The organism is Micromonospora sp. MGP-C2, from assembly GCF_057766525.1.
The window spans coordinates 4,317,586-4,429,352 of sequence record NZ_JBYMEN010000002.1; the positions used below are offsets into that span (position 1 = coordinate 4,317,586).

The 111,767-nt window shown below is 70.7% G+C and carries 109 protein-coding genes, 2 tRNA genes, 1 pseudogene and 1 riboswitch (1 of these 113 running past the window's edge); of the genes and pseudogenes, 64 read left to right on the forward strand and 48 right to left on the reverse strand.

The window, feature by feature from the left end:
* Window positions 1-51 precede the first annotated feature (51 nt).
* On the forward strand, window positions 52-963 hold the full coding sequence (locus AC3CF1_RS19755) for a hydroxymethylglutaryl-CoA lyase (RefSeq protein WP_488452108.1): 912 nt from the start codon (window positions 52-54) through the stop codon (window positions 961-963).
* A 63-nt stretch (window positions 964-1,026) separates the two neighbouring features.
* On the opposite strand, the gene AC3CF1_RS19760 is transcribed toward AC3CF1_RS19755, so the two are convergent.
* Complete coding sequence (locus AC3CF1_RS19760) at window positions 1,027-1,587, reverse strand: snapalysin family zinc-dependent metalloprotease (RefSeq protein ID WP_088950833.1); 561 nt, start codon at window positions 1,585-1,587, stop codon at window positions 1,027-1,029.
* A 166-nt stretch (window positions 1,588-1,753) separates the two neighbouring features.
* On the opposite strand from AC3CF1_RS19760, the gene AC3CF1_RS19765 reads away from it, so the two are divergent.
* The 3 genes from AC3CF1_RS19765 to AC3CF1_RS19775 all read left to right on the forward strand — a co-directional run bounded on the left by AC3CF1_RS19765 (window position 1,754) and on the right by AC3CF1_RS19775 (window position 7,295).
* Complete coding sequence (locus AC3CF1_RS19765) at window positions 1,754-3,286, forward strand: acyl-CoA carboxylase subunit beta (protein ID WP_488451005.1); 1,533 nt, start codon at window positions 1,754-1,756, stop codon at window positions 3,284-3,286.
* Window positions 3,287-3,364: 78 nt separating this feature from the next.
* Entirely contained in the window at window positions 3,365-4,513 is a 1,149-nt protein-coding gene (locus AC3CF1_RS19770) for an acyl-CoA dehydrogenase family protein (protein ID WP_488451006.1), read from the forward strand.
* Window positions 4,514-4,637: 124 nt separating this feature from the next.
* A complete protein-coding gene (locus AC3CF1_RS19775; RefSeq protein ID WP_488451007.1) occupies window positions 4,638-7,295 on the forward strand; it encodes an ATP-binding protein in 2,658 nt (885 codons plus the stop codon).
* Window positions 7,296-7,547: 252 nt separating this feature from the next.
* Here the strand turns inward: AC3CF1_RS19775 and AC3CF1_RS19780 are convergent, their stop codons facing one another.
* Window positions 7,548-8,054 carry a MarR family winged helix-turn-helix transcriptional regulator gene (locus tag AC3CF1_RS19780; RefSeq protein WP_099849546.1) on the reverse strand — a complete coding sequence of 169 codons (507 nt, stop codon included), beginning with the start codon at window positions 8,052-8,054 and terminating at the stop codon, window positions 7,548-7,550.
* A 99-nt stretch (window positions 8,055-8,153) separates the two neighbouring features.
* Here AC3CF1_RS19780 and AC3CF1_RS19785 point away from each other — a divergent pair, with 99 nt between their 5' ends.
* A complete protein-coding gene (locus AC3CF1_RS19785; RefSeq protein WP_088950838.1) occupies window positions 8,154-8,735 on the forward strand; it encodes a YceI family protein in 582 nt (193 codons plus the stop codon).
* Window positions 8,736-9,032: 297 nt separating this feature from the next.
* Entirely contained in the window at window positions 9,033-10,511 is a 1,479-nt protein-coding gene (locus tag AC3CF1_RS19790) for a glutamate-cysteine ligase family protein (protein ID WP_141912009.1), read from the forward strand.
* Window positions 10,512-10,631: 120 nt separating this feature from the next.
* Here the strand turns inward: AC3CF1_RS19790 and AC3CF1_RS19795 are convergent, their stop codons facing one another.
* Window positions 10,632-12,014 carry a hypothetical protein gene (locus AC3CF1_RS19795; RefSeq protein WP_488451009.1) on the reverse strand — a complete coding sequence of 461 codons (1,383 nt, stop codon included), beginning with the start codon at window positions 12,012-12,014 and terminating at the stop codon, window positions 10,632-10,634.
* A 122-nt stretch (window positions 12,015-12,136) separates the two neighbouring features.
* On the opposite strand from AC3CF1_RS19795, the gene AC3CF1_RS19800 reads away from it, so the two are divergent.
* Together AC3CF1_RS19800 and AC3CF1_RS19805 are read left to right on the forward strand one after the other, a co-directional pair.
* Window positions 12,137-12,847 carry a PASTA domain-containing protein gene (locus AC3CF1_RS19800; protein WP_488451010.1) on the forward strand — a complete coding sequence of 237 codons (711 nt, stop codon included), beginning with the start codon at window positions 12,137-12,139 and terminating at the stop codon, window positions 12,845-12,847.
* Window positions 12,848-12,997: 150 nt separating this feature from the next.
* On the forward strand, window positions 12,998-13,936 hold the full coding sequence (locus tag AC3CF1_RS19805) for a PASTA domain-containing protein (RefSeq protein WP_488451011.1): 939 nt from the start codon (window positions 12,998-13,000) through the stop codon (window positions 13,934-13,936).
* A 7-nt stretch (window positions 13,937-13,943) separates the two neighbouring features.
* Here the strand turns inward: AC3CF1_RS19805 and AC3CF1_RS19810 are convergent, their stop codons facing one another.
* Both AC3CF1_RS19810 and AC3CF1_RS19815 read right to left on the reverse strand, forming a co-directional pair.
* Window positions 13,944-14,405 carry a hypothetical protein gene (locus tag AC3CF1_RS19810; protein ID WP_354982181.1) on the reverse strand — a complete coding sequence of 154 codons (462 nt, stop codon included), beginning with the start codon at window positions 14,403-14,405 and terminating at the stop codon, window positions 13,944-13,946.
* 98 nt (window positions 14,406-14,503) lie between these two features.
* Window positions 14,504-14,788, reverse strand: a complete 285-nt coding sequence (locus tag AC3CF1_RS19815) for a hypothetical protein (protein ID WP_088950844.1) — start codon at window positions 14,786-14,788, stop codon at window positions 14,504-14,506.
* A gap of 626 nt (window positions 14,789-15,414) precedes the next feature.
* Between AC3CF1_RS19815 and AC3CF1_RS19820 the strand changes: the two genes are divergently transcribed.
* The 3 genes from AC3CF1_RS19820 (at window position 15,415) to AC3CF1_RS19830 (ending at window position 17,101) form a co-directional block, all read left to right on the forward strand.
* On the forward strand, window positions 15,415-16,290 hold the full coding sequence (locus AC3CF1_RS19820; protein ID WP_088950845.1) for a helix-turn-helix domain-containing protein: 876 nt from the start codon (window positions 15,415-15,417) through the stop codon (window positions 16,288-16,290).
* Entirely contained in the window at window positions 16,266-16,487 is a 222-nt protein-coding gene (locus tag AC3CF1_RS19825) for a DUF397 domain-containing protein (protein WP_088950846.1), read from the forward strand. Before AC3CF1_RS19820 ends, AC3CF1_RS19825 begins: the two co-directional genes overlap by 25 nt.
* Window positions 16,488-16,702: 215 nt before the next feature.
* Window positions 16,703-17,101, forward strand: coding sequence for a hypothetical protein (locus tag AC3CF1_RS19830; protein WP_088950847.1), 399 nt, complete (start codon window positions 16,703-16,705; stop codon window positions 17,099-17,101).
* On the opposite strand, the gene AC3CF1_RS19835 is transcribed toward AC3CF1_RS19830, so the two are convergent.
* Window positions 17,069-17,668 (reverse strand): hypothetical protein, encoded by a 600-nt coding sequence (locus AC3CF1_RS19835; protein ID WP_088950848.1) that lies wholly within the window; start codon window positions 17,666-17,668, stop codon window positions 17,069-17,071. The two genes, AC3CF1_RS19830 and AC3CF1_RS19835, sit on opposite strands and share 33 nt — an antisense overlap.
* 218 nt (window positions 17,669-17,886) lie before the next feature.
* Here AC3CF1_RS19835 and AC3CF1_RS19840 point away from each other — a divergent pair, with 218 nt between their 5' ends.
* Window positions 17,887-19,443: a S8 family peptidase gene (locus tag AC3CF1_RS19840; protein WP_354982179.1), complete on the forward strand. Its 1,557-nt coding sequence runs from the start codon at window positions 17,887-17,889 to the stop codon at window positions 19,441-19,443.
* Window positions 19,444-19,508: 65 nt separating this feature from the next.
* Here AC3CF1_RS19840 and AC3CF1_RS19845 read toward each other — a convergent pair whose 3' ends face one another.
* The 3 genes from AC3CF1_RS19845 to AC3CF1_RS19855 form a co-directional block, all read right to left on the reverse strand.
* On the reverse strand, window positions 19,509-20,318 hold the full coding sequence (locus tag AC3CF1_RS19845) for a WecB/TagA/CpsF family glycosyltransferase (RefSeq protein ID WP_371408168.1): 810 nt from the start codon (window positions 20,316-20,318) through the stop codon (window positions 19,509-19,511).
* Window positions 20,315-21,430 (reverse strand): NAD-dependent epimerase/dehydratase family protein, encoded by a 1,116-nt coding sequence (locus AC3CF1_RS19850; RefSeq protein ID WP_172862135.1) that lies wholly within the window; start codon window positions 21,428-21,430, stop codon window positions 20,315-20,317. The genes AC3CF1_RS19845 and AC3CF1_RS19850 overlap by 4 nt, the downstream gene beginning before the upstream one ends.
* 64 nt (window positions 21,431-21,494) lie before the next feature.
* A tRNA-Leu gene (locus tag AC3CF1_RS19855) sits at window positions 21,495-21,580 on the reverse strand.
* Window positions 21,581-21,787: 207 nt separating this feature from the next.
* Between AC3CF1_RS19855 and AC3CF1_RS19860 the strand changes: the two genes are divergently transcribed.
* From AC3CF1_RS19860 to AC3CF1_RS19895, 8 genes are read left to right on the forward strand one after another with little or no spacing between them, the layout of a single operon-like run.
* Window positions 21,788-22,576: an FHA domain-containing protein gene (locus tag AC3CF1_RS19860; protein WP_007454122.1), complete on the forward strand. Its 789-nt coding sequence runs from the start codon at window positions 21,788-21,790 to the stop codon at window positions 22,574-22,576.
* A gap of 6 nt (window positions 22,577-22,582) precedes the next feature.
* A complete protein-coding gene (locus tag AC3CF1_RS19865; RefSeq protein WP_088950851.1) occupies window positions 22,583-23,068 on the forward strand; it encodes an FHA domain-containing protein FhaB/FipA in 486 nt (161 codons plus the stop codon).
* Complete coding sequence (locus AC3CF1_RS19870) at window positions 23,065-24,534, forward strand: PP2C family protein-serine/threonine phosphatase (protein ID WP_354982177.1); 1,470 nt, start codon at window positions 23,065-23,067, stop codon at window positions 24,532-24,534. Before AC3CF1_RS19865 ends, AC3CF1_RS19870 begins: the two co-directional genes overlap by 4 nt.
* Before the next feature lie 30 nt (window positions 24,535-24,564).
* Entirely contained in the window at window positions 24,565-26,055 is a 1,491-nt protein-coding gene (locus AC3CF1_RS19875; RefSeq protein ID WP_354982176.1) for an FtsW/RodA/SpoVE family cell cycle protein, read from the forward strand.
* Window positions 26,052-27,557, forward strand: a complete 1,506-nt coding sequence (locus AC3CF1_RS19880; RefSeq protein WP_354982175.1) for a peptidoglycan D,D-transpeptidase FtsI family protein — start codon at window positions 26,052-26,054, stop codon at window positions 27,555-27,557. Before AC3CF1_RS19875 ends, AC3CF1_RS19880 begins: the two co-directional genes overlap by 4 nt.
* Window positions 27,557-28,969 carry a protein kinase domain-containing protein gene (locus tag AC3CF1_RS19885; protein WP_355159806.1) on the forward strand — a complete coding sequence of 471 codons (1,413 nt, stop codon included), beginning with the start codon at window positions 27,557-27,559 and terminating at the stop codon, window positions 28,967-28,969. Before AC3CF1_RS19880 ends, AC3CF1_RS19885 begins: the two co-directional genes overlap by 1 nt.
* Window positions 28,966-30,780 (forward strand): Stk1 family PASTA domain-containing Ser/Thr kinase, encoded by a 1,815-nt coding sequence (pknB, locus tag AC3CF1_RS19890; RefSeq protein ID WP_488451012.1) that lies wholly within the window; start codon window positions 28,966-28,968, stop codon window positions 30,778-30,780. The genes AC3CF1_RS19885 and pknB overlap by 4 nt, the downstream gene beginning before the upstream one ends.
* A 28-nt stretch (window positions 30,781-30,808) precedes the next feature.
* Window positions 30,809-31,498, forward strand: coding sequence for a SanA/YdcF family protein (locus AC3CF1_RS19895; protein ID WP_488451013.1), 690 nt, complete (start codon window positions 30,809-30,811; stop codon window positions 31,496-31,498).
* Between the two features lie 21 nt (window positions 31,499-31,519).
* Here AC3CF1_RS19895 and AC3CF1_RS19900 read toward each other — a convergent pair whose 3' ends face one another.
* The 4 genes and pseudogenes from AC3CF1_RS19900 to AC3CF1_RS19915 form a co-directional block, all read right to left on the reverse strand.
* Window positions 31,520-32,170, reverse strand: coding sequence for an aminodeoxychorismate/anthranilate synthase component II (locus AC3CF1_RS19900; protein WP_354982171.1), 651 nt, complete (start codon window positions 32,168-32,170; stop codon window positions 31,520-31,522).
* Window positions 32,171-32,172: 2 nt separating this feature from the next.
* On the reverse strand, window positions 32,173-32,451 hold the full coding sequence (locus tag AC3CF1_RS19905; protein WP_088950858.1) for a hypothetical protein: 279 nt from the start codon (window positions 32,449-32,451) through the stop codon (window positions 32,173-32,175).
* Window positions 32,452-32,455: 4 nt separating this feature from the next.
* Window positions 32,456-33,856: pseudogene (locus tag AC3CF1_RS19910) on the reverse strand (class E sortase); the annotation flags it as partial.
* 472 nt (window positions 33,857-34,328) lie between these two features.
* Window positions 34,329-35,129 (reverse strand): DUF881 domain-containing protein, encoded by an 801-nt coding sequence (locus AC3CF1_RS19915; RefSeq protein WP_354982169.1) that lies wholly within the window; start codon window positions 35,127-35,129, stop codon window positions 34,329-34,331.
* A 221-nt stretch (window positions 35,130-35,350) separates the two neighbouring features.
* Between AC3CF1_RS19915 and AC3CF1_RS19920 the strand changes: the two genes are divergently transcribed.
* From AC3CF1_RS19920 to AC3CF1_RS19940, 5 genes are all read left to right on the forward strand, one after another.
* Window positions 35,351-35,614: a cell division protein CrgA gene (locus AC3CF1_RS19920; RefSeq protein ID WP_088950861.1), complete on the forward strand. Its 264-nt coding sequence runs from the start codon at window positions 35,351-35,353 to the stop codon at window positions 35,612-35,614.
* 208 nt (window positions 35,615-35,822) lie between these two features.
* The gene (locus tag AC3CF1_RS19925; protein ID WP_141912037.1) at window positions 35,823-38,018 is read left to right on the forward strand and encodes a (Fe-S)-binding protein; all 2,196 of its coding nucleotides are present in this window, start codon (window positions 35,823-35,825) and stop codon (window positions 38,016-38,018) included.
* Between the two features lie 104 nt (window positions 38,019-38,122).
* Window positions 38,123-39,448, forward strand: a complete 1,326-nt coding sequence (locus tag AC3CF1_RS19930; protein ID WP_231927178.1) for a hemolysin family protein — start codon at window positions 38,123-38,125, stop codon at window positions 39,446-39,448.
* On the forward strand, window positions 39,441-40,442 hold the full coding sequence (locus AC3CF1_RS19935; RefSeq protein WP_088950863.1) for a hemolysin family protein: 1,002 nt from the start codon (window positions 39,441-39,443) through the stop codon (window positions 40,440-40,442). The genes AC3CF1_RS19930 and AC3CF1_RS19935 overlap by 8 nt, the downstream gene beginning before the upstream one ends.
* A gap of 167 nt (window positions 40,443-40,609) precedes the next feature.
* Complete coding sequence (locus AC3CF1_RS19940; RefSeq protein ID WP_354982168.1) at window positions 40,610-41,623, forward strand: C40 family peptidase; 1,014 nt, start codon at window positions 40,610-40,612, stop codon at window positions 41,621-41,623.
* A 56-nt stretch (window positions 41,624-41,679) separates the two neighbouring features.
* On the opposite strand, the gene AC3CF1_RS19945 is transcribed toward AC3CF1_RS19940, so the two are convergent.
* Window positions 41,680-43,644 (reverse strand): N-acetylmuramoyl-L-alanine amidase, encoded by a 1,965-nt coding sequence (locus tag AC3CF1_RS19945; RefSeq protein WP_488451014.1) that lies wholly within the window; start codon window positions 43,642-43,644, stop codon window positions 41,680-41,682.
* Between the two features lie 251 nt (window positions 43,645-43,895).
* Window positions 43,896-44,031, forward strand: a riboswitch (cyclic di-AMP (ydaO/yuaA leader).
* Window positions 44,032-44,044: 13 nt separating this feature from the next.
* Between AC3CF1_RS19945 and AC3CF1_RS19950 the strand changes: the two genes are divergently transcribed.
* Window positions 44,045-45,085, forward strand: a complete 1,041-nt coding sequence (locus tag AC3CF1_RS19950) for a C40 family peptidase (RefSeq protein WP_099849584.1) — start codon at window positions 44,045-44,047, stop codon at window positions 45,083-45,085.
* Between the two features lie 75 nt (window positions 45,086-45,160).
* On the opposite strand, the gene dcd is transcribed toward AC3CF1_RS19950, so the two are convergent.
* Window positions 45,161-45,739 carry a dCTP deaminase gene (gene dcd / locus AC3CF1_RS19955; RefSeq protein WP_099856866.1) on the reverse strand — a complete coding sequence of 193 codons (579 nt, stop codon included), beginning with the start codon at window positions 45,737-45,739 and terminating at the stop codon, window positions 45,161-45,163.
* Window positions 45,740-45,838: 99 nt separating this feature from the next.
* Here dcd and AC3CF1_RS19960 point away from each other — a divergent pair, with 99 nt between their 5' ends.
* On the forward strand, window positions 45,839-46,378 hold the full coding sequence (locus AC3CF1_RS19960) for a pyridoxamine 5'-phosphate oxidase family protein (RefSeq protein WP_088950868.1): 540 nt from the start codon (window positions 45,839-45,841) through the stop codon (window positions 46,376-46,378).
* Between the two features lie 73 nt (window positions 46,379-46,451).
* Here the strand turns inward: AC3CF1_RS19960 and AC3CF1_RS19965 are convergent, their stop codons facing one another.
* A complete protein-coding gene (locus AC3CF1_RS19965) occupies window positions 46,452-47,435 on the reverse strand; it encodes a zinc metalloprotease (RefSeq protein ID WP_488451015.1) in 984 nt (327 codons plus the stop codon).
* Window positions 47,436-47,637: 202 nt separating this feature from the next.
* On the opposite strand from AC3CF1_RS19965, the gene AC3CF1_RS19970 reads away from it, so the two are divergent.
* Window positions 47,638-47,711, forward strand: a tRNA-Gly gene (locus AC3CF1_RS19970).
* Between the two features lie 54 nt (window positions 47,712-47,765).
* Here AC3CF1_RS19970 and AC3CF1_RS19975 read toward each other — a convergent pair.
* The 6 genes from AC3CF1_RS19975 to AC3CF1_RS20000 form a co-directional block, all read right to left on the reverse strand.
* Complete coding sequence (locus tag AC3CF1_RS19975; protein WP_488451016.1) at window positions 47,766-48,908, reverse strand: tyrosine-type recombinase/integrase; 1,143 nt, start codon at window positions 48,906-48,908, stop codon at window positions 47,766-47,768.
* Window positions 48,901-49,110 carry a helix-turn-helix domain-containing protein gene (locus tag AC3CF1_RS19980; RefSeq protein WP_488451017.1) on the reverse strand — a complete coding sequence of 70 codons (210 nt, stop codon included), beginning with the start codon at window positions 49,108-49,110 and terminating at the stop codon, window positions 48,901-48,903. Before AC3CF1_RS19980 ends, AC3CF1_RS19975 begins: the two co-directional genes overlap by 8 nt.
* Window positions 49,111-49,174: 64 nt before the next feature.
* Window positions 49,175-50,665: a replication initiator gene (locus tag AC3CF1_RS19985; RefSeq protein WP_488451018.1), complete on the reverse strand. Its 1,491-nt coding sequence runs from the start codon at window positions 50,663-50,665 to the stop codon at window positions 49,175-49,177.
* Complete coding sequence (locus AC3CF1_RS19990; protein WP_488451019.1) at window positions 50,655-50,945, reverse strand: hypothetical protein; 291 nt, start codon at window positions 50,943-50,945, stop codon at window positions 50,655-50,657. The genes AC3CF1_RS19985 and AC3CF1_RS19990 overlap by 11 nt, the downstream gene beginning before the upstream one ends.
* Window positions 50,942-51,376, reverse strand: coding sequence for a hypothetical protein (locus tag AC3CF1_RS19995; protein WP_488451020.1), 435 nt, complete (start codon window positions 51,374-51,376; stop codon window positions 50,942-50,944). Before AC3CF1_RS19995 ends, AC3CF1_RS19990 begins: the two co-directional genes overlap by 4 nt.
* Window positions 51,373-51,777: a hypothetical protein gene (locus tag AC3CF1_RS20000; RefSeq protein ID WP_488451021.1), complete on the reverse strand. Its 405-nt coding sequence runs from the start codon at window positions 51,775-51,777 to the stop codon at window positions 51,373-51,375. Before AC3CF1_RS20000 ends, AC3CF1_RS19995 begins: the two co-directional genes overlap by 4 nt.
* Window positions 51,778-52,080: 303 nt before the next feature.
* Here AC3CF1_RS20000 and AC3CF1_RS20005 point away from each other — a divergent pair, with 303 nt between their 5' ends.
* Both AC3CF1_RS20005 and AC3CF1_RS20010 read left to right on the forward strand, forming a co-directional pair.
* Window positions 52,081-52,851: a GntR family transcriptional regulator gene (locus AC3CF1_RS20005; protein ID WP_488451022.1), complete on the forward strand. Its 771-nt coding sequence runs from the start codon at window positions 52,081-52,083 to the stop codon at window positions 52,849-52,851.
* A complete protein-coding gene (locus AC3CF1_RS20010) occupies window positions 52,851-53,492 on the forward strand; it encodes a GNAT family N-acetyltransferase (RefSeq protein ID WP_488451023.1) in 642 nt (213 codons plus the stop codon). Before AC3CF1_RS20005 ends, AC3CF1_RS20010 begins: the two co-directional genes overlap by 1 nt.
* Before the next feature lie 1,972 nt (window positions 53,493-55,464).
* Here the strand turns inward: AC3CF1_RS20010 and AC3CF1_RS20015 are convergent.
* A complete protein-coding gene (locus AC3CF1_RS20015) occupies window positions 55,465-55,794 on the reverse strand; it encodes a hypothetical protein (protein WP_141912048.1) in 330 nt (109 codons plus the stop codon).
* Between the two features lie 132 nt (window positions 55,795-55,926).
* Between AC3CF1_RS20015 and AC3CF1_RS20020 the strand changes: the two genes are divergently transcribed.
* Window positions 55,927-56,514 (forward strand): RNA polymerase sigma factor, encoded by a 588-nt coding sequence (locus AC3CF1_RS20020; protein ID WP_355159798.1) that lies wholly within the window; start codon window positions 55,927-55,929, stop codon window positions 56,512-56,514.
* Entirely contained in the window at window positions 56,511-57,314 is an 804-nt protein-coding gene (locus tag AC3CF1_RS20025; RefSeq protein ID WP_354982165.1) for a hypothetical protein, read from the forward strand. Before AC3CF1_RS20020 ends, AC3CF1_RS20025 begins: the two co-directional genes overlap by 4 nt.
* Window positions 57,315-57,451: 137 nt before the next feature.
* Here AC3CF1_RS20025 and AC3CF1_RS20030 read toward each other — a convergent pair whose 3' ends face one another.
* Both AC3CF1_RS20030 and AC3CF1_RS20035 read right to left on the reverse strand, forming a co-directional pair.
* Window positions 57,452-57,967 (reverse strand): DUF6886 family protein, encoded by a 516-nt coding sequence (locus AC3CF1_RS20030; protein WP_308159412.1) that lies wholly within the window; start codon window positions 57,965-57,967, stop codon window positions 57,452-57,454.
* 194 nt (window positions 57,968-58,161) lie between these two features.
* Window positions 58,162-58,656, reverse strand: coding sequence for a GyrI-like domain-containing protein (locus tag AC3CF1_RS20035; protein WP_141912055.1), 495 nt, complete (start codon window positions 58,654-58,656; stop codon window positions 58,162-58,164).
* 258 nt (window positions 58,657-58,914) lie between these two features.
* Between AC3CF1_RS20035 and AC3CF1_RS20040 the strand changes: the two genes are divergently transcribed.
* Entirely contained in the window at window positions 58,915-59,259 is a 345-nt protein-coding gene (locus AC3CF1_RS20040) for a VOC family protein (RefSeq protein ID WP_231927181.1), read from the forward strand.
* Between the two features lie 56 nt (window positions 59,260-59,315).
* On the opposite strand, the gene AC3CF1_RS20045 is transcribed toward AC3CF1_RS20040, so the two are convergent.
* From AC3CF1_RS20045 to AC3CF1_RS20055, 3 genes are read right to left on the reverse strand one after another with little or no spacing between them, the layout of a single operon-like run.
* Window positions 59,316-59,960, reverse strand: a complete 645-nt coding sequence (locus AC3CF1_RS20045; RefSeq protein ID WP_488451024.1) for a dihydrofolate reductase family protein — start codon at window positions 59,958-59,960, stop codon at window positions 59,316-59,318.
* 33 nt (window positions 59,961-59,993) lie between these two features.
* On the reverse strand, window positions 59,994-60,722 hold the full coding sequence (locus AC3CF1_RS20050) for a dihydrofolate reductase family protein (protein ID WP_488451025.1): 729 nt from the start codon (window positions 60,720-60,722) through the stop codon (window positions 59,994-59,996).
* Between the two features lie 50 nt (window positions 60,723-60,772).
* Window positions 60,773-61,189, reverse strand: coding sequence for a hypothetical protein (locus AC3CF1_RS20055; protein WP_488451026.1), 417 nt, complete (start codon window positions 61,187-61,189; stop codon window positions 60,773-60,775).
* A 66-nt stretch (window positions 61,190-61,255) separates the two neighbouring features.
* On the opposite strand from AC3CF1_RS20055, the gene AC3CF1_RS20060 reads away from it, so the two are divergent.
* Window positions 61,256-62,161 carry an LLM class flavin-dependent oxidoreductase gene (locus AC3CF1_RS20060; RefSeq protein ID WP_488451027.1) on the forward strand — a complete coding sequence of 302 codons (906 nt, stop codon included), beginning with the start codon at window positions 61,256-61,258 and terminating at the stop codon, window positions 62,159-62,161.
* A gap of 10 nt (window positions 62,162-62,171) precedes the next feature.
* On the opposite strand, the gene AC3CF1_RS20065 is transcribed toward AC3CF1_RS20060, so the two are convergent.
* The 3 genes from AC3CF1_RS20065 to AC3CF1_RS20075 are packed head-to-tail and all read right to left on the reverse strand — an operon-like array spanning window position 62,172 to window position 64,286.
* Complete coding sequence (locus tag AC3CF1_RS20065; RefSeq protein ID WP_088950881.1) at window positions 62,172-62,603, reverse strand: ASCH domain-containing protein; 432 nt, start codon at window positions 62,601-62,603, stop codon at window positions 62,172-62,174.
* Between the two features lie 57 nt (window positions 62,604-62,660).
* A complete protein-coding gene (locus tag AC3CF1_RS20070; protein WP_488451028.1) occupies window positions 62,661-63,701 on the reverse strand; it encodes a questin oxidase family protein in 1,041 nt (346 codons plus the stop codon).
* A gap of 33 nt (window positions 63,702-63,734) precedes the next feature.
* Entirely contained in the window at window positions 63,735-64,286 is a 552-nt protein-coding gene (locus AC3CF1_RS20075; protein WP_210791907.1) for a phosphoribosyltransferase family protein, read from the reverse strand.
* A gap of 187 nt (window positions 64,287-64,473) precedes the next feature.
* Here AC3CF1_RS20075 and AC3CF1_RS20080 point away from each other — a divergent pair, with 187 nt between their 5' ends.
* From AC3CF1_RS20080 to AC3CF1_RS20095, 4 genes are all read left to right on the forward strand, one after another.
* Window positions 64,474-65,112, forward strand: coding sequence for a septal ring lytic transglycosylase RlpA family protein (locus tag AC3CF1_RS20080; protein ID WP_488451029.1), 639 nt, complete (start codon window positions 64,474-64,476; stop codon window positions 65,110-65,112).
* A gap of 104 nt (window positions 65,113-65,216) precedes the next feature.
* Window positions 65,217-66,341 (forward strand): PP2C family protein-serine/threonine phosphatase, encoded by a 1,125-nt coding sequence (locus AC3CF1_RS20085; RefSeq protein WP_354982230.1) that lies wholly within the window; start codon window positions 65,217-65,219, stop codon window positions 66,339-66,341.
* 129 nt (window positions 66,342-66,470) lie between these two features.
* Window positions 66,471-68,327 carry an acyl-CoA dehydrogenase gene (locus AC3CF1_RS20090; protein ID WP_210791911.1) on the forward strand — a complete coding sequence of 619 codons (1,857 nt, stop codon included), beginning with the start codon at window positions 66,471-66,473 and terminating at the stop codon, window positions 68,325-68,327.
* 282 nt (window positions 68,328-68,609) lie between these two features.
* On the forward strand, window positions 68,610-68,879 hold the full coding sequence (locus AC3CF1_RS20095) for a DUF6458 family protein (protein ID WP_030332052.1): 270 nt from the start codon (window positions 68,610-68,612) through the stop codon (window positions 68,877-68,879).
* Between the two features lie 52 nt (window positions 68,880-68,931).
* Here AC3CF1_RS20095 and AC3CF1_RS20100 read toward each other — a convergent pair whose 3' ends face one another.
* Window positions 68,932-69,471 carry a SixA phosphatase family protein gene (locus tag AC3CF1_RS20100; protein WP_488451030.1) on the reverse strand — a complete coding sequence of 180 codons (540 nt, stop codon included), beginning with the start codon at window positions 69,469-69,471 and terminating at the stop codon, window positions 68,932-68,934.
* 113 nt (window positions 69,472-69,584) lie between these two features.
* Between AC3CF1_RS20100 and AC3CF1_RS20105 the strand changes: the two genes are divergently transcribed.
* A complete protein-coding gene (locus AC3CF1_RS20105; RefSeq protein WP_088950887.1) occupies window positions 69,585-69,872 on the forward strand; it encodes a DUF6458 family protein in 288 nt (95 codons plus the stop codon).
* Window positions 69,873-70,076: 204 nt separating this feature from the next.
* Here the strand turns inward: AC3CF1_RS20105 and trhA are convergent, their stop codons facing one another.
* Entirely contained in the window at window positions 70,077-70,754 is a 678-nt protein-coding gene (trhA, locus tag AC3CF1_RS20110; RefSeq protein WP_088950888.1) for a PAQR family membrane homeostasis protein TrhA, read from the reverse strand.
* Between the two features lie 106 nt (window positions 70,755-70,860).
* Between trhA and AC3CF1_RS20115 the strand changes: the two genes are divergently transcribed.
* From AC3CF1_RS20115 to AC3CF1_RS20125, 3 genes are read left to right on the forward strand one after another with little or no spacing between them, the layout of a single operon-like run.
* Window positions 70,861-71,517, forward strand: a complete 657-nt coding sequence (locus AC3CF1_RS20115) for a 5-oxoprolinase subunit B family protein (protein WP_488452109.1) — start codon at window positions 70,861-70,863, stop codon at window positions 71,515-71,517.
* Window positions 71,514-72,377 (forward strand): 5-oxoprolinase subunit C family protein, encoded by an 864-nt coding sequence (locus AC3CF1_RS20120; RefSeq protein ID WP_354982153.1) that lies wholly within the window; start codon window positions 71,514-71,516, stop codon window positions 72,375-72,377. Before AC3CF1_RS20115 ends, AC3CF1_RS20120 begins: the two co-directional genes overlap by 4 nt.
* Window positions 72,361-73,110 (forward strand): LamB/YcsF family protein, encoded by a 750-nt coding sequence (locus tag AC3CF1_RS20125; RefSeq protein WP_099849620.1) that lies wholly within the window; start codon window positions 72,361-72,363, stop codon window positions 73,108-73,110. Before AC3CF1_RS20120 ends, AC3CF1_RS20125 begins: the two co-directional genes overlap by 17 nt.
* A gap of 34 nt (window positions 73,111-73,144) precedes the next feature.
* On the opposite strand, the gene AC3CF1_RS20130 is transcribed toward AC3CF1_RS20125, so the two are convergent.
* The 7 genes from AC3CF1_RS20130 to AC3CF1_RS20160 form a co-directional block, all read right to left on the reverse strand.
* On the reverse strand, window positions 73,145-74,983 hold the full coding sequence (locus AC3CF1_RS20130) for an NHL domain-containing thioredoxin family protein (RefSeq protein ID WP_488451031.1): 1,839 nt from the start codon (window positions 74,981-74,983) through the stop codon (window positions 73,145-73,147).
* Between the two features lie 226 nt (window positions 74,984-75,209).
* Window positions 75,210-77,924, reverse strand: a complete 2,715-nt coding sequence (locus AC3CF1_RS20135) for a DNA polymerase III subunit gamma/tau domain-containing protein (RefSeq protein WP_488451032.1) — start codon at window positions 77,922-77,924, stop codon at window positions 75,210-75,212.
* A gap of 342 nt (window positions 77,925-78,266) precedes the next feature.
* On the reverse strand, window positions 78,267-78,404 hold the full coding sequence (locus AC3CF1_RS20140; RefSeq protein WP_165435866.1) for a hypothetical protein: 138 nt from the start codon (window positions 78,402-78,404) through the stop codon (window positions 78,267-78,269).
* A 218-nt stretch (window positions 78,405-78,622) separates the two neighbouring features.
* Window positions 78,623-80,095 carry a dihydrolipoamide acetyltransferase family protein gene (locus AC3CF1_RS20145; protein ID WP_488451033.1) on the reverse strand — a complete coding sequence of 491 codons (1,473 nt, stop codon included), beginning with the start codon at window positions 80,093-80,095 and terminating at the stop codon, window positions 78,623-78,625.
* Window positions 80,092-81,081 carry an alpha-ketoacid dehydrogenase subunit beta gene (locus tag AC3CF1_RS20150; protein WP_354982150.1) on the reverse strand — a complete coding sequence of 330 codons (990 nt, stop codon included), beginning with the start codon at window positions 81,079-81,081 and terminating at the stop codon, window positions 80,092-80,094. Before AC3CF1_RS20150 ends, AC3CF1_RS20145 begins: the two co-directional genes overlap by 4 nt.
* On the reverse strand, window positions 81,081-82,256 hold the full coding sequence (gene pdhA / locus AC3CF1_RS20155; protein ID WP_088950895.1) for a pyruvate dehydrogenase (acetyl-transferring) E1 component subunit alpha: 1,176 nt from the start codon (window positions 82,254-82,256) through the stop codon (window positions 81,081-81,083). Before pdhA ends, AC3CF1_RS20150 begins: the two co-directional genes overlap by 1 nt.
* A 641-nt stretch (window positions 82,257-82,897) precedes the next feature.
* Window positions 82,898-83,710 (reverse strand): hypothetical protein, encoded by an 813-nt coding sequence (locus tag AC3CF1_RS20160; RefSeq protein WP_488451034.1) that lies wholly within the window; start codon window positions 83,708-83,710, stop codon window positions 82,898-82,900.
* A 15-nt stretch (window positions 83,711-83,725) separates the two neighbouring features.
* Here AC3CF1_RS20160 and AC3CF1_RS20165 point away from each other — a divergent pair, with 15 nt between their 5' ends.
* Entirely contained in the window at window positions 83,726-84,349 is a 624-nt protein-coding gene (locus AC3CF1_RS20165; protein ID WP_354982148.1) for a phosphatase PAP2 family protein, read from the forward strand.
* 64 nt (window positions 84,350-84,413) lie between these two features.
* Here the strand turns inward: AC3CF1_RS20165 and AC3CF1_RS20170 are convergent, their stop codons facing one another.
* The 3 genes from AC3CF1_RS20170 to AC3CF1_RS20180 are packed head-to-tail and all read right to left on the reverse strand — an operon-like array spanning window position 84,414 to window position 89,218.
* A complete protein-coding gene (locus tag AC3CF1_RS20170; RefSeq protein ID WP_088950897.1) occupies window positions 84,414-85,637 on the reverse strand; it encodes a hypothetical protein in 1,224 nt (407 codons plus the stop codon).
* A gap of 57 nt (window positions 85,638-85,694) precedes the next feature.
* Window positions 85,695-87,380 carry a GTPase gene (locus tag AC3CF1_RS20175; protein WP_088950898.1) on the reverse strand — a complete coding sequence of 562 codons (1,686 nt, stop codon included), beginning with the start codon at window positions 87,378-87,380 and terminating at the stop codon, window positions 85,695-85,697.
* Window positions 87,377-89,218, reverse strand: coding sequence for an ABC transporter (locus AC3CF1_RS20180; protein WP_488451035.1), 1,842 nt, complete (start codon window positions 89,216-89,218; stop codon window positions 87,377-87,379). The genes AC3CF1_RS20175 and AC3CF1_RS20180 overlap by 4 nt, the downstream gene beginning before the upstream one ends.
* Window positions 89,219-89,438: 220 nt before the next feature.
* Between AC3CF1_RS20180 and dnaK the strand changes: the two genes are divergently transcribed.
* The 5 genes from dnaK to AC3CF1_RS20205 all read left to right on the forward strand — a co-directional run bounded on the left by dnaK (window position 89,439) and on the right by AC3CF1_RS20205 (window position 94,200).
* On the forward strand, window positions 89,439-91,325 hold the full coding sequence (dnaK, locus tag AC3CF1_RS20185; RefSeq protein ID WP_354982146.1) for a molecular chaperone DnaK: 1,887 nt from the start codon (window positions 89,439-89,441) through the stop codon (window positions 91,323-91,325).
* Window positions 91,326-91,373: 48 nt separating this feature from the next.
* Window positions 91,374-92,132, forward strand: a complete 759-nt coding sequence (gene grpE, locus AC3CF1_RS20190) for a nucleotide exchange factor GrpE (RefSeq protein WP_088950901.1) — start codon at window positions 91,374-91,376, stop codon at window positions 92,130-92,132.
* 85 nt (window positions 92,133-92,217) lie between these two features.
* Window positions 92,218-93,399 carry a molecular chaperone DnaJ gene (dnaJ, locus tag AC3CF1_RS20195; RefSeq protein ID WP_141912090.1) on the forward strand — a complete coding sequence of 394 codons (1,182 nt, stop codon included), beginning with the start codon at window positions 92,218-92,220 and terminating at the stop codon, window positions 93,397-93,399.
* Window positions 93,400-93,429: 30 nt separating this feature from the next.
* Window positions 93,430-93,870, forward strand: a complete 441-nt coding sequence (locus tag AC3CF1_RS20200; protein ID WP_088952117.1) for a heat shock protein transcriptional repressor HspR — start codon at window positions 93,430-93,432, stop codon at window positions 93,868-93,870.
* A 135-nt stretch (window positions 93,871-94,005) separates the two neighbouring features.
* Window positions 94,006-94,200 carry a hypothetical protein gene (locus tag AC3CF1_RS20205; protein WP_088950903.1) on the forward strand — a complete coding sequence of 65 codons (195 nt, stop codon included), beginning with the start codon at window positions 94,006-94,008 and terminating at the stop codon, window positions 94,198-94,200.
* A 185-nt stretch (window positions 94,201-94,385) separates the two neighbouring features.
* Here AC3CF1_RS20205 and AC3CF1_RS20210 read toward each other — a convergent pair whose 3' ends face one another.
* From AC3CF1_RS20210 to AC3CF1_RS20225, 4 genes are all read right to left on the reverse strand, one after another.
* Window positions 94,386-94,817, reverse strand: a complete 432-nt coding sequence (locus AC3CF1_RS20210; RefSeq protein ID WP_088950904.1) for a hypothetical protein — start codon at window positions 94,815-94,817, stop codon at window positions 94,386-94,388.
* A 143-nt stretch (window positions 94,818-94,960) separates the two neighbouring features.
* Window positions 94,961-96,166: a cation:proton antiporter gene (locus AC3CF1_RS20215; RefSeq protein WP_099849638.1), complete on the reverse strand. Its 1,206-nt coding sequence runs from the start codon at window positions 96,164-96,166 to the stop codon at window positions 94,961-94,963.
* A gap of 5 nt (window positions 96,167-96,171) precedes the next feature.
* Window positions 96,172-96,672: a cation:proton antiporter regulatory subunit gene (locus AC3CF1_RS20220; protein WP_030332098.1), complete on the reverse strand. Its 501-nt coding sequence runs from the start codon at window positions 96,670-96,672 to the stop codon at window positions 96,172-96,174.
* A 150-nt stretch (window positions 96,673-96,822) separates the two neighbouring features.
* Window positions 96,823-97,959, reverse strand: coding sequence for an epoxide hydrolase family protein (locus AC3CF1_RS20225; protein ID WP_488451036.1), 1,137 nt, complete (start codon window positions 97,957-97,959; stop codon window positions 96,823-96,825).
* Window positions 97,960-98,043: 84 nt separating this feature from the next.
* On the opposite strand from AC3CF1_RS20225, the gene AC3CF1_RS20230 reads away from it, so the two are divergent.
* From AC3CF1_RS20230 to AC3CF1_RS20295, 14 genes are all read left to right on the forward strand, one after another.
* Window positions 98,044-98,688: a TetR/AcrR family transcriptional regulator gene (locus tag AC3CF1_RS20230; protein ID WP_488451037.1), complete on the forward strand. Its 645-nt coding sequence runs from the start codon at window positions 98,044-98,046 to the stop codon at window positions 98,686-98,688.
* An 85-nt stretch (window positions 98,689-98,773) separates the two neighbouring features.
* Complete coding sequence (gene clpB / locus AC3CF1_RS20235; protein WP_141912094.1) at window positions 98,774-101,365, forward strand: ATP-dependent chaperone ClpB; 2,592 nt, start codon at window positions 98,774-98,776, stop codon at window positions 101,363-101,365.
* 178 nt (window positions 101,366-101,543) lie between these two features.
* On the forward strand, window positions 101,544-102,170 hold the full coding sequence (locus AC3CF1_RS20240) for a DUF4178 domain-containing protein (protein WP_088952118.1): 627 nt from the start codon (window positions 101,544-101,546) through the stop codon (window positions 102,168-102,170).
* A 1-nt stretch (window position 102,171) separates the two neighbouring features.
* The gene (locus AC3CF1_RS20245) at window positions 102,172-102,684 is read left to right on the forward strand and encodes a DUF2617 family protein (protein ID WP_488451038.1); all 513 of its coding nucleotides are present in this window, start codon (window positions 102,172-102,174) and stop codon (window positions 102,682-102,684) included.
* Complete coding sequence (locus tag AC3CF1_RS20250; RefSeq protein WP_088950910.1) at window positions 102,681-103,106, forward strand: DUF4247 domain-containing protein; 426 nt, start codon at window positions 102,681-102,683, stop codon at window positions 103,104-103,106. Before AC3CF1_RS20245 ends, AC3CF1_RS20250 begins: the two co-directional genes overlap by 4 nt.
* Before the next feature lie 34 nt (window positions 103,107-103,140).
* On the forward strand, window positions 103,141-103,563 hold the full coding sequence (locus AC3CF1_RS20255; RefSeq protein WP_088950911.1) for a DUF350 domain-containing protein: 423 nt from the start codon (window positions 103,141-103,143) through the stop codon (window positions 103,561-103,563).
* Between the two features lie 52 nt (window positions 103,564-103,615).
* Window positions 103,616-105,208: a polyamine aminopropyltransferase gene (locus tag AC3CF1_RS20260; protein WP_141912099.1), complete on the forward strand. Its 1,593-nt coding sequence runs from the start codon at window positions 103,616-103,618 to the stop codon at window positions 105,206-105,208.
* Window positions 105,209-105,329: 121 nt separating this feature from the next.
* Window positions 105,330-105,701, forward strand: a complete 372-nt coding sequence (locus AC3CF1_RS20265; protein ID WP_488451039.1) for a hypothetical protein — start codon at window positions 105,330-105,332, stop codon at window positions 105,699-105,701.
* 142 nt (window positions 105,702-105,843) lie between these two features.
* Window positions 105,844-106,449, forward strand: a complete 606-nt coding sequence (locus tag AC3CF1_RS20270; protein ID WP_433653257.1) for a DUF4178 domain-containing protein — start codon at window positions 105,844-105,846, stop codon at window positions 106,447-106,449.
* 92 nt (window positions 106,450-106,541) lie between these two features.
* Window positions 106,542-107,360, forward strand: a complete 819-nt coding sequence (locus AC3CF1_RS20275; protein ID WP_488451040.1) for a hypothetical protein — start codon at window positions 106,542-106,544, stop codon at window positions 107,358-107,360.
* A gap of 72 nt (window positions 107,361-107,432) precedes the next feature.
* Window positions 107,433-108,089 (forward strand): hypothetical protein, encoded by a 657-nt coding sequence (locus tag AC3CF1_RS20280; protein WP_488451041.1) that lies wholly within the window; start codon window positions 107,433-107,435, stop codon window positions 108,087-108,089.
* A 10-nt stretch (window positions 108,090-108,099) separates the two neighbouring features.
* Complete coding sequence (locus tag AC3CF1_RS20285) at window positions 108,100-108,909, forward strand: SDR family NAD(P)-dependent oxidoreductase (RefSeq protein WP_488451042.1); 810 nt, start codon at window positions 108,100-108,102, stop codon at window positions 108,907-108,909.
* Window positions 108,910-109,078: 169 nt separating this feature from the next.
* A complete protein-coding gene (pyrE, locus tag AC3CF1_RS20290; protein ID WP_088950918.1) occupies window positions 109,079-109,618 on the forward strand; it encodes an orotate phosphoribosyltransferase in 540 nt (179 codons plus the stop codon).
* Between the two features lie 57 nt (window positions 109,619-109,675).
* The gene (locus AC3CF1_RS20295) at window positions 109,676-110,053 is read left to right on the forward strand and encodes an ArsR/SmtB family transcription factor (protein WP_030332125.1); all 378 of its coding nucleotides are present in this window, start codon (window positions 109,676-109,678) and stop codon (window positions 110,051-110,053) included.
* 173 nt (window positions 110,054-110,226) lie between these two features.
* Here AC3CF1_RS20295 and AC3CF1_RS20300 read toward each other — a convergent pair whose 3' ends face one another.
* Window positions 110,227-111,048: a DedA family protein gene (locus AC3CF1_RS20300; protein WP_354982133.1), complete on the reverse strand. Its 822-nt coding sequence runs from the start codon at window positions 111,046-111,048 to the stop codon at window positions 110,227-110,229.
* Window positions 111,049-111,253: 205 nt separating this feature from the next.
* On the opposite strand from AC3CF1_RS20300, the gene AC3CF1_RS20305 reads away from it, so the two are divergent.
* Both AC3CF1_RS20305 and AC3CF1_RS20310 read left to right on the forward strand, forming a co-directional pair.
* Window positions 111,254-111,733, forward strand: coding sequence for a SigE family RNA polymerase sigma factor (locus AC3CF1_RS20305; RefSeq protein ID WP_210791944.1), 480 nt, complete (start codon window positions 111,254-111,256; stop codon window positions 111,731-111,733).
* A gap of 2 nt (window positions 111,734-111,735) precedes the next feature.
* On the forward strand, window positions 111,736-111,767 hold the beginning of the coding sequence (locus AC3CF1_RS20310) for an LCP family protein (protein ID WP_355160270.1). 1,030 nt of this gene lie beyond the right edge of the window; the window shows 32 of its 1,062 coding nt (coding positions 1-32); its start codon is at window positions 111,736-111,738; its stop codon lies off the right edge, out of view.

Consider the following 111,767-nt stretch of genomic DNA (forward strand, 5'->3'; position numbering starts at 1 on the left):
GCCGACATGCTGTCCCGATCCGACGTCACAGCGAGGTGACCGATGAGTCAACTGCCAGATTCCGTCTCCATCCGTGAGGTCGGGCCGCGGGACGGGTTGCAGAACGAGGACCCGATCCCGACCGACGCCAAGGTGCGGCTGCTCGACGCCCTCTCCGGCACCGGCGTACGTCGGATCGAGGCCGTGTCGTTCGTGCACCCCAGGGCGATCCCGCAGATGGCCGACGCCGACGAGGTGTGGCAGCGGGCGGTCAAGGCCGACGGGGTGCGGTATTCGGCGCTGGTGCCGAACACCCGGGGCGCTCAGCGGGCCCTCGCCGCCGGCTTCACCGAGATCGAAGTGGTGGTCTCCGCCAGCGACACGCACAACCGGCGCAACGTCAACCGGTCGACCGACGAGTCGCTGGACGACATCGCCGAGCTGATCGACCTGTTGCACGGCGCGTCCGCGCAGGTCGAGGTGATCGTGGCGACCAGCTTCGGCTGCCCGTACGAGGGTGACATCGACCCGGCGCGGGTGGCCGGCATCGTCGACCGGGTGGTCCGCGACGGCGCGGACCGGGTCGCTTTCGGCGACACCACCGGCATGGGCACCCCACGCCGGGTCCGCGAGCTGCTGACCGCGGTACGCGACCGCAACGCGCACGTGCCGGTGCTGCTGCACTTCCACAACACCCGGGGTACGGCGCTGGCCAACCTGTTGACCGCGCTGGAGCTGGGGGTGACCGAGTTCGACGCCAGCGTCGGTGGCCTGGGCGGCTGCCCGTACGCGCCGGGGGCGAGCGGCAACCTGGCCACCGAGGAGGCCGTGCACATGCTGCACGACATGGGCATCGACACGGGCATCGACCTGCCGGCCCTGATCGAGGCGGCGGAGCTGGCCGAGGAGTTGCTCGGCAAGAAGCTTCCGTCCGGCGTGCTGCGGGCGGGCCCGCGTACCCGACTGACGCCGATGCCGAGCTGAGCGGTTCGGACGCGACGAAGGGGCCGGCGCACGTGCGCCGGCCCCTTCCACGTGCCAGGTCGATCAGCTCACGGAGGTGAGTGCGCTCGGCCAGCTGTCGCGGAAGATGTCCGCGCTGCGGTCGGTGGCGCTGAACGTGCCGGCGAAGAGGTTGCTCACCCGGCTCGCCTCGGCGGAGCTGGGGTAGGCGTTGGTGCAGCTGGTGCCGGCGCTGCCGCCGGACATCAGCAGCGCGCAGTTCCCGTTGTAGTTGTCCGGCAGGCCGAGGATGTGCCCGATCTCGTGGGTCATGATCCGCAGCACGCTGTACTGGGCGGCCTGCTGGGTGTCGATGTAGACCCGGCCGTTGCCGAGGCTGGTCCGCTGGGCGTACGAGCCGCCGCCGGTGATCCGGTAGATCCGGAGGTTGGAGCCGCAGTTCGCCGAGAGGGTCAGGTTCACTGTGGCGTTGTTCCAGATCGATGCGGCCTGGTTGGCGACGCTGGCGTAGCTGCCCGCCTGGCTGGTGTTGTAGCAGATGGTCATGGCGGCGGACGCGGGCGACGGGTTGGCGACCGTGACGCCGAGGGTGGCGAGTGCCGTCGCGAGGAACGCGACCGCGAGCCGATTGAGTCGTGAGGTCATCGCTGACTCCGATCTGGGAGGGGGTGTCAGGAGCCTAGCGACAAGCATTCATATATTTCAATGTCTTGCGTCAAGCTTCGCCGTCTGATTCGCCAGTGGGTCGCCGACGGTCGTGCCGATGCGCTAGCCTAACGATCGTTCAGGTCGTTATGGCGAGGGAGTCGGCGTGACGCTCGACGGTGAGGCACTGGAGCAGCTGCGCAAGCGGGCCCGGTCCGGCGGCGCGGACAAGTACCACGCGGCCAACGCGGCCAAGGGCAAGCTGTTCGCGCGAGAGCGGGTCGCGCTCCTGGTCGACGAGGGCTCCTTCGTCGAGGACGGCCTCTATGCCAACACGATGGCCGAGGGGCTGCCCGCCGACGGGGTGGTCACCGGCACCGCCACGATCGACGGCCGACAGGTCTGCCTGATGGCCAACGACTCCACCGTAAAGGCCGGCAGCTGGGGCGCCCGCACCGTCGAGAAGATCATTCGGATCATCGAGCGGGCGTACGGCGCCGGTGTGCCGATGGTCTACCTGGTCGACTCGGCCGGCGCCCGGATCACCGACCAGGTCGACCTGTTCCCCGGCCGCCGTGGCGCCGGCAAGATCTTCTGGAACCAGGTGCGCGCCTCCGGCTCGATCCCGCAGGTGTGCGCGCTGTTCGGCCCGAGCGCTGCCGGAGGGGCGTACATTCCGGCGTTCTGCGACGTGGTCGCCCTGGTCGACGGCAACGCGAGCATGTATCTGGGCTCGGACCGGATGGTCGAGATGGTCACCGGCGAGAAGACCACCCTGGAGGCAATGGGCGGGGCCAAGGTGCACACCGCCGAATCCGGCGTCGGGCACTTCCTCTGCAAGACCGAGGCCGACGCGCTCGACGTGGTGAAGACCTACCTGTCGTACCTCCCGGCGAACTGGACGCAGGCGCCGCCGAGCGCCCCTGCCGTCGCCGCCCCGGCCAAGGCCGACCTTGCCGCGCTCGTGCCGGCCAGCGAGCGGCAGGCGTTCGACATGCGGCGCTACGTCAAGGGTCTGCTCGACGAGGGTTCCTTCTTCGAGATCCAGGCCCTCTGGGCCAAGGAGCTGACCATCGGCTTCGGCCGACTCGACGGCCAGGTCGTCGGTGTCATCGGCAACAACTCGATGTTCAAGGGCGGCGTGCTCTTCGTCGACTCGGCCGACAAGGCGACCCGGTTCGTGCAGCTCTGCGACGCGTTCAACGTGCCGCTGCTGTTCCTCAGCGACGTACCCGGCTTCATGGTCGGCAGCGTGGTGGAGAAGCAGGGCATCATCCGGCACGGCGCGAAGATGATCACTGCGATCTCCGAGGCGACGGTGCCGAAGATCTGCGTGGTGGTCCGCAAGGCGTACGGCGCCGGCCTCTACGCGATGGCCGGTCCCGGGTTCGAGCCGGACGCCACGATCGCGCTGCCGACCGCGAAGATCGCGGTGATGGGGGCCGAGGCCGCCGTGAACGCGGTCTACGCCAACAAGATCGCCGCCATCGCGGACGAGAACGAGCGGGCCGCCTTCGTCGCCGCGAAGCGGGCCGAGTACGAGCAGGACATCGACGTCGTCCGCCTCGCCAGTGAGCTGGTGGTGGACGCCATCGTCGAGCCGCAGGACCTGCGCACCGAGCTGGTCCGTCGGTTCGCGGCGGCGCGTACGAAGGACCGGCACTTCTCCCGCCGTCGGCACGGCGTCACCCCGGTCTGATCCTCGATCCGGGCACCCCACAGCGACCCGCCCCGGCGTCACGAGCGCCGGGTGGGACCGTCCTTACAGGAGGATGAGATGGACTTCCGGCTCACCGACGAACAAACGGCGCTGCGGGACAGCGTGCGGGACTTCGCGCGCGAGGTGGTCGCCCCGGTCATCGCCGAGCACTACGAGCAGCACACCTTCCCGTACGAGGTGATCCGGCAGATGGGCAAGATGGGCCTCTTCGGCCTGCCCTTCGGCGAGGAGCACGGCGGCATGGGCGGCGACTACTTCGCCCTCTGCCTGGCTCTGGAGGAGATCGCCCGGGTCGACTCCAGCGTGGCCATCACGCTGGAGGCGGCGGTGTCATTGGGCGCGATGCCGATCTACCGCTTCGGCACCGAGGAGCAGAAGGCGACCTGGCTGCCCAAGCTGCTCAGCGGCGAGGCGCTGGCCGGTTTCGGTCTCACCGAGCCGGGCACCGGCTCCGACGCCGCCGGCACCCAGACGCGGGCGGTGCTGGACGGCGACGAGTGGGTGATCAACGGCTCGAAGGCGTTCATCACCAACTCGGGCACCGACATCACGGCCATGGTGACAGTCACCGCGGTGACCGGCACGAACCCGGACGGTTCCAAGGAACTGTCGACCATCATCGTGCCGACCGGCACGCCCGGGTTCACAGTGGCGCCGGGCTACTCCAAGGTGGGATGGACCGCCTCGGACACCCACGAGCTGACCTTCGACGACTGTCGCGTGCCGGCTGCCAACCTGCTCGGTGCACGCGGCCGGGGTTTCGCCCAGTTCCTGCAAATCCTCGACGAGGGCCGGATCGCCATCGCCGCGCTGGCCGTCGGCCTCGCCCAGGGCTGCGTCGACGAGTCGATCAAGTACGCGAAGGAGCGGCACGCCTTCGGCCGGCCGATCGGCGCCAACCAGGCGATCCAGTTCAAGATCGCCGACATGGAGCTGAAGGCGCACACCGCCCGGTTGGCCTACTACGACGCCGCCGCCCGGATGCTGGCCGGCGAGCCGTTCAAGCGGCAGGCCGCCATCGCCAAGCTGCACGCCAGCACGATCGCCGTGGACAACGCCCGGGAGGCCACCCAGATTCATGGCGGGTACGGCTTCATGAACGAGTACCCGGTGGCCCGGTTCTGGCGGGACTCCAAGATCCTGGAGATCGGTGAGGGCACCAGTGAGGTGCAGCGCATGATCATCGCCCGCGATCTGGGCCTCTGAGAGATCCAGTCGGACACCCGCACCGGGTGGGCCGCCAGTACGGCTGTCGGGTTTCGGCGGGTGGGCGTCAATAGCCCGACGTTCGACTGCCGAGCGTCGGAGTCGATCCGTACTCTTCGTGCCCATGACTCCGGATCATGATCGGTCGCGGAGCCCGGCTGGTCGTACCGCCCTGTCGGAGCTGCTCCGCGAGCATCGACGCGCCGCCGGCCTGACCCAGGCCGAGCTGGCGTCCCGGGCCGGGGTGGGTGTGCGGACGGTGCGTGACCTGGAGCGCGGTCGGGCGGTCCGGCCGCAGCGCACCACAGTGGACCTGCTCGCCACGGCGCTGGCGTTGACCGACACCGGCCGGGCGGCGTTCCTGGCCGCGGCCCGCGGCTCCGCCGGTGAGCTGGTCCGCCCGGACACCACCTCGCCGGCGCTCGCGGTCAGCGGCAGAGCCACGTCCGCCGACCGGCCGGTCAACCTCCCACCACCGGTGACGCTGATCGGCCGGGACCCCGACATCACCGAGCTGACCGGAATGCTGACGGCGGAGCGCGGGCCCCGGCTGGTAAGCCTGGTCGGGTTGGCCGGGGTCGGCAAGACCGCCCTGGCGACGTCGATGGCGCACGTGGTGGCCTCGGCCCACCCGGCCGGCGTGACCGGGGTGCTGATCGGCGAGGGCTCGGACGGGCCGGACGTGCTCGCCGCCTCGATGTCGATGCTCGGCGCGGCACGGCTACCGGACCTGGTGGCCCGGCTCGCCGGGCAGCCGGCGCTGCTGGTGATGGACGCGGTGGAACGCGCCCCGGGGCCGGTGGCCGCGACGCTGCACCGGCTGCTCGCGGCCCTGCCCTCGCTGCGGGTGCTGGTCACCGGACGGCACCCGGTTGGCCTACCCGGCGAGCGGGTCTGGCCGGTCTCCCCGCTCGACGTGCCGCCACCGGACGCCGAACGCTCCGGGCTGGCCACGCTCGAATCGTGGCCGGCGGTCGCGTTGTTCACCGCCCGGCTCGCTCAGGTCCGCCGGGAGACACCCACACCCGACGAGCTGCCAGCCCTTGCCGCGCTGGTTCGTCGCCTGGACGGGCTGCCGCTGGCCATCGAGCTGATGGCCGCCCGGGGCCGGCTCCTCGACCTCACCGAGCTCCTCGACCGTTACGGCGACCGGGTGCTCGACCTCGCCACTCCCGCCGATCCCCCCGTCCACCCCGGTTGGGACGCGTTGGACGCGTTCACCGCGGGGTCGCGCCGCCCGGAGACCACCCCGGCGGTGGCCACGGTCACCCTGCGCGACGCGGTGGCGACGAGCTACCGACTGCTGGCGCCGGACGAGCGGGCGGCGCTGCGGCAGCTCGCCGTGTTCGGCAACCGCTGGTCGGTGGAGTTGGCCGAGGAGATGCTCGCCGACGAGGCCGACCGGGACGGCACGGTGGCGATCGATCCTGTTCCGCTGTTGGACCGGCTCGTCGAGCTGGGGCTGCTGGGCGTACGCGGCACCGGGCCGTTCCGGTTCCGGCTGCTCGACGCTGTCCGTGACTATGCCGTGGAGCAGGCGGCCGGCGAGGGTGAGCTGACCTGCATCCGGCGGCGGCACGCGGAGGTGATCGCGCGGTTGGTGGCACGGACCGCGATCGACCTGATCGGCCCACGAATGTCCGACGCGGTGCACCGGCTGGACGAGATGAGCAGTGACATCAGCTCGTCGCTGTCCCACGCGGCCACCGACGACCCGTTGACCGCGCTGCGACTGGCGGCCTGTCTGACCCGCTGGTGGCGGTTCCGTGGGCGCGACGTCGTCGGACGACAGTGGCTGCACCGGCTGCTGGCCGACCCGCGTACCGCCGACGCCGATCCGGTCCTGCGTGGCTGGGCCGCGCTCGGGGTTGCCCGGCTCGCGGCCGAGCACGGCGCGAGCGCCGAGGAACTGCCGACGGCGCGCGCGGCGTTGGACACCTTCCTGGAGGCCGGCGACGTCACCGGGGAGTTGCAGGCTCGCACCGTGCTCGGCACCCTGTTGATCTCCGTCGGCCGGCACGACGAGTCTCGCGAGCAGGCCGAGGTGGTGCTGCGGCTGGCCGCCCGCAATGGGCGGACCCGCGACCTGGCGGTGGCCCAGAACAGCCTGGCCTGGCACGAGATCCGGGTCGGTGACCTGCCTGCGGCCCGACGCCGGCTCGCCGCGGTGGACCGGCTCGCCGCCGAGAGTGGGGAACAGCGGCTGCGGGTGCTGGCCTGGGCCAATCGCGCCGAGGTCGCCCGCCTGGAGGGCTGGTACGCGGACGCCGTCGACCATGGTCGGCGGGCGATGGCGGGGTTCTCCGAGCTGGGCGATCCCGGGCACCGCCGCCGGGTGCTGGGAACGGTCGGGTTGTCGCTCGCCCAGGACGGGCGTGCTGCCGAGGCGACCGAGGTGCTCACCGAGCTGCGTACCGGGGTGACCGAGGCTGCGGCGGCCGGGTCGGGGCGGGTCCTGCCGCGACCGCGCTCCGGTGACGCGGCACTGCCCTGGGGTGGACCGGACGCCGGGCTCTGCGCGCTGATCGAGGGGAATCTCGCGCTGCACCGGGGTGACCGGGAGTTGGCTGCCGAGTGGTTCGCCGCCGCCGCCGATGAGGCGGGCCGGGATCGCCGGGACGTGGTGGAAGCGCTGGTGGGGCTGGCCGCGAGCACTGCCGACCCGGCAGTGCTCGACCGGCTCGCCCGGGCCTGCCAGGAGAGCGGCATCCAGCTGCTGCCGCAGGAGACGGGACTGCTCTACGCGTTGACCACCGCTCGGGAAGGGCCGGCGGCCCAGTAACCCGGACCGTGTCGGCAGCCTCGGGCGCGCCCGAGGACGACCGGGGGTGAGAGAGTGGCGCGGGCGAAGAGCCCCCTTGGTGCTACCCCTCGCTGATCGCCCGCGCCGTCACCCCCCGGTGATCCCCGGTGCTCGAAGCCTGCCACCGCTGCGACGGCAGAAAGCCGGCTTCGCCCGGATCATCCAGCTTGGCTCAGCCAGTTCTGCCGGTCTTTCTGCCGGTGCTGTCACCCCGCCCACCCTCGCGTGTGCTCAGGACCGGGCGGCGTCGGTCTGCTGCTCGAAGCTGGTGTCGTCGCTGCCGGCGGTGGCGCACGGATGCGCGGCGTCGCGGACCCGGCGCAGCCCGTCGAGAAGGGCCGCCAGTGCCTCGGGGTCGAGTTGGCCGGTGAACCACTGCTCGATCATCTGCAGATGCCCGGGCAGCGTCTCGTTCAGTCGCTGCATCCCGGCGGCGGTGACCACCGCATACGAGCTGCGCCGGTCGCTCGGACAGGCGCGCCGGGTGAGCAACCCGTCACGTTCCATCCGGTCCACCACCCGGGTTACTCCGCTGGTCGACAGGGAGGTCTGCGCGGCGAGGTCGGTCATGCGTAGCTGGTTGCCCGGTGAGCGGGCCAGACGGGTGATGACCTCGAACTCGACCGCGGAGAGGCCGTGCTCTTCGAGTTGGGCGTTGAACCGGGCTGAGAGCCCGGCGTGTGCCTCGAAGAGCAGGCCGACGGCGGTGATCCGGGGATCGTCGAAGACGTTGGTCACCGGTTCATCGTAGCAGTACTTGACACGGGGAATATTGCAGTGGTTATAGTTGCTCAGGCAGTCGTTGGGCTACTAAACAATCTCCTGGAGGACAGCAGCATGACCAGCAGCATCGATGCGGTTACCCGCGACTGGGACGGCCTCACCATCCCGGCGGCCGGCACCTACGCGCTGGACGTGGCGCACAAGCGGGTTGGCTTCGTTGCCCGGCACATGATGGTGAGCAAGGTTCGCGGTGAGTTCAACGAGGCGACCGCCACCATCACCATCGCCGAGGACCCGCTGCAGTCGTCGGTCGTCGCGACCATTCAGGCGGCCAGCATCGACACCACGCAGGCCGACCGGGACGCACACCTGCGCAGCCCCGAGTTCCTGGACTCGGAGAAGTTCCCGACGCTCGAGTTCCGCAGCACCGGGGTCAAGTCCCGTCGTGGCAACGAGTTCGTGCTCACCGGTGAGCTGAGCATCAAGGACGTCACCCGCCCGGTCGAGCTGGAGGTGGAGTTCGAGGGTGTCGGCCGCAGCCCCTTCGGCCAGGACATCTTCGGTTTCTCGGCGAGCACCGAGATCGACCGCGAGGAGTTCGGCCTGACCTGGAACGTCGCCCTGGAGACCGGGGGCGTGCTGGTCAGCCGCAAGATCAAGATTGAGATCGAGGGCGAGGCCGTCCGTCAGGCCTGATCCCTCCCGGATCAACCACGCAGGGCCCGCGCCGCACGTCGGCGCGGGCCCTGCGTCGTCTCTGACATCCGATGCCGAGGTCGTGGTAATTGTCACGAGTTGTTCTCACCGCCATCGGGTCCTGGCGGCTGGCGGCGGGGTACAGATGGCGCCACGAGCAGCGTCCGCTCGGGTCGATGTCGGATCACCGCCATCGGCCTCTGGCCCCGGTCAGGTGGGCGCTCTTACCGTGATGGTTCACAATGCGCTTCCGGGACGGCAGGATCCCGACCGCGCCGGTTGTCGGGAGGACACCACATGGGCAGGGACGTCTCGCAGGGCGCCTTCACCCGGGATGATCGCGTCCGGTACCGGCAGAAGGTGCGGCGGTGCCTGGACGTCTTCGCCCTGATGCTGGACGACTTCGGGTTCGACGCCGACCGACCGATGACCGGCCTGGAGATCGAACTCAACCTGGTCGACTCGGCGGCCGAGCCGGCGATGCGCAACGAGGAGATCCTCGCCGACATCGCCGACCCGCTCTTCCAGACCGAGCTGGGGCAGTTCAACCTCGAACTCAACGCCGAGCCCCGGCTGATCGAGGGCGCCGGTTTCGCCGAATACGAGCACGACCTGCGCGGCAGCCTGTCCCGGGCCGACGAGCGAGCGGCCAGGTCCGACGCCAAGATCGTTCTGGTCGGCATCCTGCCCACCCTCACCGAGGGGCACCTGGTCGAGGACAATCTCTCCACCAACGAGCGCTACCGGGTGCTCAACGACCAGATCGTCGGCGCTCGGGGCGAGGACATCGAGCTGGACATCCGTGGCGTCGAACAGCTCCGCACGCACACCGACTCGATCGCCCCCGAGGCCGCCTGCACCAGCCTCCAGTTCCACCTCCAGGTGGCACCGGACAGCTTCGCCGACTACTGGAACGCGTCCCAGGCCATCGCCGGTGTGCAGGTGGCGGTCGGCGCGAACAGCCCCTTCCTGTACGGCCGCCAACTCTGGGCCGAAACCCGGATCGCCCTTTTCCAGCAGGCCACCGACACTCGTCCCGATGAACTCAAGGCTCAGGGCGTACGGCCCCGGGTGTGGTTCGGCGAGCGGTGGATCACCTCGATCTTCGACCTGTTCGAGGAGAACGTCCGGTATTTCCCGCCGCTGCTGCCGATCTGCGAGGACGAGGACCCGGTGGAGGTGCTGCACGCCGGCGGTGTGCCGCAGCTCGGGGAGTTGAGGTTGCACAACGGCACGGTCTACCGGTGGAACCGCCCGGTCTACGACATCATGAACGGCCGCCCGCACCTGCGGGTGGAGAACCGGGTGCTCCCGGCCGGTCCGACGGTGGTGGACATGCTCGCCAACGCGGCCTTCTACTTCGGGCTGGCCCGCGGTCTGGCCGAGTCGGACCGCCCGATCTGGAGCCAGCTCACCTTCAGCTCCGCCGAGGAGAACTTCCACGCCGCCGCCCGACGTGGCCTCGACGCCGTGCTGCACTGGCCCGGGCTCGGTGAGGTGCCGGTCACCAAGCTGGTGCTGGAGCAGTTGCTGCCGACCGCCGCCGTCGGCCTGGACGGGTTCGGTGTCGCCCCGGCCCAGCGGGACCGGCTGCTCGGCATCATCGAGCAGCGCTGCCGGACCGGCCGCAACGGTGCCGTCTGGCAGACCGAGGCGGTCTGGGCGGCGGAGCGGCGGCACGGCATGGACCGGAAGGACGCGCTGCACCACATGGTCCAGCGCTACGCGGAACTCCAACGCACCAACAACCCGGTCCACACCTGGCCAGTCCCCTAACCCCCCATCCCGCCCCCCACCCGCGCCGCCCACCCCCCACGAGCGTCGATCATGAAGTTGTTGCCACGACACGCCGCGTGGGATGGCAACAACTTCATGGTCAACAGAGCAGGGCAGTCCTCAGTCCGTCGTGGGGCGGGTGGCGCGGCGGGTTGAGCGGGTGCGCCGGGCGCTTGACGTCGGATCCTCGGTGGGGGATGGGGCGACAACCGGGACGTCCGGGTTCACGCGTGGTGCGGGCACCCTGGGTGTCGGACCCTCGTTCGGCGGGGAGACAGCCTTAGTTGCCTGCGGTGCGGTGTCGGCCCTGCTGCGCCGACCAGTGGTGCGGGTCGACGAGTCGGTGGCCGGTGGCGCGGGATCGGCTTCGGCGACCGCAGTGGGCGTGGCCCGGGCGGTCGGAGTCGGCCCGCCGTCGGTAGCCGGGGTCAGTTCGGGCTCAACGGTCGAGGTCGGGCCGGTGGTCGTACCCGGCGAGGCCGCGCCGCGGTGCGCCGCCCGGTGCCGGTCGGCCCGCTCGGCGAGGACGGCGGCCAGCACCGAGCCGCCGACCCCGGCGATCACCGCGTACGGGGCGATCAGTTGGGTGGACAACTGTGCGGGGCCCAGCGTCGACCAGTGCGGCAGTGTGGTCAGGTAGGCGAGCGCGACGAGCACCGGGCCGGCAGCGCCGGAAGCTGCCGCGCCGACGCGGTGCCCGGCCGGGCGGGCGGCCCGCCGGGCGGCCAGCAGACCGATCAGCAGCGCGGGTACGAGTGCCAGCAGCGCTCCGGGCCAGTAGAGCTGGTCACCGATCCAGTACCGCGAGTGGTCCGGGTCGAGCTGCCAGGTGCCCAGTTGAGCACCGGTCAGCCCTCGCCCGACGCGTACCCCGTCAATAACCGAGACCACCGCGAGCAGCCAGAGCCAGGCGGCCGTCGCGGTCACGTTGACCGCGGCTGCCCGGGAGCGGAGCGCCCAGATCGCGACGAGTACGCCCAGCAGGATGCCGAGCGTCGCCTGGACGGCGGCGGTCCGTTGCGGTGCGCCGGTGTCCGCGCCGGTCGCGACCCGGGCGGGCACGGCGATCAGCAGCACCGTCACCAGGCCGCCGATCCCGGCGCCGAGCGCGAGGGCGACCCGGCGCAGCAGACCGCCACGGTCGTCGGGCGCGGCCACCTTGCTCGCGTGGGGGTCGGCGGCAACGGTGGCAGGTGGAACTCCGCCACTCTGGGTCACCTGCTCCGGCACGGTGGCGGGGCCCGTCACCTGCGGCTCGGCCGTCGTCGGTGTGGCGCGTTGGTGCAGTCGCTGCGCGCAGACCGCGCCGAGGACCGTTGAGCTGGCAGCGAGCCAGGTCGCCCAGGCGAGGCCATCCGCCCAGGCGGTGTCGGTGGCCCCGGCATCGGTGGGCGTCCAGGTGATGACGCCCAACCCGTAGCCGAAGCCCAGTTGGGCGGCGCCCGCGCCGGCAGCGACCCCGATCGCCGTGGCGATCGACACTCCCCAGCCCTGTCTGGCCATGCCGGGCAGCGTAACGTCCCGTCGTCGGCGCGGCGAGTCGCACGACCCGCCGGTATGAACGGCCCGGCGCAACAGGTTGGGCGACGGGCGGTACGGTCGCCGGTGATGAGGCGGTGGGCGGTATGACGGACACGAACACGGGCCGACAGGATGCCGTCGGTGGTCAGGACGGCGGCGGCGCCGGCCGGGCCAGCGTGCTGCTGGGCGGTGGGCTGGCCGCTGTGCTGCTCGCCGCGGTCGGAGCGACGGGCGGTTGGCTGCTGGCCGGCGAGGACGGCGCATCCTCGGGGGATCCGTTGGCGGTCGCGACGACCGGTTCGCCGACCAGCCGGGCCACCGCTTCACGGCCGAGCACCGGCCGGGCCACACCGTCGGCCATCCGGACCTCCGCCACCGCGACCAAGGGTGCGGATCTGACCGTGCCACCGGTGATCGGCACCGACTTCGTGCAGGCCCGGGACGCGTTGCGCAAGCAGCGGCTGGGCTGGCGGTTGGTCTTCGGAGGCGGCACCGGCCGTACGGTCGAGAGCACCTCACCAGCCGTGGGCACCGAGGTCACCCGGGGCACGACTGTGCAACTTCAGGTGTCCGGGCCGGCGCCAGCGGCCGAGGTGCCGGACGTGGTCGGGGACAACTGCGACAAGGCCGTCAACGAGTTGATCGACGAGGGCCTCTACCCGCGTTACGTCAGTGGACGCAGCGGTAAGGTCACCCGGCAGGAGCCGGCCGAGGATGGCCCTGCCCGCTGGAACGACGAGGTCAGCATCTGGTGTGGGGCGGACGCCCCGAACAGCCGACCACGAAACCCACGCCCTGACCTCGGTGCGAGCTGATTCTCGGCGGCGGCTTGCGCGGCCCCGCCGCGGGTCGGTTGGCCGCGACCGGCGCGACTCGACACGCTGATCCCCACCGAGGGCGCTACGGCCGGCTAGGTTGACGGTCCGAGGGCCATGACGCCCGTCCGGTCCGGGAAGGGACGAGCGATGAGCGACGACCGCCAGGAGCCTCCCGCCGGCGAGCACGACGACGACCGGACCCGCCCTCTGCCACCGGCCGACCGGCCGGAACCACCGCAACCGGCTCGACCTGCCCCTGCGCCGGATGAGACCGCACCGGTCACTCGGCCTGCGGTTCCGGATGAGACCACACCGATCGACCGCACCGAGCCGGCTGGTCCCGCCCTGTCGCCGGACCAGACCATGCCGATCGACCGTTCCGCCGGGACGCCGTCGGGCGCCCCGAGCGACCAGACCATGCCGATCGACCGTTCCGCCGGTACGCCGTCGGGCCCGTCGAGCGACCAGACGAGGCGGATCCCCGCCGAGTCGCCGAGCGCGCCGCCGACCCCGCCGTCGTGGTCTGGACGGGCCGAGGTGCGGCCGCCCCGGTCGGCGGAACCCGCCGGGGAGTGGTACGTGGAGGAACAGGGCGGCCGGCGATGGTGGCTGCCGATCCTCTGGGGTGTGCTCGCGTTGCTGCTCGTCGCCCTGCTCGGAGGGGCCCTCTGGCTGGTGCTCTCCAGCCGGGAGAACGATCGGGACGACCCCGGGTCCACCCCGTCACTCCCGTCCGCCAGCGCGACCAGCGCCGCGCCGACCAGCGCGTCCCCGACCTCGGCGGCGCCGACCAGCGAGACGCCGAGCAGTTCGGCGACCAGCACGGCACCGGAGGAGGTGCCGGTGCCGCCACTCGCCGGCCTGCCGCAGGCCACCGCCGAGGGGTTGCTGGACCGGCTCGGCCTGGCCCACCGGGTGGTGTACCGGCCGTCGGAACTGCCGCCGGGGACCGTGGTGGGCACCGAGCCGGAGGCGGGCACGTCGGTGTCGACCGACGACGAGGTGTTGTTGGTGATCTCCCAGGCCCGACCCTCGACCGGGGCGAGCCCGACCACGGCGCGCCCCACGGTGACGAACACGCCGTGACCGGTGGTCACCACATCCGACGGCGGGTGCCGACCAGGCCGAGGCCGGCCAGCGAGATGGTGAGGCCGAAGATTCCGGACCAGAACAGGGAGCGGCGGACGTCCGTCGCGGTGTGTCCGGCCGGGGCTGCTTCGGTGAGTTCCTGACGCCCGTCGGACTGGCCGCCGGCACCGTGGCCGGCCGCCGGGGTGGTCGGGTCGGCAACTCCGGCGTGGCTGCTCCGAGCATCGGCGCCGATCCAGCCGGGGTCGTCGCGCACCGATGGATCTGCGTCGGACGGAGGGTCGACGTCGACCACGGTGATCTCCGGTGCGGGCACCGGCGCGGTCAGCCGGGTGGACGACATCGCTGGGTCGCGGACGAGGACCAGCAGTGTGGCCATCGCCCCGAGGAGGGCGAGTAGTCCGAATGCGTAGGCGATACGGGAGCGGTGGTGCCGCCGCAGGGCGGGCTGATTGACCATGACCATCCCAGGGTCAGGGTCCTGGACGTGCGGGTGGAACGGTGCCGGGGTGGGCGTACCGATTCTATGGCGACGGCACGCCCACCGGCGGCGGATCGGGTCGGTCAGCCCACCCGGAGTGGGGTACGGGCGACCGGCCGCCGGGCCCGCACGGTGTGCGGACGGGGCTCGGGGGCGGCCTGCAGCTGCTCCAGCCCGGCCCGCTGGACGAAGATCGAGCGTCGGTTGACCGCGTCGCCCGCGGCGTTCAACTCGTAGCCGTCGAGCCAGAGCCAGCCGTCATAGGTGGGCCAGTCGAGGACCCGGATCACCCGGAACTTGATAGGCCTGAGGAACTGGACACTCGCCGCGCGAGTCACGTGCAGTACGTCACCGGTGCGGGGAAGCACATGGGCTCCTGGGGAGGATCGGCCGGCCGTGGTGCCGGCGGTGCCTGAACGGGGGACGTCTCGGCCGGCGACGGGGTCGTGCCTCGTGAACCGGTGGTGCGGATGGTGGTGGTCGGGCCGTACTCCGCTGGTGACGTGCCGCCACCCGACCACCACCCGACTGCTTCCGGGAACCGCGCCCGCCGCCGCAGCTTGCCGGCTTGCAGCGGCGGGGTCATCACCCCGGAGCAGGTCTGGGTATCGTCGGCCGGGTCCGCGTCGTGTCCGGCTTCCCCGGCTCGGTGGGGTAACCACTCCGAGGGACCGGACGGAGACGCTGAGTGATCCGTGCCATACGGACAGACTGCATCAGGGACGTGCTTCATGCAAGTTGCACGTCGACTTTTGCCGATACGTGAGCGTGTCGCGCGAATGGCCTATTGAAGCCATCCGCGTCCGGACGGCACACTGAGGGCCGGTATCGCCCGTCGCGGCCGGCCGAGGACCGGCACCACCCCCTTCGTCGCGAACGCTCGCCGGTCGACGGTCGCGCCCCCGGCGGGTGTCACCCAGTGGCGCGTGACCGGAGGTAGCCCGAGTGGGGTCGAGCAGCCAGCGGCGGAGACCAGTGGCGCACGGGTTGCGCCATGAGTGAGAGGCGCAGTCCCACCATCAGACGGCGACGGCTCGGTGCCGAGCTACGCCGCCAGCGGGAGTCCGCCGGAATCACCATCGAGGTGGTCGCCGAGCAGTTGGAGTGCTCCGCCTCGAAGGTCTCCCGGATCGAGACCGGCCACACCACAGCCACCCCTCGCGACGTGCGGGACATGCTGCGGATCTACGGCGTGGTCGGCGCCGAGAGCGACGAGCTCGTGCAGATCGCCCGGGAGGCGCGCCAGAAGGGCTGGTGGCACCCGTACAGCACGGTGCTCGTCGGCGCGTACGTCGGGCTGGAGGCGGCGGCGAGTTCGATCCGGGCATACGAGCAGCAGGTCGTGCCGGGTCTGCTGGAGACCGAGGAGTACGCCAGCGCCATGATCCGCGCCGCTCGGCCGGACTTCACCCCCGACCAGGTGCACCAGAGAGTGCGTGTCCGTCTGGGCCGTCAGTCGTTATTGACCCAGGACGATCCGGTCGATCTGTGGGTGGTGCTCGATGAGGCGGTGGTAAGTCGGCCGGTGGGCGGGGACGAGGTGATGCGCGGCCAGCTCAAGCGGTTGGTCGAGGTGGCCGAGTTGCCGAACGTGACGCTGCAGATCCTGCCGTTCGAGGTTGGTGCGCATGCCGGCATGGACGGCACTTTCACGATCCTCAGCTTCCCTGAGCCCGGTGATCCGGATGTTGTGTACGCGGAGAACGCCACGGGTGGGCTTTTCCTCGAGAAGAGCGACGAACTACAGAAGTACAGCTTCATCTTCGATCACATCCGCGCTGCGGCCATACGTCCGGAGGAGTCCGTCGCACACATCGCAAAACTGGCAGAGGAGCCGTTGTGGAAATGGCGACCAAGGGGTTCCCCGTGAACCTGGCGCAGGCAGCATGGTTCAAGAGCTCGAAGAGCGGGCCGAACTGTGACAACTGCGTGGAGGTGGCATACGTGACGGGGGCGGTCGGAGTGCGGGACTCGAAGGACAAGGCGGGCCCAGCCCTGGTCTTCGCGCCGGGTGACTGGCACGCCTTCGTCGCCGGCACCCGGGGCGGTGCGTTCGGCGTGGCCTGACCGAGTGGTCAACAAGGTCCCCGTCCGGTCCTCCGGACGGGGACTTTGCCACGGCCGGGGAAAAGCCCTGGTGGGAGGCCGGTTCGTGACGGTGGTGGGTGAGGTTCCGTGGGCGATCCCGTCGCCACAACGCGCCCGTCTCGTTGAACCGGTCGGTACGGCGATGGCCAACGGTCTGCCGCACCGACCCGCAACCGAGCGAGTAGGCGAGACGGATGACGACGATCGGTTCAGACAATCTCACCAACGGTCCGGCCAAGCCGGAACGATTCGGTGGCAAGTACCGCGGCGCCCGTCGGGACACCGTTCTGACCGAGGTGGTTTCGACGGACCAGGAGTTGAGCGGGCGGGAGGGGTCCTCCGAGTCGACGGACCCGCCGCTCTCGCTGCCCTCGCTGGACCCGAATCCGCTGATCGAGCCGTCGTTTCCGCCGACTGGCTGGCCGATGGAGTCCACCGAGTCCCTTGCCGACCATCCGTTGCTGCGTGGCCTCCTGATGGAGTTGCCGCCGAAGGGCAGTGCGCCGCCGCAGGAGTGGCTGGACCGTTGGTTCGAAGCGACGAGGGCAATCCTGGAGCTGCTATACGTGCAGGGGGTTGGTCGCCCGCGTTGACCGTGGCACGTCGGGCTGGGCCCGCTCGGCGAGACGGCTGTGGCGTAGCGCGTGCCGGACCGCGATGGCGGCCACCGCGAGCGCGCCCACGGTGATCGCCGGCCCGGTGACACTCGGATCGGCGCCGAGGTCGGTGCCGGTCGCCGCGATCACCGCAGGCACCGTGGCCAGGGCGGTCACCTGCAGTGGCAGCCCGAGCAGCGGGTGGGCCGCGGCGGCGCGCAACCCGTGCGGCGCAGGTGTCGCGGGCGCGCTGGCGAAGGCGCCCGCGCCGGCCCACAGCCGGCGGACCCGGCGTACCGAGCAGACCGCGGCCACGAGCGCCGGCCCCGCCGCCAGGCCGAGCCCGGCGGCCGCCCGGTCGACCGGCGTGGTGCCGGCGCTGAGCAGACCGCCGCCGAGCACGGCCGCGGTGAGCGCCACCCCGGTGAGGGTCAACACCAGCAACCATCCGGTACGCCGACGCAGCACGCGGGTGTTGTGCAGCCGAGGGAGGCCGTCGGCAACGACGCCGGCGGCCAGCCAGAGGGCGGCGACCGGAAGCAGGATGGTGAGCTGACTCTCCATGTTCGAGAGTCTTTCCCGGATCGACGCGAGGCGAATCCGGGCCGGTCCCCCGTTCGTCCCGGACGTCGTGCCCGTAGGGGGGCATCCTCCTGGAGTTATGGACGTTTCGACATGTCCAACTGCCTGTGCCCTGATCTACCCTCAGCTGGATCGGCAATGGTCGATTGATTCAGGGGACTGGCGGTCGCGTTCCGCCGCCGGTCGGAGGGAGGTAGGAAATGGGTCTTCCACGAAGGTCCGTGCTGGTCGGGGTGGCCGCAGCGACCATGCTGGCGGTCGGCACCCCAGCGCTGGCAGCCGAACCCACCGGAGCGGTCCGGGCCGCGGGCGGCGCCACCGCCGTGCCGGACAGCTACATCGTCGTACTCAAGGACAGCGCGGTGGCCCGGGACCGGGTCGGTGACACCGCGAAGCGGCTCTCCGGCCGCCACGGTGGCACGGTGGCCCGCACCTACGGCGCGGCGCTGCGCGGCTTCGAGGTCAAGGTCAGCGCGAGCGCGGCGGCGCGGATCGCCGCCGACCCTGCGGTGGCGTACGTCGAGCAGAACCACACCGTGTCGATCTCCGGAACGCAGGCCAACCCGCCCTCCTGGGGCCTGGACCGGATCGATCAGCGCAACCTGCCGCTGGACAGCTCCTACACCTACCCGAACACGGCGAGCAACGTGCACGCCTACATCATCGACACCGGCATCAAGTTCTCCCACAACGACTTCGGTGGCCGGGCGACCTCCGGCTACGACGCGGTGGACGGCGGCTCGGCCGACGACTGCAACGGGCACGGCACGCACGTCGCCGGCACCGTCGGCGGTTCCTCGTACGGGGTTGCCAAGGCCGTCCAGCTCGTCGGCGTACGGGTGCTGAACTGCTCCGGCAGCGGCACCAACGCCGGCGTGATCGGCGGTGTCGACTGGGTCACCGCGAACGCGATCAAGCCGGCCGTGGCCAACATGAGCCTCGGCGGCGGCGCGAACACCTCACTGGACAACGCCGTCCGCAACTCGATCGCCTCGGGTGTGACGTACGGCCTGGCGGCCGGCAACGACAGCGGCGCGAACGCCTGCAACACCTCGCCGGCGCGCACCACGGAAGCCATCACGGTCGGCTCGACGACCAACACGGACGCCCGGTCGTCGTTCTCCAACATCGGCACCTGCCTGGACATCTTCGCGCCCGGCTCGTCGATCACCTCGGCCTGGTACACGAGCAACACCGCCACCAACACGATCAGCGGCACCTCGATGGCCACGCCCCACGTGGTCGGAGCGGCGGCCCTGGTGGCCAGCGCCAACCCGGGCTGGACCCCGGCGCAGGTCCGCAACCAACTGGTGGCCAACGCGACCCCCAACGTGGTCTCCAACCCCGGCTCGGGTTCGCCGAACCTGTTGCTCAACGTGGGCACCGGCACCACCCCGCCGCCGCCCACCGGCTGCACCGGCACCAACGGCTCCGACGTGTCGATCCCGGACGCCGGCGCCGCGGTCACCAGCTCGATCACCATCTCCGGCTGTGGACGCAACGCCTCGTCGACCTCCACCGTCGCGGTGAACATCGTGCACACCTACCGCGGTGACCTGGTCATCGACCTGCTCGCGCCGGACGGCAGCGCGTACCGGTTGAAGAACAGCAGCACCTCGGACAGCGCCGACAACGTGAACGCCACGTACACGGTCAACGTGTCCGGTGAGGCCGCCGACGGCATCTGGCGGCTCCAGGTGCGGGACACCTACTCGGCCGACACCGGCTACATCAACACCTGGACCCTGACCGTCTGACCGGTCTCCCACGGCCGAGGCCCCAACCGGAAGACCGGTGGGGCCTCGTGCCGTACGGGATCGGGTCAGACCGAGAAGGTGGCCGGCATTTCGGTGGCCGGCGCCGGCGGGCGGGCCTTCCACAGGCCGGTCTTCTGGGCGGCGAGCCGGCTCAGGTAGGCCGGGTTGAGGATGACGTAGCGGCGCCAGAGCCTCTTCGGCTCCAGACCCAGACGCCAGAACCACTCCAGGCCGGCGCGCTGCATCCATGACGGGGGCTGGCGGAGCAGCCCGGCGTGGTAGTCGAAGGCCGCGCCGACCGCCATCAGCGGCATGTCGAGCAGCGGTCGCATGGCGTACGCGAAGACCTCCTGGCGCGGGCAGCCGAGCCCCACCAGGACCAGCCGGGCACCGCTGGAACGGATCCGGTCGGCGATCTCGGCATCCTCACCGGGCTGGGCGGCACGGAACTTCGACGGCTCCACCCCGGCGATCTTCAGCGCCGGGAACATCCGCTCCAGGGCCGGGATCAACCTGGCGAGGGTCTCCTCGGTCGAGCCGTACAGGTAGACCGGAAGGCCCTCGTCGGCGAAGCGCGACAGCACGTGCAGCGTCAGCGTCGGCCCGTAGACCCGGTCGGTGAGCCCGGCGTGGTGCAGCAGGTTGAGCGCCCAGCGCACCGGCTGCCCGTCCGGAGTGACCACGTCGAAGGAGTTGAGCCGCGCGTTGTGCGCCGGGTCCAGCACTCCGGTCATCACACCGTGCACGGCCAGCGCGGTCAGCGCGAGCGGGCGCCGCTCGTGCGCCGCGGTCACCACCGCGTCGGTCGCCGTGGCGTAGTCGGTGGCGTCGACCAAAACACCGAGGACGTTGCGCTTGGTCCGTGGCGTGGTCATGACTGGGGCACCCATTTGCCGACGTTGGCCTCGTAGATCTCGCGCAGGATCATCGGCACGTCGTATGTGATCTTCCAGTCCGGGTACTGCTCCTCGAACCGGGCCATGCTGCTGACATACCACTGGTGGTCGCCGGTGCGGTTCTGCTCGACGTAGTTGATCCGTGCCTCGCGGCCGGTGATCTCCTCGGCGATCCGGAACGCCTCGATGTGGGAGGTGTTGGAGTGCCGGCCGCCGCCGAGGTTGTAGACCTCGGCGGAGCGCGGGGCCCGGAAGAACGCCTCGAACGCGGTCAGCACGTCACGCGAGTGGATCGCGTCGCGGACCATCTTGCCCTTGTAGCCGTACAGGTTGTATGTGCGGCCCTCCATGACGCAGCGCATCAGGTAGGCCAGGAATCCGTGCAGCTCGGCCGCGGAGTGGGCCGGGCCGGTCAGCGTGCCGCCCCGGAAGCAGGCGGTCTTCATGTCGAAGTAGCGCCCGTACTCCTGGACCATCACGTCCGCGGCGACCTTGGACGCGCCGAAGACCGAGTGCAGCGAGTGGTCGATCGACATTTCTTCGGTGATGCCCTGGTGCCAGCGGTGGTCCTCGGGCAGCTCGTACCGCGTCTCCAGCTCGACCAGCGGCAGGCTGTTGGGCCGGTCGCCATAGACCTTGTTGGTCGAGCAGTGGATGAACGGCGCGTCGATCGCGTGCTGGCGGGTGTTCTCCAGGATGTTGAGCGTGCCGCCGGCGTTCACGTCGAAGTCCGTGTACGGCTCCTTGGCGGCCCAGTCGTGGCTCGGCTGCGCGGCGCTGTGGATCACCACGGCGATGTCCGAGCCGTACTTCTTGAAGACCTGCTCCAGGCCGTCCCGGTCCCGGATGTCCACCGCGTAATGGGTGTACGAGTTGCCCAGGTCCCGGCCGAGCCGCTCCAGGCTCCACGAGGTGGAGCCGTCCTCGCCGAAGAAGTACCGGCGCATGTCGTTGTCGATGCCGACAACGTCCAGGCCGAGGCCGGCGAAGTGCCGGACCGCCTCGGAGCCGATCAGGCCACCCGACCCTGTCACCAACGCGACACTCACACGCCACTCCTGGTCCATCGGAGGCAGAATCCAACGCAGCATAGCGTGACGCCCGGCACGTCCCGATATGACGGAAGGGCCCCGCATCAAGCGGAGCCCTCGTCGGTGGTGGGGATGGGGGGAGTTGAACCCCCACGCCCTTTCGGGCACACGGACCTGAACCGTGCGCGTCTGCCATTCCGCCACATCCCCGTGGCACGACCCGGAACACTGTAGCCGCCCCGGTCCCCCTGTCTCCAGCGGGCCTCGGGAATACTACGCTGTCCCTGGCGCTCGCCACGAGCGGTTACCGTTCGTGGCGGACGAAAGATTAGCACGACAATCCCGGCCCTTCCGAACGGGTCGAGAGCAGCCGGCCGAGCGGCGTGTGAGCTGCGCGCGCGCCGGCCGGATACCATCATGTCCTCGGGACCCGAGGAGGAGCCGGTGAGCGTGCTGCAACGCTTCGAGAAGCGTCTGGAAGGCCTGGTCGAAGGGGCCTTTGCCAAGGTCTTCAAAGGGGTGGTCCACCCCGTGGAGATCCTCAACGCCATGCAGCGGGAGGCCGAGGCGCACAAGGCGATCCTGGCCGGTGGGCGCACGTTGGTGCCCAACCGCTACGTGATCGATCTCTCGCCGTTCGACCACAGTCGGCTGGCGCCGTACGCCGCTGCGCTGGCCCAGGAACTGGCCCAGTCGCAGGCGGAGTTCATCGGCGAGCAGGCCTGGACTGTCTACGGCGACGTGATCGTCGAGATCGAGCGAGGCGAGGGCCTGGACACGGGCATGTTCCGTGTCACGGCCGAGGTCTACACCGGCGGCGAGGTCGCCCCGGTGTCGGCACCCGGCTACGACGCTGGCCCGCCCGCCTACCCCGCGTACGACCAGGGCGGTGGCTACGGCCCCCCGCCTGGGCACGGTGGCGGTCGCAACGTGCGGCTGGTCTCCGGCGACGGTCGCACCTACCCCCTCCAGATGGGGTCGACGGTGATCGGTCGCGGCGACCAGGCCAACCTGCGCCTGCCCGACGTCGGCATCTCCCGGCGACACGCCCGGCTGGATTTCGACGGGGGTCAGGTCGTGCTGACCGATCTGGGGTCGACAAACGGCACCATGGTCAACGGGCAGCGGGTCTCCGCCGTCGCTCTGAACCCCGGTGACATGGTCCAGCTCGGCACCACGACGCTGACCTTCCGCGTGGACGGCTGACCCGCCTTGCCGGAACTGGTCATCACGGTTGCCCGGTTCGGGTTCCTGATCCTGCTGTGGATCTTCGTGTTCACGGTGGTCGGCGTGATCCGGCGGGATCTCTTCGCGGGCGCCCGGTCCGGTCGTCTGGTCGCCGCACCACGCGCGGTGGGAGCCTCGACCGGGCAGGGGGCGAAGCCGGCGAAGGTGAAACGGGGCAGGGCGGCGCACCAGATGGTGGTGACGGCCGGCCAACTGGCCGGCACCAGGATCACTCTGGGTGAAGCGCAGATCACCATTGGTCGGGCCGAGGACTCCACCCTGGTCATCACCGACGACTACGCCTCCGCGCGACACGCCCGGCTCGTGCCACGTGACGGGCAGTGGTACGTCGAGGACCTTGGCTCGACTAACGGCACGTACCTCGATCGCGCTAAGGTCACCGGACCAACCCCCGTCCCCCTCGGCGTGCCGATCCGGATCGGCCGCACTTCCCTCGAATTACGGCCATGACTCTGACCCTGCGCTATGCGGCCCACAGCGACCGCGGTCTGATCCGAGACGGCAATCAAGACTCCGTCTACGCCGGGCCGCGGCTACTCGCCGTTGCCGACGGCATGGGCGGTATGGCCGCCGGTGACGTCGCCAGCAACATCGTCATCGGTGCCATGGCGCCGCTCGACGAGGACGTCCCGGGGGACGCCCTCGTCGATGCGTTGCGTTCGGCCGTCGGCACCGCCAACCAACAACTCCGCGACACGGTGGACGCCAACCCGCAGTTGGAGGGGATGGGCACCACACTGACGGCGACCCTCTTCACCGGCAGCAAGCTGGGAATGGTCCACATCGGTGACTCGCGGGCCTACCTGCTGCGTAACGGCGAGTTCGCGCAGATCACCAAGGACGACACCTACGTCCAGATGCTCGTCGACGAAGGCCGGATCAGCGCAGAGGAGGCGAGCAGCCACCCACAGCGGTCGCTGCTCACCCGAGCGCTGGACGGCCGGGACATCGACCCGGAATACTCGGTGCGCCAGGTTCTGCCCGGCGACCGGTACCTGATCTGCTCCGACGGCCTCTCGGGTGTGGTCAGCGCCGAAACCATCGGCGAGACCCTGCGGGAATACGTCGACCCGCAGAAGTGCGTCGAGCGGCTGGTGCAGCTCGCGCTGCGCGGCGGCGGTCCGGACAACATCACGGTGATCATCGCCGACGCGACGGATCATGACATCGTCGAGGCGACCCCCATCGTCGGCGGCGCCGCCGCTCGCGACCGGGGCATGGCGACCTCCGCGGACGACTCGACCCCGGCCGCACGGGCATCGGCGCTCTCCGCGCCGCGCCCGCCCGCGCCGGAGGAGCCGGCAGCATCGGACGACGAATCGGACCGGCCGAAGCGCCGCCCGGTGCGGACCGCAGCCATGGCCCTGGCCCTGCTGATCATCGTGGGCGGAGCAGCCTTCGGCGGCTGGACGTACACCCAGCGGCAGTACTACGTGGGAGCCACCGACGAGGGCCAGGTCGCCGTCTTCCGTGGCGTCCAGGGTCAGATCGCCGGGATGGACCTCTCCACCGTGCACCGGCGCAGCGGCACCCGACTGGACGACCTCACGGTCGCCGCGCAGGACACCGTCAAGGTCGGCATCCGGGCCAAGAACGAGCCGGACGCCGAGCGTCAGCTCGCCGAGCTGACCAGCGACACCCCGAGCAACCCCAACCTGAAGCCGCTCTGTCCCCTCGACCCGACCGGCACGGTGGGCGGCACTCCGACGCCCCCGCCGACCGGCACGACGCCGACCCCGAACGGCAGCCCGAGCGCCGATGCGTCGGTGACCCCCAACGGGGTTGCCAGCGCGAGCCCGACCGTCGGTGCCACCGACGCCGTCGGTGCGACCGGCCCGACCACCACACCCGACGTCACGCCCTCCGATTCGGCCACACCGGCGCTCGACCCGGCCGGTTGCCGGTCTCCTGAGTGAGCGTCGGCTGAGATCCAGAGGACTCCACCCGTGACCGTAGCGGCCACACCGGCACCCTCGCCCGCCACCGCGGGCGAGCAGTCCGGCGTACGCCTGGCGCGGTCGCGCCGCAACGCCGAGCTGTCCCTGCTGCTGCTCGCGATGGTGCTGGTGGCCGCGTACGGGGCGACCGTCGAAGCGAACCTGCTGGACACGGTCACCCCGGACTTCTGGATGCCCGCAGCCGCGCTCGGTGCGGTCTTCCTCGGGTTGCACCTGGTCATCCGGTTCCTCGCCCCGTTCGCCGACCCGGCCCTGCTGCCGGCGGTGGCCCTGCTCAACGGGCTCGGGGTGGGCTTCCTGCGTCGCATCGACCTGGGCGACGCCCCGGTGGCCGAGCGGGAGAGCCTGGCTATCTTCGCGGGGCAGGGCGGGCGCCAGCTGGCCTGGACGCTCCTCTCGGTGATCCTCGCCGCCGCTCTGCTCGTCATCATGCGCGACCACCGTTCGGTCTCCCGGTACGCGTACACCCTGGGCCTGGCCGGCATCGTGCTGGTGATGCTCCCGGCGGTGCTGCCGCGCAGCATCTCCGAGAAGAACGGCGCCAGACTGTGGATCGATGTCGGCCTGTTCTCCATCCAGCCGGGTGAGTTCGCCAAGCTGGCGCTGCTGGTCTTCTTCGCCTACTACCTGGTGCGCAAGCGCGAGGTGCTGTCGCTGGCCAGCCGGCGTTTCCTCGGCATCGACTTCCCGCGTGGGCGCGACCTCGGCCCGGTGGTCGTGGTCTGGCTGATCAGCCTCCTGGTGCTCATCTTCGAGAAGGACCTGGGCACTTCGCTGCTCTACTTCGGCATGTTCGTGGTGACTCTCTACATCGCCACCGAACGGGTCAGCTGGCTGCTGATCGGCCTGGTCCTCTTCTTCGGCGGCGCCTATCTCGCCTACGTCCTCGGTTCGACGGTCGGCGGGCCGTTCGCCAACTTCTACGTGCGTGCGGAGATCTGGCTGGACCCGTTCGCCGACCCGACCGACCAGGGCTACCAACTCGTCCAGGGGCTGCTCGCCCTTGGCACGGGCGGGCTCTTCGGTGCGGGGCCGGGCGGTGGCCAGCCGGAGATCCTGCCGGAGGTGCAGAACGACTTCATCTTCGCCGGCCTCGGTGAGGAGCTCGGCCTCTTCGGTCTCTCCGCGCTGCTGGTCGTCTACCTGCTGATCGTGGAGCGAGGGCTGCGTGCCGCGCTCGCGGTCCGGGACTCGTTCGGCAAGCTGCTCGCCGGCGGTCTGGCGTTCACCCTCGGCCTCCAGGTCTTCGTGATCGTCGGTGGGATCAGCAAGCTCATTCCGCTGACCGGTCAGACCACCCCGTTCCTGTCCGCCGGTGGCTCGTCGTTGATGGCCAACTGGTTGCTCATCGCGGTGCTGCTGCGGGTCTCCGACGGAGCCCGCCGGCCGGTGGGCGGGAGCGCCAGCAAGGCTGCCCGACCCGCCGGTGGCCCGCCCGAGCAGCTGCACGGTGCTCCCACGGAGGTGATCAAGCCGTGAACGCACCATTGCGCCGCGTCGGCGTTGTCGTCATGGTCCTGTTCGGCCTGCTCTTCGCGAACCTCAACTGGGTTCAGTTCCAGAAGGCCGACGAATACCGCACCAGCGACTACAACGGTCGGGTCCAGGTCGCCGACTACAAGAGCAAGCGCGGCAACATCGAGGCTGGTGGCACCGCGCTGGCCACCAGCAAGGAGACCACCGGCAAGCTGAAGTTCCAGCGCACCTACCCGGGCGGCGCAAAGTACGCCCACGTGCTCGGCTACAAGCCGGTCAACCTCGCCGAGACCGGCATCGAGCGCGTGGAGAACGACTTCCTGGCCGGCACCAGCGACAATTTGATCGGCGACCGGTTCAAGGACATGTTCACCGGCGACGACACCGGTGGCGGCAACGTGCTGCTCACGCTCTCCAAGCGGGCTCAGGACACGGCGTACGACCAACTGCGCAACAACCAGGTGGGGGCGAAGAAGGGCGCGGTGATCGCCATCGATCCGCGTACCGGCGCCGTTCAGGCGCTGGTCTCCATGCCCAGCTTCGACCCGAACCCCCTGGCCAGCCACGACGGAGCCGAGGCGTCTGCGGCGTTCAACAAGCTGGAACAGGACCCGGACGGCCCGCTGAAGAACCGCGCGCTCTCCGAGACGCTGCCGCCGGGCTCCACCTTCAAGATCGTGGTCGCCGCGGCGGCGTTGGAGAACGGGATCAGCAAGACGACCCAGATCCCGGCCGGCTCCAACTGGACCCCGCCCACCTCGGGCAGCCCGATCCGCAACGCCGCTGCGTCGATCTGCCCGGAGCCGAAGGTGACCCTGATGGAGGCGGTCACCGAGTCGTGCAACACCGGCTTCGCCCAGCTCGGTGTGCGGCTCGGTGCCGAGACCCTCAAGGAGAAGGCCCGGCAGTTCGGCTTCGAGCAGGAGGACCTCACCGTCGGTCAGCTCGGCGAGGGAGGCCTGCGCACGGAGGCCAGCCGGACCGGGGACATGCAGAACCCCGACGGCAGCACCGACCCGGCCGCACTGGCCCAGTCCTCGATCGGCCAGAACAACGTCACGATGACCCCGCTCGAAGGCGCCATGATCGCCGGTGCGGTCGCCAACAACGGCAGTCAGATGCGGCCGTACCTGGTGCGGCAGTTGCTCGCTCCGGACCGGACCACCAGCTACTACACCGCCAAGGCCCGTGAGCTGCGCCAGCCGGTCGACGCGCAGGTCGCTACCGACCTGCGCGAGATGATGGTCAGCGTGGTCGAGAACGGCACCGGGCGGAAGGCCGCGATCAACGGCTACACGGTCGGTGGCAAGACCGGCACCGCGCAGTCCGCTCCGGACCGGCCCGACCACGGTTGGTTCATCGGCTTCGCGCTGGACAAGAACGGCACTCCGGTCTCCGCGGTCTGCGTGATGTTGGAGCAGGCTGGCTCCGGCGGCAGCGCCGAGGCGGCCCGGATCGCCGGCCAGGTCATGCGGGCCGCCATCGCCGACCCCGGGGGTCGCTGATGCTGAGCCCCGGCGTTCAGCTCGGCAACCGTTACCGTCTCGACGAGCGGATCGCCAGCGGCGGCATGGGCGACGTCTGGCGCGGCACAGACCAGGTGCTCGGCCGGACGGTCGCGGTCAAGAGCCTGCTGCCCGCGCTGCTCGACGACCCGGACTTCGCCGAGCGGTTCCGCGGTGAGGCCCGCACCATGGCCACCATCAACCACCCCGGCGTGGTCGACGTCTACGACTTCGGCAACGACCAGCAGATCGCGTTCCTGGTCATGGAGTACGTCGAGGGCGACGCCCTGTCGTCCACGCTGAGCCGGGTCGGCCGGCTCACCCCGGCCCGGACGATGGCCCTCGTCGCACAGGCCGCGGACGCGTTGCACGCGGCGCACGAGAAGGGCATCGTGCACCGCGACGTGAAGCCGGGCAACCTGCTGGTCCGGCCGAACGGCACGTTGGTGCTGACCGACTTCGGCATTGCCCGCTCCGACCTCGTCGGCCAGCTCACCGCCGCCGGCTCGGTGCTCGGCACCGCCTCGTACATCTCGCCTGAGCAGGCCACCGGCGGCGTGGCGACCCCGGCATCCGATGTGTACGCGCTCGGCGTTGTCGCCTACCAGTGCCTGGCCGGTCGGCGCCCGTTCGAGGGTGACAACCCGCTCGACATCGCGATGCAGCACGTGCGGGAGAAGCCCCGGCCGTTGCCCGCCGACATCCCGCCGCAGGTCCGCCAGGTGGTGGAACGGGCGCTGGCCAAGGACCCGGCGGCCCGGTGGCCGAGCGCCGCCGCACTCGCCGGGGTCGCCCGCCAGCTCAAGGTCACGCTCTCCCAGCAGGCCAGGGCCGGTGGCAACTCGGGGCCGGTCTCCGTGGCGCCGGCATCGCCCGCCGCGCCCGGCCGGGCCCAGGTGCCGCAGGCACACCAGATGCGCCCGCCAGGCGCCCGCCCACCGGCCGCCGGGCCGAGGCCGACAGCGGTCGCGTCAGCCCAGCAGCAGCCGCGCCCCACCGCCGTCGCGCCGGCAGTCCAGCCCGCCCGGCCGCCGATGGCACCGAACGGGTATCCGCGCGGCGCCGCCTCGGTGCCGTCGGCACCGCCCCGCCAGGAACACCCACCGGCGTACGTCCGGCAGGCCGGCCCGTCGGTGCCGTCGCCCGGTCCCCGCCGGTCCCGGCCCGGGATGGTCCTTCTCGCCATCCTGCTGGCCGTGCTGGTCCTACTCTGCTCCGGCGTGATTTCCTACAACCTGCGGAAGCAGTCGCAGGCCGGTGAACACGCCGGGATGACTCCACGTGCCGTGACGTCCGGCGCGCTACGACTCGACGGGCGCGACGATCCGACCCGAACGTCGTACCGTCGGGAGGTACGACTCCAGCCGGGCAACGGCGGGACGACGACGAGCGAAGGACGACAGACGCGATGACAGCGCAGGCCCGCCTGCTCGGTGGCAGGTACCAGGTCGGCGAGCTGCTCGGCTACGGCGGCATGGCCGAGGTGCACCGCGGTCGCGACCTCCGGCTCGGTCGGGACGTCGCGATCAAGATGCTCCGTACCGACCTGGCCCGGGACGCGACGTTCCAGATGCGATTCCGTCGGGAGGCGCAGAACGCCGCCTCGCTCAACCACCCGGCGATCGTGGCGGTCTACGACACCGGCGAGGAGACCGCGCCGACCGGCGAGACACTGCCGTTCATCGTGATGGAGTTCGTCAACGGGCGGACCTTGAAGGAGGTCCTCGGCGCCGAGGGGCGGTTGCAGCCGCGCCGGGCGTTGGAGATCTGCGCCGACATGTGCGCGGCCCTGGAGTTCAGCCACCGGCACGGCATCATCCACCGCGACATCAAGCCGGGCAACGTGATGCTCACCCAGACCGGCCAGGTCAAGGTGATGGACTTCGGCATCGCCCGCGCGCTCGCCAGCGGTGCGACCACCATGACGCAGACCAGCGCGGTGATCGGCACGGCGCAGTACCTGTCCCCGGAGCAGGCGCGCGGCGAGGCCGTCGACGCCCGCTCCGACGTGTACGCGGCCGGCTGTGTGCTCTTCGAGTTGGTGTGCGGGCACCCGCCGTTCGTCGGGGACAGCCCGGTCAGCGTCGCCTACCAGCACGTACGGGAGACGCCGCCGACGCCGAGCGACATCAACCCGGACGTCACCCCGGCGATCGACGCGATCGTCCTGAAGGCACTGTCGAAGAACCCGCTCAACCGCTACCAGAGCGCCGGCGAGATGCGGGCCGACCTGCTCCGTGCCGCCGCCGGCCGGCCCGTGTTGGCCACCCCGGTCATGACCGAGGCGGAGACGGTGGCGATGTCGCCGGCCGCGGGCCGGGGCGGCTACCCGGCTCCCGCCGGTGGGCCGCAGACCGGGCAGATGGCACGGGTGGGCGATCCGCGCCAGCGCAAGGCGTCCTCCTGGCTGATCGCGACGTTCAGCGCGGTCGGCGTGCTGGCGGTGATCGCCCTGGTCGCGGCCCTGCTCTGGAGTCAGCAGCAGGACAAGGCCAACAAGTCGGTGCCGACCCTGGTCGGCAAGGACCAGGCCGCAGCGGTCGCCGCGATCAGCGGCGCCGACCTCCAACCGCGGGTGGGCGACCCCGTCCTGGCCAACGACTGCACGAAGAACACCGTCGCCAAGCAGGACCCTCCGCCGGGCACTCGGCTGAAGCAGGCCAGCACGGTGACCATCCAGCTCTGCGGTGGCAAGCCCGACGTGAAGATTCCACCGAATCTGATCAACGCGCAGTTCGACAACGTCAAGACCCAACTCGAGGGCCTGGGGTTGAAGGTCGACGAGAAGAATGTCGACAATCCCGCGCAGGAGGGCATCGTCCTCAAGCTGACCCCACCCTCGGGCACCACCGTCCCGCAGGACAGCAAGGTCACCGTCGAGGTCTCGAAGGGCAACGTCAACAAGGTGCCCAACGTGGTCAACTCCACCCGGGACGAGGCCGCCCAGGAACTTCGCGAGGCGGGCTACAAGGTCGAGTTCCGGGACGGCGACGAGGTGCCGGCCAGCCAGGCCGGCCGGGTGCAGAAGCAGAGCCCCAACGCCGGCACGTCGCTGGCGAAGGACAGGACCGTGACCATCGAGATCAGCATCCCGGAGAAGGTCGACCCGACGCCCACCGTGACACCGTCCGGTACGCCGTCAGCCACGCCGACCACTCCCGGCAACGGGGGCGGCATCGGTCTGCCGTTCCCGCCCCCGCCGACCCGGCTCCCCGAGGACTAGTCCGACGCCCTCGGGCTCGGCCATCGGTATGACGGACGTCGAAGCCTCCGGGCCGGTGAGCGGCCGGTTTCGCCGCCTCCGCCGGGTGGTCGTCCTGGGCATCGCCGTGCTGACCCTCGTCAGCCTTCCGTGGCTGTGGACGACCTTCGCCGCGCGCGGCCACGTGCACGACGAGGCGGATGCGCCGTCCGCCGACGTGGTGATCGTCCTCGGCACCGCGGTGTCGGCCGATCGGCAGCGGCCAGGTGATCGGCTCGCCGGTCGCCTGGAGACCGCCGCCGCACTGGTGACCAGCGGACGGGCAACTGTCGTCCTCGTCTCGGGCGACGGCGGCGGCACATCAGGTGACGAGCCGGCCGTGATGACGTCGTACCTCACCGAGCGAGGTGTCGACCCGCGACGCGTCGTGGCCGACCCCTTCGGTCTGGACACCTACGACAGTTGCGCCCGCGCGCGTGAGGTGTACGGCGTCGAGCGGGCCCTGATCGTGACCCAGTCCTACCACCTGTCCCGGGCGGTGACGCTGTGTCGACATCTCGGCCTCGATGTCGACGGGGTGGTCGCCCGGTGCGACGGTTGCGGCCCTGCCCTGCTGGCCGAGAAGTCGGTCCGGGACTACTTCGCCAGTGGCAAGGCGGCGTGGGACGCGCTCCGGGGCCGCGCTCCGGCGGTCCGCTCGCCCGCTGACCCGGCGGTCCAGAACGCGCTGCGGAACTGACCCGAGCCGGGTGGCGGAGCCTCAGCTGGTGGCGAATGCGGCCAGTCGGCGGGCGTCGACCTCCGCGGCGAGCGCGGGTGCCCGCTCCAGCGCCTCCGGGTGACCGCAGCCGGCCAGCCAGTTGGCCAGCATCAGGTGGCCGCCCTCGGTGAGCACCGACTCCGGGTGGAACTGGACGCCCTCGATGGGCAGCGTGCGGTGCCGCATCGCCATCACCACGCCGGAGCCGGTCCAGCCGGTCACCTCCAGCTCGTCGGGGAGCGTCTCGGGGAGCACGGCGAGTGAGTGGTACCGGGTGGCGGTGAACGGGTCGGGCAGGCCGGCGAGGACACCCACCGAGTTGTGCCGGACCGCGGAGGTCTTGCCGTGCAGCAGCTCGGGGGCGCGGGTCACGGTCGCCCCGAACGCCTCGCCGATCGCCTGGTGGCCGAGGCAGACGCCGAAGATCGGCAGCTCGCCCGCGTACTCCCGGATGACGTCCAGGCAGATGCCGGCGCGGTCGGGGCTGCCCGGCCCGGGTGAGAGCAGGATGCCGTCCGCGCCGACCCTGCCCACCTCCGCGACGTCGATCTCGTCGTTGCGGCGGACCTCGCAGTCCACGCCGAGCTGGCCCAGGTATTGCACGAGGTTGAAGACGAACGAGTCGTAGTTGTCGATCACCAAAACCCGCATGGTCACCTGCTCGGGGAGGACGGCACGGGGTTGTTCTGGTCGGTGTCGTACGGCAGCTCGTGCTCGTCGCCGGCCGGCGTGTCACCGGTCACCGGGGCGTTGTCGCCCGACTCCGCGGGAACGCCGGACTCGACCTGCACGTCGTCGAAGGGCAGCAGGGGCTCGGCCCACGGGAAGGCGACATACCAGAGCAGGGCCACTGTGGCGGCCACCAGGAGCACCGAGCCGGTCAGCTTTCCGACCAGGCCGAAGGGCAGCTTGCGCCAGATGAACGCGTACATCGGATCAGCCTCCCAGCTCCGTCGGGCGGCCCGCTGACTTGGGTTGGGTGCGGTCCAGTTCGGCGTGGATGATCAGGCGCTGGTAGTTGTCGAACTTCGGGTTGCACGTGGTCAGGGTGAGCATCCGCTTGGTCGGCTTCTTGTCCGGATCGCCGGGCACCGGTGCCACCACCTCCACCTGTGTCGGTCGGACGATCCGCGACTGCGACACCCGGTAGACGTACCAGTCGGTCTTGCTCTCGACGACGATCGCGTCGCCGTCATCGAGCTCGTCCAGTCGCCAGAAGGTGGCCCGGTTGCGGTGGCCGGCGACGGAGAAGTTGCCCACCTGGCCGGGCAGCGCACTGGCCGGGTAGTGGCCCGGGGCGTAGCGGATGTCCTGTTGGGTGACGCCCTCGACGACGACCCAGTTCTTGTCGAGCTTGGGGATGTAGAGGCCCGCGAGCGGCTTGCCGCGTACCGGTGGCGACGGTTTGACGCTCGGGCCGACCGATGGAGCCACTGTCGGGTCGTCGGTCGGGCCCCACTCCTGCGCGAGTTGGCTGTTGAGGTCGTCCTGGTGGGCGTCGACGATGGCCGACTTGCCCCAGACCTCGTAGCCGGCGAAGAGCAGCACGACGAGGCCGAAGGTGATCAGGACCTCGCCGGTGACGCGGATGCCGGTGCGGATCCGGGAGCCGAGCGACGGCCGGGTCAGCTCGGAGTAGACGCTCTTGTAGCCCTCCCCGGTCTGGTGTGGCCGGAGTTGGATGACCCGTTCGCCGCGCCGGGGTCGAGGAGGCTCGGCGGGGTTGTCGCCGCCACCGGTCTGATCGTCGGGGATCGAGGCGCGGGGCACGGCACCCATCAGCGCCGTCGAGTCCATGGCTGGCGGCCGGGTTGCGGGGGTGGCGGGCACGGCCGGGATCAACGCCGTGGCGCCCGGGTCGACGGCGCGATCGGGCGCCGCCGGCGGGACTCGACCCGGCCCGGCCGGAGTGACCCGACCGGGCGCGGCCGGAGGGACACGGCCAGGGCCGGTCGGGAAGAAGTTGTCCTGCCCGGCTGCCGACACGCGGTCGGGGGCGGCCGGTGAGATCGGCGCGGCCGGGGAGCCGGTGGGGCGTGCGGGCCTGGCGGGGACCTGGGGTATCAACGCGGTCGGCGAGTCGGCAACCGGCGGGGTCGAGGGGCCGGACGGGGCAGGCCGGCCCGGCGTGCCCGAGGTCGGGTGGGTCGGCATCCCGCCGGCAGCGCCCGGGTTGGTCGGGACCGCACCCGGCCGGTCGCCGGTCGCCGGTGGCGGAGTCGAGGCGGCTCCGGCCGGTCGCGTGGACGAGGCACTGGGCCAGGAAGGTCGGGTCGGGACGTTGCCGGGGGCAGCGGGTCGAACGGGGCCCTGGTTGGTCGGGGTCGGCGGTGGGCCGGGGGCGCCGAAGGGGGCAGGCCGGCTCCACCGTGCGGGCTCGGCCTGTGCGCCGTGTTGCCCGGCCAGGGCGGAGGCGCTTCGACACCTGGGCGACCCGGGGCCGGGTCGGGTCGGCTGGCGCCCGGTCGTCCCGGATGGTCGACACGTCCGGGATTCTCGGTGCGGCCAGGCGGGGGCACAGCAGGCCGGTCGTCCCGAGGAGGCTCAGCGGCGCGCAGCGGCTCCGGGGTGCGGGGAGGCTCTGGAGTGCGGGGAGGCTCGGTGACGCGGGGAGGTTCGGTGACGCGGGGAGCCTCGGGGTTGGTCAGCGGGCGCGGCGCAAGGGGTCTGCTCGGCAGCACCGGCTCGGGCCAGTTGCCGGCCGGGGTCGGCCGGGGTGCCGGCTCGGGACGGTCGACCTTGGGAAGGAAATCGGTCGGCTCGTCGGTCTGATTCCGGTGTCGCCCGTCGCGACGCTCGTCCGGCCCACTCATTTGGGCACCGTAGCCGAACGCAGGGCGGTTGAGTCCTCAAATGCCGGGACCCGCACCGTGGAGGGCGTTTCCTTGTAACCGAGCTGGTAGTCGTCGACCGCGTCCTTGAACAACCGGACTCCCTCAGAGCTGGCGAGGGCCTGCTGGAGGGCAGCGGGATCGCCGATCGCCACGATCTTGAACGGTGGGGAGTACACCCGGCCATGGAGCAGCAGGGTGTTACCGACGCAGCGTACCGCGCTGGTCGTGAGCACGCGGACATTCATGATTGACATGGCCTCCGCTCCGCCGGCCCAGAGCGCGTTGACCACCGCCTGTACGTCAGACTGGTGCACCACCAGGTCGTCGTTGCTGGCGTCCGACTGGGTCTGGTCGAGCTGCGGCGCGTCGTTCAGCTCCACTGTCACCCCGGGGCCGGCGAGGGCGGTGAACCCGGCGGCCTGGAGGCTGCCCTGGGCGCGATTCTGCTGACTCTTGATCGGGGTGTCCGAGCCGGCGAGCGTGTTGGTGCGTTGCTCGACCTCGCCGCGCAGCGTGGCGGCCCGTCGCTCGCTCGCCGCCACCTGCTCGCGGCGGTCCTCGATGAGCTGGTTGAGCTGGGGTCGCCGGTCCTCGCGCAGGGCGGTGCCGTCGGCTGTGGTCGCGGAAGTGGTGAAGAGCAGCCCCGCCGCGGCGGCGATCAGGGGCACCCCGATCGACCAGCCCGGACGCCGTTGACGCGGCCGCCGGGGCAGCAGCCCGGCGGCGGCCCGGCGCAGGACCTTCTGCCAGGAGGTTGCGCCGGATGTGTACTCCACCGAGCGTTCCTTCCGCGTATCAGGGATCGGTCCGCTCCGGCCGGGCCGGTGATGCGAACAGTCCCGCCTCTTTCGGTCACTCCGTGCACCGGCCTGACCCCATTCGTGGTCCGGGCGGGCAATCGGGACTACGCTAGCTCTCGAACATTATTGGCCATGGACCGTCGCCCCGGCGCCCGGTTGTCAGGCCGGACGAGGTCGTCACCCCTCTGGAGAGCGCCGTGCCCAAGTCTCAGGTCCGTAAGAAGAAGGTGTACACCCCGCCGACGGACGTCCGTCCGACGACGACGGCGTCGTCGCGCAAGCCTAGCCCGGTGTGGTTGCCGGTCACCGCGGTCGCCTTGATCGTCGCCGGGATCGGCTGGCTGGTCGTCTACTACCTGTCTGAGCAGGAGTACCCGGTCATGGCGTGGGGTTACTGGAACCTCGCGGTCGGCTTCGGCGCGATGGTCGCCTCGCTGGCGCTGCTCTCCCGCTGGCGCTGAGCCGGCTCGGCGTCGCCGCACCGGCGCGTTCGCATCACCTCATCGAGCCCCTGCCCGGCAGGATCGGGTGGGGCACCCTATGGTGTCCGCAGGCAGCGTGGCCTACTGCGAGATGACTCACGTTACTGCTGGGTAACCTTCGCGTAGGCTGCACTGCATGACCGAGCGCAGCGAGGTCATCAGGCAGCAGACCGGGGAGGCCAACTCGATGGGCAGCGTCCAGATCGTCACCACGATCCTCGCGGCCGCCATCACCGCTGTGGCGGTGTGGCTTGCGGTGCGTGCGGTCCTGAAGATGACGGCAGTCATCCGGCTCGGGCAGCCCGCGCCGGAGCGGTTCACGGACAAGGGCGCCCGCACGAAGACGATGCTGGTGGAGACCGCCGGCCACACGCGGATGCTCAAGTGGGGCGTGGTGGGTGCCGCCCACTGGTTCGTGATGGTCGGCTTCATCGTGCTGTCGCTGCTGGTGCTCGAGGCGTACTTCGAGGTGGTCACCCCGACCGGCGGGCTGCCGATCATCGGGCACTGGACGATCTTCGGCCTGGCCACCGAGGTCATCACCGTGCTGGGCCTGGTCGGCATCCTGGTGCTGATGGCGATCCGGCTGCGCAACCGGCCGAACCGGCCGGGCGGTCGCTCCCGGTTCACCGGCTCGACCATGTGGCAGGGCTACTTCGTCGAGTGGATCGTGCTGCTGGTCCTGATCTTCGGCTTGCTGATCCGCGGTTTCAAGGTCGCCACCGACCACTTCGAGTACCCGTTCTGGGCCACTCCGGTCAGCCACGCCGTCGGCGCGGTGCTGCCCGACTGGCAGGACGGTACGAGCGTCGCCGCTGTCATCAAGATCATTATCTCGATGACCTGGCTGATCGTCATCTCGCTGAACGTCACCATGGGTGTCGCCTGGCACCGTTTCCTGGCGTTCCCCAACATCTTCTTCAAGCGCGAGCCGACCCGGCCGGCCGGCTCCGGCCTCGGGGCGCTGCGCCCGATGACGAGCCAGGGCAAGCCGCTCGACTTCGAGGAGGCCGACCCCGAGAAGGACCAGTTCGGCGTCGCCCACGTCGAGCAGTTCAGCTGGAAGGGTCTGCTGGACTTCAGCACCTGCACCGAGTGCGGTCGCTGCCAGTCGCAGTGCCCGGCCTGGAACACCGGCAAGCCCCTGTCGCCCAAGCTGCTCGTGCTGAGCCTGCGCGACCACGCCTACGCCAAGGCGCCCTACCTGCTGGCCGGTGGCGGCAAGGACCTGACCGGCGAGGAGAAGGCCACCCAGGCGCAGCTCGCGCACCTGGACGTGCTGGCCCTGGCCGAGGCCGACAAGCCGTTGATCGGCACCGCCGAGGAGGGCGGTGTCATCGATCCGGACGTCCTCTGGTCCTGCACCACCTGCGGCGCCTGCGTCGAGCAGTGCCCGGTGGACATCGAGCACGTCGACCACATCGTCGACATGCGCCGCTATCAGGTGCTGATCGAGTCGAGCTTCCCCTCCGAGGCCGGCGTGATGCTGCGCAACCTGGAGAACAAGGGCAACCCGTGGGGCGCCCCGCAGAACACCCGCGAGGACTGGACCAAGGGCCTGGACTTCGAGGTGCCCCGGGTCGGCGAGGTGGACGACTTCGAGTACCTGTTCTGGGTCGGCTGCGCCGGCGCGTTCGAGGACCGGGCCAAGAAGACCACCCGGGCCGTGGCCACCCTGCTCAACGAGGCGGGGGTGAAGTTCGCGATCCTGGGCGAGGGCGAGACCTGCTCCGGTGACCCGGCGCGGCGGATCGGCAACGAGTTCGTCTTCCAGATGCTCGCCCAGCAGAACGTCGAGACGCTGAACGAGGCGTTCGAGGGTCGGGAGAAGGCCAAGCGCAAGATCGTGGCGACCTGCCCGCACTGCTTCAACACCCTGGGCAACGAGTACGGCCAGCTCGGCGGCGAGTTCGAGGTGGTCCACCACACCCAGTTGCTGGCCCACCTGGTGTCCACCGGCAAGCTCACCCCGGTGCAGCCGGTCGACGGTGGGGTCACCTACCACGACCCCTGCTACCTGGGCCGGCACAACCGGATCTTCGCGGCACCCCGCGAGGTGCTCGGGGACGCCATCGAGGGCGACCTCACCGAGATGCCGCGCAACAGCGAGCGTTCCTTCTGCTGCGGCGCCGGCGGTGCCCGGATGTGGATGGAAGAGAAGATCGGCAAGCGGATCAACGTGGACCGGGTCGAGGAGGCCATGGCCACCGGCGCGAAGACGGTCGCCGTCGGCTGCCCGTTCTGCTCGACGATGCTCAACGACGGCGTCAACGGCAAGGGCGCCGGCGAGCAGGTCGAGGTGATCGACGTGGCGAGCGTGCTGCTCCGCTCGGTCAAGCCGGAGCAGCCGCAGGGCGGCAAGGAGACGGCGCCGGTCGGCTGAGGCGCGTACGTCTGGGATCTGAACATCGACGGCGGCGGCCCCCGAGGGGCCGCCGTTGTCGTGCAAGAATCTCGCCGAGGTGAGGCGACATCGACGGCCTACTCTTGACGACGCTGCTGCCCCTGGTCGGGTTCGTTGCCCTGACCGCGGGCAACGCGTTCTTCGTCGCGGCCGAGTTCGCCCTGGTCACTGTCGACCGCGCGGAGATCGACCGGCGGGCCGCCGCGGGCGACCAGGCCGCCCTGACGGTACGCGCTGCGCTGCGTGAACTCTCCTTCCAGCTCTCCGGCGCACAGCTCGGCATCACCATCACCGCGCTGCTCACCGGCTACCTGGCCGAACCGGCCCTGGCCCGGCTCTTCACCCCGCTGCTGCGCCCGCTGGTCGGGGAGAACACCGGGCGCTACACCCCGTTCCTCGCGTTGGCCCTGGCGACGCTGATCTCCATGCTCTTCGGTGAGTTGGTGCCGAAGAACGCGGCGCTGGCCCGACCCATGCCGGCGGCGCTGGCCACGGCCGGGCCGATGCACACCTTCTCCCGGACGTTCGGCTGGCTGATCCGGGGGCTGAACGGCTCGGCGAACCGACTGGTCCGGGCGCTCGGTGTCGAGCCGCAGGAGGAGCTGGCCAGCGCCCGCTCACCGGAGGAGCTGGGCCTGCTGGCGGCCATCTCGGCCCGGGCCGGCGCGTTGCCGACGGACACCGCCATGCTGCTGCGCCGCACGATCCGGTTCGGCGACAAGCGGGCCGCCGAGGCGATGACCCCCCGGGTGGACGTGGTCGCGCTGCGCGTCACGGCCACCGTGGCCGAGCTGCTTGAGGAGTCCCGGCGGACCGGACGGACCCGCTTCCCGGTGTACGAGGAGACGCTGGACCTGGTGACCGGCGTGGCCGGGGTGCCCGACGCGCTGGGCGTGCCGCTGGCCGAGCGTGCGTCGACCATGGTCGGGTCGGTGGCCCGTGAGCCGGTGTACGTGCCGGAGAGCCTCGACCTGGACGGCGTCCTGGCCGCGTTGAAGGCGGCCGGCGCCGATCTGGCCATCGTGGTCGACGAGTACGGCGGGACGGACGGCGTGGTGACGATCGAGGACCTCGTCGAGGAGTTGGTCGGGGAGATCGCCGACGAGTTCGACCCGGCCAGCGTGGACGACGCTGACGCGGGCGAGCTGACCGTGCCCGGCGGTGAGCGCACCGTGCTGGTCGACGGGGTGCTCCGCTCCGACGAGGTGGCCGAGCAGACCGGCTTCCGGCTGCCCGAGGGCCCGTACGAGACGTTGGCCGGGTTCCTGATGGCTCGGCTCGGGCACATTCCGCTGGCCGGCGAGACGGTCGAGGCGGACGGCTGGGAGTTCACAGTGGTGGAGGTCGAGCGGCACCGGATCGAGCAGGTCCGGGTGTTGCGCCCGGCGGAGCCGGACGACGATGACTGAGCTGTTGGTGACAGTGCTGCTGCTGCTCGGCAACGGGTTCTTCGTGGGCAGTGAGTTCGCGCTCATCGCGTCCCGCCGGACGGTGATCGAGCCGCTGGCCGCCGGATCGAAGCGGGCCCGCTGGGCGTTGTCGGCGATGAACCAGATCCCGCTGATGATCGCGGGCGCGCAGCTCGGGATCACTGTCTGCTCGCTGGGTCTGGGTGCGATCGCCGAGCCGGCGCTGGCTCACCTGCTGGAGCCTCCGTTCCACGCGGCCGGCCTGCCCGAGCGGGCGGTGCATCCGGTGGCGTTCGTGCTGGCACTGGGCGTGGTGGTCTTCCTGCACACCGTCGTCGGCGAGATGGTGCCGAAGAACATCACGCTGGCCGGTCCGGAGGTCTCGGCACTGTGGCTCGGCCCGGCGATGCTGGCGTTCTGTGTGGCCACCAAGCCGCTGCTGCTCGCGATGAAGTGGGCGGCCCGCCGCGTCCTCGCGTTCTGGCGCATCGAGGCGTCCGAGGCGGTGAAGACGGTGTTCACCGCCGAGGAACTGGCCGGGCTCGTCTCCCAGGCGCGTACGGAGGGTCTGCTCGACGAGGAGCAGCACGCCCGGATCACCGGGGCCCTGGCCCTGCACAGCCGCACGGCGGCGGACGCGCTACAGCCGTGGTCGACGGTGGTGACGGTGGCCGAGGACGTCTCACCGGCGTCGCTGGAGGTGTTGGCGACCCGGACCGGCCGGTCCCGGTTCCCGGTGGTGCAGCGGTCGACCCGTCGGGTGCTCGGCTTCGTGCACGTCAAGGACGTGCTCGGTTACGCCGGGCAGGGTCGCCGGTCGCCGGTGCCCGCCCGGGTCTACCGACCGCTGGCGGTGGTGCCGCCGGAGCGTACGCTGGCCGATCTGCTGCTGGCCATGCGCCGCGAGCGGCGGCACATGGTGCTGGTCAGCGACGGCCGGCGCCCTCTCGGTGTGGTCACACTCGACGATGTATTGACCGCAATCGTTGGCTAATCGGCGAATACCCTTGGTGTGCAAGCGGTTGCACGACAGTGATGGTTACTGCGCTCACCTTGATAACCGCTCCGAGCTTCCCTAATGTGAGGCACCGACCGCTGTGGGTCGTCTGCCTCGGCCCTTCCCTCACGCGAGGCGCCCGGCGGTCGGTTGCAAAGGAGTCGATGCCGGTGGCAACCATGCCCCCTCATCGTCACGGCCTGAACACGTCTGCTCGGCCAGGTGGCCTGCGCCGCGGCGTCCACCGTCTGCTCGTCCTGGTCGCCGCCGCCGCAGTCGGCGCCGGTCTGCTCGCCGCACCGGCTCACGCCGATCCGACGGTCGACGAGATCGAGGCGCAGATCGACAAGAAGTGGGAGCAGCTGGAGCCCACCATCGAGCAGTACAACAAGGTCCGGGCGCAGCTGAAGGTCAATCGACAGAAGTCGGCGGACCTGCAGAAGAAGATCGCGCCGCTGGCGCTCCAGAGCGAGCTGGCGCTCAACCGGGTCGGCGACCTCGCCTCCCGCTACTACATCTCCGGACCGTCGCACGACATCGGCTCGCTGCTGGTCAGCGTCAAGCCGGACACGCTCGCCGAGCAGCTCACCGTGCTCGATCGGCTGGCCGCGCAGGAACGCAAGGAGGTCGAGGGCGTGCTGGCCGTGCGGGCCAAGTACGACGGCGAGAAGCAGAAGCTGGACGAGCTGATCGTCACCCAGACCAAGCAGCAGAACGACCTGGCGGCCAAGAAGAAGCAGATCGACGCCGAGATCAAGCAGCTCGAGGCGTCGATGCCCAAGACCACGGTAAAGACCGCGGCCTGCCCGACCATCAACGGAGTGGTCAGCGAGGCCGCCCGCACCGCGATCAAGACGGCCTGCGGCAAGGTCGGCAAGCCGTACGTCTGGGGTGCCACCGGCCCGAACTCGTTCGACTGCTCGGGGCTGACCCAGTTCGCCTACAAGGCGGCAGGGATCTACCTGACCCACCACACCGGTGACCAGTGGAACGAGGGCAAGGCGGTTGCGCGAGCCGAGGCTCGCCCCGGTGACCTGGTCTTCTTCTTCTCCGGGCTGAGTCACGTCGGGCTCTATCTGGGTAACAACCAGATGGTGCACGCGCCACGTGCCGGCAAACCGGTGCAGGTGTCCAGCATCAACACCATGCCGGTCGCCGGGTTCCGCAGACCTGGCTGATCCAGATCACGCACACTGACGGCCCCCGGTCACCGACCGGGGGCCGTCGTGGTTCGTCAGCGCGGCGCGCCCACCGGGGAGGGCAACAACTGCACGTCAGCGAGATCGACGTACATGATGCGGTGGCCGAACTGGATCTGCGCGTAGCGGTTCTTGCCGCGGATCACCGTCCAGTCGCCCGGCGACGAGCCGTCGAACGTGCTGGCCCGGTAGTACTCGCCGGCCAGCACCGCGCCGACTGCGTACCGCTGTCCGGCGGCCAGGGTGTACTGCAACGGCGAGATCGTCTGGTAGGGCACCCCGTCCGGGTACGCCGCCTCCTCCGGGTACGCCCGTCCGTAGACGGGGATGGTCGTCCGACCGGGCTTCGGCGTGGCCACGACGCCGACGGTCCAACTGGCGGTCGGCGCGGACGCCGGGTTGTGGAACCAGGCCCGCTGCCCGAGGTACCAGATGGCGGTCCAGTCGCCCTGCCGTCCGGCGAGCGCGTACGTCTGCCCGGCGGATGCCCGGGCCCCGTGGTCCGACACGGCCATCGTGTTCGGGGTGCCGTCCGGTCGGAGCGCGATGTCGTTGACCAGCGGCGCGTCCGCGGACGGTGCGCTCCGCAGCACCACCGACGAGGAGCCGCGCGGCGCGCACGGGACGCCCACGGTGACGCAACCGGTGAACGCCGGCTGGTTGGTGGCGTAGTCCGGGTCGATCCGGACCAGCCCGGTGGCCGGGGTGCCGGTGTCCAGCCGAGGCGCGTGCAGCAGGTCGAAGTAGTGCGTCCAGTCCCAGTACGGGCCCGGATCCCAGTGCATCCCCCGCACGGTCGACGCGACGGTGCCGGGCACGTTGTCGTGGCCGATGATGTGCTGGCGGTCCAGCGGGATGCCCAACCGCAGTGCCAGGTGCCGCACCAGTTTCGCCGAGGTCCGGTACATCGCCTCCGTGTACCAGGTGCCCTGCGCGGCGAAGCCCTCGTGTTCGAGACCGATCGACTTGGCGTTGACGTACCAGTTGCCCGCGTGCCAGCCGACGTCCTTGCTCTTCACGTGCTGGGCGATGTGCCCGTCGACCGAGCGCAGCGAGTAGTGCCAGCTCACGTACGTCGGGTCCTGGACGAGTTTCAGGGTCGTCGCCCAGCTCGCCTCGGTGTCGTGGATGACGATGTACTCGATCTTCTGCCGGGCGGGCCGGTCGGAGAGGTCGTGGTTGCCGTAGTCACCGTCGCCGAACGCCTCGTAGGGCGCCGGGATCCACTCGCAGGAGATGGTGCGCGGGCACTCCAGCCCGTCCGGGCGGGCCAACCGGCGCAGGCCCAGCCGATCCAACCAGGAGCGCTCGGGTTGTACCGCGCGCGCCGGCAGGGTGATCCGCTGGCCGTCGTCGGTCAGCCGGGACTCGCCCGCGGCGATGGTGGTGAAGACCTCGTCGGCGAAGGCCGCGGCGGCGTCGGCGCTGTCCGCACCGGCGTAGCGGGCCACCGCGCCGTACCAGGCCGCCGGGTCGGTGTCCGCGCCGACCGGCGCACCCAACTCCCGCTGGTACGCGCTGAGCAACGCGGCCCCACCCCGGATGTTGACCGCTGCATCGGTGCGCAGCGCCTCGGGGGTGGCACCGGTCAGTGCGGCCGCCGCGTCCACGGTCTGCAACGCGGCGGCGGTCGGTGCGGGGGCCTCGACGGGTCGGGGCGCGGGCACCCGGGAGGGCCGGGAGTCGTCACCGCGTGGGTCCTCGGCGCCGGCGTCGTGGTGGCCGCGCCCGGGCAAAGCGGTCACGTGGCGGGCGTCGGTCAGGTGCATCGGGCCGTAGCCGCCGCTCGTGCTCGGTGTGCCGGCGTTGCTGTCCCAGCGGGACTCCAGATAGGAGACGCCGAGCAGCACGCCCGTCGGCACGCCGTACTCGGTCGCCGCGGCGGCGTACTGCTGCTGGCGATCGGCGGTGGGTGCGGCGGTGGCGGCCGTGGAGAGTGGCACCGCGCTCGCGGCGGCGACGACGGTCGTGGTGAGCAGCGCGCGCCAGCCGGCCGACACTGTTGGATGGTGCATCGAACCCCCTAGATTCTCGCGGGTAGAGGTCAGGTCACCATCGCGCCGCTGGAGAGTCTGCGTCAATACCTTTCCATCTATCTACTTGTTGAGAAAGAATTCTTCACACACGGTCGGTGACCCCCACCCAATCGGTACGGAGTGTCACGGCCGTACGGGTTGCGGATCGGTAACGGGCGTCTCTACTCTGGTCATTTGTCGGCCCGACAGCAGCTCCGCCCATCCCGGGCGGTAACGGACCGACACCGCCGAGTCGTTTCCGAGCGAACCGGGGACCCACGTCCCTCGGGGTGAATCCGCAGCCACTGCGGTAGGGCGCCGACTTCCCGCCCGAACCCGTCAGCTAACCCGGTAGGCGGTCAGGAAGAAGGAGTACGGAACCCCGGTGGCACTCCATGCCCCGCGGCCGTCGTCCGAGCGGTCGGCATTCGCCGTCCCGACGTCGATCGTGCCGCGCCCACGCTGGTCCCGCTTCACCACCGCTCTCGCCGCACTGGTCGGCGTCGCCGTCGTCCTGACGGGCAGCGCCACGGCCGCCCACGCCGACCCGTCCGTCGCCGAGATCGAGCGCCAGATCGACGCCGACTGGAACACACTCGAACCGATCATCGAACGGCACAACGCCACCCGGGCCGACCTTGCCGTCAAGCGCAAGCAGGCGGACGCGTTGGCCGCCCGCATCGCCCCGCTCGAGCGGCAGGTCGACGCCGCGATGGACAAGGTCAGCGCGCTGGCTGTACGCGCGTACAAGGGCGAGACCGTCTCGACCGTCAACGCGATGCTCGGCAGCCGGTCACCCAGCGAGGTGGTCAGCCAGCTCGAAATGCTCGACCGGTTCGCGCACAACCAGCAGCAGGACGTACGCGAGGTCGCCGACCTGCGCGACGAGCTGGCCGCGCAGAAGGCGCCGCTGGACGAGATGGTGGCCCAGCTGGCCCGCACCGAGGCCCAGTTGGCGGCCAAGAAGAAGCAGATCAACGAGGAGATCGACCGGCTGCAGAAGCTGCGCCTCAAGGTGTACGGCAACGGGGGCGGCGGTCCGCTGCGTCCGGCGCCCTGCCCCGGCAGCTATCCCGGCGGCGCTGCGGGCACGGCGGTCAAGTTCGCCTGCGCGCAGATCGGCAAGCCCTACGTGTGGGGTGCCGAGGGCCCGAACTCGTACGACTGCTCCGGGCTGATGCTGGCCGCATGGGCGAAGGCCGGGGTGTCGTTGCCGCACAACGCCGCCCAGCAGAGCCGCGTCACCAAGGACGTCAGCAAGGCCGACCTGCGGCCCGGCGACCTGGTCTTCTACTACAGCGACATCCACCACGTCGGCATGTACGTCGGCAACGGCTGGGTGGTGCACGCCTCGCAGGCCGGCCAACCGGTCAAGATGAAGAAGGTCGACGACGGCCCGATCCACAGCTACGGCCGCCCAGGCTGATCCTGGCTGACCAGGAGGGCCCGTCGCGATCAGTCGCGGCGGGCCCTCGTCGTCTGACCGTGGTGTCTCAGCCCGTCAGCGGGTGGGCCAGGTGCGCCAGTGCTGCCAGGCGCGGCTGGGCGTCGGACCCCGCTGGCCCTGGTAGCGCGAGCCGTAGACCGCCGAGCCGTACGGGTGCTCGGCCGGCGAGGAGAGCCGGAAGATGCAGAGCTGCCCGATCTTCATGCCCGGCCAGAGGGTGATCGGCAGGTTCGCCACGTTGGAGAGCTCCAGCGTCACGTGACCGGAGAACCCCGGGTCGATGAAGCCGGCGGTGGAGTGCGTGAGCAGCCCGAGCCGGCCCAGGGAGCTCTTGCCCTCCAGTCGGCCGGCGAGCTGGTCGCCCAGCGAGATGACCTCCAGCGTCGAGGCCAGCACGAACTCGCCCGGGTGCAGCACGAACGGCTCCCCGTCGGGCACCTCGACCGAAGAGGTCAGGTCGTCCTGCTGCATCGCCGGATCGATGTGCGTGTAGAGGTGGTTGTTGAAGACCCGGAACAGCCGGTCGAGTCGGACGTCGATGCTGGAGGGTTGGACCAGGGTGGGCTCGAACGGCTCCAGGCCCAGCGTGCCGGCCTTGATCTCGGAGACCAGGTCGCGGTCGGAGAGCAGCATCGGACCACCATAGCTGCGTTGCCGAAAGTGCCAGGATTCGGTGCCGATGACCAGCGAGTCGAGGTCGCTGGTCGTACATTTGTTCGATAGAATGCCCGCATGGCTTCCTGGTCCGAATTCGCCGCCGACGAGCCCCGACTCGCCGACGGGATCCGCGTTCTCCTCCAGCAGTACGGGCCAGGCTTCGGCTACCTGGCCACGGTCCGCGCCGACGGCGGGCCCCGGGTCCATCCGGTCTCCCCGGTCATCACCGACGAGGGCTTGTTCTGCTTCATCGTCGACTCTCCGAAGCGCCGCGATCTCGAACGCGACGGCCGTTACGCGCTGCACTCGTTCCCGCCGGAGGAGAGCGACGACGAGGCATACGTGGCGGGTCGCGCCCGTCCGGTGACCGATCCGCTCCGGGTCGCACGGTTGGCGCAGGGCGCCCGGGCGGAGCCGCAGGTCGACTGGCGGTTGTTCGAGTTCACAGTCGACGTGGCGATGTTGGCCCGCCGGGAGCAGCACGGCCTCGGTGTCGCCGTCGGCGGGCCGGAGGTGCAGGTGTGGCTCGACCCACTGGCCCCGGCCGCACCTTCAGCCGTACCGCAGGCTCGCCCGGCCCGCCGCAGCCGCAACGTCCAGTGTTCGGCCGCCTGACCTGGTCCTGGGGAGAAAGCGACCGGTGCCGGCCCCGTCGTGACGGGGCCGGCACCGGTCGTTCGCAGGGAAGTTATGCCGCCCGGTACGCGTTCCACGCGGTCAGCATCCGGCTGGCCTGCCCGGCGGTGAACTGGTACATGCACGAGTCGTAGGTGTAGTCCATGAAGTTGGTGATCGGGTCCAGCCCGGTCGCCGAGCAGGTGTCGCGCCCGGTCGGGCACTGGTAGGCCGGCGACGCCTCGGCCGGGGTGTCGCTGACGCTGTCACCCGAGCCGCCGCACCCGCCCTGGAAGGTGTGGTAGAGGTTCAGCCAGTGGCCCACCTCGTGGGTGCCCGTGTCGCCCTGGTTGTAGTTGGTGGCGGTGCCGCCCGGCAGCGACTCGCTCAGCGCGACCACGCCGTCCATGCTGCTCAGTTTGCGCTGCGGGAAGGTCGCCCAGCCCAGCAGGTCGTTGCTCAGCTCACCGAGGTAGATGTTGAGGGTGTTCTTGCCGCCCACCCGCAACGAGGACTTCATCGACCGCTCCGCCGACGAGCCCTGCACGATCGGGTACCACGACGGGTTCGTCACCCGGTTGATCTTGTCGAGTCGGAAGGCGAACGCGGTGACCGCTCCGCCGGTCGCACCGGCGTAGGCCTGGTTGAGCACGGTGATCTGCGAGGTGATCAGCGAGTCGGGGATGTTGCCGCCGGCCCGGGTGCTGTTCTCCTGGATCACGTGCACCACCACCGGGATGGTGACAGTGGCCAGCGCCGTCGCGCCGGCGCCGGTACGGAAGTTGGCGCGCTCGCGCAACGCCGCCGCGAGGTCCGCGTCCCGCTCGCGGACCTGCTGCGCGGTCAACTCGTTCGGGTCGTGCTTGGCCGCCGCACCGGGCTTGAGCCGGGCGTTGGAGTGGCTGTCGGCTGGCTCCACGCAGGCACCGCCGGGCGCCGCGGAGAAGGCCGAAGCGGCCGGAACGACGCCCACCGCAGCCGTGCTGAGCAGCAGCGCGAGGGTCGTCGACGCGACACCGGCAGCACGCCGGGTCAGCAGGTTGGGACGGAGTCCCATGGGCCCACCTCTTTCTGGCGGCGCGGCAGGGGGTGTGTCACGCCGTGGCTGGCAACGTGTGGCAGACGTTACAACCCATCGACGCATTTGAGAACGGGCATATGTTGCCGTCCGGAAACTTCTTCCTGGGCGCCTGGGGTGGTGGGCTCGCTGGGGTGCCTGGGTGCACCGGATCGACCACTCGGGTACAGTGGTGCCGCCTGCGGGTGTAGTTCAATGGCAGAACATCAGCTTCCCAAGCTGACAGTGCGGGTTCGATTCCCGTCACCCGCTCCACCGTGAGGCCCCAGCTCAGGACATGTTTCCTGGCTGGGGCCTCATTCGTTGCTATCACTTCTTGCGCTTACCGTGCCCGCTACGTGCCCGATCCTGACTCTTCTCGATCTGCGAGCTGAGCGCGTCGGCGATCTGCTCGTCCTGCTCGCGGGCGGTGTGCTGGTAGATCATTGCGGCGCGGGTCGACGCGTGGCCCATCCGCGCCATCAGGTCGGCGAGGCTTGCCCCGGTCCGTGAGGCGAGGGTGTTCCCGGTGTGCCGCAGGTCGTGAAAGTGGAAGCCGGGCAGGCCGACCGCCGACACGGACACCCGCCAGTTGCTGGTGCGTTGGAAATTGGAGCGGCGCAGGACCGCGCCAGTTGCGCCAGTGAAAACGAGCGCGTCCTGGTCCTCGTCAACGAAGCCGACAAGATGCGCGCGAACGTCACGGCGGATCGCCGCAGGGATGGTCACGGTTCGCAAGCCGGCATCGGTCTTGGGCGGGCCGAAAGTCAGGGTGCCGTCCTGGCGCTCGACCAGAGTCGCGCGGACCGTCAGGGTCCGACAGCGCGGGTCGAAGTCGCGACGGCGCAGGGCCGCCAGCTCTCCGTAGCGGAGGCTGGCGAAGGCGGCCAGCAAGATGAGGACGCGAAGACGTCGGGGCACGACGTCGGCGAGCTGGAAGACCTGGGCGACGGTGGCGGTGGGCCGCTCAGTGGCCCGTTCGATGCCCGCGCCCTGGATGCGGCAGGGATTGCGCCGGATGAGTTCGTCGTCAACAGCGGTGTTCAGTGCGGCGCGAAGAAGGCGATATGCCTTGGCCGTCATCGTGACGCTGACACCGTCGGCGAGAAGGTCAGCACGCCAGGCTCGAATAGCACCGGGAGTCAGATTGTTGAGGAAGCAGCCGCCGAGCTGCGGCGTGATGTGCTTGCGGTGTAGCCAGCGGTAGAGGTCGATCGTTCGGGGGCGCAGGTTCGGACGGTGGTTGATCCACTCGGTGAGGTAGTCATCGAGGGCGATGCGGCCAAGGTCCGGGTTACGCCAGGCTCCCCGGGTCATGTCCGTCTCAACGCCAGTTAGCCAGCGATCGGCGTCGGTCTTGCTGGCGAAGGTGTGTGGTGCCGGGCGGTCGATACCGTCCGGGTCGAGGTACCGAGCTTGAAAGCGACCGGATGGCAGCTTCCGTACTCGGCCGAAGCGGCGCTTGCTAGCCATAGACATGCTCTCCCTCCCGGTAGTGCAGGACAGGCCGGATGGCGTCAATGCGGCCTTGACGGATGTACTCGGCAATGTCGTCAGGGTGGAACCGGACGTACTTGCCGAGCTTGTAGAAGCGGATGCGGCGTTCGGCGACGATGCGGCGTACGAAGCGGACTCCGGTGCCGAGGCGTTGCGCGGCTTGGTCGACGGTGAGCATGTCGACGTCGCGGGGTTCGTTCAGGGCAGTGCTCCTTCCGATGGGTGACTGCTGGTCGTGCGGGTCAGGCGGCAGTGGCGAACTCCTCTCGGGCGACCTGTTGGCGGTCGCGGGCGAGTGCGGCGGCGGTGTTGGCGAGTAGTGCGTCTCCGGTGGTGCGCCAGCCGGAGCCGGCGTAGGCGAGGAGGCCGACGACGAGGGTGGTTTCTTCGGTGTGTTCGGCGGCGAGTTGGCCGGTCTCGGTGCGTCGCCAGATGATGCGGCGGTCGCGCAGGATGCGGAAGGTCACCGAGTAGCCGTGGGCTTTGGTGAGGAAGTGGCCGCCGAAGCCGAGCATGTGCGCCCATCGGCGTAGCCCTTGCCAAGCTTTCTGCGTGCCGAGGGTCCAGCAGGCGTCAATGAGCCGTTCGGCGTGGGTGCCGGTGGCGTTGGCGTAGAGATCGATGATCTCGCTGTCGAGGCGGCGGGAGACGTGGCCGGTGGCCTCGGTGCTCTTGGTGGCGTACTTGGCGAGGTAGCCAGCGGCCATGCTGTCGGTGAGTTCACCGTCGCCGCAGAGGCGGATGTGTCGTACGTCGGCGTAGTGGCCGCGCCCTTCGTCGCCCCAAGCCATAAACCAGCCCGACGGGTGGGCGGGGTGCGGATCGGTGATGAACGAGGTTGCGGCGGCGGCGGTGGTGACGGCGAGGTCCAGGACGTGAACGTCGAGGCCGGGCGGCGGGGGTAGCACCTGCTTCGGGTCGTCCGGGTCGCGACCGTCGAGGCGGATGACGATGTGGAAGTGCACGACGCCGCGCCGCTGCATCTCGGCAACCTTGGCGTAGCGCAGCCGCACGTACTTACCCGCCACACCGAGCGCGCGGGAGACCTTGCGGATCTCTCGCTCGATGGCGATGCGGGTGCGGCGCCACAACTCGGGTGCCTGTTGGTTCCAGACGACCTGGTGGTCGTGGTCGTAGCAGTCCAGGCACAGCGGCGTGCCGAGGGTCTTCTCATCCTCGGCGTGCAGCCGGTGGCAGCGCAGGTCGATACCGTGGGGGCACAGTTCGGGGCGGCGGCGGGGACGGCACGGCAGCGCCTGCCCGCTGGTGGAGGTGCGGCGGGTGTGAACCCGGCCGAACGACGGAGCGGTCAGGGTGACGAACACCGCCGGGTGCGTGGCGACCGACGTGGGGACGCCCTTGCCGCCGACGAGGCCGGCGCGGATGAGTTGGTAGGCGTCGCCCTGGTAGGTGCGGGCGCAGGACGGGCACACGCTGTGGCGGCGGTTGCCGCACGGCTTGTAGATCTCTCCGTCCGGCAGGTCGGCCGTGGCAGTTGAGGTCAGGAGTTGGCCGGTGGCCCGGTCGATGGTGGCCAGCTCGCCGGCGAGGCGGATGGGGTGGGAGCAGCCCGCGGCTGCCTTGACGTGGTCGAGCCAGTCGAAAACGTTCGGGTCGGTGGCCCGGTGGAACGCGGACTCATCCCGACCAACAAAAGCCGTCGACGAGGTGGGCCGGAGCCCCGGACCAGCAGTGGTGCACTGGTCCGGAACAACGGCGAGGTCAGCGGCCACGGGTGCGGGCCGCCTTCATCGGGAGGTGCTGGACGGGGCCGGTGGCGAACGGGTTGGGTCCGTCGAAGATCCGGCCGAGCAGGGAGGCCACGGGTGCGGGCAGGTCGGCCCGGTGGTGCTCCCACAGGTAGATGTCACGGATGAGTTGGTAGGTCTTCGGCAGCTCCACACCGTCACGAGCGGCGAGGATCTTCAAGCGGCCGATGAGTTGGACCGGTTCCCAGCCTCGGACAAGGCGGGGTTGACGCCACCGGTAGGCGGCAGAGGTCGAGATGGTCATGAGGCCACCGCCGTAGCGGTGCGGGTGCTGCCGTTGAGGGCGGCGTGCCAGCGGTGGGCGACCGTGTGGACGGTCATCGGAGCCGGGTGGTGCGCCATGGCGCGGAGGAAGACCCCGGCATTGGTTTCGGTCCAGCTCCACCGATTGGTGTCGGGGAACAGGTGACCTTCCAGCTTGTGATTGCGGGCCGTCAGCGCGTGAGCGGCCAGGTCGCCGACCTCGCGGATCAGGTCGATGCCGAGGTCATCGATCACGGCGGTGATCGTGGCCATCATGCGGCCGATGCCTCCGTCAGGAGACGTGTCGTGCTTCCAAGAGCGGTGGAAGTTCGCGGCGTAGAAGATGACGCGAACCTCTGCCTCGGTGAGGGCTTCGAAGTCGACCGGCGTGGTTGTGGCCCGGCTGTCCGGGCGGATCGGAGTGACGGTCATGCCGTCACCTGGCCGCGAGTGAGGGCGCACCGGAGCCGGTAGCCGAGGTCAACGGCGGTTTGTGCGCGTTGGGCAGAGCCCCACAGCCGACGAATCTCGGCGCGGTGGGTCTTGTCGCAATCGACGGTGTTGGCGGTGCGCCACCGCGTGTTGATGCGGCGGATCTCGGCCAGGCCGAGCCGGGAGATACCGGCGACCGCGAGAGCCTGGATCTGCTCGATGGTGAGCGTGTTCGCCTTGGCCGGGATTCCGGCGGCGTGGATAGCGATGGCGAGTTCGCCGTTGGTGAGTCGGTCCAGTCGGACCGGTGCCGGTGTGGGGTAGCCGGTGGTGGGGACAGGGGCGGGGGTGGTCGTAGTGAGTACGGACAGGGCCTCCAGCAGAGCGGCACGATCGAGCACCGCAGGCAGGTTCAGCGCCTTCCCAGGGGCCAACGCGTCCCGAAGCGTCGCCAGAGCAGAGAGCAGGCGAGCATCAGACAGCGCCGGAGAGTGGCCCGAGGCGCAATGAGCAGGGTGAACGGTAGGCTGGACAGGCATCGTGTGGTTCCTTTCGCGAGGACCGATGCACCGGCCTCAGCGAGTTGCACCTCGCTGGGGCCTCTTCTTGTTGGGTTGTACCAACAACATCTTGTCTAGCAGGTCGATAGTGCTCGGGTCAATAGGTTGTTAGCCTGTTGGGACAACTAGTCCGAGGAAGGCGACATGATGTTGAATCCGGCCGACAGCCGGCCGCTGTACCAGCAGCTCGCAGCACTACTCAGGGAGCAGATCAACGGTGGGGCGCTTGCGCCCGGGGACCGCGTTCCGACTGAGGCTGACCTGTCCGAGCGGTACGACACCAGCCGGAACACCGTCCGGCTCGCCTTAGACGTCCTCCGCAACGAAGGTTTGATCACTTCGCAGCAAGGGCGGGGAAGCTTCGTAAGGGCAGAACCGCCGATGCGCTACTACGCCTCTCTGACGGGATCTCGCCAGAGGCGGTTGGAGTCCGAGCGCAAACGAGACACATTCGGCCAGCAGATCGAAGCGCAGGGCAAGAGGCCAAAGCAGATCAGCAGCGTCGAGACGGTGCCCGCTAATGCCGAGATCGCCGCTCACCTCGGGTTGCAACCCGGGGACCTTGTGGCCGTCCGGCGACGGGTGCAGTACGCCGACGACGAGCCATTGCAGCTCGGCGACAGCTACTACCCATTGGCGATCGTGCAGGGTAGCAAAATCATGGATCCCGCCGACGTGGTCGAGGGGACGGATCAGGTGCTCGAAGACCGGGGTCACACGCCCACGCGCTACCAGGACGAAATCACCTGGCGGATGCCTACCGCCGAGGAAGCCAGGGCTCTGCACTTGGGGCCAGCGACGCCAGTCGGACGACTTCTCCGCACAACGCTTGACCAAAACGATCTACCTGTCGAGGTCTACCAAGTGATCCTGCCGGGTGACCGGCACGTCCTGCTCTACGAGGTGGAAGCCTGATGGATCTCACGCCCGTAACCCTGACTGGATCGATCATCCGACTTGAGCCGCTCGGGCTGCACCATTCGGCCGGACTACTAAAGGCGGCTTCGCACGACGAGATCTGGTCGTACCTTGACGAGCCCACGCCGAGGCGGATTGAGGATGCCGAAGCGCTGATCCGGGACGCGGAGACCGATCAGGCGCGGGGTGCCCGACTTCCTTTCGCCACCATTGACATGAGCACCGGCGAGGTCATCGGAAGCATCAGTCTGATCGACATTCGGCAGCGAGACCGAGCCGTCGAGGTCGGCTGGGCCTGGCTGACTCCGAGTAGCTGGCGGACCGGAGCTTCCCGCGAATCCGTGTTCATGCTCATGCATCACGCTTTCGAGACCATGGGCACCATCCGCGTCGCCTACAAGACCGACAGCCGCAACGTCCGGTCCCAGAACTCGATCCTTGGCATCGGTGCCAAGCAGGAAGGAATCTTCCGCAGTCACCGCATTCTCAGCGACGGCTACGTACGGGACTCGATCTACTACAGCGTCATCGAAGCGGAGTGGCCTGCGGTGCGCGACCGCTATCAAGCGAGGCAGGTAGCGGGCCGACTGCCGGCCTGTGATCCGTCAGCTGATGCGCGACGTAGCTCTGCCAGGTGATGTGCGACGGGTGGTCTAGGAAACTGAGGTAGCGATCCGCGGTCGCTGGCCTTTGATGCTACGGACTGGCTGGGTGGTGGTGCGTCGGATGACTTTGGTGTCGCCGTCGGTGAGTTCGATGGCCAGGGTCGTTTCGGAGACGGTCACGGTGACGGTCTGGTGCCGGTGTAGCCGGCCGAGGGCGACCTTCTGGCCGGCGACCATGATGATGCCGCTGTTGGATGCCCGCCGTTGCACTCGGACGGGTTCGACCGAGGGTCGTGGTGGTGGCCCGGCTGGTCGGGCGACCACCGTCGCAGATCACCTGGCGGACGCGTGTCGCACATCAGCCGACGGAGGACAGGCCGACTGCCGGCCGATCGGTGAGAACTTTCTATACGTCTTCAAGGCGGCCCGAGACGGGCCGCACGCGCCGCCGCCTGGGCGCGCGTCCGTCGCTTCGCTGGCGCTCCGACTCCGGCCACGCAACACGCCCGGCGGCTGGCGCGGAAGCGGGAAGCCCAAGGGGCCGCCGCAGAACGACAGAACGGTTCACCGGGTGGTGGGCCGGCAGCCGGCCAGGCCGCGCGGCCACGAGTCCGCGCGGCGTAGGGGAGCGCCCGCCGGCCGCGTCGGCGAGCTGGCGGCAGTCACGGGGCTGCGGTTACTGCGCCTCCGGCGGGGGCGCTCCGGCTCCAGGATGGCCGGTGCTCCGTCGGCGGGTCGCGGTCCGTGGGTGGTTGCGGTAGGCCATCCCGTCTGCCCTCGACCCGGGCGAGCCGAGTAGACCACCGCCCGGCCCGCCAGCGCCCGCACGAGCCGTCAAGGTCCGCTTGACGTGGCGGGCCGGGTGGCGGCCTACTCCCCAGAAGGGGCGGGTCGAGGGCAGACGGGATGCCGAACAGCCGAATGCCATTGTTTCGTTAACGAGATCTTCAGCCGGAACCGAGTTCTTGCACGTACTCTCAGCGTGCTGGGGCCGCGCCGCCCTTATCAATCTTGACGCAACGCGCCGCGACGTAGACGTCGAACTCAGACCAGGCTGGGTTGTAGACCCGAACCCAGGAGGAGCCTCCGCCACAACTCGAATAGGAGCCGCCGCTAATGCTATAGCAATAACTAGTCACGTACTGGCCCTGGTACAGGACCCCCTTGATCCCGCTAGAGGTATTCGGGCTGATCCTGGCATTAATAGCTCCTGAAATGGATGTGGTTGCGCACCCGTACGCCGCCGCCGATTGGTTGGGCGCAGCCGCATAGGCCGGTGCTGAAACAAGCGCTGCTGAACCGACGAGCCCGATCAGTGAGAGCCAAGCGCCGCGCCCAATGATTCGTCGCATGTAAATCCTTTCAAAGGGGATGTTGTGGCGAACTATAGCTGATTACGGCACCTGCGGCATAGGGCAACCCAGTGATAATCATAATCGTCTTAATTGCTATCTATTGCCGGAGTTGTAACGCTATGCATCCAAGGCGCTACTGATGCGGAATGCGCCAGCGGTGCTGACGGCAACCGGGCTGAAGGCAACGACCACCACGGCCCGTATGAGTTACGAACCGGCGGTATGTGGGTCACGTGCGCGCTGGTCAAGGTCGCGCTTCATCGTCTGTCGCCCGACCTCGGTGACCAACTGGGTAACGATGGGCGCGAGCATCGTCGGACGTCCATGGACTGCTGCGGACCGTTTGGGCAGCTCGGCGCGCGCCACTACCGGCCCAGCTCATCAACCGGTCGTGGTTCCTTCACACCGAGGCGGTCGTCGTGCCCGACCCGTGCCCGATGTAGGGGTCAACACCGGCGCACAGCGGCACTCCGGGCTGCGGCAGCCTGGACGCTGCGTGCTCGCCTACAAGCTGGGACGGCTACCCACGGTGCAACTCAACGCGATTCCCAAGCTGACAGTGCGGGTTCGATTCCCGTCACCCGCTCCACGTACGAAGGCCCTGGTGAGGACGCGAGTCCCCGCCGGGGCCTTCGACGTTGCTGCGGCCGCTACTGGTGTGCGGACCTGCCCATCCTGTGCATCGCGAGCCATCCCGCCGCAAGAGAAAGCACCACCGCTCCCTGTTGGGGCGCGATCAGCCAGAACCACTCTTCGTCGCGGTAGAACAGGGCCAGGTGCGCCGTCGACAGCAGAGCAAGACCGGCAGCGCCGAAGTAGCCAGCGAAGACAGCTCGGGGCAGCTTGGCCGCCCGCCCCCACGCCCGTTCGCTGGCGCGTTGGCCTTTCACGCCGACCAGGATCACGGCATAGGCGAAGACAACCGCCCCCGCGCACCCGACGGCGGTGATGACGGCCCCGAGGATTGCTCTGATCAGCACTCGGCGAGACTCCCACGGCCGTCAAGTGACCCCAGGCGGTGACCCATTCGATCCGGTCGATTCCTGCCTTCGCGCGCCGATCACCCTGGAAGACGACTGCAACAGGTTCGGCCCGACCGGCGATAGTCAGGTGTGACGAGCCAGATACAACCGTCCGACCAAGATCTGTGGTCGGCCATCGCAGCCAGTGACGAGGTCGCGTTCGGCCGGCTCTTCGACCGGTACGCCCGGGCGGTCTACAACCACGCGTTCCGGCTCACCGGCTCGTGGACGCTCGCCGAGGACGTGACGCAGTCGACCTTCCTGGTCGCGTGGCGCAGGCGTGGCGAAGCGGCGGTCCTGGTCGACGGGTTGGCGTTGCCATGGCTGCTGGTGGTCGCCACCAACACGACCCGCACCGAATGGCGCTCGGCCCGGCGGTGGTTGGCAGCCCTGCGGAGGTTGCCGCCGGGACGTGGGGTGGAGGCGGACCCGGCGGACGACATAGTCGCTCGGCTCGATGACGAACGGCAGATGGCCGACGTCCTGGCGGTCGTACGCCGATTACCTCGCGCCGAGCGCGAGGCGGTTGCCCTGTGTCTCTGGTCGGGCGTGCCGTACGCCGAGGCGGCTGCGGTCCTCGGCATCAACGAAGGCGCGCTCCGTTCACGTATCAGTCGCGCACGGGCCCGACTGGCACGGATGGTCGTCGACGGAACCAAGCAGGAGGATGAGCGATGAAGGGCATTTTCGAAACGCCTGTCGAGCGGGATCTGCCGCCCGGCGCGGCGGCGCGGATGCGTTCGGATCTGATGGCTTCTGTCCATCGTCCGCGATCCCGCCGGGCGCTACGGCTCGGAGTGGCCACCTTGGCGACGGCTGCGGCCATGGTCGCCGGTGTGGCGATGGTGCCGAGTGGCGACGATGTGCGGCATCTGGCGATGGGTCCGAGCGAACTGTCACCGACGCTGCGCCGATCAATGGAGCAGTGCCTGTCGTGGAACGAGGAGATGGAGCGGCTTCCGGTGTCGATGGACCAGTTGGCCGTGGCCGCCGAGCAGGACCACCGGGCCGTGGCACTTTTCATATCGGAGACCGGGTACTTCACCTGTGAAGTCTCCACGGCGCCACATCAGGAGATCAGCGGGGCCGCCAGCAGTGAACGGGACTGGCCACAACGGAACTGGTTGCCCGGCCCGGTCCAGCGACTCCTGCTCGTGTCCAGCAGAGTCAACGGCGGCGACGTCGCGGCGACTGGCCGGGTCAGCGCTCGGGTGCACCGGCTGGTGCTCGAACACGGGGATGGGCAGACGACCACCGCGCGGTTGGCCAACGGTGTGTTCGGCCTGATCACCGAGGATGCCAACGTCAACGAGGGCGCCGAGTTGGTCAGTTACGACGACACCGGTGCCGAAATCGACCGCCGTCCGCTCTTTCGTCCGTCGGACGAGTTCGACCACTGCTACGGGGACCCGTCGGGCACTGTCGTCTACGGCTCGCCCGGCACCAACTGCCTACCCGCGGAGCGTTGGAGCCGGTAGGCAGCGCGGTGGTGCCAGCGACGACCGGGGCTTCCGGCGTCGGACGCGGTGCTTTCGCGCTGTCAGCTCTAGAGCCCTCAGAGGGATCTCAGCGGCGGTCATCGTCCCAGCAACGGCCTTCCAATTTCCAGGGAGGATCAGGAGCGGGGCCTTGCGTTGCGCAGCCTGATGCCACTGAAGCCGACCGAGCTGTTGGTCACTACGTCCCAGAAGGACCAGAGGTTGTTCAGCACGCGAAGCTGGATTCCCGCCTCGGCGTGACACCGCAGCAGATCACCCACCGGCTCGGGAGGACCGAGGGGTGTGACGGGCTCGACTGCCACGAGCGCGTGTGGTTCGGGAGTGCCGAATAGTTGGAAGCGATCAGCTGGTAGCCGGTACGCGAACAGTCGCACCCTCTGCATCGCCTCCAGCCAGCCGTACTCGATCGCATGGACTCGCTCGCCGCAGCCCGCTCCGACGACCCGATCACGATCCGCCCGAGAAGTGGTCGGCAGCACCCAGGCCATCGCCCGGGGGCACTGGCGCGGGAACCAGTAATCGGGAGCCCGATCCTGGTCGACGGCCCACACGTATGCGTCCGGTTGCTGAGCGGTCGCGGCGACATGCGGAACGAACCGCGTGATCGTCGGATCTTCCGAGAAATGCAGCACCTGCCCAGGCTCTGGTCGCATTTGGTCGTTCCTACCTGGAAGAGGTGCTCAGCTCAACTACATTCGGGCGGCCTCCGGTCGCGCTCCGAACTCAGCGCCACCGCAATGCCGGCACTCGAACAACCGCTCGTCGATGACGGGCTACTCAAGATCCAGGATGACGTGCACCCCATCCTCTAGAGCTTCCAGAGGCGTTACCCAATCTGAGGATCTGCGGCGTCGGCGTTGATGTCCGCCGCACGCGCTGCCGGAGAGCCGGTCTTCACCGGTATCAGCAGGTCGATGGAATCGCGACGACGGTAGAACTCGATGCTGGGCCGGGTCGAATCATGGTCGGCTGCCCGCATCAGCTCCGCATAGCGCTCGGGGATGTGGGTGTAGATCTCGGGCGGCTCGCCGCGAAGTGTTGTCGACAGGTATTGACCGCCGGGGATTGACCCGGACTGGAGACCGGCCAGCGTGGCGTCGGCGCCGTCCTGGACCTGCACGCAGACCCGGTACGCCCCGTCCGGTGGGCCGAAGACCCCGAAGAACTTCCGCCCCTGGAGTGACCCCACCATTGTTTCCAGGCGATCCCATGCCTCGGTGATCGCGTCCTGCTCATCGGCCGTGGCGATGAACAGCACCGCTGTCTCGTCGCGCTCGACGCACCGTGTGCTCAGGTCCTCTGCGGGCGTCGACGCATCCATGAACGGCAACCTATGTCACCGGTACGACAGTGCTCCTAGCCGGTTGGCCGCGAAGCGCCGCCCAACTCCTGGTGGCGGCGGAGCAGCTCCCGCATGGCATCGATCTCGGCAGCCAGTGCGGCCTGCCCCTGCTCGGTGATCCTGAGTTCACTGAGCTGATGGCGGCCGGCGGGATCGACCGTGGTGGTTCCACCCGAGCCCCGGCGGGGCTACTGTCCGGCCTGGAGGTGGTCCGTGTTCACCGAAGCTTTTCCGATCGTGACGACACCTGACCTGCCACGACTGATCGGGTTCTACCGGGATGTGGTCGGCTTCGAGCTGACCTACCGGTTCCCGGACGAGGGTGTTCCGGAGTTCGTCGCACTCCGACTGGGCAACAGCGAGCTGGGCCTGGCCGCCAATCCGGAGGCCGGCGGGCCGGCCGAATCGCACCGCTGGGAGCTGTGCGTCTACGCCGACGACTGCGACGCCGCCGTGCACGCCCTGCGTTCGGGCGGTGCCACGGTCACCGAGGAACCCGTCGACCAGCCATGGGGGGAGCGGTCCGCCCGGGTCACGGACCCCGACGGCAACCGCATGCTGGTGCTGTCCCGCCTCGCTTAGGGCCTGCCCAGATCTTGGACAGTTCAGGCGTAACGGAAACTGCCCAGGATCGCGGGTCAGCGTCGCCAGAACAGGAGATGGGTGACTCCGCTGGGGCTGGGCACAGACTCCAGGTGGAAGCGGTCGAGAAGTTCGTCGGGGCTGTCCCACAGGCGCTCGCCCCGGTCGAGGTCGACGGGCGCGACGGCGATGTGCATCGTGTCGACCAGGTCGGCATCGAGGAACTCGCGGATGGTGGCGACCCCGCCGCCGAGGCGTACGTCCCGACCGTCGGCTGCCTGCTTCGCCCGGGCCAGCGCCTCGGCCGGGCTGGCGTCGAGGAAGTGGAACGTGGTGTCGGACAGCGTGAACGACGGGCGTTCGTGGTGGGTGAGCACGAAGACCGGCGTGTGGAACGGCGGGTTGTCCCCCCACCAACCCTGCCAGTCGTGGTTCTCCCAGGGGCCACGCTGAGGGCCGAACTTGTTGCGACCCATGATCTCCGCGCCGATGTTGCACTCGGCGTCGCGGGTCAGATAGTCGTCGAGGCCGCGACTGCCGCCGGGCTCGGTGCGATACACGAAGCTGGCGGTGGCGGCCCGCCAGGAGAACAGCGGGGTGGGGTCCGCGTGGCCGAAGGGCCGTTCCAGGCTCTGCCCCTCGCCGGTGCCGAACCCGTCGCGCGAAACGTTGAAGCACTGCACCCGCAGCAGTTGCGGCATGGTGTTTTCCTATCTCCTTCGATGGGCCGTGATTCAGTTCGCGGTTACCGTTGGGCCGCCTCCGCGGCCCCGGTCGTCGAGCACGAGCGGGGCGCGACCGCGCACCGCGTACCGGATGTGGGTCACCTGCGGGGTGGCGAGGACGCGGGTCGGCGTCAGCTCGATCCCCTCCCGGTCACCCAGGTCGAGGTCGGCGTCGAAGAGGCGCAGGCCGGTGCCGAGCACGACCGGTACGACGTGCAGTTCCAACTCGTCGAGCAGGCCGGCCTTGAGTACCTGCCGCACCAGACTGCCGCCCCCGGCCACGGCGACATCCTTGCCACCGGCCACGGCCCGCGCCTGCTCCACCGCGCTGGCCACGCCCTCGGTGACGTAGGTGAAGCTGGTGCCTCCTCGCTTCAGCAGCCGCTGGCGGGGGCGGTGGGTGATGACGAAGACCGGTGCGCGAAACGGCGGCTCCTCACCCCAGGGGATCTCACCCCCGTCGGCCATCCGGCGCCCCATCACGTACGCGCCGGCGGCGCCGAACGACTCGGCGATCACCTCGGAGTTGGTGTCCTGCTCCCCGCCGGCGAAGCCCTGCCGTTCGCGCCAGGCCGCCGCCTCTGTCGCCCACCGGGTGACCCGGAAGAACTTGGCGCTCTCCTCCGAGTCCATCCAGTTGCCGTTCCCGTCGAACTGTGGGCCGGCGTAGAAGCCGTCCATCGACACCGACAGCTGCGCGGTCACCTTGGTCATCGCGTTGGTCCTCTCCTCGGTCACACCCGAACGGGATGCAGCTCGCCAAGGGGTCGGAGCCGAACGGGAGTCCCCTACCCGAGAGCAGTGTGACGTGCATCACCCGAAGGCTCGGTCAGGTACCAGGTTCCGGCGTGTTCCGGGTCGCGGGACCAGCGCAGCCGGGGCTTCTCCTCGGGGCGGGGCCGCCAGTCCCGGTGGGGCGCGAGGGCCACCCGCCAGGCGATCACCGTGAAGACGTAGATGCCCGGACCGACCAGCCAGAGCAGGGCGTCGTGCCGCCGATAGGAGGCGTACGGCGCGAGCCACGCGGTCGCCGCCGCCATCGGCACCGCGACCGCGCTGAGGTCGGCCAGCGGGCCGCGGCCGGTTAGGGCCTCGATCAGCTCGCGGAGGACGAGGGACGGGACGATCACCCCGACCAGCAACGCCACCGTGCGGATCATGCGGACCCGTCGCGCCCGACGATCCGGGGATACGCGTAGGTCCACAGCGAAACGGTAGCCAAGGTCAGGCGGCGACGCTGTCCCGGACGGGAGCGTGATGCTGGGGCGCGGATGACCGGCCCGGCTAGGCTGGCGATCATGCGGATTGGCATCGTCATCCTGCCCGACCAGCGGTGGGCGGAGGCACAGCGTCGGTGGCGGCAGGTGGACGAGTGGGGCTTCGACCACGCCTGGACGTACGACCACCTGGGTTGGCGGGACCTGGTCGACGGCCCGTGGTTCGACTCGATGGCCACGCTGACCGCCGCCGCGACGGTGACCTCCCGGATCCGGCTGGGCACCCTGGTGGCGTCGCCGAACTTCCGGCACCCGGCGGCGTTCGCCCGGCAGATCACCACCGTGGACGACGTCTCCGACGGTCGGCTGCTGCTCGGCCTGGGCGCGGGTGGTATCGGTTTCGACTCGGCGGTGCTGGGCGGTGAGACCCTGCCGCCGCGTCAGCGGGTGGACCGGTTCGCCGAGTTCACCGAGCTGCTCGATCTCGTCCTGCGCGAGGACGGCACCACCTGGTGTGGTGAGTGGTTCGCCGCGGTGGACGCCCGCAACAACCCCGGCTGCGTGCAGCAGCCCCGGGTTCCTTTCGTGGTGGCCGCCAACGGGCCGCGATCGATGCGGCTGGTGGCCCGGTTCGGTCAGGGCTGGGTGACCACCGGCACCGATGCTGACGACGTGTCGGGCTGGTGGGACACCGTGTCGGCGCTGTCCGCGCGGATGGATCGCACGCTGGAGGAGGCCGGCCGCGATCCGGCCACTCTGGACCGTTACCTCTCGCTGGACGCGGCGCCGGTGTTCTCGCTCAGCAGCGCGCAGTTCTTCGCCGACCAGGTCGGCCGGGCCGCGGACCTGGGCTTCACCGACGTGGTGACGCACTGGCCGCGCGCCAGCAGCTGGTACGCCGGCGACGAGGCCATCCTCGCGGACGTGGCGACGCGGTTGCTGCCCGAGCTGCGCGGCTGACGTGGCCGCGTCAGGTGCCGAGGTCGCCGCTGGCCACTCCGCCCTCGCCGCCGGAGACCAGTCGCAGGCGTAGGCAGACGATCGGGGTGTCGCCGTCGACCGGGGTGCCGAGGCCCGCCCAGTAGGCCGCGTGCCCGGCCCGCCACTCCTCGATCGATCGGTCCCCCTCACCCTCGGCGCGGGCGAAGTCCCATGGCACGTCCGCGAAGCGGACCACCTCGACTCCGGTGATCTCCACGACGCCGGCCAGCGCGTCGTCGTCGTCGACCAGGGCCAGCCGTTCCCCGACCTGCTCCAACTCCTCGCCCTCTTCCGCGTACTCGGCGAGCCGGCCGGCCGTCGCGGTCTTCACGCCGGCCAGCACGAGGGTGTTGAGGGTCGCCCGCAGCTCGCCGGGGGTGCCGAGGGCAAGGGTGCGGAGTTCACCGATCCGAGGCCACATCCTGCCGAGGCTAGGCCAGCGCGACCCGTACCGCCGCCGCATTGCGCCGGGGCCTGCTCAGATCAGTTGACCGGCGTAGCCGGCGGCGGTGAGCAGCCGGTCGTCGCCAGTGGCCGCGTGCGCGTCGAGCACCGCGTCGGCGAGCTTGACCACGTGCTCGTCGCCGTGCCGAGCCGCCCGGGCGAAGACCTCCGCCGGCGTCACGGCGGTCACGGTCGGTGGCGCGATGCCGTCGGCTGGGGCGTACACCGAGGTCAGGGCCGCCGTCGCGGCCCAGGCCGCAGCGAGGCTCGGCGCCCACAGCGCCCGGTCTAGGGCCGGCAGGGTACGCAGCACCGCGGTCGGCGCGGTGACCGCGTGCACCAGCATGACCGGCGCGGCGTGGCCGAAGCGCAGGTAGTCCAGGCCGGCGCGGTGCACCAACGTGGTGAGCCCGCGCTTCGCCTCGTCCGGGCTCCGCGCGGGGCTCAGCGCCGCGAGCGCCGGCTCCCACCGGGGTACGCCCGGCAGTTGGCCCAACCGATCCCGGACGCCGCCGGTCTGGTCGTCGATCCGGGGCAGCCCGGCCAGCGCGGCGTCCACGTCCATCTGCTCGTGGCCGGCCCGGTGGCCGTCGAGAACACGGTCGGTGCCGGGGATCGGCTGCCAGCGGGCCGCCCAGTAGCCGAGGGCCTGGGCCAGTTCGGTGAGCCGAGGTGGGTTCACGTCGTCCGTTTCGAGGACGCGTACGGCGTGCCCGACCCGGATCACGCCATGGGTGGCGCCGGCGGCGATGCCCGGCAGCAGGCGGGGCCACCAGGTTCCGAGCACGTCACGCCACGGGTGGTCGCGCAGTTGCCGGTCGAAGTACGCCAGCCAGTCACCGGCCCGCTTCGGATCGCCCAGCGCCGCTCGCCAGTCGTCGATCGGGTGCAACCCCCGGGGCAGTTCGTCGAGTCGGCCGAGGTAGTCGTCGAGCCAACGGTGCACCTGTCCCTGATGCCCGTGTCGGGCCAGCGCCTCGACGGCCATCGGTCCGTGGTTGGAGAGCCACCCCTCGTATTCGGGGCCGGTGCGATGCAGCCGTTCGTACGCCTCGTCGAGAATGCCGTCACTCATGCATCGATCGTCGGACGTGAACCGAGGTTCAGGTCAAGCGTGCAGATCGGCGGCGTCGATCAGGCCGGTGATCCGCAGGTCGGCCGCAACCTCGGGCGGGCAGTCGACGGCCACCACGGCGGTGCCAAGCACCTCGGCGCCACGCGCCGCGCAGATGTCGTAGAGGGCGTGGAGCTGCGCGCCCGTACGCACCCAGTCGTCCACCACCAGCACCCGGTCGTCGGGGCCGAGGTGCCGGTCCCGTACCGCCAGGTCGACCCGTCGTCCCCGGTAGTCCGGTGGGCTCTGTGCCCAGGTGAGCGGCCCGGCCGGCAGCCGGCCGTCGGCGGGTTTGTGTGCGGCCACGAAGCCGACCCCGAGGGCGGTGGCGGCAAGCGGCCCGAGCAGCAGCCCGGTGACCGCCGGGGCGAGCACCACCGTCGGCCGGGCGGCCCGGTACGGCGCCACCAGGGCCGGTCCCAGTTCGGCCAGCACCGTCGGGTCGCGCCACCAACCGGAGATGTCGCTGACCAGGTGACTGGTGCCCGGACCGGGGTCGATCCACCGGAACAGGGCGGCCAGGCGTTCGGTCAGCTCAGCGGGCATCCGCTCATCCTGCGGCACGGCCGGTCGACGTGCCGACACCCGGGCCGGCCGGCCCACCCCGCCTCGGATGATCGGCTACACGTACCAGCGCAAATACGGGCATACCACTATGATCACGTTGACTTCGGAAGTGCTTCTCTCGTTACGGTCCGACCCGGTTTGTTCAGTCGACGAAAGGACCGGGCCGGTGGCAGGTAAGCACTCCCGTACCCGCATCTTCTCCTCCCCGGCGGGCATCGTGGCCACCGCGGCGGTCGGCGTCGCCCTCGCGGTCGGGGGCACGTTCGGTGCCGTGCAGCTGACCTCCGGCTCCGCTCAGTCGGGCCAGACGCCTCTCGACCTCACCCCGACCACCGCCGCCAGCAGCCTCGCCCCCAGCTCCCCGGCAGCCTCCGCGTCCCCGAGTGCCAGCGTCTCCCCGAGCGCGTCCGCCAGCCCCTCGGCCACCCGGTCGCAGCAGGCCGCCTCCCGAGGCAAGGAGCGCACCGCGTCGCCGAAGCCGAAGCCGACCGCCAAGAAGACCACCGCCGCCCCGAAGGTGCTGGACAGCGGCTCGTGCGGCGCCTCGTTCTACTCCGATGGGCAGCTCACCGCCAACGGTGAGTCGTTCAACCCGAGTGCGCTGACCGCCGCACACAAGACGCTGCCGTTCAACACCAAGGTCCGGGTGACCAACCCGGCCAACGGCAAGTCGGTGGTGGTGCGGATCAACGATCGCGGCCCGTTCATCGACGGCCGCTGCCTGGACCTCTCCCGCGCCGCGTTCGCCACCATCGCCTCGGTCGACGTGGGCGCGCTCACCGTCCGCTACGAGGTGCTCGGCTGAGCGGGGCAAGCGACGTCGATTCGGCCGGTCGATCGGACCGGCCGGTCAGAACCTCCTCGGACGACGGGTCAGGTTCATTCACCGTTTCACGCGGATCAGGCAAACTGTCTCTCGTACCCACGCGACTCCTTCAGCCGGTCCGTCGCCCGCTGAGCCCCGGATCCCGCGCCGGCCTCGGCGCGGCCCTCGTTCTGCTCGCGATCGTGTCGGCGGTCGAGGCGGCGGACGGGCGTTCGGCGAACTACATCGCACTGTTGGCGGCCGCACCGATCCTGGCCGCCGCACTGGCGGCCTGGCCGGTGGTGCTGGGGGTGGGTGTCGCCGCGACAGTGATCGGGGTCGCCTTCGCGCTGCTCGATCCGGACATGTTGCTGGTCACCTCGGTCAACGTGGTCTGGGTCGCGCTCGCCACCGGGCTGGCCGTGGCGGTGACGTCGGTCCGCCAGAAGCAGGCGGACCGGATCGTCGAGTTGACCAAGCTCGCCTCGGTGGCCCAGCAGGCTGTGCTGCGCCCGCTCGGCCCGCAGGTCGGCACGCTCTCGGTCGCCGGTCGCTACATCTCCTCCACCGCCACGGCCGAGATCGGCGGTGACCTGTACGAGGCGATCGACACGCCCTACGGCGTACGCATGATCATCGGTGATGTGCGCGGCAAGGGCCTGGACGCGGTCCGGCTGGCGAGCATCGTCCTCGGTTCCTATCGCCACGTGGCCTACGAGCGGGCCGACCTGCGCGCCGTCGTCGCCGACCTGGACCGCGCGGTCGCCCGCAACGTGGGCGACGAGGACTTCGTCACCGCGGCACTGGTTGAGGAGCGCGGTGGCACGCTCACGATCGTCAACTGCGGACATCCGCCGCCGCTGCTGCTGCGTCGGGGCGCGGTGATCCCGCTGGAGCCGCCGGCACCGGCCCCTCCGCTCGGGTTCATGCCGGTGGTCCGCCCCCGGGTCGAACGCCTGGAGCCCGGCGACCGGCTGCTGCTGTTCACCGACGGGCTCGGCGAGGCGCGGCGTGACGGGGAGTTCTTCCCGACCGCCGACCGGGCCTGGCGACTGCTCGGCCACGGCACTGTCGCCAACGGGCTGGCCTCACTGGAGACGGCGCTGATCGAGTGGGTCCATGGTCGTCTCGACGACGACATCGCTCTGGTCCTCATGGAGTACGTCGGTGCCCGCACCGCCGTGACCGCAGCGGTCCCGAGCTGGGAGGTCGGCGCCGCCGAGAGCTGACTCGGTCAGCGCGGCCCGGAGGTGTGTAATCGCCGTCACTTGGGTGATCCGCTTGTCGCTGGCTACCCGCGAGTAATACAGTGTGGGTTACTGATCGGTAACACCTGTCCGGAAGCGGGGCCAGCGAGCATGACCCACTACAAGAGCAACCTGCGGGACCTTGAGTTCAACCTGTTCGAGGTCTTCGGGGCGGACCAGGCGTTCGGCCAGGAGCCCTATTCGGAACTCGACGTCGACACCGCCCGCACGTTCCTCGCCGAGCTCGACCGCCTCGCCCGTGGCGATCTGGCCGCCAGCTACACGGACAGCGACCGCAACCCGCCGGTGTTCGACCCGGCCACGCACACCGCGCCGCTGCCGGCGTCGTTCAAGAAGTCGTACCAGGCGTTCATGGACTCCGAGTTCTGGCGCCTGGACCTGCCGCCGCACCTGGGCGGCACCAACGCGCCGCGCGCCCTCTGGTGGGCCCTCGCCGAACTGGTCCTCGGCTCGAACGCCCCCATCTGGATGTACGCCTCCGGCCCCTCCTTCGCGCACGTCCTGGAGGTCGAGGGCAACGAGCAGCAGAAGCGGTGGGCCAAGCTCTTCATCGACAAGCAGTGGGGCTCCACGATGGTGCTCACCGAGCCGGACGCCGGCTCGGACGTCGGTGCCGGCCGTGCCCGCGCGATCCAGCAGCCCGACGGTTCCTGGCACATCGAGGGCGTGAAGCGCTTCATCACCTCGGGTGAGCACGACCTGAGCGACAACATCGTGCACTACGTGCTGGCCCGCCCGGTCGGCGTCGAGGGCGTCGGTGGCCCCGGCACCAAGGGCCTGTCGCTCTTCGTGGTGCCGAAGTTCCACTTCGACGAGACCACCGGCGAGCTGGGTGAGCGCAACGGCGTCTACACCACGAACGTCGAGCACAAGATGGGCCTGAAGGTCTCCAACACCTGCGAGCTGACCTTCGGCGAGCACGGCGTACCGGCCAAGGGCTGGCTGCTCGGCGACAAGCACGACGGCATCCGGCAGATGTTCATGATCATCGAGTACGCCCGGATGCTGGTCGGCACCAAGGCCATCGCCACCCTCTCCACCGGCTACCTCAACGCTTTGGAATACGCGAAGAGCCGGGTGCAGGGCGCCGACCTGATCCAGCAGGCCGACAAGACCGCCCCGCGGGTCACCATCACCCACCACCCGGATGTGCGTCGCTCGCTGCTGCTGCAGAAGTCGTACGCCGAGGGCCTGCGTGCCCTGGTTCTCTACACCGCCTCCTGGCAGGACAAGGTCGCCATCGCCGAGGCCGCCGGCGACGAGAAGGCCACCAAGCTGGCCAAGCGGGTCAACGACCTGCTGCTTCCGCTGGTCAAGGGCGTCGGGTCGGAGCGGGCCTACGAGATGCTCGGGCACGAGTCCCTGCAGACCTTCGGTGGTTCCGGGTTCCTCCAGGACTACCCGCTGGAGCAGTACGTCCGCGACGCGAAGATCGACACCCTGTACGAGGGCACCACCGCCATCCAGAGCCTGGACCTGATCTTCCGCAAGATCGTCCGGGACAACGGCAAGGCGCTGATGGCGGTCGCCAGCGAGATCCAGGAGTTCATCTCCTCCGAGGCTGGCAACGGCCAGCTCAAGGAGGAGCGGCAGGCGCTCGGCAAGGCGCTGGCCGAGGTGCAGAACATCCTCGGCGTGATGACCGGCTGGCTGGGCGAGGCGCAGGGTGGCGAAACCCGCGCGCTCTACAAGGTCGGGCTGAGCAGCCGGCGGTTCCTGCTGGCGATCGGCGACCTGGTTGTCGCCTGGCTGCTCCAGCGGCAGGCCGAGGTGGCGCTGAAGGCACTGACCGGCGAGGTCTCCGCCAGCGACAAGGCGTTCTACACCGGCAAGGTGGCCGCTGCCCGCTTCTTCGCCCGCGAGGTGCTGCCCCGCATCGGTGCCGACCGGCGGATCATCGAGAACACCGACCTCGACATCATGGACCTCCCGGAGGAGGCCTTCTGACCGTGCCACGGCACGGTTGACCGGTCCCGGGTCGCACCACCTGGGACCGACACCGACGGCCGGTGGGGCAGCTGCCCCACCGGCCGTCGCCGCGTCCGGGGGTCAGCGACGCCGCTGCTTCCGGCCCCGACGTCCCATTCCGCGGCAAGGAACACCGGTCGGTCCCTCCCCGGGTCGGGTATTGGGCGAGCCTGGCCGGGTATGCCGGCGGCGTGGCGGGTAACCGTCGCGTGACCTCGAAAGGGAACGCCCAGAGCCACCGCACGGGGGAGTGCAGCGCATATGGGTGTCGGAAGCGGCATTTTTCTCATCGCGATCGGCGCGATCCTGACCTTCGCGCTGAGAGCCAACGTCTGGTGGATCGACGTACGGGCGGTCGGCTGGGTCTTCATCCTGGCCGGGCTGGCCGTACTGCTGACCACGCTCTGGTTCTGGCAGGACCGGCGCAAGCGGGCCCGGACCCTCATCGTGGAGGAGAACCGGCTCTCTCATCCGACCGCGATGATGCCGCCGCCGCCGGACCCGCCGCCACCAACCGCGCCGCCGTCCTGAGCCGGACCTGGGCGCGTACCTCTGAGCCACCCGTGGAGAAGCGGCGGGTGGCTCAGTCGCGTGCGGTGTGCCGCTCGATGATCGGAGCGCTCGACCGACCCAGTTCCGCCCAGGCGAGTGGGCCACGGTGCACCGCCAGTTCCGCGGTGCGTAACCCTTCGTCGGCCGCGCCCTCCGGGTCGAGGAGCGCGGAGAGCAGTGAGATGCCCGGATTGTGGGCGATCAGCAGCGCCGTGCGAGCCGTGGGATCGATCGTGCGGACCAGCGCCAGCAACTCCTCGGGGTGCGCGTCGTACGCGCCGGGCTCGTAACGGACGATCGGCCGTGGCCCGGTCGGGCCACCCTCCGGCGGCGAACCGGTCATCCCCATCGCCACCCCGTGCCAGGTCTGGCGGGTGCGTCTGGCCGTCGAGCAGATCACCACGTCGGGTAGCAACCCGTGGCGCGCCAGCCAGGCGCCGGCCGCTGCGGCGTCTGTGGTCCCGCGTGCGCTGAGAGGCCGTTCGGCGTCGTCCGCCGCGTCGCTACCCTGCTCGGCCTTCGCGTGCCGCAACAACACCAGCGTCCGGGTCTCGGGGTCGGCGTCCGTCATGCTCCCAGCTTGCCCGATTGGCGATCTCCGTGCCTGGGTAAGTCGATGGATGCCGCACCCCTACCGACGGCCGCGGCGCGTCGTACGCCAGGTTTTGAGCCGAGGAGCGAGACATGGGCATTGGTGGCAGCATCTTCTTGATCGCGCTTGGCGCGATCCTCGCATTCGCCGTGGAGGCCGACCTGGGCTGGCTGGACCTGTCCGTGGTCGGCTGGGTGCTGATGCTGGCCGGCGTCGCCGGCCTGATCACGACCCTCTACTTCTGGAACAGCCGCCGCCGCACTGTGGTCGCCGCGCCGGTGCGCGAGCAGCGCGTCGTGGCGGACCGGGTGGTGCCGGTCCAGGACGACCAGGTCGTGCAGGAGTACCGCGAGGTGCGTCGGCCGGGCCGACCGGTCTGAACCTCGCTCGCGAAACTCCGGGGTCCCGCAGCGTCGCGGGGCCCCGGCTCGCGTCTCTACCCGGAGGGACCACCACGCCGGCCCGCACCGCAAGATCCGCGCACTTTCGGGGAAACTGCTGCCTGAAAGCCCGTCTAGGCAGCAGTTTCCCCGAAGTTGCGCGGATCTTGCGGTGCGGGCCGCGCCTGCGTACTGGCCGGGCGCTCAGGCGAACAGCGCGAAGTAGATCGCGATGTGGTGGCAGAGCGCCGCCAGCAGCGTGCAGGCGTGGAAGAACTCGTGGTGACCGAAGACGGTCGGCCACGGATTGGGCCGCCGCAACGCGTAGAAGACAGCGCCGACGCTGTAGATCGCGCCGCCGACGACCAGCAGCACCAGTGCGGTGACGCCGCCGCCGTTCAGGATCTCCGGCAACATGGCCACCGCCACCCAGCCCAGCGCCAGGTAGAGCGGCGCGGACACCCAGCGCGGCGCGTGCGGCCAGACCACCTTGAGCGCCACGCCGGCCAGTGCGCCACCCCAGACCAGGGACAGCATCACGGTGGCCGGGCGGGGTGCTAGCAGCATCACGCAGAGCGGCGTGTACGTACCGGCGATGAACACGAAGATCATCGAGTGGTCCATCCGGCGCATCAGCTGGTAGCCGCGCTCCGACCACACCCGACGGTGGTAGAGCGCGCTGGTGCCGAAGAGCCCACAGACCGTCAGGCTGTAGATGAGGCAGCTGACCAGGGGCGCCCACCCGGGTCGGGTGGCGGCGATCGAGCAGAGCACGATGCCGCACACCACCGCGACGAAGAAGGCGTACGTGTGCAGCCAGCCGCGCATCCGGGGCTTACCGATGTCGACCGGCTTCAGGCGAAGCGGGGCGGAGGTGGTCACCTCCTTAGGTTACGGCACCGTAGGTTACTTGCAAGTAGGCACGGCGGTGACACCCGGCACCGTCGCCGTGAACACCGCGACCGCCGCCATCGGCGAAGATGAGCCGATGCGGATCCGACCCGTCGGGGCGCACGCCCTGCTCCTCGACTGCACCGACCCCGAAGGCGTGCCCGAGGTCGACCTGGTCGACGCATGGCGAGCCGAGCTGTGGCGGCGTCGGGAGCAGGGTGACCTGGCCGCCGTCGAGATCGTGCCGGCGGCCAGCACCGTCCTGCTCGACGGCCTGCCCGACCCGGCCGCCACGGCTGAGCAGCTGACCCGGTGGGCGCCGGCCATTGTGACCGCCGCCACCGCCCGTCGCGGCGCGGACGAGCACGACGACGGCACGGAGACCGTCGTTCCGGTCGACTTCGACGGGCCCGACCTGCCGGCGGTGGCCGAGCACTGGGGCGTCGACGTGCCCGCCGTGCTGTCCCGGCTGACCGGCACCCGGTTCCGGGTCGCGTTCTGCGGCTTCGCCCCCGGCTTCCCGTACCTGACCGGGCTGCCTGCCGAGCTGGCGCTGCCCAGGCTGGCCACGCCCCGCCCCCGGGTGCCACCCGGTTCGGTCGCCCTGGCCGGCCCGTACGCCGGCATCTACCCGGGCGCGTCACCCGGCGGCTGGCAGTTGGTCGGCCGCACCGACCTGGTCCTCTTCGACGCCCACGCCGACCCGCCGGCCCGACTCGGCCCGGGCACCCCGGTCCGGATGGCCGCGGCATGACCCGCCCGCCCGCCATCGAGGTGCTCCGCGCCGGTGCGCTCACCACCGTGCAGGACCTGGGTCGGCCCGGCTGGGCGCACCTGGGGGTCCCCCGGTCCGGTGCCCTCGACCCGGCGGCCCTGCGGCTGGCCAACCGCCTGGTCGGCAACCCGGAGCACGCCGCCGGCCTGGAGATCACCCTGACCGGCTGCACGGTGCGGCTGACCCGGGCCACCACCGTGGCGGTCACCGGCGCCGAGGTGACCGTCCACGCGGGCGATCGGCCCGGCGACACCGGGCGCCCGCTCACCGTGCCGGCCGGGACGGTGCTGCGGATCGGCCCAGCCCGTCGGGGCGTACGGAGTTGGCTGGCGGTGGCGGGCGGCATCGACGTGTCGCCGGTGCTCGGCAGCCGGGCCACCGACACCCTCTCCGGGCTCGGTCCGCCTCGGCTGGGCGACGGCGACCAGCTGCCGCTCGGCGAGCCGCTCGACGCACCCGCGCCGGTGGACCTGACCGTCTGCTCCGCGCCCCCACCGGAGCTGCACCTGATGCTCAGCCTCGGCCCTCGCGACGACTGGTTCACACCAGCCGCACTCGACCTACTGTTCGGCGCCGCGTACACCGTCAGCCCGGTGAGCAACCGGGTCGGCGCGCGACTCGCTGGCGCGCCGCTGCCCCGCGCGGTCGCCGGCGAGCTGCCCAGCGAGGGCATCGTGCTCGGCGCGGTGCAGGTGCCGGCCGACGGACAACCCCTGATCTTCCTGGCCGATCACCCGACCACCGGCGGATACCCCGTCATCGGGGTGGTCACCGACGTGACCCCGCTCGCGCAGGCCCGCCCAGGGACTACCGTCAGATTCCATGGACCTCAACGCTGACCTGGGCGAGGGCTTCGGCATCTGGCGACTCGGTGACGACGAGGCGCTGCTGGGCCTCGTCACCTCCGCCAACGTCGCCTGCGGCTTCCACGGCGGCGACCCGTCCACAATGCGGCGGGTCTGCGAGGGCGCCGCACGGCGCGGGGTCGCGGTGGGCGCGCAGGTCGGCTACCGGGACCTGGCCGGCTTCGGTCGACGGCACATCGCGTACGACTTCGCCGAGCTACGCGACGAGGTGACCTACCAGCTCGGGGCGTTGAACGCGTTCTGCCGGCTGTTCGGCACCCGGGTCCGCTACCTCAAACCGCACGGCGCGCTCTACCACGCGGCGAGCACCGACGAGTCCCAGGCAGCGGCGGTGGTCGCCGCGGTCACCGGGTACGACCCCGAGCTGCCCGTGCTCTGCCTACCCGGCTCGACGCTCGCTCAGCTCGCCGTTGGCGCGGGCCTGCCGGTCGTCGCCGAGGCCTTCGCCGACCGCGCCTACCTGCCCAACGGGGCTTTGATGCCGCGCGGCACCCCCGGCGCGGTGATCACCGACCCGGAGCAGGTGGCCGAACGGGCGGTGCGCATGGCCGTCGAACGGAGCGTGGTGGCGGTGGACGGCACCGTCATCCCCTGCTCGGTCGACTCGATCTGCCTGCACGGCGACACCCCGGGCGCGGTCTCCGCCGCCGAGCTGGTCCGCGCCACCCTGATCGACGCCGACATCCCGCTGGCACCGTTCGCGTGACCTTCAGGGGCCCGCCGGGCCCCTGAAGGTCACGTCAGGCGTCCAGGCCGCGGAGCACCAGAGGCAGCCGGGTCACGGCACCGTCGACCACCCGGACCGGTACGCCCCAGTCCTGCCGGGTCAGGTGGCACGCCGCGTGTTCGACGTCCGCGTCGCAGGTCGCCGCCTGGGCGGTCACCTGCAACACCCCGGCGGTGACCTCGCCGTTGAGCACCAGCCGACGGGACAGCTCGGTGCCCGTGCCGGCACCGTCCACCAGCAGCTCCGGCGGAGACGCGGAGACCACCAACCGGGTCGACGGCCCGTACGTCTCGTCCAGCTTCTGCCCCGGCGCCGGGGTGAAGACGATGTCCAGGGTGACCTCACCGGCCGCGACGTCGGTCGGCTTACGCTCGGTGCGGTGCCGTGGCCCGTCCACCGTGCTGGCACCCGCCGCCGACAGGGCACCCGGGGCGAGCCGGGTCAACCGGTGCGCGGCGGACTCCACCACCAGCACCTCACCGGCCGGGGTGAGCACCAGGTCGCTCGGCTCCGCCAACCCGTCGGCGACAGTGGAGACCTGGTTGCTGGCCGGGTCGAAGCGGCGCACCGCGCCGTTGTACGTGTCAGCGATCAGCACCGAGCCGTCCGGCAGCGCGCACACGCCCAGCGGGTGCTGGAGCAGCGCCGTCTCCGCCGGACCGTCCACGTGCCCGAAGTCGAACAGGCCCTGCCCGACGGCGGTGCCCAGCACGCCGTTCTCCACGTACCGGATGGCGCTGGTCTCGCTGTCGGCGACCCAGAGCCGGGTGCCGTCGGCCGAGACCGAGAGCCCCGACGGCTGCGCCATCCACGCCTCGGCCAACGGGCCGTCACGCAGCGCCTCGACGGTCGTGCCGGCGTACATGCCCGTGGTCCGCTTGATCGGGTCGAACCACCAGAGCTGGTGGATGCCGGCCATCGCGATGATCAGCTTGTCGTCGTACCAGGCCAGGTCCCACGGGGAGGAAAGGTCGACGGCGAACGCGTCGTGGGCGTGGTCGTCGACCGAGGCGCGCCACTGCCGCCCACTGCCGGCCACTGTGGCCACCTCGCCGGACTCCAGCCGTACGCCGCGCAGCAGGTGGTTGACCGTGTCGGCCACCACCAGGTCGTAGCCGGCGACCTCGGCGACATGCGTGGGCAGCAGGCACACACCCTGCGGCTCGGAGAACGTCGCCGCGGCAGCCGGCCCGTCGGCCCGGCCCCGCTCGCCCGAGCCGATCCGGCGCACCGGCGTCTCGCCGTCCGGGGCAACCTCGACCAGGGAGTGCCGGGCCGAGTCCGAGACCAGCAGGTTGCCGTTCGGCAGCTGCACAGCCTTACCGGGGAAGCGCAGCGCGGTCTCCGGCGCCGGCGGCGGGACGTACGGACCGTCGCCCCGGTGCAGGGTGCCCTTGGCCTCGTGGGTGGCGATCAGCTCGTCGATCAGCCGGGCCAGCCCTTCGGCGTGCCCCTCGCCGGCCATGGTGGCCACCACGTACCCCTCGGGGTCGATCACCGACAGGGTCGGCCAGGCCCGCGCGGCGTACTGCTGCCACATCTCCATCTCAGGATCGTCGAGTACGGGGTGGTGCACCCCGTACCGCTCGACGGCGGCGGCTAGCGCGTCGGCGTCCTTCTCGTGCTCGAACTTCGGCGAGTGCACACCGATCACGACGAGCACGTCGCCGTACTTCTCCTCCAACGGGCGCAGCTCGTCGAGAACGTGCAGGCAGTTGATACAGCAGAACGTCCAGAAATCCGCCAAAACGATCTTGCCGCGAAGGTCGGCAAGCTTGAGATCGCGTCCACCGGTGTTCAGCCAACCCCGGCCGTGCAGCTCTGGAGCCCGTACTCGTGCAGTCGTTCCCATGCTGCCAGCCTGCCACGGCGAGGCTTCTCCGTATCGGTCGTCGTGACCCGGACGACAGTCAACATTTCGATCGGTGGCAGCTCCGCAGTGGTGGCAGCTCAGCAGTGCGGTGCTCGGCGTGTCGAGTTGCTCAGCTGCCAACGATCAACGGGACGAGGCAGGAAAGGCCCAGGTGGTACGACGGCGGCGGGGTCACGGTCGCCCGTGAACCCCGCCGCCGGTCGAGCTACTTCGTGGCCGGTTTGAGGCAGAGCACCCGGTTGGTGCCGTCACCCGGCAGCACCACGTGCGGCTGCGTCGTGTCGGTGCACTTCTCCTTGGCGTCCACCTTCGAGACGATCGTGAAAGCGTCCGTCTCGCCGCAGTTCGCCGCCGTGGCGCCACCCTGACCGGACTGCTTCACGCAGGTGCCGACCGCCGGGTCGAACGACGGACCGTCGTCGCCGCCGAACTTGCCGAGCAGCATCAGCAGGCCCAGCGGCACCGCCAGGATCAACACCGCAGCGATCAGCACCGCGGCCAGCACCCGGCCGTTGCGGACCTTCGGCGTGGGCGGCTCCGCCTTCGGCTCGTCGGCGTCCGGCTTGAACGCGTCGAACCGGCCGTGGTCCGACTGGCCGGCCTCCTGGCCCCAGGACGACGTGGGCTGCTGCGCGGGCGGGAACGACGGCGGGAAGTTTCCGCCCGGCACCGGCTCGGTTGCCGGCCCGGCACCGAAGCTCGACCCGCCGGACCCTGGCCCGCCGAAGTTCGACCCACCGAAGGCCGACGCCCCGTTCACCGCGGCGGCTCCGGAGGCAGGTGACGCGGGACCGCCGAACTGGTCAACCGGTCGTTCGGCACCGGCGTGCGGCCGGGTGCCGTTCATCGGCCGGTTGTTGCCGGGCGTGTCGACGAAGGACGGCACACCGGGCGGGAACGCCGGCGGCGCCGACGGGGCCTCACCGAACGCGTTCGGCGCGGGCTGCCGGTCGTCGAAGCGGGGATCGGCAGCCGACTCGCCGCCCCAGCCTTGACCGGCCTGGCGCTGCGACTCGTTCTGCCACTCCGGTGCGGCCTGGCGCTGGGCGTCGTTCTGCCATTCCGGTGCGGGCTGACGGTGTGAGTCGTTCTGCCATTCCGGTGCGGCCTGGCGGTCGGCTCCCGGGTCGCCCTGGAACGCCTCCGGCTCCGGCTCGTTCTCCGGCTCGGGTCGAGCCGGGCGGCCGTACACCCGGGGTTGTGGTGTCGCCGTGCCGGTCGGCCGGATGGCCTGGTCGGTCGGTGGCATCACCCGGCTGGCCAGCGGCACCGAAGCGCTCGCAGTGGCGCGGGCGGCCGCGCCGTCCGCCGAGTCGCCCTCCGACGCCGGCACGACCGCGCGGCCCGCTCCGGACTCCGGAGAGGTACGCGGGGCAGGCACCATGGCGCCGCCGCTCGCGGGAGCGTCGCCGGCGCGGCCCCAACCGGCCGGCTCCGCCTCGTACTGCCCGGCGGCGTCCGGGGCCTCCCGCTCGGCGTACGCGGGCTGCTCGGGGATCGGGGCGAACTGGGCCTGGGGCGGCGCGTAGTCGGCCGGCGGGGCGGCGGCCAGGCTGGCGCCCGGCACACGCTGCTCCTGTGGGGGCAGCGGCACGGCGTTCGCGGGCGAGATGCCCGGCGCGGGCCCGGGCTGGTAGGCAGGTGCCTCGTCGCCCCGGTCCGCCTCCCAGCCACCGCGGGACTGGGCGGAAGCCTCCGCTTCGGCGCGTCCCCACACCTCACCGGGTGCCCACGGTTCGACCGCCGGGTTGGCCTGTGCGGCGTTGTCCTGGTTGGCGGCCCAGCCGGGCACACCCTCGTTGCTGGGCACACTGACGCTGGCACGGGCGGGCAGACCAGTCTGCTCCGGCGGATTCCACACTGCCGGCTCCGGCCGTTCGGCCGGCTGGTCCTGGGGTGCGAGCACCCAGTCAGGCTGCTGCGGACGGCTCTCGGCCCCGTCCCAGGCAGCCGGCTGCTCGGCCTGGTCCTGCCGCGCGTCGCCGCCGTCATTCCAGGCTGCGGGTTGTGCCTGCTGCTGCGCGGCCCATCCACCGGAGTGGGCCGGGTCGTCCTGGCTGGGCCAGTTCGCCGCCGGTGCCGGCACCTGGGCCGCGCCACGGGCGGCGCCGGGCTGGGCGGCCTGTCCCCACCCGGGGGCGGGCTGCTCGGTCGGTTCGGCAGGTTGGCCCCAGGCCGGCGGCGACTGCTGCTCAGCCGGCGTCCACACCGGCTGGTCGTCGCGCGCGGCGGCGTTGCTGGCGGGCCAACCGCCGTTGCCGGGCGCGTCGTCCTGCTGAGCGCCGCCGGACCAGCCACCGGCCTGCGGCATCTCGGGCTGCTGCGACTCGGCGCCGTGCCAGTCACCGGCGGGCGGGTTGGCCTGCGGCGCCCCACCCCATCCTCCGGCTCGGGCCGGGTCTTCCTGGGCAGGCCAGGCAGCGGTGGCCGGAGGCACCTGCGCGGCGCCTCGCGCGGCCGGCTGGGCCTGCACCCACTCGGGCTGCTCAGCGGCGTTCGGAGTCCAGTTTGGTGCGGGTGCGCTCTGCTCGGCCGGCGTCCAGCCCTGCTGCTGCGCCGCCCAGGGGGCAGGCTGCGCGGGGGCAGGGGTGCCGTCGTTGCCGGGCCAGGTGCCGGGCTGCTGCTGTGGCGGCTCGCTCGTGCCGCCGGCCGCCCAGGCGGGCTGCGCCGGATCGCTGGGCTGCGGGGCAGCGGCGGCACCCCAGGCGGGGGCCGGTGGCTGCTCGGACTGGGTCGCCCATGCTGGCGTCGACGGGTTGGGCCGCGTCGGCGGCGGGGGCGCCCAGCCCAGGTCGGGGCCGGCGGCGTTGTGGCTGTTGTCCGGCTGCGCCGGGCGGTCGCCGTACGGCGCCGGTCCGCCGGCGCCCGGTGACACCTCGTCCGGCTCTTGGCCGGGGCGGTGCGGGCCCTCGGACGTCATGGGTGCGCCTCCTCCATCACATGTCGGCTCGCCGGTGCCGATCGGTCTCCTCGGCATGGCTGCCGGCGTCACCGGCGTACCGCTGTGCCGGCTCCCCGCACGGTATCGGGTGGTGGCACGGCCCGTCCAAGGAGCACCGGTCGTCACTTTGCGTGGCCGGTCGGTGTCGAGCAGCTTCTGTCAGCTCGGCCCCTGCCGGGTCGGCGGGCGGCGACCGAAGCCCACCGTACCGGGCGCTGCGGCAGGGCGGAATCCCGGTGGCCGATGGCCGGAAACGCCGATGGCCCACCCGGCGGACCGGGTGGGCCATCGATCTGGAGGAGGTAGGAATGTCGAGGAGCGTCAGCTCATGTGACGCTGGGCGATGACGAGGATTTCCTCGCGAACCGCCGGCGAGTTCGCCGAGCGCAGCGCGTGCTCGATGGCACGGGCGCGGCGGGTCGCGTCGCGGTGGTTGCGGATTCGCTCGATCATGCTCATTGGTGGGTCCCCCTAGCTATTCGGTTGTCAGCCCCTGATGCGTCTATTTAACCGCAGAACCCGGTCAACTTCCATCGATTATTAGGTGAGCTGAGACACCTGCCTAACAATCAAAGGTCAACAGTCGATCTGGCTGACGTTTCCGTCGTCCAAACGACACGGCCGGTGTGCCGGGTGTTAACCCGTGGCACACCGGCCGTGGCTGGCGTCGTGAACGATCAGGTCCAGGCGAGCAGCGCCGCCTCCGGATCGGTGAGGAAGTCGCCGATGTCGCGCAGGAACTTCGAGCCCAGCTCACCGTCGATGATCCGGTGGTCGAAGCTCAGCCCCAGCGTGGTGACCTGACGCGCCTTGACCTTGCCCTTGTGCACCCAGGGCATCTCCCGCACGGCACCGAAGGCCAGGATCGCGGACTCGCCCGGCGGCAGGATCGGCGTGCCGGTGTCCACTCCGAACACCCCGACGTTGGTGATGGTCAAGGTGCCACCGGACATGTCCGCCGGCGAGGTACGGCCGGACTTGGCCGTCTGCACCAGGCCGTTCAGTGCGTCCGCCAACTCCCGCAGCGAGAGCCGGCCGGCGTCCTTGACGTTCGGCACGATCAGGCCACGCTCGGTGGCCGCCGCGATACCGAGGTTGACGTAGTCCTTGACCACGATCTCGTCACCGGCCCAGGTCGAGTTGACCATCGGGTGACGCTTCACCGCCAGCAGCACGGCCTTCGCCACCAGCAGCAGCGGCGAGACCCGTACGTCGCGCCACTCCCGTCGACCGCGCAGTCGGTCCAGAGCCTTCATCGCCCGGGTCACGTCGACGGTCAGGAACTCCGTCACGTGCGGGGCGGTGAACGCCGAGCGGGACATGTTCTCGGCGGTGAGCTTGCGAACCCCCTTGACCGGGATGCGCTGCTCGCGGTCCGTGCCGAAGCTCGCGGCGTTCGTCGTCACCGACGGGGTCGCGATCGGCTCGGCCACGGCACTGCTCGCCGCCTGCTGCACGTCCTCCCGGGTGATCGAACCCAACGGGCCCGACCCGGTCACCGTGCCGAGGTCGACCCCGAGGTCCTTGGCGAGCTTGCGCACCGGAGGCTTGGCCAGGACCAGCCCGCCGGTCGCCGTCGCGGCCTGCCCGTTACGAGTCGGAGCCGCCACTGGCGCGACCACCGGCTGCGGAGCCGGTGCCGCCGGAGCGGGTGCCGCAGCGGCCTGCGCCGGGACACCGCCCTTGCGCGGGCGACGCTTCGCGGCCGTCGTGCGCGGGCCGTAACCGACCAGCACCGCCGTCCGCCCACCCGGGGCCGCCCCGCCGATCAGGCCGGGCTCGATCATGCCCTCGGCCGGCGCCACCTCCACCGCCGCCAGCGAGGCCGCCGACGGGGTGGGCAGGTCACTGCTGGGCGTGGCCGTGGTCGACGGCGCCTCCAACGCACCGGCACCCGGGTCGGTGTCGATCGCGATGATCGGCGTACCGACCTCGACGGTGGTGCCCTCCGGGTGGTGGATCGCCTGCACCTGGCCGGCCCACTTCGCCGGGATCTCCACCGCCGCCTTGGCGGTCTCGACCTCGACGATCGGCTGGTTCAGCTCGATGGTGTCGCCGACCTTGACCAGCCAGGCCAGGATCTCGCCCTCGGTCAGCCCCTCGCCCAGGTCGGGCAGGTTGAACGTCTTGATCCGGGACATGTCGATCACCAGCCGAAGGTGCGGTCGACGGCGTCGAGCACCCGGTCGAGGTCGGGCAGGTATTCCTCTTCCACCCGGGAGGCCGGGTAGGGGGTGTCGAAGCCGGTCACCCGCAGCACGGGCGACTCCAGGGAGTAGAAGCACTCCTCGGTGATCCGGGCCGCCAACTCGGCGCCGAGACCGATGTTGGACGGTGCCTCGTGCACCACGACCGCGCGGCCAGTGCGCTTCACCGACTCGTACGCGGCGCCCAGGTCCAGCGGGGAGAGCGAGCGCAGGTCGATGACCTCCAGCTCCCGGCCGTCCTCCGCGGCGGCGGTCGCCGCCTCCAGGCAGGTCCGCACCATCGGCCCGTAGGCCAGCACCGTGACGTCGGTGCCGGGCCGCACGACCCGGGCCGAGTGCAGGGGGTACGCCTCGGACAGCGGCGCGTCCAGGTCGACCTGACCCTTCTCCCAGTAGCGCCGCTTGGGCTCCAGGAAGACGATCGGGTCATCCGAGGCGATGGCCTGCTGGATCATCACGTACGCGTCCTGCGGGTTGGAGCAGGTCACGACCTTCAGACCGGCGGTGTGCGCGAAGTACGCCTCCGGCGACTCGGAGTGGTGCTCGACGGCGCCGATGCCACCGCCGAACGGAATCCGGATCACCATGGGGATGCTGAGCTTGCCGCCCGAGCGGTAGTGCATCTTCGCCACCTGCGACACGATCTGGTCGTACGCGGGGTAGACGAAACCGTCGAACTGGATCTCGCAGACCGGCCGGTAGCCGCGGATGGCCAGACCGACCGCCGTGCCGATGATGCCGGACTCGGCCAGCGGGGTGTCGATGACCCGTTGGTCGCCGAAGTCCTTCTGGAGCCCGTCGGTGATCCGGAAGACGCCGCCGAGCTTGCCGACGTCCTCGCCCATGATGATGACCTTGGGGTCGGTCTCCAGGGCGCGGCGCAGGCCGGTGTTGAGGGCCTTGCCGAGGGTGAGCGTCTCCGTGGCCATCAGTGGGCGCTCCCTTCGAAGGACTCCATGTAGCGGTTGAACTTCGCGCGCTGCTCGTCGAGCAGCGGAGAGCCGTTGGGGTAGACGTGGTCGAACATCGTCACCGGCTCCGGGTTGGGCATGTTGAGCACCCGCTCGCGCAGGTGCACCGACTCGCGGCGGGCCTGCTCGTCGACCTCGGCGAAGAAGGTCGCGTCGGCGATCTGCTGCTTCTCCAGGAAGGCCTTGACCCGGGTGATCGGGTCCTTGGCCTGCCACGACTCGACCTCGCTGGCGATCCGGTAGCGGGTCGGGTCGTCGGAGGTGGTGTGCGCGCCCATCCGGTAGGTGTACGCCTCGATCAGGCTCGGGCCCTGCCCGTGCCGGGCGTTGTCCAGCGCCGTGCGGGTCACCGCGTACGAGGCCAGCACGTCGTTGCCGTCCACCCGTACGCCGGGGAAGCCGAAGCCGGCGGCCCGCTGGTAGAGCGGGACCCGGGTCTGGCGCTCCAGCGGCTCGGAGATCGCGTACTGGTTGTTCTGGCAGAAGAAGACCAGCGGCGCATTGAAGACACTGGCCCAGACGAACGCCTCGTTCACGTCGCCCTGGCTGGTGGCCCCGTCGCCGAAGTAGGCGATCGCGGCCTCGCCGTCGTCGTTGCCGATCTTGCCGTCCATGGTGATGCCCATGGCGTAGCCGGTGGCGTGCAGGGTCTGCGCACCGATGACGATCGTGTACATGTTGAACTTGAACTCGTTCGGGTCCCAGCCGCCCTGGTCGACACCGCGGAACAGGCCCAGCGGCATGATCGGGTCGATGCCCCGGCAGTAGAGGACGCCGTGCTCCCGGTAGGTCGGGAAAGCCATGTCCTGCGATCGCAGCGCCCGCCCGGAGCCGACCTGGGCGGCCTCCTGGCCGAGCAGGCTGGCCCAGAGGCCCAGCTCGCCCTGGCGCTGGAGGGCGGTCGCCTCGGCGTCCAGCTTGCGGACCATCACCAGATCGCGGTAGAGCCCGCGGTATTCCTCGTCGGTGAAGTCCACGCGGTACTCGGTGCCGTCCGGCCCGGTGGCGCTGTCGATGCGCTCGCCGTCGGGGGTGAGCAGCTGCACCAGCTCCGGATTACCGGCCGCGCCCTTCTTGGAGCGGGGTGCAGGCCGCCTGCTGCGGGTGGTGCCCCCGGGGTCGCCCTTTGCCATCGGTCTCTCCCTGTCGTGTCTGCGTCGGCACCGGGGGGTCACCCGGCCGCGCAACTCGTGCGCCTGCCCGGCTGCTGCCGGGCCGGTTCCTGGCGGCCGCGCCTAGCCCCGGTGGGGGTTGCCGCACGGCGTGATCCGGGTTCTGGCCGAACCCGGATCGGGAGTGCCGGCGCTCAACCGCGCCTGCCGCGAGGGTGCGCGGAGGTCACGGCTGCGTTGCCGTCGTGCTCCATATTCGCAGAGCAGGTGAGCGCGCCCACAGTACGCCTGCCCCGCATTCCGACCGCCCACGCTTTGCCATCGTTTGTCGCCATCATGCTGGCCTGCGTTTCGAGGGCGATCCGGCGATGATTCGTCACCGTTCGGTCAGCACCGCGTGTCGACACGCGGTGGAGGTTGGACGACGGAGCGTCACTACGTAAGGCTGATTACCGCAGGATCGCGCCTATCGAGTTATTTGCCGGCTTCAGCGCCGGCGGCGTCCATCCATGTCCTCCGACGGCCGACGACAAGGGGTGTGCGGTGCACGAGCCAGGTGATGGTCCCGGCACACCAGCCCTCGGCCGGCACCGGTCCGCGGGCGGTTACCGCAGGGTGGTCGGCGTGCACCGTGCTCCCGGCGCGGGCGGCCCCACCCGGGGTTACCTGCTCACCGTCGCGCTGCTGGCCGGCACCGCGTCGATGCCGATCCTCGCCGCGATCAGCGCCGGCTCGGCCACCCCGGGCAGCACCGCGCTGCCGGACAGCAGCATCCCGTTCATCCCGACCCCGTCGGTCGGGCCGGTGCTGATTCCGCTGCCGATGACCAGCCAGCCGTCAGTCCCACCGCCCGGCTCACCCAGCGTCGGCCCCACCAGCGGCTGGCTGCCCGCCGCTCCCCGGCGTACCCGGGAAGGGCCTGGGTCGGGGCCCACAGTGGCCGACCGAGGGCCCGCCCCGCGGGCGCCGCACCCGCCGGTGGCGCCGAAGCCGCCCCGGGGCACCTCACCGGCCGTCCCCCCGTCGTCGCCGACCGGTTCGCCGACCGACCCCGGGCCGACCGACCCGGACCCGACCGACTCGCCGGGCCCCGATCCGACGCCGAGCCCCAGCCCGACTCCGACTCCGACCCCGACGTTGACGCTGGATCCGTCGCCCACGCTGGAGCCAACCTCCACGCTGGAGCCAACCTCCACGCTGGAGCCAACCTCCACGCCGACAGACGCCTCGACCGCCACCGCCGTCCCGACCTGCACCCGGTCGGTGCCGGCCACCAGGCCCGCGCCGCCCGCCACCCCCGCCGTGCCGACCAGCCGGCCCAGCCCGTCGGTCCCGTCGTCTCCGACCGATCTCCCGACGTTCGCGGCCGGCCTGGCATCGCTGGCCGGACCGACGCACTTGACGGTGTCCCCGGCGGTACGGTGACGAACAGGCGCGGCCCATCCGGTGCCGGCGGTGTTCGGCGGTAGGCGCATACCGGAGGGGGTGACGTGGGCGGCGGTACCGAACTCCGCCCGGTCACCAGCCGACCCGGCCCGGGGCGGCGGATCGCCCGGCTGGTCACCGAGGTGACCGCACCGGCCGTGCTCGTGTCGTTGCTGATCATCACGGTGAGCTGGCACAGCGCGCGCCGTCCGGGTCAGGGCCTCGTCTGGGGTCTGCTCGCCACGATCTTCGTCACCGGCATCCCGTTCGCCTACATCGTCGGCGGCGTACGCCGTGGCCGGCTCACCGACCACCACATCGGCCGTCGGGAGCAGCGCCGGGTGCCACTGCTGGTCGGCCTGGGTTCGGTCGCGGGAGGGCTCGCCCTGCTCGCCGTGCTCGGCGCGCCCCGCCCGTTGCTGGCGCTGGCGGTGGCCGGGCTTGTCGGCCTCGTGGTCGCCGTGTCCGTCAGCCACTGGTGGAAGATGTCGATCCACTCGGCGGTGTCCGCCGGCACCCTGGTCATCCTGACCCTGACGTTCGGGACGCGCGTGCTCGCCGCCGCCCCGCTGCTGGCGTTGGTGGGCTGGTCCAGGGTGCGACTGAGGGACCACACGGTGCCGCAGGTGCTCGCCGGTGGTGTGCTCGGCGCGCTGATCGCCGCGGCGGTCTTCGGCCCACTGCGCTGAGACCCGCCGCAGACGCCAGCCGGGCCGAGGCGGGCGGCGCTGTGCCGCCCGGCCTCGGGTGTCGTCAGGCCCCGTCGTCGGCCAGGCGGTGCCGGTTCGCCTCGATCCAGGCGTCCAGGGCGGCCGGGTCGTCCGGGTCCACACCGTCGGCCATCAGCTGTGCCACCGCGGCGGTGGCGGCGCTGCGTCGTTCACCAGTGGAGTACAGGCGAGCGAACTCCGGCACCATCTCCTCGATCGCCTCGTCGGTGCGCGTGGTCGCCGCCTCGGGCAGACCGCGCTGCCGGGACGCGTACCGCGCCCAGGCACGCAGCACCCGGGGCAACATCGCGGCGTCGTCCATGTCCAGCACGGCCCGGCGGTGCACCCAGTCGAGCAGGAAGAGCCCGGACACCGCCGGGCTCCAGCGCATCGGGTCGGCGTCCGGGAAGGTCGCCGAGTGGTCCAGCAGCAGGCTCAGGCAGAAGTGCAGCGAGGCCAGCTCCGGGCCGTCGACGGAATCCAGCCCGAAGCGGGTGGCCTCCGGCGCGGCGAGGAACCGCCGGACCAGGTCGGTGCGCTCGGCGGCGGAGAGTGGCTCGACCTCCGCCGGGCCGGTCGGGTCGGCCGCGGTGGGCAGCAGCGCCAGCCGGGCACCGACCAGCGCCCGGTCGGTGGCGAGGGAACCCTCGCCGGGCAACTCGCTCAGCTCGTCGGTCACCGCGAGATGGCGGGCCACCTCGCCACGGAGCTGGGCCGGATTCTCGGTGCGGAACCAGGTCAGCTCGTCGTCCGCGCACATCTGGCGGACCTGGTCCAGGATCCGTTCCGCCGGCCCGCCGACGAAGATGTCCTTGGTGATCCCGATGTTGTGGTCCACCAGGGCCACCAGCGCGTGCTCCGAGCCGCCGGACGCGTCGTCGTAGGCGAAGGTGGCGAGGTAGGACGTCTGGTCGCCGTAGACGTCGCCGTACGCCCACGTGCCGGTGAGGTGCACCCGGCCGAGCTGACCGGCCCAGGTGGGCGCCTGGCTGCCCGGACGCACCCGATCGGTGCCCTCGGCGTCCGGGACGAGCGTGGCGAAGACCTGCCGGATGGTGGTCGCGGCCGCGACCCGGCGACGGGCGGTGGCGGCGAGAAACCCGGTGACGAACTCCCGTACGGCGGTGTCGCGGTCGGTCTCCGCGATCGCGTAGACACTGCCCAGCAGCGCGCTGCCGAGCATCTCGGCGTCGAGGGCGGACTCCAGCTTGGTCACGTCGCGTGCGGCGTGCAGCACCGCGTCGTAGGGGGTCTGAGGCGTGGCCATGCTCCGACCCTACGCCGCCCGGGGCGTACACAGAGCGGTAGCGAGCCGTGCGGAGCGTCAGCGGCGGGCGGCGTCCCTCAGCGCGTCGCGTGCCTGCGCGTACGAGCCGAGCACGACCCGCACGGGTGTGAGCACGTACTCCTCGCCCACCCGGGCCACCTTCGCGGTCAGCCGTTGCTCGGCGCGGGCCCGGGCACGCCGCGCGGCCCAGCGCACCACGGGTCGGGTCAGCGCCGCCAGCAGCAGCCCGGCCAGCAGCCCGCCGAGCAGCAGCAGGGTCGGCAGTGGCACCTGCCCGACCATCGGGTTGTCCAGCGCGGGCAGGCCGAGTGCCCGCAGCGCGTAGCCGAGCACCAGCCAGCCCAGACCGACCACGGCGGCCAGGGTGACCAGCCACTGCAAACCGCCGACGACCCGCCACCACAGCGGTCGACGGCCGAGGCCGAGGTCGGTGCCGGCGATCGTGCGGTCCAGCGCGTCCGGCAGGTCGCCGAGGCGGGACCGGGCGGCGGCGGTGACCGCGCCGGGCCAGGCGGCGGGCAGGTCGGCGGCGGCCCGGTCGGCCACCGCGCGGATCGCCAGACCCAGTGCGGAGCGTTGGGCGGCCGTCGGATCCGGCACGGAGGTGGCCGCGACCAGGCTCTCCGCCGCGTCGGCCCCCGCGTCGGCCGGGCCGGGCAGGTGCAGCCGGCGCAGCGGGTCGGGTCGCAACCGGCGCCAGCCCCGGACCAGGGGCCAACCGGTGGCCGCGACGGCCCGGTGCCGGTACGCCTGCTGCACCGCCTCGGTCACCGCGGGCACGCCGGCAGCTCCGGCCAGCGCCCGGTTCAAGCCGTCGACTGTCGAGTCGTCCGGCCCACCGGCCGGTCTGGCCGAGCCGACCAGCTCGTCCAGCCCGGCGACGACCGTGTCGACGTCACCGGCGAGCCGGCGCAGCGCGGCCTGCCGCTCGGCGACGGTCCGCTCCAGGGCACCGCGCAGCCCGACCATCCCGGCCGGGTCGATGGCGGTGGTGGACAGCAGGGGCACACCGGTCAGCCCGTCCGTGTCGAGCAGTCGGCGCAGGTCGTCCAGGACCCGGGGCACCTCCGCCGGGGGCAGCCGGTCGGCCTGGTTGAGCACGACCAGTGTGACGTCGCGGTGCCGGTGAAACTCGCGCAGGTAGCTGTCGTGGATGACCCGGTCGGCGTACTTCTGTGGGTCGACCACCCAGACCACCTGGTCGACCAGGCCGAGCAGTCGGTCCACCTCGAGCCGGTGGGACCGCTGGACCGAGTCGAAGTCGGGCAGGTCGAGCAGGATCAGCCCGTGCAGCGCCGTCTCGTCGTCCGCGTCCAGGGCGCTCTCCCGGACGAAACGGTGTCGGGGCAGCACGCCGATCCAGTCGAGCAGCCGGTTGGCGCCCTCCAGTGGGCCCCACACGCAGGCGTGGGTGACGCCGGTGGTCGGCCGACGGACCCCGACCGGCGACAGCTCCAGCTGGGCCAGCGCGTTGAAGAGGCTGGACTTGCCGCTGCCCGTGGCACCGGCCAGGGCGACCACGGTGTGGTCCCGGGAGAGCGCGAGTCGGGTGCCGGCCCGCTCGACCAGGGTGTGCGCGGGCACCAGCTCCGCGTCCGGCAGCAGGCCGTCGACAGCGGTCAGGAACCGGCGTACCGCGTCCAGTCGGGCGATCAGCACGTCCGCGTCGACCCGCTGGTCTCCGCGGAACGCCTCGCGTACCCGGCCGGTGATGTTCGTCACCGGAAACCCTCCTCGTCGGCGGCCGGCTGAGTGTTGCCGGCGGCGGACAGACCGCTGCGGTGCCGGGCCAGCTCGACCCGGCCCGCGGCCCGGCGCAGGCCGTCGCCGGCGTCCGCGGCGGGGCGGGCGTCCGCGGTGCGGCTCAGGAACCGGTCGGCCTCCGCGTCGAGCAGCGTCCGCACCCGCTTCAGCAGGTCGGTGCGGGCCTTGGCGGCGAGGGTACGCACCGCCTGGTCGCCGAAGATCGCCTGGAGTACGGCCTGCGCGGCGACGGTGGTGCCGGCCCCGGTGGCCAGCTCCAGCCCGGTCGGGATGAACGCGGTGGAGGCGAACACGGCGATCATCACGGCCAGCCCGGTGGCGTTGACGGCGTACGCGGCGGTGCGGGCCACGAACCGCTTGTCCCCGCCCTCGACCCGGACCAGCTCCAGCACCCCGCGCTGCCAGTCCCGGACCATCCGTTCGGCGCGTTCGGGCAGGTCGGCGCTCGGGTGGGCGAGCGCCGGTTCGAGCAGGTCGGCGCCCGCAGGGTGTGCCCTCCACCCGGTGTACGCGGATTCGGCGGCCTCCGAGGCCACCCCGCGCAGCAGCGTCACCAGCTGCGACTCGATGGCGTTGCGGAGTTCGACGGAGGGCGCCGGCCGGCCGGTGACGGCGGCCACCACCCGGTCCCGCAGGCGGCCGATCCGTGCCTCCAGGGTGCGGAACAGCTCGCCGGTGCCGACGAACTCCTGCCAGCGCGCGAGCACCTCGCCCCGGAGCAGCCGACCGTCCTGGAGCCCCTGCTCGACGGTGCGCTCGGCACCCCGGTACGCGGCCCGGACCCGTTCGTCCAGCCCGTCGGCGGCTGCGAGCTGTTCGTCGGCGGCGTCGGCCAGCTCCTCGACGGCGGGGTGCAGGGCGGCCAGCGCCCCGTCCAGCGTCTGACGGACCACCGCCGCCCGGGCGTCCGCGTCGCCGGCCAGCCGGGCGAACCAGTCGGCCAGCGATGCGGTGACCCCCTCGGGCAGCAACCCCTGCCCGTCGACCCAGGTCTCCGGCAGCACGAACAGCGGCGCCCGGCCGAGGTCCTGTTCGGCGAGCATCTCGCTCAGGTGCGCGGCGATCTCCTCGGTGGCCTCGGCGGGCACCCGGTCCAGCACCATGGCGATCACCGCGCCTCGCGACCGGGCGCTGCGCAGCAGCTCCCAGGGCACCGCGTCGGCGTACCGCGCGGCGGTGGTGACGAAGAGCCAGAGATCGGCGGCGGCGAGCAGTTGGGTGGCGAGCGCCCGGTTGGCGTCCACCACCGAGTCGATGTCGGGCGCGTCGAGGAAGGCCAGCCCGGCGGGCAGGGCCGGCGCGGTGACGAGGTGCAGCGCGCGTGGATCTTCGCTCGGCTCGGTGGTGCGGGTCAGCCCGGGCAGCAGGTCACCCTGCCGGAACCAGGCCGCGTCGGACGGGTTGCAGACCAGCACCGGCGAGCGGGTGGTCGGCCGGAGCACGCCGGCGGCGCTGACCCGGGCCTTGACCAGGCTGTTGACCAGGGTCGACTTGCCCGCACCGGTGGAGCCGCCGACCACCACGAGCAGTGGGGCGTCCAGCCGGGCGAGCCGGGGCAGCAGATAGTCGTCGAGCTGGTCGGTGAGGGCGGTGGCGTTGTGCCGGGCGGACCCGGCGGTGGGCAGCGCGAGGGGGTACCGGGTCGCACCGATCGCCTCCCGGAGGCCCGACAGTGCGCCGGGGAGGCTGTTGTCCCCGGTGGTGGCGGGCGGCTCCTCCGCGGCGTCCGGCGGGCCGGTGCGGGATGCGACGGCGGGCGCGCCGGAACGGGTGGCGGAATCGCCGTGCGTCGTCACCGCTAAAGCGTGCCCGACCGATGCAAGAGAAGACAACCGGACGGTAATAACGGGTGGGTTGCGTCAGGTTGACTCAACTCAACTTGACGATTCGCCAACGCGTGGCACTATTGAGTCAAGTTCACTCAACTTGTGGTGGGGCCCGCTGCGGGCGGTGCTCGCCAGGCAGCCGCGGGCAGTGCCCGTCACCTGCACAACCTTACGAAGCGAGGAAGCGAACATGGCACGTGCGGTCGGTATCGACCTCGGCACGACGAACTCCTGCGTCAGCGTTCTCGAGGGCGGTGAGCCCACCGTCATCGCCAACGCTGAGGGGTCGCGGACGACTCCGTCGATCGTCGCGTTCGCCCGCAACGGCGAGGTGCTCGTCGGCGAGGTCGCCAAGCGTCAGGCAGTGACCAACCCGGATCGGACGATCCGGTCGGTCAAGCGCGAGGTCGGCACGAACTGGTCCGTCGACATCGACGGCAAGAAGTACACCCCGCAGGAGATCTCGGCCCGGACGCTGATGAAGCTCAAGCGGGACGCCGAGGCGTACCTGGGCGAGCAGATCACCGACGCGGTGATCACCGTTCCGGCCTACTTCAACGACAGCCAGCGCCAGGCCACCAAGGAGGCCGGTGAGATCGCCGGCTTCAACGTGCTGCGGATCGTCAACGAGCCGACCGCGGCCGCCCTGGCGTACGGGCTGGACAAGGGTTCCAAGGAGCAGACCGTCCTGGTCTTCGACCTCGGCGGCGGCACGTTCGACGTGTCGCTGCTGGAGCTGGCCGAGGGTGTCGTGGAGGTCAAGTCGACCAGCGGCGACAACCAGCTCGGTGGCGACGACTGGGACCAGCGGATCATCGACCACCTGGTCAAGACGTTCCGTGGTGAGCACGGCATCGACCTCGGTCAGGACAAGATGGCCCTCCAGCGCCTCCGTGAGGCTGCCGAGAAGGCCAAGATCGAGCTGTCCGCCGCCACCACCACCAACATCAACCTGCCGTACATCACCGCCGGCGCGGCCGGCCCGCTGCACCTCGACGTGACGCTGAGCCGCGCCGAGTTCCAGCGGATGACGCAGGACCTGCTGGACCGTTGCAAGGGCCCGTTCGAGCAGGCCGTGAAGGACGCCGGGATCAAGATCTCCGACGTCGAGCACGTCATCCTGGTCGGCGGTTCGACCCGGATGCCCGCCGTGACCGACCTGGTCAAGCAGCTCACCGGTCGCGACCCCAACAAGGGCGTCAACCCGGACGAGGTCGTCGCCGTCGGCGCCGCCCTCCAGGCCGGTGTGCTCAAGGGTGAGGTCAAGGACGTCCTGCTGCTCGACGTGACCCCGCTGAGCCTGGGCATCGAGACCAAGGGCGGCATCTTCACCAAGCTGATCGAGCGCAACACCACCATCCCGACCAAGCGCTCCGAGGTCTTCACCACGGCGGACGACAACCAGCCGTCGGTGCTGATCCAGGTCTTCCAGGGTGAACGTGAGATCGCGGCCTACAACAAGAAGCTCGGCACCTTCGAGCTGACCGGCCTCCCGCCGGCGCCGCGCGGCGTCCCGCAGATCGAGGTCGCCTTCGACATCGACGCCAACGGCATCGTCAACGTGCACGCCAAGGACCTGGGCACCGGCAAGGAACAGAAGATGACGATCACCGGCGGCTCCTCGCTGCCGAAGGACGACATCGAGCGGATGCGTCGGGACGCCGAAGAGCACGCGGAGGAGGACAAGCGCCGCCGCGACGACGCCGAGACCCGCAACGTGGCCGAGGCGCTCCAGTGGCAGACCGAGAAGTTCCTCGCCGAGAGCGGCGACAAGCTGCCCACCGAAAACCGGGAGCAGCTCAACGAGGCGCTCGGCGAACTGCGTGGCGCCCTCGGCGGCCAGGACATTGAGAAGATCAAGTCCGCGCACGAGCGGCTGGCGCAGGTCTCCCAGCAGGCCGGTTCGTTGCTCTACTCGCAGCAGGCCGAGCAGGGCCAGCAGCCGGGTGGCGAGCCTGGCCCGGGTGCGACCGGCGCGACCGGCGCGGCCGGTGCGACCGGTGCGACCGGCCCGCAGGCCGGTGGGGCCGACGACGTGGTCGACGCGGAGATCGTGGACGAGGACGGCAAGAAGTGACCACCGGCCTCGGACGCGTACCCACGGCGAAGGGGATGAGGTAGCCGCATGACGCAGAAGCCACGAGCCGCCGACCCGGCCGACACCGGGTCGACGCCGGGTGGCTCCGCGCCCACGGAGCCGACCACCGGCGACAAGGAGCGGGTCGTCATCCGCAACAACCGCAAGCTCATCGACACGTCGGAGCCTGAGGGCACCGCCGCCGACGCCGAGACCGGCGTACCGGCCGAGGGCCTGGTCGAGGACGCCGAGGTGGTGGTCGACGAGATCGAGGTCGAGGTCAACGCCACCGACGGTCCGGAACCATCCGGCCCGGCGGTGGTGGACGCCCCGGCGCAGCCGGTCGACGGCGGCGGCACGGGCACCTCGCTCGGCGCCGAGCTGGAGGCGCTCCGGGCCGAGCTGGACGAGCGCACCAGGGATCTGCAGCGGGTGTCGGCGGAGTACGCCAACTACCGCAAGCGGGTCGACCGGGACCGCAGCCTGGTGCAGGAGCAGGCGACCGGCTCGGTTCTGGCCGCGCTGTTGCCGATCCTGGACGACCTGGACCGGGCCCGGGAACACGGCGACCTGGTCGGGCCGTTCGGCACGGTGGCGGAACAACTCACCACCGCGCTGGGCAAGTTCGGCCTGAACGCCTTCGGCGAGCAGGGCGACCCGTTCGACCCGACCCGGCACGAGGCGGTCGCGCACCAGACCTCGGCCGACGTCAGCGAGCCGACCTGCGTCCAGGTCATGCGGCGTGGCTACCAGCTCGGTGAGCGGCTGCTGCGCCCCGCGCTGGTCGCGGTCGCGGATCCGGAATAGTGCGAGACAGTGACCGAGTCGTCCCGCCCACCGCGCAGCGGTGGGCGGGACGGCCGGGCCGCGAGGGTCGAGAGGGGGTGGACCGGTGAGTTCGAAGGACTGGATCGAGAAGGACTTCTACGCCGTGCTCGGCGTGGACAAGGCCGCCTCCGCGGATGACATCAAGAAGGCGTACCGCAAGGTGGCCCGGGAGTCGCACCCGGACCACAACCCGGGCGACCCGAAGGCCGAGGAGCGGTTCAAGGCCGCGTCCGAGGCCTACAACGTCCTGTCGGACACGGGTCGCCGTCGCGAGTACGACGAGATGCGCTCGCTGTTCGGCTCGGGGGCGTTCCGGCGCAGCGCCCGGGGCGGAGGCCAGCCGGGCGGCATGCCGTTCGACGTCTCCGACATGTTCGGCGGCGGTGGAGGCGGCGACCGTCGCTTCGGCGGAGCCGGCTTCCAGGACCTGTTCAGTTCGATCTTCACCGGTGGGCAGGCCGGTGGGCAGGCCGCTCCGCGCGGTCCGGCCCGTGGTCGGGACGTCGAGACCGAGGTGGCACTGGACTTCGGTGACGCCGTACGCGGGGTGACGCTGCCCCTGACGCTGCGCGCCCCCGGAGTCTGCGAGACCTGCCACGGCAACGGGGCCAAGCCCGGCACCCAGCCGCGTACCTGCACGGTCTGCCACGGCGCCGGGGTGACCACCCGCGACCAGGGTGCGTTCAGCTTCTCCGAGCCGTGCCGCAACTGCCAGGGCGTCGGCACCGTGGTCGAGGAGAAGTGCCCGGAGTGCCAGGGCAGCGGCGGGGTCACCAAGACCCGCACCATGAACGTGCGGTTCCCGGCCGGGGTGGCCGACGGTCAGCGCATCCGGCTGGCCGGGCGCGGTGAGCCAGGCGAGCGCGGCGGCCCCGCTGGTGACCTCTTCGTGCAGGTCAAGGTTCGACCGGACGAGCTGTTCGGGCGTACCGGTGACGATCTGACGCTGTCCGTGCCGGTCACCTTCGCGGAGGCCGTGCTCGGCACGGACCTGCGGGTGCCCACGCTCGACGGCGCGGTGACCCTGCGGGTTCCGCCGGGGACGCCGAGCGGGCGGGTGCTGCGGGCCCGCGGCAAGGGTGTGGTCCGCCGCGACGGGCAGGCCGGTGACCTGCTGGTCACGTTGGACGTGGTGGTCCCGGCCCGACTGTCGGACGAGGCGCGCACGGCACTGGAGGCGTTCGCCGAGCAGAGCCCGCCGGCGGCCCGGGAACATCTCGACGCTCGGGTGCGTCGGGTCAGTTAGTCCGATGGAGTGGACGCGGAGGTGAGCGGCATGTCGGGCGAGTTCCTCGGTTCGGGTGACCCTGCCTACGAGGCCAAGGTTCTGATGATCTCGGTTGCGGCCCGGATGGCGGGGATGCACCCACAGACCCTGCGCCAGTACGACCGGCTGGGGCTGGTGCAGCCCGGCCGGGCCGCTGGTGGCGGACGTCGGTACAGCGTGCGCGACGTGGTGCTGCTGCGCGAGGTCCAGCGGCTCAGCCAGGACGACGGGATCAACCTGGCCGGCGTCAAGCGGATCATCGGGCTGGAGCGGCTGCTGGAGCAGGCGCAGCAGCGGGTGGCCCGGCTGGAGGCGGAGCTGGACGCCGCGTACCGCCGGGTGGCCGAGCTGGAGTCGCTGGCCCGCTTCCCGGGTCGGGACCTGGTGCCGACCAACCGCACGTCCACCGCGCTGGTCGTCTGGCGACCCCGCCGCATGCCCGATCGCTGACCAACCGCTCACCCGGCGCTGTCTTTCGGCCCGGACCGTACCGGATTTCCCGGCGCGGTCCGGGCCGCTTCGGTTAGCCTGTCAATACGGTCCAATCGGCTTAATACGGACCTACCGGCATGGCGAGGGGGAGCGATGGCGGAGCCGGCGAAGAAGGTTGCCCAGCAGGCGGAAGACCGGTTGGAAGAGCTGGCCGAGACCGTCCGCAAGAAGTTCGACAAGGTGACCGAGGGAACCTACCGGGACCGGGTCGTCGGAGGGCGGTTCGCCGGCCGGGACGACCACGGCGGCGAGAAGGACCGAGCCGAGACGGAACGGCAGCAGGACTGACCGGTGACCGACGTGCGGGCCGGGACCCACGGGGGGTCCCGGCCCGTTCGCGTCGCTGAGTGCGGGCCGGGACGCGGTGACGCCAGGGCGGGGGTCGCAGCCCGTTCGCGTCGCTGAGTGCGGGCCGGGACGCGGTGACGCCAGGGCGGGGGTCCCGGCCCGTTCGCCGTCGTACTGAACCGACCTCAGCCGAGGCGGCGGTTCTCGCGGACCAGGCCGCCCTCGCACCAGTCCCGGTAGACGAAGAGATCCGGTCGGGCGAGCAGCACCCGGCCGTTGTGCGCCCAGATCTTCATCAGCTCGTCGCCCTCACGCTCGGCCTGTTCGACGAGCTTGCGGAAGCGACGCTTCGGGTGGGCGCGGAAGTTCGTCCGGATGCCGTCGGCCGCGTAGATGTAGAGGCAGTGCAACGCGAACCGCCGCGCCGGGCAGGACGGGTCCATCGCCAGCTCGAAGAGCGTCAACACCAGTCGATCGCCGGAGACCAGCAGGTCCCAGTCGGGCGGCATCGAAGCCAACGGCACAGAATCAGGCTGGTACGCCCAAGCTCGCAACTCCGCCGGACTCGGGTCGACGGGGTTGGCGAAGCCGTGGAACGTCGATTCCTGCACGCTCACCGGCCAACCTTCCGCTCTCGCCCGCGTTTGGCTGCGCTGCCTGCGGACCCTGGCTGCTGGGGCGAAACGGTAACCTGCCGTCGAGTGCTGCGGTAGTCCCCGTGGGGAGCAATTCAGCAACCGTTGGGGTCGGGGCTGCGCGGTCAGTCGTGGATCGGGACCGGTGCCGCCCGCTGGGCCGCCGCGCGGGTGCGCAGCCACCGCTTGAACCACGGGAAGTCCGGCAGCCGGGCGAGGATCGGCCCGGTCACCACGGTGATCAGGACGTACGTCGCGGCCAGCGCCGCCAACTGTGGCTCGACGCTCCCGGCGGCCACCGCGAGCCCGGCGATGACGATGGAGAACTCACCTCGGGGTACGAGTGCGAGGCCGGCCCGCCATCGGCCGGGTTCCGCGATGCCCACCCGACGCGCCGCGAGGTAGCCGGTGAGCGTCTTCGTCGCCATGGTGACCACGGCCAACGCGAGCGCCGGCAACAGCACCGGCGGGATGTCCCGTGGGTCGGTGACCAGGCCGAAGAAGACGAAGAACACAGCGGCGAACAGGTCCCGCAGGGGGGAAAGCAACTCGGTCGCGTGGTGCGCCACCGGGCCGGAGAGCGCGATGCCGACGAGGAACGCGCCGACCGCCGCCGACACCTGCAGCTTCGCCGCGAGCCCGGCGATCAGCAGGGTCAGACCGAGTACGCCGAGCAGCAGCGCCTCCGGGTCCTTCGCGGACAGGGCGGACGAGATGAGGTGGCCGTACCGGATGGCGACCACCAGCACCAGCAGCACCGTGCCCACCGCGACGGCGAGTGCGATGCCGCCGCCGAGCAGACCGGTGCCGGCCAGCACGGCGGTGACCAGCGGCAGGTACAGCGCCATCGCCAGGTCCTCGATCACGAGGACCGAGAGGATCACCGGGGTTTCCCGGTTACCGAGTCGTCCCAGGTCGGCGAGGACCTTGGCGATCACGCCGGAGGAGGAGACCCAGGTGATGCCGCCGAGCACCAGGGCGGCCACCCAGTCCCAACCGAGCAGCAGGGCGAACGCCGCGCCGGGCAGCGCGTTGAAGACGCCGTCTATCAGCCCAGCCGGGGCCGCCGATCGGAGGTTGCCGACCAGCTCGTTGGCCGAATATTCAAGGCCGAGCATCACCAGCAGCAGGATGACGCCGATCTCGGCGCCGACCGCGAAGAACTCCTCGCTGGCGGCGAGCGGAAGCAGCCCGCCGTGCCCGAACGCCAGCCCGGCGAACAGGTAGAGAGGGATGGGGGACAGGCCTACCCGGCGGCTGAGCCGACCGAGGACGCCAAGCAGCAGCAGCAGCGCGCCGACTTCGACGAGCAGAGTGGTGGAATCGTGCATCCGCCTCAGCCGTCCGGGTCACTGTCGGCGAGGATGGCGGACACGCCGTCGAGACCCCGTCGGGTCCCGACAACGACCACCACGTCGCCGGCCGCGAAGCGGAAGGAGGGAAGTGGCGAGACGATGACTTCGCCTTCGCGAAGCACCGCCACGATGGAGGCGCTCGTGCGGGTACGCGCCTTGGTGTCGCCGAGCTTCCGGTTGACGTACGGCGACCCGGCCGTGATGGCGATCTGCTCGGTGAGCAGACCGGCCGCCTGCTCACGCAGCCCGGAGAGCTGGCCGAGCATCAGCGACGCGCCGAGGATGTCGGCCAGGGCCTCAGCCTCGTCGTCGGTCAGCGGGATGTCCGACTGGCAGGCGTCGGGATCGTCGGGGTCGTAGAGAACGAGATCACGGCGGCCATTGCGGTGGGAGACGACGCCCAAACGGCGTCCTGACTCCGTCACCAGATCGTGGCGTACCCCGATCCCGGGTAAGGCGGTCTGCTCGACACGTACTCGCACCCACCAAGGCTACCGCCTCGTGAACAGAACGCAGATCTTGGAAGCCCTCGGCCCTCCGACCAGCCCCGACACGTCCAACAGGGCCGAGGCACGCAGAGGGGCGGGTGCCCGCCCCCGGTGGAGCGGGCGCGGGCACCGGGCTCGTCGTCGTCAGCGGAGGCTGGCGAAGAACTCGCGGATGTCGGCGACCAGAACCTCGGTGGCCTGGTGGGCGGCGTAGTGACCGCCGACGTCACCGCGGCCGTCGACGTCGTTGTCGTACGCGCTCCACCGGACGATGTTCGCGTGGTCCCGATCGGCGAAGCGGCGGATGGACTGGAAGTCGCCGGGGAACATGGCCAGCGCGGTCGGCGCGGTGGTCGGCCCGGTCGGTGACTCCTCGACGTGCGCGTCCTCCCAGTAGAACCGGATCGCCGACGCGGCCGTGCCGGTGAACCAGTAGAGCGCCACGTTGGCCAGGATGAAGTCCGCGTCCAGGCTCTCGTCGAAGAGTTGCGCGTTCCAGGCGAGCAGCCCGACCGGGGAGTCGGCCAGCGCGAACGCCAGGGTCTGTGGCTGCTGGCTGTGCACCTGGTTGAAGGAGAACTTGTTCTCGTAGAACCACTGGAGGTGCTGGAGCGCCGCCTGATCCGCCTCGGACAGCCCGGCGAACTCGGCCGGGTCGCCGGAGGGGAACGAGAAGAGCTGGGTGACGTGGACGCCGAGCACGTGGTCCCGGTCGATCCGGCCCAGCTCCGGCGCGACCATCGAGCCGGCGTCGTTGCCGACCGCGCCGTAGCTGGCGTACCCCAGGCGGTTCATCAGCTCGGCCCAGGCGCGGGCCGTGCGGTGCCGGTTCCACCCGGCGCTGCGGGTCGGGCCGGAGAGGCCGAAGCCGGGCAGCGATGGGATGACCACGTGGAAGGCCGGCGTGTCCGGGTCGGTCGGCTCGGTGAGCGGGGCGATCACGTCGAGGTATTCCAGCACCGAGCCGGGCCAGCCGTGGGTGAGCACCAGCGGGGTGGCGTCCGGTCGGGTCGACCGGACGTGCAGGAAGTGGATCTGCTCGCCGTCGATCTCGGTGACGAACTGCGGGTGGGCGTTCAGGCGGGCCTCGACGACGCGCCAGTCGAAGCCGTCCCGCCACCGGTCGGCGAGGGCGTGGACCCGGTCGCTGCTCATCCCGTACGAGTCGCCGGTGCCGGGCAGGTCGGCGGGCCAGATGGTGCGGCCCAGCCGGTCGGCCAGGTCGTCGAGGGCGGTCTGCGGGATCTCGACGCGGAACGGGCGGATCGCGGTGCCGGTCATCTGAAGCTCCTTCGGAACGGAATGTTTCGTTCTGCAACCAGAGTAGCAGACCGGAATGATCCGTTCCACTGGTAGTCTGGGGTCATGCCGAATCCCCCCGGAAAGACGCTGGCCGGCCGCCGCGCCCAGGCCGCCCGCAACGACGAGGTCATCCTCGAAGCCGCCCGCGCGGTCTTCCTGGACGACCCGAAGGCGCCGATCGCCGCCGTCGCCGAACGCGCGGGTGTCGGCATCAGTGCCCTCTACCGGAGGTACGCGGGCAAGGAGGACCTGCTGCGCCAGCTCTGCCACGACGGGTTGCGCCGGTACGTCGCCGCAGCCGAGGCCGCCCTCGCCGAGCCGGACGACTGGACCGCGTTCAGCGCCTTCCTGACCCAGGTGGTCGACGCCGACGTGCACTCGCTCACCGTCCACCTGGCCGGCATGTTCACTCCGACCGAGGAGATGGGTCGGGACGCGACGCGCGCCAACGAGTTGGCCACCGCCCTGTTCGAGCGGGCCCGCGCCAGCGGGCGGCTGCGCCCGGACGCGGTCGTGCAGGATCTGGGGTTGCTGCTGGAGGCGTGCGCTGCGGTGCGCGTACCCGATTCGGAGCGCACCGGGCAGTTGCGCCGACGCCAGCTCGCGGTGCTGCTGGCGGGTCTGTCCACCGGGCCGGCCTCGGATCCGCTCCCCGGACCGGCGCCCGCCGCTGGAGAGTTCGACTGGCGGTGGCGTCGCCGGGAGTGATGGGCATCACGCGCTAAGGTTGAGCGGAATACGCTCAACTCTGGTTGTGTCCAACTCAGTGGACAACGCCGATCCGGGGGAGCCCATGAACACCGAAAAACTCACCACCAAGAGCCGCGAAACCATCACGGGCGCCGTCGCGCTGGCCAACCAGCGTGGTCACGCCACAGTGGAGCCCTGGCACCTGCTGCTGGCACTGCTGGACACCGACGGCTCGACCGCCACCGGTCTGCTGCGCGCCGTCGGGGCCGACCCGACCGAGCTGCGCCGGGCCGCCCAGCGCGCGGTCGACGGCCTTCCCGCCGCCCGCGGCTCCAGCATCGCCGAGCCGACCCTGGCTCGGGAGTTCGTCAACGCCATCGGCGCCGCCGAGCAGATCGCCCGACCGTTGGGCGACGAGTACACCTCCACCGAGCACCTGCTCGCCGGCCTGGCCCGGGTGGGCGGCGCGGTGTCCGGTGCGCTGAAGACGGCCGGTGCCACCGAGGACGCCCTGGTCGCGGCCTTCCCGACCGTGCGGGGTGGCGACCGACGGGTCACCACCGCCGACCCGGAGCAGACCTATCAGGCCCTGACCAAGTACGGCGTCGACCTCACCGCCAGCGCCCGGGACGGCAAGATCGACCCGGTCATCGGCCGTGACTCCGAGATCCGCCGGGTCATCCAGGTGCTCTCCCGGCGTACGAAGAACAACCCGGTGCTGATCGGTGAGCCCGGCGTCGGCAAGACCGCGATCGTCGAGGGGCTGGCCCAGCGGATCGTCACCGGTGACGTGCCCGAGTCGCTGCGCGACAAGAAGCTGATCTCGCTCGACCTGGGCGCGATGGTCGCCGGTGCGCAGTACCGGGGGCAGTTCGAGGAGCGGCTCAAGTCCGTCCTGGAGGAGATCAAGAACTCCAACGGGCAGGTCATCACCTTCCTCGACGAGCTGCACACCGTCGTCGGTGCCGGCAAGGGCGAGGGCTCGATGGACGCCGGCAACATGCTCAAGCCGATGCTGGCCCGTGGTGAGCTGCGGATGGTGGGCGCCACCACGCTGGACGAGTACCGCGAGCACGTCGAGAAGGACCCGGCTCTGGAGCGCCGTTTCCAGCCGGTGCTGGTCGGCGAGCCGACGATCGAGGACACCATCGGCATCCTGCGGGGGCTCAAGGAGCGCTACGAGGTGCACCACGGCGTACGGATCACCGACGCCGCGCTGGTCGCCGCCGCGACACTGTCGGACCGCTACATCACCGACCGGTTCCTGCCGGACAAGGCGATCGACCTGGTCGACGAGTCCGCGTCCCGGCTCCGGATGGAGATCGACTCCCGGCCGGTCGAGGTGGACGAGATCGAGCGGGCGGTCCGCCGGTTGGAGATCGAGGAGATGGCGCTGGCCAAGGAGCCGGACGCCGCCTCCGCCGAGCGGCTGGAGCGGCTGCGCAAGGAGCTGGCCGACAAGCGCGAGCAGCTCACTGTGCTCTCCGAGCGTTGGCAGACGGAGAAGAGCCACATCACCAAGCTCTCCACCGCGAAGGAGGAGCTGGAGCGCCTCGGCGGTGAGGCCGAGCGGGCCGAGCGCGACGGCGAGTTGGAGCGCGCCGCCGAGCTGCGCTACGGCCGCATCCCCGCCCTCAAGGTCGAGCTGAAGCAGGCCGCGGAGGAGCTGGCCCAGCTCCAGGCCGACGGCGCCATGCTCAAGGAGGAGGTCGGCGCGGACGACATCGCCGCGGTGGTCGCCTCCTGGACCGGCATCCCCGCCGGCCGCCTGCTCGAAGGCGAGACGGCCAAGCTGCTGCGGATGGAGGAGTCTCTGGGCGGCCGGGTGGTCGGCCAGGCCGAGGCGGTCGGCGCGGTCTCCGACGCGGTACGTCGTGCACGGGCCGGAATCGCCGACCCGGATCGCCCGACCGGCAGCTTCCTCTTCCTCGGCCCCACGGGTGTCGGCAAGACGGAGCTGGCCAAGGCCCTCGCCGAGTTCCTCTTCGACGACGAGCGGGCGATGGTCCGCATCGACATGAGCGAGTACGGCGAGAAGCACTCGGTCGCCCGCCTGGTGGGCGCCCCGCCCGGCTACGTCGGCTACACCGAGGGCGGCCAGCTCACCGAGGCGGTGCGCCGCAGGCCGTACTCGGTGATCCTGCTGGACGAGGTGGAGAAGGCCCACCCGGACGTCTTCGACGTGCTGCTCCAAGTGCTCGACGACGGTCGGCTCACCGACGGCCAGGGCCGCACTGTGGACTTCCGCAACGCCATCCTGGTCCTCACGTCCAACCTCGGGTCGTCGGTGATCAGCGACCTGACCCTGGCCGAGGAGCAGCGCCGGGAGGGCGTCCTCGCCGTGGTGCGGTCGCACTTCAAGCCGGAGTTCCTCAACCGGCTGGACGACATCGTGGTCTTCGCCTCGCTGCTGGGTGACGATCTGCGTTCGATCGTCGACATCCAGTTGGACCGGATGCGGCGGCGGTTGGCCGACCGCAGGCTCGGCCTGGAGATCACCGATGCCGCTCGGGACTGGCTCGCCGAGCACGGCTACGACCCGATCTACGGCGCTCGCCCGCTGCGTCGCCTGATCCAGACGGCAATCGGCGACCAGCTTGCCAAGGCGCTCCTGTCCGGCCAGATCCGCGACGGCGAAACGGTGAAGGTGGACCGCGCCACCGAAACCAACACCCTCTCCGTAACCGCCGCCTGATCCGTCGCACCCGGGCCGATCCCGCCTCCGCAGGCGGGGTCGGCCCGACACGTTCTCCGCCCTCACCGACACTCCACCGGGACGCTGCGTAGCTGCCGCATCACCAGAGAATGATTTGTTTCCCCAGGTGCGCGGGGTTGTTACCGTTCCCGCCGACGCACTTGGGGAGGTGGTCGGCATGAATGGTCCTGTGGCGTACCTGGTAACGACGCTGGGGTGTCTGATCGGAGTCGCCGGGGTCGTGGTGGCGGTGGTGGCGGTACGCAAGGGCCGTAAGGCCGCCCGGCCGGCGGCACCCGCCGACCCGTTCCGGGACACCGACAGCGACGCGCTCCGCGGCGACCCGCGCAGGCTCAAGCCCGGCGACATCGTCGAGATCCGCCGGGTGTCGTACGCGGTCCGGGGCTCGGTGCATCTGAACGAGGGCGGCTGGGGCTGGGCCGAGCACCTGCTGGACACCGTCGAGGGCGACAAGCGCTGGCTCTCCGTGGAGGAGGACCCGGACCTGGAGCTGGTGCTCTGGACCGCCGAGCCGGCCGCCACGATCACCCCGGGTGCATCCACCCTCGACTTTGCCGGCCGCCGCTACGCCTCGGAGGAGTCCGGTCAGGCCCGCTTCACGGCCACCGGCAGCACCGGCCTCGACCCCAGTGGCACCCTTCGATACCACGACTACCGGTCCCAGGGCGGCGAACGGCTTTCCTTCGAGGCGTACGGCCAGGCCGGCTGGGAGGTCGCCCGGGGCGAGCAGTTGCACCGCGCCGACGTGATGGTGTACCCGCAGGCCGGACCGGAGGCCAGCTGACGTGTTGGTGAGCCTCCACGCCCCGTACGTCGACACCTGCGCCGCCGACTTGAGCCTGGCACTCGGTGGGCCGGAGCGGCCCGCGTTGCACGTCCACGACCTCACGCTGCCCGGGGAGGTCCGGCTGCGGCTGCGCCTGCTCGGCGCGTCCCACCAGGTCGTACTGGCCGAACCCGGTGATGCGGCCGGACTCACCGAGACGGTCGCCTGCCTGCCTGGTCGGCCGCCGCACCTGCCCGGCGCCCTGCATGACGAGGCGGGCGGCTACCGCTTCACCGCCAGCGTGCTGCGCCCCGCCGACGGCGAGTTGCACATTCGGATCGCCGGGCTCCGCGCCGACCTGGCCGGCGACCCGTACGCCCTGGTCGGAGTCTTTCCCGGTGACCCGGACGCGGTCACCGCGCTGGCCGTACGCACCGACCTGCCGCACGGGTCGGTCGGCTGGCGTACCTGGCACGCGTACCCCCAGACCAATGAGCTGGTCCTGACCGAGACGGTGGTGGCACTGCGATGACGTACCGACGCTGGTTCGTGGTGGGCGCGGCGGTGGCCGTGGTCGGCGTGCTGGTCGCGGCCTTCGCGCTCGTCAACGGCACCTTCTCCCCGCGCGCCTACGTGCAGGACAGGTATTCGCGAGCGGCCAGCCGGGACATCGGCCGGCAAGCAACCGCGTACACCTCGTCCAAGTCACCGACCACTGTCGCCAAGGAACTGACCGACGCGTGGAAGCCGTCCGACCGGTACGCCGACAGCAGCGGCGTCTACCTGCGCTACGACGACGACTCGGTGGTGATCCTGCCGATCGCCGCCGGCTCGGTGATCCTGCTCGAGGACATGGACACCGCTCACCCCCGCTACCACTCGACCGTCGGGTCGTACTGGGGCTGGGGACGCGGCAGCAGCGTTCGGGGCGGCGGCCCCGGCACCGGCAAGTAGCCCGACACCCGACCCCTTCACCTGGAGCCCCTCCGTGCAGAACCTCGTCACCGATCTGCTGGCCACCCTCGCCTTCGGCGCGGTCGGCGTCGTCCTCATGGGCGTCGGCTACGCGTTGGTCGACCTGACCACCCCTGGCAAGCTTCACGAACTGATCTGGACCGAGCGCAACCGCAACGCGGCGCTGCTGCTCGCGTCCAACCTGCTCGGCGTCGGCACCATCGTGGTCGCGGCGATCGTCGCCAGCGACGACGACTTCGCCCTGGGGCTGGTCGGCGCGGCGGCGTACGGGATCGTCGGCCTGGTCATCATGGCCGCCGCGTTCCTGCTGCTCGACGCGGTGACCCCCGGCCGGCTCGGCGAGCTGCTGGTCGACCCGGAGCCGCACCCCGCCGTGTGGGTGTCGGCCGTGGTGCACCTGGCCACCGGCGCGATCATCGCCGCCGCGATCCTCTGATGGCCGGGGGTCCGCGACCGGGCGGTGCCGGCCGGCCGTACCCGGGGCGGTCATGAGCACCGGGGCACCGCCGGTGGTCGACAGCGGCACCGAGGCCCGACCGCACTGGCGGCTGGCCCGCGCGGCGGTGCTGCTCGCGGTCTTCGTCTGCGCCGCCTGCGGGCTGGTCTACGAGCTGGCCCTGGTCGCGCTCGGCAGCTACCTGATCGGCGACACCGTCGGGCAGGCGTCGATCGTGCTCGGCGTGATGGTCTTCGCGATGGGGGTCGGCGCGCTGGTCGCGAAGCCGTTGCAGCCCCGGGCCGCGGCCGCGTTCGCGGTGATCGAACTGACCCTGGCCCTGCTCGGTGGTCTGTCCGTGCTCGGCCTCTACGCCGCCTTCGCCTGGCTCGACCTGTACGGCCCGGCGCTGGTCGGCACCGCCTTCGTGCTGGGCCTGCTGATCGGCGCGGAGATTCCACTGCTGATGGTGATGCTGCAGCGCATCCGCGAGCAGGCCGCCGGCAGTGCGGTGGCCGACCTGTTCGCCGCCGACTACGTCGGCGCGCTGCTCGGCGGGCTCGCCTTCCCGTTCCTGTTGATCCCCGTCTTCGGCCAGCTCAAGGGTGCCCTGGTGGTCGGCGCGGTGAACGCGGTGGCCGGTCTCGCCCTGGTCTGCACGGTGTTCCGGAGGGAGCTGAGCCGCCGGGCCCGGCTCGTCCTCGGCGCCGGCTCTGTCGTGGTCGCGCTCTGCCTGGGGTACGCCTGGGTGACCGCCGCCGACTTCGAGGTGACCGCCCGGCAGCAGCTCTACCGGGACCCCGTGGTGTACGCCGAACGCTCCCGTTACCAGGAGATCGTGCTGACCCGGTCGGTGCGGGAGGTTGGCCACGCCGACACCGACCTGCGGTTGTTCCTCAACGGCGATCTCCAGTTCAGCTCGGTCGACGAGTACCGCTACCACGAGGCGCTGGTGCATCCGGCGATGCGCGGCCCGCGCGGTGACGTCCTGGTTCTCGGTGCTGGCGACGGCCTCGCCGTCCGGGAGATCCTGCGGTACCCGGACGTCCGCCGGGTGACAGTGGTCGACCTCGACCCGGCGGTGGTGGCCCTGGCCAGCACCGTGCCGCAGCTGCGGGCTCTCAACGGCGGCTCGCTCGACGACCCTCGCGTACGGGTGCTGAACACTGACGCGTTCGGCTGGCTGCGTACCGCCGCCGAGCGCTTCGACGTGGTGGTCGCCGACCTGCCCGACCCGGACGAGACGGCCACCGCCAAGCTCTACACCGTCGAGTTCTACGCGTTGATCAGGTCGGTGCTCGCCGAGCAGGGACGGCTGGTGGTGCAGTCCGGCTCGCCATACTTCGCGCCCCGCTCATACTGGTCGATCGATGCGTCGGTGCGGGAAGCCGGCTTCGCCACCGTGCCGTACCACGTCGACGTGCCGTCCTTCGGCGACTGGGGGTTCCTGCTGGCCACGGCGGGAACCGTTCCGCCGGTGCTGGAACTGCCGGCCGACGCGCTCCGGCTGCGTTTCCTCGACCCGGGCGTGCTGCGGGCGGCGGCGGTCTTTCCCGCCGACCGCGCTCGCCTGAACGTGCCCCCCAGCACCCTCCTCCAACCGAGGGTCCTCGACTACGCCCGCACGGAGTGGCGCGGCTACTGACCCCATCATCTGGCGCCTGAACACGGTGGCTGTGTCAGGAGAGAGTCCGCTCATGGCGCAAACCTCTTGACTAACGGGGTGGAGTGGGTGCGAACGGGGAAAGGGTGGAGGCATGTTTGGGATGCGCAAGGCTTGGGAGCGCGAATTGGGCGCGGCCGTCGACGAGTTGGTGGCGGCTGACACGCTCGCCTTTGGCGGGGTGGGAATCGCGGGCAAGCTGTTGCCGGTGACCGAGGCGTACCAACGGGTCGAGGCCGCCATCGACGACCACCCCGAGGAGGTACGCCGGCAGCTCGACCGCGTGCTCGCCGACGGCACACCCGCCGGCCGGGCGTACGCGGCGACGCTGCTGGAGCGGATCGACCCGGCGGCGGCCCGAGCAGCCTGGACGTCGCTGCGCGACGACCCGAGCGAGTTCACCACCTTCGTCGGCTGCGTGATGGACCGCGAAACCATCGGGAACTACGCCACCCAGCGCCTCGCTGCGGCGTGAGTCATCCGCCATCAACGTGCGAGGGTGCACACCGGGCGACACCACGGGTGCCGTCGGTAGCTGAGCTGTCCGTCACGGTACGGGTCCGGATCGTGCCTGCGGTTGTTACCGTCTGCGCCGACGTACCTGGGGAGGTGGTCGGGTGAGCGGGTCAGCGGTGTACCTGGTGGTGGCCCTTGCCGTACTCGTGGCGGTCGTGGTTGTGATCATCGTGCGGGCCCGGCTGCGAGCCGCGGCCCGGCCCGACGGCACGCTGCCACCCGGCCGTGCGGCGGGGACGCCGGACGACGGACCGCTCCGCCTGACCCTGGGCGACCGGGTGCGGATCCAGGACCGGGAGTACGTGGTGAGTGGCACGGTCCGCCTGGTCGAGGGGGACTGGAGCTGGGTGCAGCACCTGCTCGACGACGACTCCGGCACCCGTCACCGGCTCTCCGTGGAGGACGGCCCGGAACTGGAGCTGGTGCTCTGGACGGCCGAGCCGGGCGCGACAGTCACCCCGGGGGCCCCGACCATCGACCTCGGCGGCCGGCGGTACACGTGGGCCGAGACAGGGCAGGCCCGCTACACCGCCACCGCGGAGACCGGGCTGCCGTCGGCCGGGACGATGCGCTACCACGACTACCAGTCGGGTGGCGCCGCGCGGCTCTCCTTCGAGGCGTACGGCGAAGAGGGTTGGCGGGTCGCCCGAGGTGACCTGCTCGACCCCGCCGACCTGACGATCCGTCCCACGTCCGAGGAGCACTGAGCCGAACCGGGCGGGACGCGCGGGGTCGACACGGCATGCCGAACTGGCTTGTTGTCGATACGGTGTGGGCGCGATCTTAGGGAAGGAGAATCGTGGTCGATTCCCAGAGCACGCCGGCCCGTCAGCGGCCATCCATTGTGTCGATTTCCAGCTATCTGCTCTTCCTGTTCCTGGCGTGCCAGGTGATCAGTCTGATCATCACGCTCAGCACCATCGGTAAGACGCGCGACGCCCTTCGTGACGCGTACGCGGGCAGCAACGTCGAGAACGCCGATCAGGTGGGTGACGTCTTCTACGCCATCGGCCTCGGCAGCGCCATTCTGGTGCTGTTGCTCGCGGTCGTGCTGGGCGTTCTGGCCCTCTTCAACAACCAGGGCCGCAACGGTGCCCGGATCACCACCTGGATCGTCGGCGGCATCATGGTCTGCTGCGTGGGTGGTGGCCTGCTCAGCAACGCGGCCGGTGGTTTCACCGCCGGTGGAGAGACCGGCGCCAACGGGCCGAGCAGTGAAGAGGTCCAGCGCCGGTTGGAGGAGGCCCTGCCCTCCTGGGCCACCGCGGTGAGCCTGCTGCTCGGCGTGATCAGCCTGATCTCGCTGCTCGCGGCGCTGATCCTGCTGGCGATGCCGAAGGCGAACGCGTTCTTCCGCAAGCCGACCGCGGCGTGGGAGCCGCCGACCCCGGGCGCCAGCTACCAGGCCCCGGGTCAGCCCGGTTACCCGCAGGCCCCGGGTCAGCCCGGTTACCCGCAGGCCCCGGGTCAGCCCGGTTACCCGCAGTCGTCCGGTGAGCCGGGCTACCCGCAGTCGAGTGGGGAGCCGAGCTACCCGCCGCCGCCGCCGGGCACGAACCGGCCGGACGACACGCCGCCCGCGGACCGTCCCGGGTCAACCCCGCCGTCAACGAGTTGATCGACAGATAAGCACGACGCCGACGATCCCTCCGAGTAGGTTGCAACCCGACGCCTACCGGAGGGATTCGTCGTGTCGTACCCGGAATCGGCACCGGCCCGCCGGCCCGCCGTCGTCCTGATGGTTGCGGGCGTGCTGCTGGTGATGGCGGTCGCCGCGCTCGCGTACGCCGTGGTCGACCTGGTGGTGCTGGGCGGGACGGTCGACACGTTCCGCACCGCCGCCCGGGACACCTCGGCCAGCCCGGAGCAGATCGACGACGTGGTGACCCTGCTCCGCGCGTCCGCGGTGCTGTCTGCGGTGGTGGCCGCCCTCTCCGCGCCGGTGCTCGCTGGCCTGGCCCTGGGGCTGCTGGCCGGTCGCAACGGCGTGCGGGTTGCCACCTGGGTGGTCAGTGGGCTTGGCCTGCTCGCGGGCTGTTGCAGCGTGGCCGTGCTGATCGGTGAACGAGCCGCACCGCTGCAACTCGGCTCCGGTGAGCAGGCTGTCGCCGAGTTGCTGGGGCTGATCGGCGACGCGTACCCGTCGTGGTGGATTCCGCTCAACGCCGGGCTTTCCGTCGCGCAGGGCCTCGGTTACCTTGTAGTAGCTACGCTGCTGGCCCTGCCGGCGGCGAACGCCTGGTTCGGTCGCCACCGCTCGACCGCGCCGACCGTCCCATCCGCACCACCGGCGTTTCCGCACACCCCGCACCAGCCGCCGCCCGCACCCCCGTACCCGCCCAGGTGAGGACCACCCCGTGACGCTCGACCCCACGACTGCCGAGCGCCGGGCCCTGATCACCGGGGCCACCGCAGGCATCGGCGCGGCGTTCACCCGGCGGCTGGCCGCCGACGGCTGGCATCTGGTGCTGGTCGCTCGTGACGCGGCCCGGCTGACCGAGCTGGCCACCGAGCTGGGTTCCACCTACGGCCGCCTCGTGGAGACGATCCCGGCGGATCTGTCCACCGACGACGGCTGCGCGGTCGTGGAGCGGCGAATCGCCGACGGCAGCCCCGTGCACCTGCTCGTCAACAACGCAGGCATCAGCCTCAACAAACCGTTCCTGCGCTCCACGGCAGAGGACGAGGCGCGGCTGTTGCGGCTCAACGTGCACGCGGTCATGCGGCTGACCCTGGCGGCGTTGCGACCGATGACCGTACGGCGGAATGGGGCAGTGATAAATGTCTCTTCGGTCGCCGGTTTCGGCACGGCGATGCCCGGCTCGACCTACTCGGCCAGCAAGGCGTGGGTCACCAACTTCAGCGAGTCCGTAGGCCTTTCGGCGCGCCCGTTCGGCGTCCGGGTGATGGCTCTCTGCCCCGGCTACACCCGCACCGAGTTCCACCAACGAGCCGGCATCAACATGTCCAAGACGCCCGAGTGGCTGTGGCTCCGCGCCGAGGATGTGGTCGACGAAGCCCTGCGTGACCTGCGCAAAGGCAAGATGGTCAGCGTCCCGGCATGGAAGTACAAGATGGTCGTCGCCGGCATGCGGCACGCCCCCCGTCGACTGCTCCAGGCCGTCGCGCGGGACACCCGCGGCCGGATCGGTCGCGACGAGCACTGAGCCTCGACCGGCCCACCAAGCCCCGTAGGTCGTTGGGGCGGTGCTGGCGCGCCGCTATCGGGCCAGTTGCTGAGCGTAGTCGAACATCGCCAACCATCGGTCCCCCGCCGGGCTGATCAGGGTGGACCCCACACACGGCGTTCAGACTTGCGCAGTAACCTCTATCGCCATGGGGGACCACGACGACCTGCGTAAATTCATTACCGACCTGGCTGTGGTCCACGGACGGGTCGTGCTCTCCTCGGGGCGCGAGGCAGACTGGTACGTGGATCTGCGGCGCGTCACGCTCCATCACCAGGCCGCTCCTCTGGTCGGCCGGGTGTTGCTCGACCTCACCGCCGACTGGGAGTACGACGCCGTCGGCGGCCTCACTCTGGGCGCGGATCCTGTCGCGCTCTCGATGCTGCATGCCGCCGCTCCGACCGGTCGGGCCCTGGACGCCTTTGTGGTGCGCAAGGCGGGCAAGGCCCACGGTCTGCAACGGCGGATCGAAGGACCGGAGGTGGCCGGCCGTCGGGTGTTGGCGGTGGAGGATACGTCCACGACAGGCGGAAGTGTGTTGACCGCTGTCGAGGCACTTCGTGAGGCCGGGGCAGAAGTTGTAGGCGTGGCGGTTATTGTTGATCGAGGCGCCGGCGACGCGGTGCGAGCCGCCGGATTGCCATACCGGGCGGCCTATACGTTGGCTGACCTCGGCCTTGTGGCGTAAAAGTTTGCCGATTCGGATCTGCTGATATGCAGGCGGATCGATGCTGCTGGTGGAAGGATGGAATACGTGGGAACTGCGTTGGCCGAAATGACTATGCCTCAGATCTCGCCGCTTAACGGCGAGCCGATCGAACGTGCCGATGCCGAGCGTCTTGCCGGGGTCCTCAAGGCCCTTGCTGATCCTGCTCGGTTGCGGCTGCTCAGCCTGATCCAGTCGGCCCCCGAGGGCGAGGCGTGCGTCTGTGACCTGACGGCGCCGCTCGGCCTCTCTCAGCCGACGGTCAGTCATCACCTGCGCATCCTCACCGAGGCTGGCTTGCTGCAGCGGGAGAAGCGCGGTGTCTGGGCGTACTACAGCCTGGTCCCGAGTGCGATCGCGACGATCGCCGACCTGCTGACCCCGCCGCGTAAGCGGGCCACCAAGAAGGCCCGCTGACGTAGGCACTGCACGCCGTCCCGCGCCGGGACGGCGTCCGGTGGCGAGCCAGGGGTGGCACCATCGGTGAGTAACACCTGCTCGTCCCCGGCCGCACCGCCGGAGGCCGGGTCCGACATGCCGACGGCCGACCCCCGCACCAGGGGGCCGGCCGTCGTCGTCGTACCGGGACGTCAGCGGTCCTGGCCGTGCTCCGGGCGATGGCGGCCGTGCTGGTGTCCGTCGTGGTCGAACGCCTCGCGGGCTGCCTCCACCGCGCCGGCTGCGCTGGCCGCGGCAATTACCGCAACCGCCTCGCCGCGCTTGCGGGCGCGCCGGTCGCGGAGGAACTCGAAGAAGATCGGCAGCACCGAGATCACGATGATCAGGGCCACCACCGGCAGGATGTAGTGGTCGATCTTGTCGCCGATGGCCTGGTAGATCTGCTCGGCCAGCAGGTAGCCGATCAGCAGGATGCCGTCCACCCAGAGCACCGCACCGACGATGTTCCAGAGCAGGAACTGCCGGGCCGGCATGCCGAGTGCCCCCGCGACCGGGTTGAGGAACGTCCGGACGATCGGGATGAAGCGCGCCAGCACCACTGCCTTCGCCGGGCCGAACTTCTGGAAGTAGTACTCGGCCTTCTCGACGTACTCCTTCTTGAAGAGTCGGGAGTTCGGCCGCTCGAACATCGGCCGGCCGTACCGGGCGCCGAGCCAGTGCCCCAACTGGGCGCCGACGATCGCGCAGATCGGCCCACCGATCAGCAGGCCGACCAGCGAGAGCCGCGTGCCGTCGCCGAAGATCGCGTCCGCCACCGGCGACGAGGCCACGCCGGCGAGGAACAGCAGCGAGTCGCCGGGGAAGAAGAAGCCCACCAGCAGGCCGGTCTCGGCGAAGAGGATCACCCACACGCCGATCAGCCCGAAGGTCTGCAACAGCTCCTTGGGGTCGAGCGGGTTCAGGGCGACGCTCTCCACGAGAGCGCGGGTCTGCTCAGCTGTGTCCACGGCCACAAAGGGTACCGAAGCCCGGGCCTCGGGCCGCGCCGGACCGGCACCTCACCACCCGTCGGCGCATTACCCGCGTGCAGGGTCCGAACGGCTCGACCGATGTCGCGCCGTGGACCCGGGCGCGCCTCCCGCGCCTCGCCTCGACTGATCGGTGCAATGTTTCCCGGGTCCGCAGCCGTCGTCAGGGGCAGGAGACCCGGGAGGTGCGGTGACGTACGAGGAGTTCGCGGACACGCGGCTGGCCCCGCTGCTGCGGTACGCGGTGATGCTGACCGGCGATCCACATCAGGCCCAGGATCTGGTTCAGGAAACCATGGTCCGGGTCCAGCTCAACTGGCGTCGGGTCGCCCGGGCGGACTCACCCGAGCGATACGTGCGCCGGATGCTCACCAACCAGTACGTCGACTGGCGGCGCGGCTCCTGGGTCCGCCGGGTGCTGCTGCGCGGAGAGCCCGACGCGACGGTGCCGGTGACCACCGACCACGCCCAGTCCGCCGTGGACCGGGACCAGATCTGGTCCTGGCTGTCCCGGCTGCCGCGTCGGCAGCGGGCCGCCCTGGTGCTGCGCTACTACGAGGACCTGCCCGACGCCGAGATCGCCGACATCCTCGGCTGCGCCGTCGGGACCGTACGTTCGTCCATCTCCCGGGCCCTCGCCACGCTCCGGGCCGAGTACGTGGAGGCGTGAACATGCTTGAGGACGACCTGCGTGCCGCCTTCAC

Bases quoted from the DNA above. Each gene is read 5' to 3' on its own strand.
- AC3CF1_RS19760 (WP_088950833.1), bottom strand. From the start codon at position 1,587: ATGACCTCACGACTCAATCGGCTCGCGGTCGCGTTCCTCGCGACGGCA.
- AC3CF1_RS19770 (WP_488451006.1), top strand. From the start codon at position 3,365: ATGGACTTCCGGCTCACCGACGAACAAACGGCGCTGCGGGACAGCGTG.
- AC3CF1_RS19775 (WP_488451007.1), top strand. From the start codon at position 4,638: ATGACTCCGGATCATGATCGGTCGCGGAGCCCGGCTGGTCGTACCGCC.
- AC3CF1_RS19785 (WP_088950838.1), top strand. From the start codon at position 8,154: ATGACCAGCAGCATCGATGCGGTTACCCGCGACTGGGACGGCCTCACC.
- AC3CF1_RS19790 (WP_141912009.1), top strand. From the start codon at position 9,033: ATGGGCAGGGACGTCTCGCAGGGCGCCTTCACCCGGGATGATCGCGTC.
- AC3CF1_RS19795 (WP_488451009.1), bottom strand. From the start codon at position 12,014: ATGGCCAGACAGGGCTGGGGAGTGTCGATCGCCACGGCGATCGGGGTC.
- AC3CF1_RS19800 (WP_488451010.1), top strand. From the start codon at position 12,137: ATGACGGACACGAACACGGGCCGACAGGATGCCGTCGGTGGTCAGGAC.
- AC3CF1_RS19805 (WP_488451011.1), top strand. From the start codon at position 12,998: ATGAGCGACGACCGCCAGGAGCCTCCCGCCGGCGAGCACGACGACGAC.
- AC3CF1_RS19810 (WP_354982181.1), bottom strand. From the start codon at position 14,405: ATGGTCATGGTCAATCAGCCCGCCCTGCGGCGGCACCACCGCTCCCGT.
- AC3CF1_RS19820 (WP_088950845.1), top strand. From the start codon at position 15,415: ATGAGTGAGAGGCGCAGTCCCACCATCAGACGGCGACGGCTCGGTGCC.
- AC3CF1_RS19825 (WP_088950846.1), top strand. From the start codon at position 16,266: ATGGCGACCAAGGGGTTCCCCGTGAACCTGGCGCAGGCAGCATGGTTC.
- AC3CF1_RS19830 (WP_088950847.1), top strand. From the start codon at position 16,703: ATGACGACGATCGGTTCAGACAATCTCACCAACGGTCCGGCCAAGCCG.
- AC3CF1_RS19835 (WP_088950848.1), bottom strand. From the start codon at position 17,668: ATGGAGAGTCAGCTCACCATCCTGCTTCCGGTCGCCGCCCTCTGGCTG.
- AC3CF1_RS19840 (WP_354982179.1), top strand. From the start codon at position 17,887: ATGGGTCTTCCACGAAGGTCCGTGCTGGTCGGGGTGGCCGCAGCGACC.
- AC3CF1_RS19845 (WP_371408168.1), bottom strand. From the start codon at position 20,318: ATGACCACGCCACGGACCAAGCGCAACGTCCTCGGTGTTTTGGTCGAC.
- AC3CF1_RS19850 (WP_172862135.1), bottom strand. From the start codon at position 21,430: ATGCTGCGTTGGATTCTGCCTCCGATGGACCAGGAGTGGCGTGTGAGT.
- AC3CF1_RS19860 (WP_007454122.1), top strand. From the start codon at position 21,788: ATGTCCTCGGGACCCGAGGAGGAGCCGGTGAGCGTGCTGCAACGCTTC.
- AC3CF1_RS19870 (WP_354982177.1), top strand. From the start codon at position 23,065: ATGACTCTGACCCTGCGCTATGCGGCCCACAGCGACCGCGGTCTGATC.
- AC3CF1_RS19885 (WP_355159806.1), top strand. From the start codon at position 27,557: ATGCTGAGCCCCGGCGTTCAGCTCGGCAACCGTTACCGTCTCGACGAG.
- pknB (WP_488451012.1), top strand. From the start codon at position 28,966: ATGACAGCGCAGGCCCGCCTGCTCGGTGGCAGGTACCAGGTCGGCGAG.
- AC3CF1_RS19895 (WP_488451013.1), top strand. From the start codon at position 30,809: ATGACGGACGTCGAAGCCTCCGGGCCGGTGAGCGGCCGGTTTCGCCGC.
- AC3CF1_RS19900 (WP_354982171.1), bottom strand. From the start codon at position 32,170: ATGCGGGTTTTGGTGATCGACAACTACGACTCGTTCGTCTTCAACCTC.
- AC3CF1_RS19905 (WP_088950858.1), bottom strand. From the start codon at position 32,451: ATGTACGCGTTCATCTGGCGCAAGCTGCCCTTCGGCCTGGTCGGAAAG.
- AC3CF1_RS19925 (WP_141912037.1), top strand. From the start codon at position 35,823: ATGGGCAGCGTCCAGATCGTCACCACGATCCTCGCGGCCGCCATCACC.
- AC3CF1_RS19935 (WP_088950863.1), top strand. From the start codon at position 39,441: ATGACTGAGCTGTTGGTGACAGTGCTGCTGCTGCTCGGCAACGGGTTC.
- AC3CF1_RS19940 (WP_354982168.1), top strand. From the start codon at position 40,610: ATGCCGGTGGCAACCATGCCCCCTCATCGTCACGGCCTGAACACGTCT.
- dcd (WP_099856866.1), bottom strand. From the start codon at position 45,739: ATGCTGCTCTCCGACCGCGACCTGGTCTCCGAGATCAAGGCCGGCACG.
- AC3CF1_RS19960 (WP_088950868.1), top strand. From the start codon at position 45,839: ATGGCTTCCTGGTCCGAATTCGCCGCCGACGAGCCCCGACTCGCCGAC.
- AC3CF1_RS19965 (WP_488451015.1), bottom strand. From the start codon at position 47,435: ATGGGACTCCGTCCCAACCTGCTGACCCGGCGTGCTGCCGGTGTCGCG.
- AC3CF1_RS19975 (WP_488451016.1), bottom strand. From the start codon at position 48,908: ATGGCTAGCAAGCGCCGCTTCGGCCGAGTACGGAAGCTGCCATCCGGT.
- AC3CF1_RS19980 (WP_488451017.1), bottom strand. From the start codon at position 49,110: ATGCTCACCGTCGACCAAGCCGCGCAACGCCTCGGCACCGGAGTCCGC.
- AC3CF1_RS19990 (WP_488451019.1), bottom strand. From the start codon at position 50,945: ATGACCATCTCGACCTCTGCCGCCTACCGGTGGCGTCAACCCCGCCTT.
- AC3CF1_RS19995 (WP_488451020.1), bottom strand. From the start codon at position 51,376: ATGACCGTCACTCCGATCCGCCCGGACAGCCGGGCCACAACCACGCCG.
- AC3CF1_RS20005 (WP_488451022.1), top strand. From the start codon at position 52,081: ATGATGTTGAATCCGGCCGACAGCCGGCCGCTGTACCAGCAGCTCGCA.
- AC3CF1_RS20010 (WP_488451023.1), top strand. From the start codon at position 52,851: ATGGATCTCACGCCCGTAACCCTGACTGGATCGATCATCCGACTTGAG.
- AC3CF1_RS20025 (WP_354982165.1), top strand. From the start codon at position 56,511: ATGAAGGGCATTTTCGAAACGCCTGTCGAGCGGGATCTGCCGCCCGGC.
- AC3CF1_RS20035 (WP_141912055.1), bottom strand. From the start codon at position 58,656: ATGGATGCGTCGACGCCCGCAGAGGACCTGAGCACACGGTGCGTCGAG.
- AC3CF1_RS20045 (WP_488451024.1), bottom strand. From the start codon at position 59,960: ATGCCGCAACTGCTGCGGGTGCAGTGCTTCAACGTTTCGCGCGACGGG.
- AC3CF1_RS20060 (WP_488451027.1), top strand. From the start codon at position 61,256: ATGACCGGCCCGGCTAGGCTGGCGATCATGCGGATTGGCATCGTCATC.
- AC3CF1_RS20065 (WP_088950881.1), bottom strand. From the start codon at position 62,603: ATGTGGCCTCGGATCGGTGAACTCCGCACCCTTGCCCTCGGCACCCCC.
- AC3CF1_RS20070 (WP_488451028.1), bottom strand. From the start codon at position 63,701: ATGAGTGACGGCATTCTCGACGAGGCGTACGAACGGCTGCATCGCACC.
- AC3CF1_RS20075 (WP_210791907.1), bottom strand. From the start codon at position 64,286: ATGCCCGCTGAGCTGACCGAACGCCTGGCCGCCCTGTTCCGGTGGATC.
- AC3CF1_RS20090 (WP_210791911.1), top strand. From the start codon at position 66,471: ATGACCCACTACAAGAGCAACCTGCGGGACCTTGAGTTCAACCTGTTC.
- AC3CF1_RS20095 (WP_030332052.1), top strand. From the start codon at position 68,610: ATGGGTGTCGGAAGCGGCATTTTTCTCATCGCGATCGGCGCGATCCTG.
- AC3CF1_RS20100 (WP_488451030.1), bottom strand. From the start codon at position 69,471: ATGACGGACGCCGACCCCGAGACCCGGACGCTGGTGTTGTTGCGGCAC.
- AC3CF1_RS20105 (WP_088950887.1), top strand. From the start codon at position 69,585: ATGGGCATTGGTGGCAGCATCTTCTTGATCGCGCTTGGCGCGATCCTC.
- AC3CF1_RS20115 (WP_488452109.1), top strand. From the start codon at position 70,861: ATGCGGATCCGACCCGTCGGGGCGCACGCCCTGCTCCTCGACTGCACC.
- AC3CF1_RS20120 (WP_354982153.1), top strand. From the start codon at position 71,514: ATGACCCGCCCGCCCGCCATCGAGGTGCTCCGCGCCGGTGCGCTCACC.
- AC3CF1_RS20125 (WP_099849620.1), top strand. From the start codon at position 72,361: ATGGACCTCAACGCTGACCTGGGCGAGGGCTTCGGCATCTGGCGACTC.
- AC3CF1_RS20130 (WP_488451031.1), bottom strand. From the start codon at position 74,983: ATGGGAACGACTGCACGAGTACGGGCTCCAGAGCTGCACGGCCGGGGT.
- AC3CF1_RS20135 (WP_488451032.1), bottom strand. From the start codon at position 77,924: ATGACGTCCGAGGGCCCGCACCGCCCCGGCCAAGAGCCGGACGAGGTG.
- AC3CF1_RS20140 (WP_165435866.1), bottom strand. From the start codon at position 78,404: ATGAGCATGATCGAGCGAATCCGCAACCACCGCGACGCGACCCGCCGC.
- AC3CF1_RS20150 (WP_354982150.1), bottom strand. From the start codon at position 81,081: ATGGCCACGGAGACGCTCACCCTCGGCAAGGCCCTCAACACCGGCCTG.
- pdhA (WP_088950895.1), bottom strand. From the start codon at position 82,256: ATGGCAAAGGGCGACCCCGGGGGCACCACCCGCAGCAGGCGGCCTGCA.
- AC3CF1_RS20160 (WP_488451034.1), bottom strand. From the start codon at position 83,710: ATGCGCCTACCGCCGAACACCGCCGGCACCGGATGGGCCGCGCCTGTT.
- AC3CF1_RS20170 (WP_088950897.1), bottom strand. From the start codon at position 85,637: ATGGCCACGCCTCAGACCCCCTACGACGCGGTGCTGCACGCCGCACGC.
- dnaK (WP_354982146.1), top strand. From the start codon at position 89,439: ATGGCACGTGCGGTCGGTATCGACCTCGGCACGACGAACTCCTGCGTC.
- grpE (WP_088950901.1), top strand. From the start codon at position 91,374: ATGACGCAGAAGCCACGAGCCGCCGACCCGGCCGACACCGGGTCGACG.
- AC3CF1_RS20200 (WP_088952117.1), top strand. From the start codon at position 93,430: ATGTCGGGCGAGTTCCTCGGTTCGGGTGACCCTGCCTACGAGGCCAAG.
- AC3CF1_RS20205 (WP_088950903.1), top strand. From the start codon at position 94,006: ATGGCGGAGCCGGCGAAGAAGGTTGCCCAGCAGGCGGAAGACCGGTTG.
- AC3CF1_RS20215 (WP_099849638.1), bottom strand. From the start codon at position 96,166: ATGCACGATTCCACCACTCTGCTCGTCGAAGTCGGCGCGCTGCTGCTG.
- AC3CF1_RS20225 (WP_488451036.1), bottom strand. From the start codon at position 97,959: ATGACCGGCACCGCGATCCGCCCGTTCCGCGTCGAGATCCCGCAGACC.
- AC3CF1_RS20230 (WP_488451037.1), top strand. From the start codon at position 98,044: ATGCCGAATCCCCCCGGAAAGACGCTGGCCGGCCGCCGCGCCCAGGCC.
- clpB (WP_141912094.1), top strand. From the start codon at position 98,774: ATGAACACCGAAAAACTCACCACCAAGAGCCGCGAAACCATCACGGGC.
- AC3CF1_RS20240 (WP_088952118.1), top strand. From the start codon at position 101,544: ATGAATGGTCCTGTGGCGTACCTGGTAACGACGCTGGGGTGTCTGATC.
- AC3CF1_RS20250 (WP_088950910.1), top strand. From the start codon at position 102,681: ATGACGTACCGACGCTGGTTCGTGGTGGGCGCGGCGGTGGCCGTGGTC.
- AC3CF1_RS20260 (WP_141912099.1), top strand. From the start codon at position 103,616: ATGAGCACCGGGGCACCGCCGGTGGTCGACAGCGGCACCGAGGCCCGA.
- AC3CF1_RS20265 (WP_488451039.1), top strand. From the start codon at position 105,330: ATGCGCAAGGCTTGGGAGCGCGAATTGGGCGCGGCCGTCGACGAGTTG.
- pyrE (WP_088950918.1), top strand. From the start codon at position 109,079: ATGGGGGACCACGACGACCTGCGTAAATTCATTACCGACCTGGCTGTG.
- AC3CF1_RS20295 (WP_030332125.1), top strand. From the start codon at position 109,676: ATGGAATACGTGGGAACTGCGTTGGCCGAAATGACTATGCCTCAGATC.